Below are 113,988 nucleotides of genomic sequence, written 5' to 3'. Positions count from 1 at the left end.
AGGCAGAGGCAGTACAGGGTGGTCACCCACGGACTGGGCGGCCGTCCCGCGTACAGGCCGTGGATCAGTGCCGAACACCAGGCGGGGTAGGCGAGCATGTGCAGCGCGCGCCAGCGGGACGCGACCTGGAGCGGCGAGGCGAAGGCGCTGCGCAAGGCCCCGGTGACGCCGGTGACCACCATGAGGAGCCCGGCGAGCGACCCGAGGCCGATGAGGCCGTCGCTGCCGGAGAAGCCGAGCCCGAAGGGGATGAGGGCGCCTACCGGCGACACGTGGTCGAGCGCGAGCTTGACGGTGACGTGGAGCAGGAGGAAGCCGATGGAGGCGACGGCGGTGGCCCGGTGCACGGCCTGGGCGAGCAGTCGCTGACGGGAGTGCAGGAAGAGCCGGTCGGTGGCGACCAGGCCCCAGACGACGGCGGCGGTCAGGGAGACCAGGGACAGGACGCCGGTGGTGAAGTCGAGTGCGGCGCGGAAGGCGTCGCTCCCGACGACCACGAGCAGGGGTATCAGCAGGAGTGCGGCGGTGGTCAGGACTCCGCGCGTGCTTCTGCTCGGTTCGGGGAATGGGGTGAACGAACGGCTCTTGCGGTCGGTGCGGCTTGCGCGGCTCTTGCGATGAGGATTCAGAGGGTTCATGGGGGCGACTCCGAAATGGCTCGATCGCCGCATGCTAAGTGGACGCATACCAGTGAGTACGAGGTTTGAGTTATTGCGTTGTTATCCAAACGCGATGCGATCTTGGTGTTGCCCCGATAGCGGTCGGTACGCGGAGTAACCCTTGGCCAAAGGTTGGCTGCCGGGCCTCTCGGGGGCTCCGGGCGGGCGCGGGGATCGCGCGCGGGAACCTCGTCGCGGGGCGCGTGAGCGCTGCGGTACCCTGACGCCATGCGTGCCGTACGCCTTCTGCTTAGCGGGCCGCGCTGATCAGTCCCGACCGCCGGAAAATCGCGGTCGGCATCGGCGCGGCGTCCCCTCCTGTGTGAGGGGCTTTTTCATTTGGCCGGGACGGTCATTTCCGCAGGCAGAGACGATCGATGGAGCTTTGAGGATCATGAGCGAGACGAATTCTGCTGCCGCCTCCGAGGTGGCCGCACCGCACCGCTACACGGCCGCCCTGGCCGCCGAGATCGAGGCACGCTGGCAGGACTTCTGGGACGCCGACGGCACGTACGAGGCACCGAACCCGAGCGGCGACCTGGCGCCGTCCGCCGAGGGGTCGGCCGCGCAGGCCGCGCTGGTCGCCAAGCCCAAGAAGTTCATCATGGACATGTTCCCGTACCCCTCCGGAGCGGGCCTGCACGTCGGCCACCCGCTGGGGTACATCGCCACGGACGTCTTCGCGCGCTTCCAGCGGATGAACGGCCACAACGTCCTGCACACCCTGGGCTTCGACGCCTTCGGTCTGCCCGCCGAGCAGTACGCCGTGCAGACGGGCACCCACCCGCGCGCCTCCACCGAGGCCAACATGGAGAACATGAAGGCGCAGCTGCGCGGTCTGGGCCTGGGCCACGACAAGCGACGCTCCTTCGCGACGATCGACCCGGACTACTACAAGTGGACCCAGTGGATCTTCGTACAGATCTTCAACTCCTGGTACGACGCCGACGCTCAGAAGGCCCGCCCGATCGCCGACCTGGTCGCGCAGTTCGACAGCGGTGAGCGTGCCGTACCGGGCACCACGCGCGCGTGGAGCGAGCTGGATGCGGTGGAGCGCGCGGAGGTGCTGAGCCAGTACCGCCTGGCGTACGCGTCCGACGCGCCCGTCAACTGGTGTCCCGGCCTGGGTACCGTCCTGGCGAACGAGGAGGTCACCGCCGACGGACGCTCCGAGCGCGGCAACTTCCCCGTCTTCAAGGCCAAGCTGCGCCAGTGGAACATGCGCATCACGGCGTACGCGGACCGCCTGCTGGACGACCTGGACGGCCTGGACTGGCCCGAGGCCATCAAGCTGCAGCAGCGCAACTGGATCGGCCGCTCCGAAGGCGCCCGCGTCGACTTCCCCGTCGGCACCGAGGACGGCGACGCGATCACCGTCTTCACCACCCGCCAGGACACGCTGTTCGGCGCCACCTACATGGTCCTGGCGCCCGAGCACGAGCTGGTCGACAAGGTCGTACCCGACGCCTGGCCCGAGGGCACCCACGAGACGTGGACCGGCGGGCACGCGACGCCGGCCGAGGCCGTCGCCAAGTACCGCGCGTTCGCCGCCTCCAAGTCCGACGTCGAGCGCCAGGCCGATGCCAAGGAGAAGACCGGCGTCTTCACCGGTGTGTACGCCACCAACCCGGTCAGCGGCGAGCAGGTCCCGGTCTTCATCGCCGACTACGTACTGATGGGTTACGGCACCGGCGCGATCATGGCCGTCCCGGCGCACGACAGCCGTGACTTCGCCTTCGCCCGCGCCTTCCACCTGCCGATGCACTGCGTGGTCGAGCCCTCGGACGACCGCGGCACCGACACGGCGACGTGGGACGACGCCTTCTCCTCCTACGAGGCGAAGCTGGTCAACTCCTCGAACGAGGAGATCTCGCTGGACGGCCTGGACGTCGCCGGCGCCAAGGCACGCATCACCGGCTGGCTGGCCACCCGCGGCATCGGCGAGGGCACCGTCAACTTCCGCCTGCGCGACTGGCTGTTCAGCCGTCAGCGCTACTGGGGCGAGCCCTTCCCGATCGTCTACGACGAGGACGGCGTCGCCCACTCGCTGCCCGAGTCGATGCTGCCCCTGGAGCTGCCGGAGGTCGACGACTACTCCCCGCGCACCTTCGACCCGGACGACGCGGACACCTCTCCGGAGACGCCGCTGTCCCGCAACGAGGACTGGGTCAACGTCACCCTGGACCTGGGCGAAGGGCCCAAGAAGTACCGCCGCGAGACCAACACCATGCCCAACTGGGCCGGTTCCTGCTGGTACGAGCTGCGCTACCTGGACCCGCACAACGACCAGAAGCTGGTCGACCCGGTCGTCGAGCAGTACTGGATGGGCCCGCGCGAGGGGCAGCCGACCGGTGGCGTCGACCTGTACGTGGGCGGCGCCGAGCACGCGGTGCTGCACCTGCTGTACGCCCGCTTCTGGTCGAAGATGCTGTTCGACCTGGGGCACATCTCGTCCGCCGAGCCGTTCCACAAGCTGTTCAACCAGGGCATGATCCAGGCCTACGTGTACCGCGACAGCCGTGGCTTCCCGGTCCAGGCCACCGAGGTCGAGGAGCGCGACGGCCAGTACTTCTTCGAGGGTGAGCCGGTCAAGCGCGAGCTGGGCAAGATGGGCAAGTCCCTGAAGAACGCCGTCACTCCGGACGAGATCTGCGAGGAGTACGGCGCGGACACCCTGCGCCTGTACGAGATGGCGATGGGCCCGCTGGACGTCTCGCGCCCCTGGGACACGCGCGCGGTGGTCGGCCAGTACCGCCTGCTGCAGCGCATGTGGCGACTGATCGTCGACGAGTCGACCGGTGAGGTCACGGTCGCCGACGTCGCGGAGTCCGACATCGCCGAGGGCACGCTGCGCGCCCTGCACAAGGCGATCGACGGCGTGCGCCAGGACCTGGACGGCATGCGGTTCAACACCGCCATCGCCAAGATCACCGAGCTGAACAACTACCTGACCAAGGAGGGCGGCGCGCTGCCGCGCTCGGTCGCCGAGCGCCTGGTGCTGCTGATCGCGCCGCTGGCCCCGCACGTCGGCGAGGAGCTGTGGCGCAAGCTGGGCCGCAGCGACTCGGTCGTCCACCAGGACTTCCCCGTGGCCGACCCGGCGTACGTCGTGGACGAGACCGTGACCTGCGTCGTGCAGATCAAGGGCAAGGTCAGGGCACGCCTGGAGGTCTCCCCGTCCATCTCGGACGAGGAGCTGGAGAAGGTGGCTCTGGGTGACGAGAGGGTGCTGGCGGCGCTGGAGGGCGCCGGGATCCGCAAGATCATCGTGCGGGCGCCGAAGCTGGTGAACATCGTGCCGGCGTAACACCGGCCGCGAGGCGCGCGAGGGGCATGCGCGCGGGCATGGGGGTAGTCCCCTACGGGCAGGTTGGGGGTTCCGCTGGAACCCTCGGCCTGCCCTTTGCGTTTACCGTTGAAGAGTCGGTGCGGAACTCGCCGCAGGACCTGGGAGGAGCGTCATGGAAGCCGTGGGCGTGATCGTGGCGCTGCTCGTATTGCTGTTCGTGGTCTTTGGTGCGTACATGACAGTGAAGGCGGTCGGCGCCGCCAAGCGTGGCGTGGACCGCACGATCTCGCAGGCACGCCGGTCGGTGGAGGACACGACGCTGCGCGCGAAGAGCTTCGCGCAGGTGGGCGCGACCGGTGAACTGGCCCAGCTGCGGCTCAAGTTGCGTACGTCGATGCGGGCCACCCAGGACGCCCTGCAGGCGGGTGCGGTCGAGGACGCCTCGCTGAAGGAGTCCCTGGGGCTCTTCGAGCGGCTCAGCGCGCATGGGCACGAGCTGGACGACGAGCTCCGCCGTCTTGAGCGGGACCCGGACAGGGCGACCCTGGCCTCGCGGCTCCCCGCGCTGCGGGAGCGTACGGCGCAGATCACGAAGTCGGCGGACTCACTGCGCTGGGCGGTGCGTGACCGGTCCCACCGGTTCGCCGACGACGACCTGGACTCGCTGAGCTCGCAGATCGACCTGGAGACGGGCGCGCTGCGGCACTGGACGAAGGAGCCCTCGCCTGCGCAGAAACCCGCCGCGTGGCCCGAGCCCGAGCCTGCGGCGGAGGCGGGCAAGGGGGCCGAGCAGACGTGGACGGAGCCTTCGGGGCAGTCGGAGCGTCCGGAGCAGCCGGAGCGGGCGGGGCAGTCGAAGCCCTCCGCGTCGGCGGAGGAGTCGGCGCGGCCCGCCATCACGCCGCCGACGCCGCGGCCCGTCTATCCCTGGGAGAAGCAGACCAGGCCCGAGAGCACGACGTGACGGCGCGGGAGACCGCGTGGGTGTCCGCGTCTGCGTGGGCGTCCGCGCGGGTGACGACGTGGCACGGCCGGGAGCTCAGCTGGCAGACTGACCCGCAAGGGGCCGGGCTGCCGCCGTCGGGCCCAGGCAGGTAATCTCCACCGCATGTCCCGTCATGTCGCGATCGTCACGGATTCAACGGCCTATCTGCCGCAGCGGACGATGGAGCGGCACGGCATCACGTCGGTACCTCTGACCGTGGTCCTCGGCGACCAGGCTCTCGAAGAGGGCACCGAGATCTCCGCCCGCTCGTTGGCCCTGGCGCTGCAGAAGCGGCGCTCCGTGACCACGTCGCGACCGAGCCCGGAACTCTTCGCGGAGACCTATCGCAAGGTCGCCGAGTCGGGCGCGAAGGCCATCGTCTCGCTGCATCTGTCCGCCGAGTTCTCGGGCACGTACGACGCGGCGGTCCTTGCCGCGAAGGACGCGCCGGTGCCGGTGCGGGTGGTGGACACCGGAATGGTCGCGATGGCCCTCGGCTTCTGCGCGCTCGCGGCGGCGGAAGCCGCCGAGTCGGGCGGTTCGGTGGATGAGGCGGTGACCGCGGCGGAGAAGCGAGCCGCGAACACGTCCGCGTACTTCTACGTCGACACGCTGGACTATCTGCGCCGTGGCGGCCGGATCGGTGCCGCCCAGGCCCTGTTGGGCTCGGCGCTGGCCGTGAAGCCGCTGCTTCAGCTGGACGGCGGGCGCATCGAGATGCTGGAGAAGGTGCGAACGGCGTCCAAGGCGATCGCCCGGCTCGAGGAGATCGTGGTCGAACGGGCGGGGTCGAACCGCGTCGACATCGCGGTACATCACCTGGCGGCCCCGGACCGGGCATCAACCCTCGCGGACCGCCTCAGGGATCGGCTCCCCGGCCTGGCGGAACTGCATGTGAGCGAGGTCGGCGCGGTGATCGGGGCGCATACGGGGCCGGGGTTGTTGGGGGCTGTGGTTTCGCCCTGGTGAGGGGTGGATGCGGGTGGGGCGCGGCTGTGGTGGGGGCGCGGGTGTGGGTGGGGGTGCGGGTGTGGGTGACGGAGTTATCCACAACTCCCGGGTAATCCACCGGAATTGAGCAAGATCAACTTAATTGTGCCGCGATGCCTAGCGTCGTTGGCATGGCACTTCGATCACTTGCACGGAAACCTGCCGCGACGAGCGGACCGGGGCGAGCCCCCGCGTCCGACAGCCGAGCCTCTGACGGCCGCGCGCGTTACAGCCACGCCCGCAGGCGAGCGACCAAGCGCAGACACGCCTCGGCGGAAGCGCGGGCACAGGCGTTGCGGCAGCGCGCGGAGTCACTCTTCACTGCCGAGCCTGAAGGGGGCGGTGACACGGGCGGTGAAGGGGGCGGTGACGGAGGGGACTTGAGGTCGGGTGCGCCGCCGGATGTTCGGGGGGTGGGGGGTGTGCTGGCGGTTGGGGGTCATCTGGGGCCTCGGCCTGGGCCAGGGCTGGGGCCGAGGCGGGGCATGCGTTGGCGTCAGCCGGAGCTGGAGGAGGCGGGGCATCAGCAGCCGGAGCCAGTTCCCGAGCCGGAGTCGCCGTCTCAGCCGCGGGTAGCACGGCGATCGAGGGCGGTGTCGCAGCCGCAGGGGGCGCGACAGCCGGAGGCTGCGCGGCGTCGGGGGGCGGGGGCGGGCGCGGGTGCGGGTGCGGGGGATTCTGCGCAGCCGCAGCCGCAGCCGCAGCCGCAGCCGCAGCCGCAGTCGCAGGCTCCGGGGGAGATCCAGCCTTCGGCGCGTCATCGGGCTCAGCAGGCGGATGCGGACGCAGCCGATGGTGAGTTGGGGCCGCAGTCGCGGCTGCGCGGCACGGGGCGGCGTCAGCCACTGCCCGAGGCTGTGACATTGCCGCTGGCCGAGCCGCCGACTCGGTCGGCGTCGCCGCCGGAAGGTGCGTTGTTGCCGCGGGCCGTGCGGGTGCCGTCGTCGGAGTCGCCGCTGAGGCGGGTGCAGGACGTGCGGTGGCGGCAGCCGGTGGTGGGCGCTCATGCGCCTGCGCAGTCGCAGCCGCAGTCGCAGTCGCAGCCGCAGCCGCAGCCGCAGTCGCAGGCTCGGCGGGGGGACGCTGCTGTGGAGACGGTGGCGCCCTTGCAGGGGCGGTTGGGGCTGGCTGTGCGGGAGCGGTTGCCGCTGTGGCTGCAGCTGCGCTGTGGTCTTGAGCGGCGGAGTCTGATCGCGCTCCTCACGGTTCTCCTCGTAGCGGCGGTCTTCGCTGCCCAGCACTTCTGGGCAGGGCGGACGCAGCCGGTGCGGGCACCCGATGTGGTCGGTGCGGAGCCCTCGCCGTCGCCGGTGGCCCCGCCTCCCGCGGAGGGCGGTGGTCGGCCGGCGGCCGGTGCGGGCGGCGGCGGGATCGTCGTGGATGTCAGCGGCAAGGTCCGCAGTCCCGGAATTCTGCGGATGCCCGCGGGGTCCAGGGTGGCCGACGCCCTGAAGGCCGCGGGCGGAGTCCGCCCCGGCACGGACACCGGCGGCCTCAACCGTGCCCGTCTGCTCATCGACGGCGAACAAGTGGTGGTGGGCGCTCCGGTGACGGCACCGGCAGCTCCGGCGGCTCCGGCGGCGCCTGGCGCGGAGGCGGCCGCGGGAGCGACGGGAGCGAGCCCTGCCGCCCCGGTCGGCCTCAACACGGCCACTGCCGAGCAACTCGACGAACTGCCGGGCGTCGGCCCCGTGCTGGCCCAGCACATCATCGACTACCGCACGGAACACGGCGGTTTCCGCTCGGTGGACGAACTGCGCGAGGTCAATGGAATCGGCGACAAACGCTTTGCCGACCTGCAGAATCTCGTGCGGCCATGAGGGCGCCAAGTCGGGCGGCCGTCATGCGGGGGAACCCAAGTTCCCCGGAGCGTCCCACCGTTCACGCCCCGCCCGGGCCCCGGCTCGGAGGCGCCCACCCTCGCCGGGAGGGCCCGCTGGACCTGCGCCTGGTGCCGCCTGCCCTCGCCGCGTGGGGGACCGCGGCCGTGGCGCTGGATGCTCCGCCGCGGTGGGTGATCGTCGCCGTGGTGGTCTGCGTGGCGGTGGCCGGTGCCCTGCTGGTGACCTGGACGGTGCGGGGCCGGTCGGCGGGTGAGGGGTCGCGGAACGCCCAGGCGCAATCGGTGGATGAACGGCGGCAGGATGTGGCAGAGCCGGCCGACGGCGCGAGGCAACGGCAGCCCTGGCAACGGGTCTCGGTGGCGGCCGTCCTCCTCTGTGCCGCGGCGGGCGCTGCCTCCGGGGCACTGCACGGCGCCGACCTGCACCGGGGCCCGGTCCCCGCCCTGGCGCGTCAATATGCCGAGGCAGAGGTCGAGTTGGAGGTCACGTCCGACCCCCGGCTGACCCGGCCCCGCGTCTCGGGAGCCCATGCCGTACCGCCCTCCGTCATGTTGGACGCGGAGATCGTCCGGGTCACATCGGCGGCTGGCGACACCGCGGTGACCCGCACACCAGCCCTGGTCTTCGCCGGGAGCGGGAGCGGGAGCGGGAGCGGGGACGAGGGGAGTGGCGGGAGTGCCGCCCGCCCCTGGCGTGCCGGCGGCGAGGATTCCGCAGGCCCCTGGCCCAGGGCCCGCTGGCTCTCGCTCCTGCCCTCCACCAGGCTGCGTGTCCAGGCACGCCTCGCCCCTCCCTTGCCGCGGGGCGACCGTGTCGCGGCGGTGCTGCGGGTATCCGGAGAGCCGGCGCCGCGGGTGATCGAGGCGCCGTCGGGGCCGCAGCGTCTGGCGGGGAGGCTGCGGGGTGGGCTACGGGAGGCTACGGACGGATTGCCGGCCGACTCCCGGGCGCTGTTGCCCGGCCTTGTGGTCGGGGACACCTCGCGCGTGCCGCCCGAGTTGGAGGAGGCCTTCAAGGCGACCGACCTGACGCACCTCCTGGCGGTGAGCGGCGCCAACCTCACGATCGTCCTCGCCCTGCTCATCGGCCCGCCCAGCCTCGCCCCGCGCGCGGAGCGACGGGGTATCGCGCCGCGGTTGGGGATTCCGCTGCGGGCGACGGCGTTGCTGGGCGGCGCCCTCACACTCGGCTTCGTCATCGTCTGCCGACCGGACCCGAGTGTGCTGCGGGCCGCGGCCTGCGGGCTGATCGCGCTGCTCGCCATCGGCACCGGGCGGCGCAGGTCGCTGATCCCGGCCCTGGCAGCCGCCGTACTGCTGCTCGTTCTGTACGACCCGTGGCTGGCTCGGAGCCCCGGCTTTCTGCTCTCCGTTCTCGCCACCGGAGCCCTTCTCACCCTCGCTCCGAGGTGGAGTGCTGCCTTTCAAAGACGCCGGGTTCCGCCGCGGCTGGCCGAGGCGTTGGCCGCGGCGGCTGCCGCGCAGGCGGTGTGCGCGCCCGTTGTCGCCGTCATGGCGGCACGGGTGAGCCTGGTGGCGATCCCCTGCAACCTCCTCGCGGAGGTGGCCGTCGCGCCTGCCACGGTCCTCGGCTTCGCCACGCTTGCGACGGCATCGGTGGCGATGCCGGTCGCGAAGGTCCTGGCGTGGTGCGCGAGTTGGCCGACCGGGTGGATCGCGGACATCGCCCGCGGGGGCGCGGCCTTACCCGGCAGTGGGGTCGACTGGCCCGGCGGTTGGCGTGGCGGTCTGCTGCTCGCCCTCGCCACGGTCGGCGTGGTCCTTGTCGGCCGCAGGCTCGTCAGACATCCCTGGCTCAGCGTGGCCTGCGCCCTGCTGCTTCTCCTCGCGATCGTGCAACCTCCGCCCCTCACCCGGGTGATCGCGGGCTGGCCGCCGCCGGGCTGGCGGTTCGCGATGTGTGACGTGGGCCAGGGGGACGCCACCGTGCTGGCCGCCGGTGACGGGGCGGGGGTGGTCGTCGACGCGGGGCCCGACCCGGTGCTCGTGGACCGCTGTCTGCGTTCGCTCGGCGTGACGCGTGTACCGCTGGTGCTGTTGACGCATTTCCATGCCGATCATGTGGCGGGCCTGCCGGGTGTGCTTCGGGGGCGTTCGGTCGGGGCGATCCAGACGACGGGGTATCAAGAGCCTCCCGAGCAGGCGCGGTTCGTACGGGGGCAGGCGGCCGCCCACCGCATCCCGGTGAGCCACGCCGTGGCGGGGGAGCGGCGGCGTGCGGGCGGCGGCGTTCTCGACTGGCAGGTGCTCTGGCCCACGGCGGGCGGTTCGGGTACGGCGGGCGGTTCGGGTGCGGCGTCGACTCCCGATGGTCCGAACGACGCCAGCGTCACCCTGCTCGTGCGGGCCGAGGGGGTGACCCTGCTCCTGCTCGGTGATCTCGAGCCGCCCGCCCAGCGAGCCCTGGCGCGCACTCCGGCCGTGGCGGCGCTGCCACCCGTGGACGTGCTCAAGGTCGCCCACCATGGCTCGGCCTACCAGGACCCCGGGCTCCTGCGGCGGGCAGCGCCTCGCCTCGCCCTTATCTCTTGTGGACGGGACAACTCGTATGGACACCCGGCTCCCCGCACGGTCGCGGCGTTGCGGGCCGGAGGCGCGGAGGTGCTGCGGACGGATATGAACGGCTCGATCGCGGTCATCGGGCCGACCGGCGGCTCGGCGGCGACGGCTCCGGCATTGCAGGTGGCCACCCGCCCGCCTTAGCGAGCCACAGGCTCCCGGCCGGAGTGGCTGACCTGGCGGGCAACCTCGGCAGCCCTGTCCGCCTCGTCCGCCTCGACAGCCTCGTCCGAGCCAACTCGGCTGACCAGATCGCCCTGACCGAGCCGAGCCGAGCCACGCCAACCCTGACCGAGCCGAGCCGAGCCAACCCTGACCGAGCCGAGCCGAGCCGAGCCACGCCAACCCTGACCGAACCGAGCCACGCCACGCCAACCCTGACCGAACCGAGCCACGCCAACCCTGACCGAACCGAGCCGAGCCGAGCCGATCTGAGCGGACCCAGCTCTCCCCGAACCGCGCCTCGCTGGCCCTGGCCGAGCCGCCGGCCGCCTCAGTCGCCCCCGCCGCCTTGGCCGACCCGGCCAAGCCAACTCGGCTGACCAGGTCGCCCAGGCTCAGCCGAGCTGACTCGACCCCGGCCGACAGCTCACCCCGACCCGAGCGGCCCCCACCTCGTCAAAGCCTCGTGCGAGGTGTCAAAACGCCACTCGGGGTGACCAATTCGGCTACTCGCGACAGTTCAAGTGCTAACGCAGGTTTTCAGTGGAGTGGGTTCGTGTTGCATCGAATGCCGCAACGGTGATCGAATGCCTCTTCGTGACAGGAGTTGTCAAGGTGCGCGGGGGTGTGTCGCATATGTTCGGCCGTTGGCTGGGAGAACGTACGAACCGAGCCGGTCGGTCGAATCGAGCCGGTGGGGCAGGACGAGCCGGTCAGGTGGGACGAGCGGGGCGAGTGGGGCGGGCAGGACGCGTTGGGGGTCCCCTTTCCGCTGTGGCGGTTCCGCCCAGTGCGGGAGTGCTCAGCTGCCGGGTGCTGGATCCCGTCAATGAGCCCGTGCGGCACGCGGAGTTCGCGGTCAGCGATGCCATGGGGCGCAAGGTCGTCGGTGGGGGACTGGATCCGTTCGGTTCGTTCGTCGCGGCCGTTCCCGCCGGTGACTACCGCCTGGCGGTTTCGGCGGAAGGCTTCACTCCGTACCGGGCGAACGCCACGGTCGGGGAGAGCGCGCACGCCTCGCTCGGCGACGTCATGCTCCAGATAGCCACGCCCCCGGCGCTGCCCGAGGCCGGTGACTGGGAGATCGATCCCCTGCACTCCTCGGTCGCCTTCACCGCGCGGCACATCGGCCTTGCCCGTATTCACGGGCGGTTCAACAGCTTCGCGGGCGCCATACGGCTGGGGGAGCGCATGGAGGACTCCGCGATGCACGTCGTCATCGATGCCGCCTCCATCGACACCGCGGTGAAGATGCGCGACGACCACCTGCGGTCCGGGGACTTCCTCGGCGTGGAGCGTTTCCCGACGATGGAGTTCTACAGCGATCGCTTCGTGCACAAGGGCGGCAGCCGCTGGGCGATCACGGGCGGTCTCACGCTGCACGGGGTGACGCGCACGGTGACGCTGGAGACGGAGTACCTCGGGGTGGGCCGCGGTCTGGAGGGCGAGACCCGCGTGGCCTGCCGAGCCTCCACCGAGCTGCATCGCGACGACTTCACGATCAACTGGCAGACGATGCTCGCCCGTGGCATCGCGGCGGTCGGACCCAGCATCTCGATCGACCTCGACATCCAGGTCCTGCCCAAGAGCTGACACCGGGCAGCCCACTGCACGACGGGCCGGGCCCAGGGCCTCACTAGGGAGCCTCCAGCCAGCCCTCATGCTCCGCCGCCAGTTCGTCCAGCGCCGCCCGGTCCAGGCGACGCTCGGAGTCCTCGACCACGACCAGCCACTGGGCGTCCTCGGCGTCGTCCTCGCCCGCCAGGGCGTCACGGACGAGCTGGGGCTGCTCGCGCACGCCGAAACGGTCGGGGAGCTCTTCGGCCACTTCCTCCGCGGCATCGCGGTCGGGCAGCACCAGGACATGTCGTACGTCGGTCACCCGCTCATTCTCCGGTACAGGGGGAGGCGGTCGGGAACCGGCTGTACGGGACGGGCTGTCCGGCTGTACGGGACTGGCGGTCCGGCTGTACGGGACTGGCTGTCAGTGCCGCGTGGGATGCTTGACCGCGATGGCCAGGAAGACAGATACCGCCGACCCGCTCGCCCCTCTCACGCTCGCCGTGGGCCAGGAGGACCTCCTCCTCGACCGCGCCGTGCGACAGGTGGTGGCGGCCGCCCGTGCCGCCGACGCCGACACGGACGTGCGCGACCTCACCTCCGACCAGCTGCAGCCCGGCACGCTCGCCGAGCTGACCAGTCCCTCGCTCTTCGCCGAGCGCAAGGTCGTGGTCGTACGCAACGCGCAGGATCTGTCGGCCGACACGATCAAGGACGTGAAGGCGTATCTCGTCTCGCCGGCCGAGGAGATCACCCTCGTCCTGCTGCACGCGGGCGGCGCCAAGGGCAAGGGGCTGCTCGACGCCGCCCGTAAGGCGGGGGCCCGTGAGGTCGCCTGCCCCAAGATGACCAAGGCCGCGGACCGGCTCTCGTTCGTACGGGGCGAGTTCCGGGCTCTGGGGCGTTCGGCCACGCCCGAGGCGTGCCAGGCCCTGGTGGACTCGATCGGCAGCGATCTGCGGGAGCTCGTTTCGGCGGTGTCCCAGCTGGTGGCGGACGTCGAGGGCACGATCGACGAGGCGGTCGTCGGACGCTATTACACGGGCCGCGCCGAGGCCTCCAGCTTCACCGTGGCCGACCGGGCGGTGGAGGGGCGGGCCGCCGAGGCGCTCGAAGCGTTGCGGTGGTCTTTGTCGACCGGGGTCGCCCCCGTCCTGATCACCAGTGCCCTCGCGCAGGCCGTGCGGGCGATCGGGAAGCTGTCCTCTGCGAGGGGTGGGCGGCCGGCGGACCTTGCCCGTGAGCTGGGTATGCCTCCCTGGAAGATCGACCGGGTCCGGCAACAGATGCGGGGCTGGACGCCGGACGGGGTGGCGGTGGCGCTGCGGGCCTGCGCGGAGGCTGACGCGGGTGTCAAGGGTGGGGGCGATGATCCCGAGTACGCGCTGGAGAAGGCCGTCGTCTCCGTTGCCCGTGCCGCGAGGTCGCGTCGCTGAGAGAGTGCCGCGCGCTGCCTGCCGGTGCTTGTCTGCGGGCTCGTCGTGGCTTGGCGCGCAGTTTCCCCGCGCCCCTGGTCGGCATCCTGGCGGTTCGTCGTCTGCGGGCTCGTCGTGGCTTGGCGCGCAGTTCCCCGCGCCCCTGAAGGCCCCCGCCGCTATAGGCCCGCGCCCCCACAGTCGTCAGCCCTCGGAACACAGCAATGCCCCCGGAGTGGGCCGGGGGCATCGTCGCAGCGTGGCGTACTGCGTGGTCTGTCCGCGATTCGAGGTAGAGGGCTCGAATTACCCTCGCGGGAGGATTGATCAGCGCCCCGGCGAGCCGGGGCAAGAGGTTCAGCCCTGGAGGGACGCGACCTTCGAAGCAAGCGCCGACTTCTTGTTGGCGGCCTGGTTCTTGTGGATGACACCCTTGGAAACGGCCTTGTCGAGCTGACGCGAAGCCTCACGCGTCGCCTCGACGGCCTTCTGGGTGTCGCCTGCGGCAACGGCCTCGCGGGCCTTGCGGATCGCGGTCTTCAGGGAAGACTTGACCGCCTTGTTGCGCTGACGCGCCTTCTCGTTGGTCTTGATCCGCTTGAGCTGGGACTTGATGTTCGCCACGAAAGAGCCTTTTCAGGTTCAGGTTCTGCAGAGGTACTGCAGATGAGTTTCTTTGACATGCGCCTCAGGGCTGAGAGGGCCAGGAGACACAGCTGCCCAGATTACCAGCCGCACCACGACCGGCCCAATCCGGGCTCGCTTCCCGCCCTGACCGGCCCAATCCGGGCTCGCTTCCCGCCCTGACCGGCCCAATCCGGGCTCGCTTCCCGCCCTGACCGGCCCAAACCGGGCCCAGTGCCCCACCCATGGGACCATGGAACCTACGTATAGATCCGACCCGAGGCGACAGGCGCCTCAAGAGACAGGACCCTGCGTGCCCGCGACCCCTAAAAATGTGCCCGAGCCGAGCCGTACCGACCCGGCTCTGATCCGTAATTTCTGCATCATCGCGCACATCGACCACGGCAAGTCCACGCTCGCCGACCGGATGCTCCAGCTGACCGGCGTGGTCGAGCAGCGGCAGATGCGTGCTCAGTACCTCGACCGCATGGACATCGAGCGTGAGCGCGGCATCACGATCAAGTCCCAGGCGGTGCGTCTGCCCTGGGCCCCCACGGAGGGGCCCGAGAAGGGCAGCACCCACGTTCTCAACATGATCGACACCCCGGGCCACGTGGACTTCACGTACGAGGTGTCCCGCTCGCTCGCGGCCTGTGAGGGCACGGTCCTTCTCGTGGACGCGGCGCAGGGCATCGAGGCGCAGACTCTCGCCAACCTCTATCTGGCGATGGAGAACGACCTCAAGATCGTTCCGGTGCTCAACAAGATCGACCTGCCGGCCGCCCAGCCGGAGAAGTTCTCCGAGGAGCTCGCCAACCTCATCGGCTGCCAGCCCGAGGACGTGCTGAAGGTCTCCGCGAAGACCGGCATGGGTGTCGAGGCGCTGCTCGACAAGGTCGTGGCCGAGGTGCCGCCGCCGGTCGGCGTCGCGGACGCGCCCGCGCGCGCGATGATCTTCGACTCGGTGTACGACTCGTACCGCGGCGTCGTGACGTACGTCCGTGTGGTCGACGGACAGCTCAACAAGCGTGAGCGGATCCGGATGATGTCCACCGGCGCCACGCACGAGCTCCTTGAGATCGGTGTCTCGTCGCCCGAGATGACCCCGGCCGACGGCATCGGCGTCGGCGAGGTGGGCTACATCATCACCGGCGTGAAGGACGTCCGTCAGTCCAAGGTCGGTGACACGATCACCTCCCTGAACAAGGGTGCGACCGAGGCCCTCGGCGGTTACAAGGACCCGAAGCCGATGGTCTTCTCGGGTCTCTATCCGCTGGACGGCTCGGAGTACCCCGACCTGCGCGAGGCTCTCGACAAGCTGCAGCTGAACGACGCCGCGCTGGTCTACGAGCCGGAGACGTCGGCCGCGCTCGGCTTCGGCTTCCGCGTGGGCTTCCTGGGTCTGCTCCACCTCGACGTGATCCGTGAGCGGCTCGAGCGCGAGTTCGGGCTCGACCTCATCGCCACCGCTCCGAACGTGGTCTACCGCGTGGTCATGGAGGACGGCACCGAGCACACGGTCACCAACCCGAGTGAGTTCCCCGAGGGCAAGATCGACGAGGTCTTCGAGCCCGTCGTGCGCGCCACGCTCCTCGCGCCCAGCGAGTTCATCGGCTCGATCATGGAGCTGTGCCAGAACCGGCGCGGCACCCTGCTCGGCATGGACTACCTCTCCGAGGACCGCGTGGAGATCCGCTACACGCTGCCGCTCGCCGAGATCGTCTTCGACTTCTTCGACCAGCTCAAGTCCAAGACGCGGGGTTACGCCTCGCTGGACTACGAGCCCACCGGCGAGCAGTCCGCCCAGCTCGTCAAGGTCGACATCCTGCTCCACGGTGACAAGGTCGACGCCTTCTCCGCGGTCACGCACAAGGACGCCGCGTACGCCTACGGCGTGCGACTGGTGGCCAAGCTGCGCGAGCTCATCCCGCGCCAGGCCTTCGAGATCCCCGTCCAGGCCGCGATCGGCTCCCGGGTCATCGCCCGTGAGACCATCCGCGCCATCCGCAAGGACGTGCTCGCCAAGTGCTACGGCGGTGACATCTCCCGTAAGCGCAAGCTGCTCGAGAAGCAGAAGGAGGGCAAGAAGCGCATGAAGATGGTCGGCTCCGTCGAGGTGCCGCAGGAAGCCTTCATCGCGGTGCTCTCCAGTGACGACAGCGGTCCGGGCAAGGGCAAGAAGTAGCCCAGATCTCGACCGCCGCCCCGTCCGGCACGGGCGTCACAGGGGCATCTCAACGGGTCCGTCGCGCTCTTGCGCGGCGGACCCGTTCTTGTATGAAGTGACAGGCAGAAGCCCCTTACGCGCCGGGCGTCAGCGCTCTACTCTGATCACTGCTCGTAGGTTACTCGCAAGTTAAACAAGACCAGCAGCCCCCAGCCAGTCGCCGCATAGTCGCGGGTCCGGAGGATGTCGTGAGCGACACACAGACCTTGATCGAGAACCGTCCGCCGTCCGTGGCCCATCTCTTCCTTGAGCGCGTGGCGGCCACGCCCGACGGCGAGGCCTACCGCTATCCGGTGCCGGCCGCCTCGGGCGAGGGACCCGACGAGTGGAAGTCGCTGAGCTGGGGACAGGCCGCCGAGCGCGTCTACGCCATCGCGGCGGGCCTGATCGAACTCGGTCTCGCGCCCGAGGACCGGGTGGCGCTGGCCTCGTCCACGCGGGTCGAGTGGATCCTCGCCGACCTCGGCATCCTCTGCGCGGGCGCGGCCACCACCACGGTGTATCCGCAGACCAACGCCGAGGAGGCCACCTACATCCTGGCCGACTCCGACAGCCGGGTCCTGATCGCCGAGAACGCCGAGCAGCTCGCCAAGGCGCGCGAGAAGCGGGCCGAGCTGCCCGAGCTCCGGCACGTCGTGGTGATCGACGCCGAGGGCGCGGGGCCCGCCGACGGCGACCCCGACGGCTGGGTACTCACCCTCGCCGACCTGGAGGCGCGCGGCGCCGCCCATCTGGAGAAGAACCCGGAGGCGGTCAAGGAGCGGATCGCGGCGATCACCAAGAACCAGCTCGCCACGATCATCTACACCTCCGGCACCACGGGTAAGCCCAAGGGCGTGCGGCTGCCGCAGGACAACTGGTCGTACATGGCGAAGGCCATCGCGTCGACCGGTCTGCTCGGCCCGGACGACGTGCAGTACCTGTGGCTGCCGCTCGCGCACGTCTTCGGCAAGGTGCTGACCTCGGGCCAGATCGAGCTCGGGCACGTCACCGCGGTCGACGGCCGAGTCGACAAGATCATCGAGAACCTTCCGGTGGTGCAGCCGACGTACATGGCCGCTGTGCCGCGCATCTTCGAGAAGGTCTACAACGGTGTCGCGGCCAAGGCCAGGGCCGGCGGCGGCGCCAAGTACAAGATCTTCCTGTGGGCCGCCGAGGTCTCCCGCGAGTACGCGAAGGTCAGCCAGGACAACTTCCGCAGGACCGGCTCCGCGTCGGTGCCCTTCGGGCTCGGCGCCAAGCACAAGGTCGCCGATGCGCTCGTCTACTCCAAGCTGCGGGAGGCCTTCGGCGGACGGCTGCGCGCCGCGGTCTCCGGGTCGGCCGCCCTCGCCCCCGAGATCGGCTACTTCTTCGCCGGCGCGGGCATCCACATCCTGGAGGGCTACGGTCTGACGGAGTCCTCGGCCGCCTCCTTCGTCAATCCCGGCGAGGCCTACCGCACCGGCACCGTCGGCAAGCCGCTGCCCGGCACCGAGGTCCGGATCGCCGACGACGGCGAGATCCTGCTGCGCGGCCCCGGCATCATGGAGGGCTACCACGGCCTCGCCGACAAGACGGCCGAGGTCCTGGAGCCCGACGGGTGGTTCCACACCGGGGACATCGGCGAGCTCTCCGCGGACGGCTATCTGCGGATCACCGACCGCAAGAAGGACCTGATCAAGACCTCCGGCGGCAAGTACATCGCGCCCGCCGAGGTCGAGGGGCAGTTCAAGGCCGTCTGCCCGTACGTCTCCAACATCCTGGTGCACGGCGCCGACAAGAACTTCTGCACGGCCCTGATCGCGCTCGACGAGCCGTCCATCCTGGCCTGGGCCAAGGACAACGGCCTGGACGGCAAGAGCTACGCCGACGTGGTCGCCGCCCCGGCGACGGTCGCACTCGTCGAGGGCTATGTGAAGGAGCTCAACGAAGGCCTCCAGCGCTGGCAGACCGTGAAGAAGTTCAAGCTGCTGCCCCGCGACCTGGACATCGAGCACGGCGAACTGACGCCGAGCCTGAAGCTGAAGCGCCCGGTCGTCGAGCGCGAGTACCAGCATCTGATCGACGAGATGTACGCGGGATCGCGCGAGGCCTGAGCGTCGACTCCCGTGCGCGGGCGGGGTGGTGCCGGACTCCGGGTCAGGTGTCACCCCGCCCGCGGCGCATCTCCTTCACCAGCTCCTCCATGTGCGTCACGTGGTGGCGCAGTTCGAGGACGTCCTTGAGGCTGCTGGCCGCCATGTGCGTCTCGATGGCCGAGAGACGGGCCGCCAGCTCGTCGAACTGCCGCTTCTCGCGCGCCAGAATCCTTTCCAACTGGCGGTTCTTGCGGTGCAGTTCGAGGAAGACGGTGACCTTGGCGCGCAGCACCCAGGGGTCGAACGGCTTGGTGAGGTAGTCCGCGGCGCCTGTCGCGTACCCCCGGAAGGCATATCCCGCGTCGTTGTCGGTGCCCGTCAGGAAGATGATGGGCACGTCCTTGGTCTGGTCGAGGCGTTTGATGTTCGTCGCGGTCTCGAAGCCGTCCATCCCCGGCATGCGTACGTCCAGGAGGATCACGGCGAAACGTTGGCGCAACAGCGCCTTCATCGCCTCCTCGCCCGAACGGGCGCGTACGAGTGGTTCGTTGAGTGACCCCAGGACGGCTTCGAGAGCCATCAGATTGTCCTCCATGTCATCGACAAGGAGGATGCTCGAGCGGTTGTCGGTCAGGACCTCTGTGCTCATGGTGACGGTGCCTCACTCGATCGTCGGCGGAACTGCGGCCTCCCCGAGAGCGCCTGCCGGTTCCGGAGCAACGGTCGTATCTGTGGTGGTGGGCGTTTCCGGCTCTGCCGTGGCTGCGCCCTCAGGGGCCAGGAGTGTGCAGGCGACGGTGAGCAGCTGGTCCACGTCCACTGGTTTGGGTACATAGTCGTTCGCGCCCTGCTCGATGGCCTTCTCGCGGTCGCCCGGCATGGCCTTGGCGGTCAGCGCGATGATGGGAAGGCCCGCCCAGCGTGGGGTTCGGCGGATCGCGGCGATGGTTTCGTAGCCGTCCATCTCCGGCATCATGATGTCCATCAGGATGAGGTCGGTGTCGGGGTTGCGCTCCAGGGTCTCGATTCCTTCGCGGCCGTTCTCCGCGTAGAGGACGGGCATGCCGACGCGGCTCAGCACATGGGTGAGGGCGAAGACGTTGCGGATGTCGTCGTCCACGATCAGGACGCGGCGCCCGCGCAGTATGCGGCCCGCCGGGCCCTCTCGGTACTCCTCCAGCTTGGTCGGCGTCGGCCAGCTGTCGTTCTGTTCGTGGAAGGTGTGCGGAGACATGGTCACCCGTTCGTCGAGCGGTTCCGGCGTCGTGAGCGACCTCGTCGCCGCGTACGCCGCCGCCGCGGCTCCGTGGCCGGGGTGCACCACGGGGACGTAGAGCGTGAAGACGGAACCCTGTCCCGGGCTGCTCTCCGCGGTGATGCGGCCGCCGAGGAGCCCGGCGATCTCGCGGCTGATCGAGAGGCCGAGGCCGGTGCCGCCGTACTTGCGGTTGGTGGTGCCGTCGGCCTGCTGGAACGCCTCGAAGATGGCCGGGAGCTGATCGGGCGGGATGCCGATGCCGGTGTCCGTGACGGCGAAGCAGAGCCGGTCGCCGCCGTCGTGGAGCCGCCGGTCGCCGGTGTTCTTGACACGGCTCACGCGCAGCTCGACCCGGCCGCTCGCGGTGAACTTGACCGCGTTCGACAGGAGGTTGCGCAGGATCTGCTGGAGCCGCTGCTCGTCCGAGAACATCTCGCGCGGCACGTCCTCGCCGACCGACACCTCGAAGGCCAGCCCGCGGTCCAGGGTGAGCGGGCGGAACGTCGCGTGGACGTAGTCGAGGACCTTGATGAGGGGGAGCTTCTTGGGGCGTACGTCCATCCGGCCCGCCTCGATCTTCGACAGGTCCAGGATGTCGTTGATGAGTTGGAGGAGGTCGGAGCCCGAGCGGTGGATCGTGGTCGCGAACTGCACTTCCTGGTCGGAGAGATGGCTGTCGGGGTTGTCGGAGAGCAGTCGGGCCAGGATGAGCAGGGAGTTCAGCGGGGTGCGCAGCTCGTGCGACATGTTCGCGAGGAACTCCGACTTGTACTGCGACGAGGTGGCGAGCAGTGCCGCCTTCTCCTCCAGTTCGGCGTTCGAGCGCTGCAACTCCGCCTGCTGGAGCTGGAGTTCGTCCGAGCGGTCCTGGAGCTGCGTGGCGAGCCGCTGGGACTCGCTGAGCAGCGACTCCGTACGGGAGTTGGCGATGATGGTGTTGATCGCGACGCCGATGGTGCTCACGAACTGGTCGAAGAACGCCAGGTGCACGTCCGAGAACCGGGAGAACGTGGCCAGCTCGATGACGCCGAGCAGCTTGTCCTCGAAGAGGATGGGGATGATCACCAGGCTGGCCGGGGCGGCGTCCCCGAGCCCAGAGGTGATCTTGATGTAGTCGGGCGGCACCTCGTCGACGAGGATCCGCTTCTTCTCCAGGGCCGCCTGCCGCACCAGGCCGTGTGCGGGCATCGCGCCCGTGTCGACGACCGAACCCTGCGCGGAGCCGTACCCGGCGATGAAGGCGAGTCCCTTGACCGGGGGAGTCTGCAGTGTCGTGGCGTCCCCGGCCTCCGGGTCGGCCAGGAAGAAGGCGCCGTACTGCGCGTTCACCAGCGGCGTCAGCTCGCGCAGGATCAGGTCCGCGACCTCCATCAGGTCGCGGTGGCCCTGCATCAGACCCGCGAGGCGGGCGAGGTTCGACTCCAGCCAGTCCTTGGCGCGGGTGGTCTCACGGAGGTTGGAGACCATGACGTTGATGTTGTTCTTCAGTTCGGAGACCTCACCGCGGGTCTCGACGGTGATGGAACGGGTCATGTCGCCCTGGGCCACGGCCGACGCCACCTCGGCGATCGCACGGACCTGGGTGGTGAGGTTCAGGGCGAGCTCGTTCACGTTCGTCGTCAGGCGCTTCCACGTGCCGTAGACGCCCTCGACCCTTGCCTGGCCGCCCAGTTGACCCTCGGAACCGACCTCGCGGGCCACGCGGGTGACCTCCGAGGAGAAGGAGGACAGCGTGTCCACCATGGTGTTGATGGTGGTCTTCAGCTCCAGGATCTCGCCGCGCGCGTCCACGTCGATCTTCTTGGAGAGGTCGCCCTGGGCCACCGCGGTCGCGACCTGCGCGATGTTGCGGACCTGGCCGGTGAGGTTGTCGGCCATGTAGTTGACGTTGTCGGTGAGGTCCTTCCACACGCCCGATACACCGAGCACCTGGGCACGTCCGCCGAGCCGGCCGTCCGTGCCGACCTCGCGGGCCACGCGGGTCACCTCGTCCGCGAAGGCACGCAGCTGCTCCACCATCGTGTTGACGGTGTCCTTCAGCTCCAGGATCTCGCCGCGCGCCGTCACCGTGATCATCTTGGACAGGTCGCCGTTGGCGACGGCCGTGGTGACCTGGGCGATGTTGCGCACCTGGGAGGTGAGGTTCAGCGCCATGAAGTTGACGTTGTCGGTGAGGTCCTTCCACACACCGGAGACGCCGCGCACCTGGGCCTGTCCGCCGAGGTTGCCTTCGGTGCCGACCTCGCGGGCGACGCGGGTGACCTCGTCGGCGAACGCGGAGAGCTGATCCACCATCGTGTTGATGGTCGACTTCAGTTCGAGGATCTCGCCCTTCGCCTCGACCGTGATCTTCTTGCCGAGATCGCCCTGGGCGACGGCCGTCGACACCAGCGCGATGTTGCGCACCTGGGAGGTGAGGTTGTCCGCCATGAAGTTGACGTTGTCGGTGAGGTCCTTCCACACACCGGAGACGCCGCGCACCTGAGCCCGGCCGCCGAGGTTGCCTTCGGTGCCGACCTCGCGGGCCACGCGGGTGACCTCGTCCGCGAACGCGGAGAGCTGGTCCACCATCGTGTTCACCGTCGACTTCAGCTCGAGGATCTCGCCCCGGGCGTCGACGGTGATCTTCTGGCTCAGGTCGCCGTTGGCGACGGCCGTGGTCACCTGCGCGATGTTGCGCACCTGGGAGGTGAGGTTCGACGCCATGAAGTTGACGTTGTCCGTGAGGTCCTTCCAGACCCCCGACACACCACGGGCCTGAGCCCGGCCTCCCAACTGCCCCTCGGTGCCGACCTCGCGGGCGACACGCGTCACCTCGGCGGCGAACGCGGAGAGCTGTTCGACCATCGTGTTGACGGTCAGCTTCAGTTCGAGCAGCTCGCCCGTCGCCTCGACCGTGACCGTCCGGGTCAGGTCGCCCTGCGCCACCGCCGTCGTCACCAGGGCGATGTCGCGCACCTGGGCGGTGAGCCGGGCCGCCATCGTGTTGACGGCCTCCGTCACGTCGCGCCAACTGCCGGACAGACCGCGCACCTTGGCACGTCCGCCGAGCCGCCCCTCCGTGCCGACCTCACGGGCGACTCGGGTGACCTCGCCCGTGAAGAGCGAGAGCTGGTCGACCATCGTGTTCACCGCGCGGCCCAGGCGCCGCAGGTCTCCCCGCAGCTCGCGGGAGCCGTCGTGCAGGTCCACACGCTGGGTGAGGTCGCCGCCCGCGACCGCGTTCAGTACGCGCGTCGCGTTGGCGGCCGGGGCGACCAGCGAGTCGAGCAGGGAGTTGGCGTCCGCCACGCGCGTGGCCCAGCTGCCCTGCCCCGGACTCGCGGTGAACCGCTCGTCGAGGTGGCCGTGGCGGATGATCTCCCGGCGTACGCGCGTGAGTTCACTGTCGAAATGCAGGGAGCGGTCGAGCATCTCGTTGAACACCGTGTGCAGCTCGGCGACCAGGCCGTGGCCACTCACCGTGACCTTGGTGAAGTCCCCGTCGCGCGCCGCCCGCATGGCGGACAGCAGGTTGCGCAGTTCGGATGCCGCTTCCGGAATGATTTCTGGTGCCGGGTCCGGATCGTTCCCGGCGTGCGGCGGAGGTATCGGAGCTGGTTTCGGTGCCGGAATCCGACCGTAACCGAGCGCGGGCATAGCACTGTTCTCACTCATAGCGGCCCACTTCAGTAACTCGGTGCTTATGGGCGTGGCCAGTCTGTCACTCTGTCCGTGTCGCCTGAGGCGTATTCGACCGAACTGCTCAGGAGCCGAAACGTGGGGTCCATTCCGATGCAACGGGAGACCACTTTCCGTGCGTCCGCCCAGCCGGGGCACCAGCCCGGCCCGCCGGCGGTGGTGTGCACATCCCTGCCCGGAAACCCGACGGCGCCCGCCGCCGCACGCAAGTTCGTGCGCGCGGCGCTCGCCGACTGGATCGAGCTCGCGGTGCCCGCTGCCGCGGGTGTCACCGAGCGTCTGGCGGACGACGCCGTGCTGCTGGTCAGCGAACTCGTCACGAACGCCGTCGTGCACGCGGGCACGGCGGTCGAACTGCTGTGCCGACTCGACGAGGCCGGCCTGGGGGAGAGCAGCGACAGCCTGGTCATCGAGGTCTCCGACCACCACCCCGCCCGCGCGGTCCGCAGCGAGCCCACGCCCCAGCCGCCCGGCACACCCGAGTACGGCCGCGGTCTCCAGCTCGTCGCGACCCTCTCCGAGTCCTGGGGCATCACCTACCGCACCGGCACCAAGGCCGTCTGGGCCCGCCTCCCGGTCGGCGGCGTACAGGCCGTCCACGAGATCGAGTCGTACGCGAGCGAGCAGGCCGTGCAGCGGGGTCTTCGCACCGCCGACATCCTCGCGCCCCTGCCGAAGCGGATCACGCACGACACGGAGTGGGTCAACCGCGGCGCGCTCACCTTCCTCGCCGAAGCGTCCGATCTGCTCGCCGGGCAGTTCGACGAGGACCTCGTGGCCGCTCTCGCCGGGCAGCTGCTCGTGCCGCGGCTCGCGGACTGGTGCGCGGTATGGCTCGACGACGAGGCGGAGGTCGCGCCGCACGGCTCCGTGAACGGGGCCGCGGGCTCCCGGCTCGCCCGCGTCTGGCACACCAGCGAGCAGCGGATAGAGGAACTGCGCCGCAGCCTGGAGAAGGACCCGCCCCGGCTGCCCGAATCGGTCGGCTCCGGCGCCGTCCCCGTGCCGTGGCCCGGCGAGGCGCTCTCGGCGGCGGAGGAGGCGAGCGGCACGGCCCTCGCCTACCGCCTCACGGGGGGCGGTCGCGCGCTGGGCACGCTGATCATCGGGCGGGCCGGGATGGTGCGCTTCGCCGACGAGGTCACGGGCCTCATCGAGGACTTCAGCCGCCGCGTCGCGCTGGCCATCAACGCGGCGCGGCGCTACCAGCGCCAGGCCACCATCAGCCAGGTCCTGCAGCGCGGCCTGCTTCCGAGCTCCGTCGCGGACATCCCCGGAGTGCACAGCGGGGTGGTCTACGAGCCGCGGGACAAGGGCGGACCGGGCGGCGACTTCTACGACGTGTTCCAGGCGGGCAAGGGCCGCTGGTGCTTCGCGCTCGGTGACGTACAGGGCAAGGGCGTCGAGGCGGCCGTCGTGATCGGCCTCGCCCGGCCGTGGCTGCGGCTGCTCGCCCGCGAGGGGTACGAGGTCGCGGAGGTGCTCGACCGTCTCAACCAGCTCCTCCTCGACGACGCGACGGAGGCCGCGGACGCGGCCGCGGCGGTGGTCGCGGTGGCGGGCGGCCAGGGCGTGCCGCCGGACGGCGCCACCTCCCGCTTCCTCTCCCTCCTCTACGGAGAGCTGGTCCCCACGGACGACGGCGGCGTCCGCTGCACGGTGGCGAGCGCGGGCCACCCGCTGCCGCTCCTCCTCTCCCCGGACGGAACGGTCCGGGCGGCGGCCTCGCCCCAGCTGCTGCTGGGGGTCGTCGACGACGCGACGTACACGAGCGAGACGTTCGAGCTGCGGACGGGAGACACGCTGCTCTGCGTCACGGACGGGGTGACGGAGCGCCGCACGGGACAACTGATGTTCGACGACGGCGACGGCCTCGCGACGGCGCTCGCGAGCTGCGCGGGAATGGACGCGGCGCTGGTGGCGGAGCGGATCAAGCGCTTGGTGCACGAGTTCTCGGAGAGGCCGCCGGATGATGATCTGGCGGTGCTGGTGTTGCAGGCGCAGTGATGTGTCGGCGCGGGCGCTGGGTGGGCGACGTGCTTGTGCGGCTGGAGGCCCGGGGGGCGCCTCCCTCGTGGGACGCAGCCGGAGAGGCTGCCGGGGAGAGGCTGCCGGGTGACGACTTGGCGGTGCTGGTGTTGCAGGCGCAGTAGGCGGGCTCGGGCGCGGCGTCGGGGGCGTGCGCCGCGGGGTCTCCAGCGCGGCGTCCGGTTGCTTCGCGGTGCGGGACAATCGAAGGTATGCCTTCCGCACTGCCCGATGGCGAGCCCATGCCCGAGGACGGGGCCCTGCCCGCGTCCGCCCTCGCGGGTGCGGGGACGCGTCCGCTCGGCTTCTACCTCCACGTCCCGTACTGCGCCACACGCTGCGGCTACTGCGACTTCAACACCTACACCGCGACCGAGCTGCGCGGCTCCGGCGGCGTGCTCGCCTCGCGTGACAACTACGCGGACACCCTGATCGACGAGGTGCGGCTCGCGCGCAAGACCCTGGGTGAGGACCCGCGCCCGGTACAGACCGTCTTCGTCGGGGGCGGTACGCCGACGCTGCTCGCCGCGGCCGACCTGGTCCGCATGCTGGGGGCCGTGCGGGAGGAGTTCGGGCTCGCGGACGACGCGGAGATCACCACCGAGGCGAACCCGGAGTCCGTCGATCCGGCCTACCTGAGCGAGCTGCGGGCCGGTGGCTTCAACCGCGTCTCCTTCGGGATGCAGAGCGCGAAGCAGCACGTGCTGAAGGTGCTCGACCGTACGCACACCCCCGGCCGGCCCGAGGCCTGCGTGGCGGAGGCGCGCGCCGCGGGCTTCGAGCACGTCAACCTCGACCTCATCTACGGCACGCCGGGCGAGAGCGACGACGACTGGCGGGCCACGCTGGACGCGGCGATCGGCGCCGGGCCCGACCACGTCAGCGCCTACGCCCTGATCGTCGAGGAAGGCACGCAGCTGGCGCGGCGGATCAGGCGCGGCGAGGTGCCGATGACGGACGACGACGTGCACGCGGACCGGTACCTGATCGCCGATGAGGTGCTCGGGGGCGCGGGGTTCGACTGGTACGAGGTGTCCAACTGGGCCACGTCGGATGCGGGGCGGTGCCTGCACAACGAGCTGTACTGGCGCGGGGCCGACTGGTGGGGGGCCGGGCCGGGGGCCCACAGCCATGTCGGGGGCGTGCGGTGGTGGAACGTCAAGCATCCCGGGGCGTACGCGGGGGCGCTGGCCGCTGGGCGCTCGCCCGGGGCCGGGCGGGAGATTCTCGCCTCGGAGGATCGGCGGGTGGAGCGGATTCTGCTGGAGCTGCGGCTGCTTGAGGGGTGTCCGCTGACGCTGCTTCGGCCCGCCGGCCTCGCGGCCGCGGGGCGGGCCCTCTCGGACGGCCTCCTTCAGGCCGGGCCCTACGAGGAGGGGCGGGCCGTGCTTACCCTGCGGGGGCGGTTGTTGGCGGACGGGGTTGTGCGGGATCTGGTGGACTGAACGGTTGGGGTTCGGGCGGTCCCTGCGGGGCTTTCCCCAATCCCACCCCTTCCCGAAATTCCGGCTTCGCCGGCCGTGCAGTTGCCGTCATCACCGGCTTTGCCGAGTTCGTCCTCAAACGCCGGACGGGCTGAAGATGCCTGTCTGGGCCGGGTGGGCAGCTGCGGGGCAATCGGGTGGGTGGGATAGATCCGCCGCGCAGCGGCGGGCTAGGGCGCCGTCACGAAGTCGATCAGTTCCTCCACGCGGCCCAGCAGCGCCGGTTCAAGATCCCGGTAGCTGCGCACCGAGCCCAGGATCCGCTGCCAGGCGGCGCCCGTGTTCGGGGGCCAGCCGAGCGCCTCGCAGACGCCCGTCTTCCAGTCCTGTCCGCGCGGGACGCGGGGCCACGCGGCGATTCCCACCGAGGACGGCTTCACCGCCTCCCACACGTCGATATAGGGGTGCCCCACCACCAGCGCCGACGGAGAACTCACCGCCGCCGCGATCCTCGACTCCTTGGAGCCGGGGACCAGGTGGTCCACCAGGACGCCCAGACGCGCGTCAGGGCCGGGGGAGAACTCCTCGACGATCGCCGGGAGATCGTCGATGCCCTCCAGGTACTCGACGACCACGCCCTCGATCCGCAGGTCGTCGCCCCACACCCGCTCGACGAGCTCCGCGTCGTGCCGCCCCTCGACGTAGATCCGCCCGGCACGGGCGACCCGGGCCCGCGCCCCCGGCACGGCCACCGACCCCGAAGCGGTACGCGTGGGACGTACAGGCGAGGTGGAGGATGCGGTGGACGGGCGGACCAGCGTCACCGTCCGGCCCTCCAGGGCGAAGGCCCCCGGCGTCATGGGGAAGACGCGGTGCTTGCCGAAGCGGTCCTCCAGGGTCACCGTCGGGCCCTCCGCCGTCTTCTCGCAGCGGATCACCGCCCCGCAGAAGCCGGTGCTCAGCTCCTCCACCACGAGGTCCGCCTCCGCGGCGACCTCCGGCACGGGCTTCGGCTTCTTCCAGGGCGGGGTCAGGTCCGCGGAGTACTGGCGCATTTTCCCGACGATAGGAAGAAGAGGGGGGAGGCTCGCTACGACACGCCGAAGCGGGCCGCCAGTGTGGCGCGTTGCGCACGGACAAATGCCGCATCGACCACCGCGCCGTGCCCCGGCACGTACAGCGCGTCCTCGCCGCCCAGGTCCAGCAGCCGGTCGAGCGCGGCGGGCCACCGCGCCGGGACCGCGTCAGGACCGGCCTGCGGTTCGCCCGACTCCTCGACCAGGTCGCCGCAGAAGACGATCTCCGGGGACTGCGCGGTGCCGGGCACCAGGACCGCCAGGTCGTGGCCCGAGTGTCCCGGGCCCACGTTCGCGAGGAGCACCTGTACCCCGCCGCCCAGGTCGAGCGTCCACTCCCCGCACACCGAGTGGTGCGGCCGCACCAGCAGGTCGGCGGCCTCCGCCGCGGCGTCCGGCGCGACCCCGTGCCGCACGGCGTCGTCGCGCAGTTCGTCGCGGCCCCTTGCGAGGAGCGCGTCCAGGCCCACCGCGCCGTACACCTGCACGCCCGCGAACGCCGCGGCGCCAAGGACATGGTCGAAGTGCGGGTGCGTCAGGGCGAGATGGGTGACCCGGCGGCCCCCGCCGAGAATGCCGCGCGCCTGGGTCCGCAGCTCGGCCCCCTCGCGCAGGGTCGCCCCCGCCTCGATCATCAGCGCCGATTCACCGCCGACCACCAGACCCGCCGTGCAGTCCCAGACCGGCAGGCGCCGCCGCCCCGCATGCGGCGCGAGCCGCTCCCAACCCGCCTCGTCCCAAGCCAGTGCCACGTCCATGACGTCGACGCTAGCCCCGCACGGGCGGCTCGGCAGCCGCCACCTCGGCCGTCGGACCGACATAGGGGGTCCGGCCCTTGCCGGGGTCGTACCTGACGGCCGTACACTGGGCGCGGCGCAGGCTGGCACTCACCCGAGGGGAGTGCCAGGCGGGGCCGCAGAGCAGACAGGTTTCAGGGCAAGAGGTGGAGGTGTGCGCGGATGCTGAACGAACGCAGGCTCGAGGTGCTGCGCGCCATCGTCCACGACTATGTCGGCACCGAGGAGCCCGTCGGCTCCAAGGCGCTCACCGAACGGCACAGCCTCGGGGTCTCCCCGGCCACGGTCCGCAACGACATGGCGGCGCTGGAAGAGGAAGGGTTCATCGCCCAGCCTCATACGAGTGCGGGGCGCATCCCGACCGACAAGGGGTACCGCCTCTTCGTCGACAAGCTCGCGGGAGTCAAGCCGATGGCGGCGCCGGAGCGCAGGGCCATCCAGAACTTCCTCGACGGCGCCGTCGACCTCGACGACGTCGTGGCGCGCACGGTGCGGCTGCTCGCGCAGCTGACCCGGCAGGTCGCGGTCGTGCAGTATCCGTCCCTCACGCGGTCGACGGTGCGGCACGTGGAGCTGCTCTCACTGGCTCCCGCCCGCCTGATGCTCGTACTGATCACGGACACGGGCCGGGTCGAGCAGCGCATGATCGACTGTCCCGCCCCGTTCGGTGAGACCTCGCTCGCGGATCTGCGGGCGCGGCTCAACAGCAGGGTCGCGGGCCGCCGCTTCGCGGACGTGCCGCAGCTGGTGCAGGACATGACGGAGTCCTTCGACGCGGAGGACCGGGGCACAGTGGCGACGGTGCTCTCCACCCTCCTCGAAACCCTGGTCGAGGAGACCGAGGAGCGGCTGATGATCGGCGGAACGGCCAATCTCACCCGCTTCGGACATGACTTTCCCCTCACCATCAGGCCCGTCCTGGAGGCTCTTGAGGAGCAGGTCGTCCTGCTCAAGTTGCTTGGCGAAGCCACGGATTCGGGCATGACCGTACGGATCGGTCACGAGAACGCCCATGAGGGACTCAGCTCCACGTCCGTGGTCTCCGTCGGCTACGGTTCGGGCAGCGAGGCAGTAGCCAAACTCGGCGTGGTCGGCCCGACCCGCATGGACTATCCGGGAACGATGGGAGCAGTACGCGCAGTGGCACGTTACGTCGGACAGATCCTGGCGGAGTCGTAAGTGGCCACGGACTACTACGCCGTACTAGGCGTGCGCCGCGACGCTTCCCAGGACGAGATCAAGAAGGCCTTCCGGAGGCTTGCGCGAGAGCTTCACCCGGACGTGAATCCGGATCCGAAGACTCAGGAGCGCTTCAAGGAGATCAACGCCGCGTACGAGGTGTTGTCGGACCCGCAGAAGAAGCAGGTCTACGACCTCGGCGGCGACCCGCTGTCCCAGCAGGCAGGCGGCGGTGCGGGCGGTTTCGGGGCCGGTGGCTTCGGCAACTTCTCGGACATCATGGACGCGTTCTTCGGGACGGCGTCGCAGCGCGGCCCCCGGTCGCGCACGCGCCGTGGCCAGGACGCCATGATCCGGCTCGAGATCGACCTGGACGAGGCGGCCTTCGGGACCACCAAGGACATACAGGTCGACACGGCGGTCGTCTGCACGACCTGCAGCGGTGAAGGTGCCGCGCCGGGGACATCCGCTCAAACGTGTGACATGTGCCGCGGTCGCGGCGAGGTGTCGCAGGTCACGCGGTCCTTCCTCGGCCAGGTCATGACGTCGCGGCCGTGCCCGCAGTGTCAGGGCTTCGGCACGGTCGTGCCCACCCCGTGCCCGGAGTGCGCCGGCGACGGCCGCATCCGGTCGCGGCGGACGCTCACCGTGAAGATCCCCGCCGGTGTCGACAACGGCACGCGGATCCAGCTCGCGGGCGAGGGTGAGGTCGGCCCCGGCGGCGGCCCCGCCGGCGACCTGTACGTGGAGATCCACGAGCTGCCGCACGCCGTGTTCCAGCGGCGCGGGGACGACCTGCACTGCACGGTCACCATCCCCATGACGGCCGCGGCCCTGGGCACCAAGGTGCCCCTGGAGACGCTGGACGGACTGGAGGAGGTCGACATCCGGCCGGGCACGCAGTCCGGCCAGTCGGTCCCGCTGCACGGCAGGGGCATCACGCACCTGCGGGGCGGCGGTCGAGGTGACCTCATCGTGCACGTCGAGGTCCTCACACCGAGCAAGCTGGACGCGGAGCAGGAGCGGGTCCTGCGGGAGCTTGCGGTGCTGCGGGGCGAGGAGCGGCCCACCGGGCAGTTCCAGCCGGGGCAGCAGGGCTTGTTCTCGCGTCTTAAGGACGCGTTCAACGGACGCTGAGGTTCTGGTGCTCCGGTGCCGGAGGGATTGCCCTCCGGCACCGGAGCACCGTTGATTCCTGCGGGGTGACGGGTGGGTGGGCGGGAAAGTCCGTAGCCCGCCGCAGGCGCCCGCGGGCCCGGCGCAAGGGGCGATTCGGCCGCCCGCCCAGGGCATGGCACGATGCGGTCATGTCCTCCGCACTGACCGATCTCTGCCGCCTTCCGATCGTGCAGGCCCCCATGGCGGGCGGCGCCTCGTGCCCCCAGCTCGCCGCGGCCGTGTCCGAGGCCGGAGGGCTCGGTTTCCTCGCCGCCGGGTACAAAACCGCCGACGGGATGTACCAGGAGATCAAACAGCTGCGGGGGCTCACGAGCCGGCCGTTCGGCGTGAACCTCTTCATGCCGCAGCCCGAGTACGCCGATGCCGCCGCCGTCGACGTCTACCGCAACCAGCTCGCCGGTGAGGCCGCCTGGTACGAGACGCAGCTCGGCGATCCGGACAGTGGCCGCGACGACGGTTACGACGCCAAGCTCGCGATCCTCGTCGAGGACCCGGTGCCGCTGGTGTCGTTCACCTTCGGCTGCCCCACCCGCGACGTCTTCGACGCCTTCGCGCGGGTCGGCACGATCACCGTCGTCACCGTCACCTCGCCCGAAGAGGCGCAGACCGCCCAGTGGTCGGGTGCCGACGCCGTGTGCGTACAGGGCATCGAGGCGGGCGGCCATCAGGGCACGCACCGCGACAACCCCGAGACGGACGGCGCCGGGCTCGGCCTCCTCTCGCTCATCGCGCAGGTGCGCGACACCGTGCAGATCCCGGTCGTCGCGGCCGGCGGTCTGATGCGCGGCTCGCAGATCGCCGCGGTGCTCGCGGCGGGCGCCGACGCGGCGCAGCTCGGCACGGCCTTCCTGGTCTGCCCCGAGTCGGGCGCGAACGCCCTGCACAAGCAGGCGATGACCAACCCGCTGTTCACCCGGACCGAACTGACCCGGGCCTTCTCGGGACGCCCCGCACGGGGCCTGGTCAACCGCTTCATGCGCGAGCACGGTCCCTACGCCCCCGCCGCCTACCCCCAGATCCACCACCTCACCAGCGGTCTGCGCAAGGCCGCCGCCAAGGCTGGTGACGCGCAGGGCATGGCGCTGTGGGCGGGGCAGGGCCACCGCATGGCGCGGGAGCTTCCCGCCGCGCAGCTCGTGGAGGTCCTCGCGGCCGAACTGGCCGAGTCGAAGGCCGTGTTGGCGGCCGGAGGGCAGCAGGGGACCCAGCCGGGGAGCCAGGCGTGACCGCACCCGTCTTCGTCGTCGAGACCTTCGAGACCCATGGGAACGCTGCCGCGGGCGGCGCCGGACGCTACGTACTCGACGGCCCAGAAGGGCGCCACGCCGTCTCCGTGAAGCGGTTGCACGCCGGTGAGGACGTCGTCCTGACCGACGGAGCCGGGCGTTGGGCCGACTGCGTGGTCGAGGACACCGAGGGCAAGGACCGGCTGATCCTGCGGATGGACTCCGTACAGGAAGAGGCATCGCAGGAACCCCGCATCACCGTCGTACAGGCGCTGCCCAAGGGCGACCGCGGTGAACTCGCCGTCGAGACCATGACGGAGACCGGCGTCGACGCGATCGTGCCCTGGTCCGCGTCGCGCTGCATCACGCAGTGGAAGGGCGAGCGCGGGCTCAAGGCACTCGGCAAGTGGCGTGCCACGGCGCGCGAGGCGGGCAAGCAGTCGCGCCGGGTGCGTTTTCCCGAGGTGGCGGACGCCCTGTCGACCAAGCAGGTCGCCGCGCTGCTCGCCACGGCCGACCTCGCCGCGGTCCTGCACGAGGAGGGCAGCGAGCCGCTGGCCACGGCGGATCTTCCGGCGGCCGGGCACATCGTCCTCGTGGTCGGACCCGAGGGCGGCGTATCCCCGGACGAGCTCGCGGCGTTCGCGGACGCGGGAGCGAAGCCGTACCGCCTGGGGCGCAGCGTGTTGCGTACGTCCACCGCCGGGACCGCGGCGGCCGCACTGCTCCTGGGACGCACGGGCCGCTGGTCCTGAGCCCACCCGCGGTGGGCCCCGAGGGAGTGGACGCAAAGGGGACTATCGTCAGACGGCCCGCAGTGGCACTCTGCCGCCTATGGGGGCATTGAGGCGCTTACGTGATCGTGCGGTGGACGTGCGCGGCAGGCGGCGGCGGGTGCTGTACGCCGTCGGGTTGGCGGGGGCGGCGGTGATCGGGGTCGCCGCGTGCGATCCGGTCGGCGGAGGCATGAACACGGCGGCCGTCGCGATCACCACCGACCAGATGGCCACCAAGGAGCTGGAGCGGCAGCACCTCGACGTGCTGTGGATCAGCTGTACCGCCCGCTTCGAGAACAAGGCCACCCCGACCAGCGACGCCCCCGACCGCGAGGCCCACGCCACGGTCGACTGCCAGGGACAGGCCAGGAAGGGGAAGGGGGGCGACGACACCGGCGACATCACCGTCAAGGGGACGGTGACCTCCGTCGTCGACGGCCACTGCGTACGCGGGGACCTCACCGCCAAGGTCGACGGCAAGGAGTGGTTCCGGGTGGACGTCATCGGCGACTGCTCCGGCGGCGACCGGTCGACCGAGCCGGAGGAGCCGGACCAGCCGGAGAAGCCGGATCAACCGGACCAGCCGGACGAGCCCGACCAGCGGCCCACCGCGACCGTCACCGTGACCGCCACGCCCGATCCGCCACCGCGGCAACCCGATCCGACCTGCTCATGCTTCAAGGGCAAGTGATCCAAAACCCTGTCCGGCTCCACCGAGGCTGCCTAGGCTGGCCGTGTGACACTGACTGGACATTCCGCGTATCTCCGGTTTCCGCATCTGCGTGGCGAGTTGGTCGCCTTCACCGCAGAGGACGACGTCTGGGTCGCGCCCCTCGACGGGGGCCGGGCATGGCGCGTGAGCGCCGACAACACGCCGGTGACCCACCCCCGTATCTCCCCGGACGGGGCGACCGTCGCCTGGACGTCCACGCGTGACGGAGCCCCCGAGGTGCATGTCGCCCCGGTCGACGGCGGCGCCTCCAAACGCCTTACGTACTGGGGCAGTTCGCGCACCTCGGTGCGGGGCTGGACCCCGGACGGACAGGTTCTCGCCGTCAGTACGGCCGGCCAGGCCTCGCTGCGCCGCAGCTGGGCGCGGGCCGTTCCACTGGACGGTGGGCCCGCGGACACGCTGCCGTACGGGATCGTGGGGGACGTCGCCTACGGCCCGCGGGTCGGCCAACTCCTGCTGCTCTCCGCCCCGATGGGACGTGAGGCCGCCTGGTGGAAGCGGTACCGCGGCGGCACGGCGGGAAAGCTGTGGATCCGGCGTGGCGGTGCTGACGCCGAGGGCGGCGAGGATCGCTTCGTACGCGTCCATCAAGAGCTCGACGGGAACATCGAGTACCCCCTCTGGGTGGGGGAGCGTGTCGCCTTCCTCTCCGATCACGAGGGCGTCGGGGCCGTCTACTCCTCGCTGCCCGACGGCTCCGACCTGCGCCGGCACACGGGCATCGACGGCTTCTACGCCCGGCACGCCGCGACCGACGGCGCCCGCGTCGTGTACGCGTCGGCGGGTGAACTCCGGCTCCTGGACAACCTGGTGGACGCGGAGCCGCGCCGCGTCGACGTCCGGCTCGGCGGCCAGCGCACCGACCTCCAGCCGTTCCCCGTGAGCGCCGCGCGCTGGTTCGGCGCCGCCGCTCCCGACCACACGGGACGCGGCAGCGCCGTCTCCGTGCGCGGCGGTGTGCACTGGGTGACCCACCGCGAGGGTCCCGCCCGCGCGCTCGCCGTCGAGCACGGGGTGCGCGCACGGCTGCCGCGGACGTTCCGCGTCGACGGCGAGGAGCACGTCGTCTGGGTGACGGACGCGGAGGGCGACGACGCGCTCCAGTTCGCGCCGGCCACGGGGCTCGCGCCGGGTGCCACGCCCCGCAGGATCGCCGCCGGGCAGCTGGGCCGGGTGCTCGGGCTCGCCATGGCGCCCGACGGCAGCCGGGCCGCCGTCGCCTCGCACGACGGGCGGGTACTACTGGTCGAGCGGGAGAGCGGGGAGGTGCGCGAGGTGGACCGCGGGGAGGACGGGGACGCCGGCGGTCTCGTCTTCTCGCCGGACTCGGCCTGGCTGGCCTGGTCGCATCCGGGGCCGCGTCCGCTGCGGCAGCTGAAGCTGGCGAACACGGCGGACCTCTCGGTGTCCGATGCGACCCCGCTGCGGTTCCGTGACTACGCGCCCGCGTTCACGCTCGACGGGAAGCATCTGGCGTTCCTGTCCGCGCGGGCCTTCGACCCCGTCTACGACGAGCACGTCTTCGACCTCGCCTTCGTGGGAGGCTCGCGGCCGTACCTGATCACGCTGGCCGCCACCACTCCCTCACCCTTCGGGCCGCAGCGGCACGGGCGCCCCTTCGAGGCACCCGACAAGGACGAGACCCCGGACAGCGAGGGCTCGCCCGTCACCCGCATCGACCTCGACGGCCTCGCCGACCGCATCGTGCCGTTCCCGGTCGAGGCCGCCCGGTACTCGACCCTGCGGGCCGCCAAGGACGGCGTCCTGTGGCTGCGCCACCCCGTGCGGGGCGTCCTCGGCGCCTCCCGCGCCACTCCGTCCGATCCCGACCCGCAGACCGAGCTCGAACGCTACGACCTCGTACAACAGCGCATCGAGGAACTGGCGTCGGACGCCGACCACTTCACCGTCAGCGGGGACGGCAAGCGGGTGCTGCTGTGGGCCGACGGGAAGCTGAAGGTCGTGCCGAGCGACCGGCGGGCATCCGGTGACGAGAGCTCCGACTCGAACATCACGGTCGACCTCACGCGGGTCCGCCAGACCGTCGATCCCGCCGCCGAATGGCGCCAGATGTACGACGAGGCCGGGCGCCTCATGCGGGACAACTTCTGGCGGCCCGACCTCGGCGGTATCGACTGGAACGGCGTGCTCGACCGGTACCGTCCGGTGCTCGACCGGGTGGCCACGCACGACGACCTCGTGGACCTGCTGTGGGAGGTCGCCGGGGAGCTCGGCACGTCCCACGCGTACGTCATGGGGGGCGGGGCGCGGGGGAGTTCGGCGGTGCGCCAGGGGCTGCTCGGCGCGGATGTCTCGCGGGGCGCGGACGGGGCGTGGCGGATCGACCGGATCCTCCCCTCCGAGACGTCGGACCCCTCCGCCCGGTCGCCGCTCGCCGCGCCGGGGGTGGCGGTGCGGGCGGGAGACGCGCTCCTGGCGATCGCGGGGCGGCCGGTCGACCCGGTGACCGGGCCCGGGCCGCTCCTGGTGGGTACGGCGGACAAGCCGGTGGAGCTGACGGTGTCGCCCGCGGGTGGCGGCGACCCGCGGCACGCGGTGGTGATCCCGGTCGACGACGAGGAGCCGTTGCGGTACCACGCGTGGGTCGTGGACCGGCGTGCGTACGTCCACGAGCGGTCGGGCGGACGGCTCGGCTATCTGCACGTGCCGGACATGCAGGCTCCCGGTTGGGCGCAGATCCACCGTGACCTGCGGGTGGAGGTGGCGCGGGACGGGCTCGTGGTGGATGTCCGGGAGAACCGTGGCGGGCACACGTCCCAGCTGGTGGTGGAGAAGCTGGCCCGCAGGATCGTGGGCTGGGACCTGCCGCGGGGCACGCGCCCGTTCAGCTATCCGGAGGACGCGCCGCGCGGTCCTGTCGTCGCTGTCGCCAACGAGTTCTCCGGTTCCGACGGGGACATCGTGAACGCGGCGATCAAGGCGTTGGGGATCGGTCCCGTGGTGGGGACACGGACGTGGGGCGGCGTGATCGGCATCGACAGCAGGTACCGCCTGGTGGACGGGACGCTGGTGACGCAGCCGAAGTACGCGTTCTGGCTGGAGGGGTACGGGTGGGGCGTCGAGAACTACGGGGTGGACCCGGACGTGGAGGTGGTGACGACCCCGGAGGACTACGCCGCGGGCCGGGACCCCCAACTGGACGAGGCGATCCGCCTGGCCTTGGCTGCGCTGGAGACTTCGCCACCCAAGAGGGCACCGGAGCTGCCGGGGGCTTGAGGCGGTGCGGCTGCGGGGCAATCGGGTGGGCGGGAAAGGTCTGTTCGTTCACGGACGGCTGCGGGGCAATCGGGTGGGTGGGCGGGAAAGGTCTGTTCGTTCAGAGTCGGATGCGGGGTGATCGGATGCGAGGTGAACGGATGCGAGGTGAACGGGTGGGTGGGTGGGAGAGGCCTGTTCGGCAAGGACCGGGCCGCCGGGGGCTGAGGCGAGGGGCCAGGCGTGGGCGCAGCCCGGATAGCATGCGGGGGGCCAGTACAACCAGCTAGGACCGGAGGCGCCCCATGGCGGGAGAACCGCAGGCTGACTGCCTGTTCTGCAAGATCGTCGCAGGCGAGGTGCCCGCGACCCTCGTGAAGGAGACGGACACGACCGTCGCCTTCCGGGACATCAACCCGCAGGCCCCCAGCCACGTCCTGATCATCCCCAAGGCGCACTACCCGGACGCCGCCTCCCTCGCCGCCGCCGAACCCACCATCGCCGCCGACGTCCTGCGCGATGCCGGCGAGGTCGCAGCCGATGAGAAGTCGGAGAGCTACCGCATCGTCTTCAACACCGGCACCGGCGCGGGTCAGACCGTCTTCCACGCGCACGCCCACGTCCTCGGCGGGCGCGGCCTGCAGTGGCCTCCGGGATAACCCACCTTGTCCGCACGCGAACTGGTGATCCTCGGCACCGCGAGCCAGGTCCCCACCCGGCACCGCAACCACAACGGCTACGTCCTCCTCTGGGACGGGCAGGGCATCCTCTTCGACCCCGGCGAGGGCACGCAGCGGCAGATGCTGCGCGCCGGGGTCGCCGCGCACGACCTGCACCGGATCTGTGTCACGCACTTCCACGGCGACCACTCGCTGGGGCTGCCGGGCGTCATCCAGCGGATCAATCTGGACCGGGTCCCGCACGACGTGACCGTGAACTACCCGCGCTCCGGCCGGCATTTCTTCGATCGGCTCCGACACGCCACCGCCTACCGCGAGACCGTCCCGCTCATCGAGGAACCCGTCTCGAACGACGGGCGGTTGGCCGTCACTCCCTCCTTCGCGCTCGACGCCGTCAAGCTCTCGCACCCCGTCGAGTCCTTCGGCTACCGCATCACCGAGCCCGACGGCCGGCGCATACTCCCCGAGCTGCTCGCCGCGCGCGGCATCGCGGGTCCCGACGTGGGACGCCTGCAGCGCGAAGGCGTACTGCGGGGCGTCACGCTCGACGACGTGAGCACGGTGCGGCGCGGGCAGAAGTTCGCCTTCGTCATGGACACCCGGCTCTGCGACGGCGTCCACGACCTGGCGGAGGGCTGCGACATGCTCGTCATCGAGTCCACCTTCACCGACGAGGACGAGCAACTCGCCTTCGACCATGGGCATCTGACCGCGGGTCAAGCCGCGCGCGTCGCCATCGACTCCGGCGTCCGGCATCTCGTACTGACCCACTTCAGCCAGCGCTACCCCGACCCCGGCGTATTCGAGCAGCAGGCCCGGGACGCGGGGTTCGACGGTGAACTCACCGTCGCACAAGACCTGTTGCGTGTACCTCTGCCCAAACGAACCACCTGAGTGAGCCGCCGTCATGCCCCTTCCCAAAGCCGAACTCCACCTCCACATCGAGGGCACGCTCGAACCCGAGCTGGCTTTCTCCCTCGCCGCCCGCAACGGCATCACCCTCCCGTACGCGGACACCGAAGAGCTGCGCAAGGCCTATCTCTTCGATGATCTGCAGTCCTTTCTCGATCTGTACTACGGGTTGATGGCCGTTCTGCTCACCGAGGAGGACTTCGAGGAGCTTGCCGACGCCTATCTGGCGCGGGCAGCCCGGCAGGGCGTGCGACACGCCGAGATCTTCTTCGACCCGCAGGCGCACATGGTGCGCGGGGTCGCCATCGGCACCGTGATCGAGGGGCTCGGACGCGCCCTCGACCGCAGCGTCGAGCGGCACGGCGTCTCGACGCGGCTCATCATGTGCTTCCTGCGCGACCAGTCCGCCGAGTCGGCGCTCGAGACCTTGGAGGCCGCCAGGCCGCACCTCCACCGCATCATCGGCGTCGGGCTCGACTCGGCCGAGGTCGGCCATCCGCCCGCCAAGTTCCGCGAGGTGTACGAGGCAGCCGCCGCGCTCGGCCTGCGCCGGGTCGCGCACGCGGGCGAGGAGGGACCGCCCGCGTACATCACGGAGGCCCTGGACGTCCTGGGCGTCGAGCGCATCGACCACGGGCTGCGCTGCATGGAGGACCCGGCGCTGGTGGACCGGCTCGTGAGCGAGCGGGTGCCGCTCACCCTCTGCCCGCTGTCCAACGTCCGGCTGCGCGCCATCGACGTACTCGAAGAGCACCCGCTCGTGCGGATGATGGACGCCGGGCTGCTGTGCACGGTCAACTCCGACGACCCCGCGTACTTCGGTGGATACGTCGACGACACCTTCCACGCCGTACGGGAAGCGCTCGCGCTCGACCAGGAGCGGCTGCGGGAGCTCGCGCGGAACTCGTTCGAGGCGTCATTCCTCGACGGGAGCGCCGAGGACGAGGCGCTGCGGGCGCGGTACCTCGCCGAGGTCGCGGAATATTCGTTCGACTGATCGCCGGGGCGGGACTACGGTCCGTCCATGGATTCCTTCATTCAGCTCTACGGCTGACATCACCCTCACCGGCCCGCGCGCCCCGCTGATCAGCGGCAGGCGCCGGGCCGTCGTGTCCTCGTCCCGGAAAGTCGGATCACACGAAGGAATCTCTCATGCAGCGTCGAACAACCCGTCGCCGTGCCCATATCGCCATGGTCGGCGTCCCGATGGTCAGCCATGTGCTGCCAAGCCTGGAGATCATCCGTGAGCTGGTGGCGCGCGGTCACCGGGTGACGTACGCGAACGATCCGGCGAACCGCGAGCTCATCGAGCCCACCGGAGCCGAACTCGTCCCGTGCGCCTCGGTGTTGCCGTTCAAGGACAACGTCTGGCCCGAGGACCCGATCGCCGCGAGCGGTCTCTTCCTCGACGACGCGATGGCGATGCTCCCGCAGTTGCGCTCGTTCTACGACGACGACCCCGCCGATCTGTATCTGTACGACATCGGCGCGTACGTCGCCCGCGCGCTCGCCGAAGGGCAGCAGCGGCCGTTCCTGCAGCTGTCGCCCACCTTCGTGGCCTGGGAGGGGTACCAGGAGGAGGTCGGGGCCCAGTTCCGGCAGCTGCCCGGTGCCGCCGCACTGGAGGCGCGGTTCGGGGAGTGGCTCGCGGGCAGCGGGGCCACGACCCTGGACGTAGCCGCCTTCTCGGGCACGCCCGACCGTGCCGTCGCGATGATCCCGCGGGCCATGCAGCTGAACGCCGACCGGGTCGATCCGAAGCGGGTCGACTTCGTCGGGCCCTGCTTCGGTGACCGGTCCGGGCAGGGCGGCTGGAGCCGGCCCGAGGGTGCCGAGAAGGTGCTGCTCGTGTCGCTCGGCTCCTCGTACACCCAGCAGCCCGAGTTCTACCGGCAGTGCGTGGGCGCCTTCGGCGGCCTCGCGGGGTGGCACGTGGTGCTGCAGATCGGCAAGCACGTGGACCCCGCGGAGCTCGGGGATGTGCCGGGGAACGTGGAAGTGCGCTCGTGGGTGCCGCAGTTGGCGATCCTGGAGCAGGCCGACGCGTTCGTCACGCACGCGGGCATGGGCAGCAGCAGTGAGGGGCTGTTCTGCGGGGTGCCGATGATCGCCGTGCCGCAGGGCGCCGAGCAGCCGCTCAACGCGGGGCGGCTCGTGGAGCTGGGGGTCGCGCGGAGGCTGGAAACCGCCGAGGCGACGCCGGACGCGCTGCGTTCGGCCCTCCTCGAGCTGACGTCCGACCCCGACGTCGCGCTCCGGGCCGCACGCCTGAAGGCCGAGGTGCGGGCCGAGGGCGGCACGGCTCGGGCGGCCGATCTCATCGAGGCGGAGCTCGACGGCTAGCGGCCGGACTCCTTTGAACGCCGGACGGGCCGGAATCAGCCTGTCCGGCGTTCGTCCGTTACGTTGCCTGCATGGTCGTACCTCTCAAACCCAGCATCGACCCGCTCAAGGGAGCTCGCAGGGCTGGCGATCCGCCCTGCGACGTCTTCCTCACCGGCACGGTCTTCCTCGACATCATCTTCACCGGCCTCGACTCCGCGCCCGTGCGCGGCACCGAGTCCTGGGCGCGCGGGATGGGGTCGAGCCCCGGTGGCGTCGCCAACATGGCGACCGCGCTCGCCCGGCTCGGCCTGCGCACCTCGCTGGCGGCGGCATTCGGGGACGACCACTACGGGGAGTACTGCTGGGACGCGCTCGAACAGGGCGAGGGCATCGACCTCGCGACGTCGCGCACCGTGCCCGGCTGGCACTCACCGGTGACCGTCTCCATGGCGTACGAAGGTGAGCGGACCATGGTCAGCCACGGGCACGAGCCGCCGCCCGACGCCGATTCCCCCGACGGAGGCGCCCCGGCCTGCCCGCCACGCGCGCGTGCCGCCGTAGCCTCCCTGACACCCGCTGCGCGGGCGCCCTGGATCGCCGGGGCCGCGCGCTCGGGCACACGGATCTTCGCCGACGTGGGCTGGGACGACACCGGACGCTGGGACCTGGCCGGACTCCCGGACCTGGCGCACTGCGAGGCGTTCCTGCCGAACGCGGAGGAGGCCATGCGGTACACCCGTACGCAGTGCCCCCGGGCCGCCGCGCGGGCGCTGACCGAACACGTGCCGCTCGCCGTGGTGACGCTGGGTGCGGAAGGGGCGTACGCGGTGGACGGACGTACCGGCGAGACCGCGGAGGTTCCGGCCATCGCCGTCGAGGCCCTTGATCCCACAGGGGCCGGTGATGTCTTCGTGGCGGGCTTCGTGACCGGCACCCTCGCCGGGTGGCCGCTCGCGGACCGGCTCGCCTTCGCCGGGCTGACGGCGGCGCTGTCCGTGCAGGAGTTCGGGGGTTCGCTGTCGGCGCCGGGCTGGGCGGAGGTCGCCACGTGGTGGCGGACCGTGCGGGAGGTCGAGGACCAGGACCCGGTGGCGCTGCGCCGGTACGGGTTCCTGGAGGGCCTGCTTCCGGAGGCCACGCGCCCATGGCCGCTGCGGCGTGCCGTGCCCACGATCGGGTTCCGGTCGGCGTAGTGGGCGCCAGAGGTCGCACGGCCGTGCGTGACCGGAGTGGAAAAGCCCTACGGCGGTGACAGTGGTGCGTCGTACTCTTGGCAGTGCAAGGCTGTCGAGCGGCCACCAAGCCCCGCATGAGGAGGATGAGCAGGCCCAAGTGCCGGCCCATGACTCAGACACCCACAGCTCGTACCCCTGCCGAGGGCCAGGCCCGAGCACACTTCACCGTTCCGGCGAACCACCCGATGGTGACGGTGCTCGGCTCCGGAGACGCCCTGTTGCGCGTGATCGAGAAGGCCTTCCCGGCGGCCGACATCCATGTCCGGGGCAATGAGATCAGCGCTGTCGGTGACGCCCATGAAGTCACCCTCATCCAGCGACTGTTCGACGAGATGATGCTGGTGCTCCGCACCGGTCAGCCGATGACGGAGGACGCAGTGGAACGCTCGATCGCCATGCTCAGGGCGGACGAGGCAGGAGAGGGCGACGGCCAGGAGACCCCGGCCGAGGTCCTCACGCAGAACATCCTCTCGTCCCGCGGCCGCACGATCCGCCCCAAGACGCTCAACCAGAAGCGTTACGTCGACGCCATCGACAAGAACACCATCGTCTTCGGCATCGGCCCCGCGGGCACCGGCAAGACCTACCTCGCCATGGCCAAGGCCGTGCAGGCCCTCCAGGCCAAGCAGGTCAACCGCATCATCCTGACCCGCCCCGCCGTCGAGGCGGGCGAGCGGCTCGGCTTCCTGCCGGGCACGCTCTACGAGAAGATCGACCCGTATCTGAGGCCGTTGTACGACGCGCTGCACGACATGCTCGACCCGGACTCGATCCCGCGCCTGATGGCGGCGGGCACGATCGAGGTCGCGCCGCTGGCGTACATGCGCGGTCGCACGCTCAATGACGCCTTCATCATTCTCGACGAGGCGCAGAACACCAGCGTCGAGCAGATGAAGATGTTCCTCACCCGCCTCGGCTTCGAGTCGAAGATCGTGATCACGGGCGACGTCACCCAGGTCGACCTGCCGAACGGCACCAAGTCGGGTCTGCGGCAGGTCCAGGACATCCTGGAGGGCATCGACGACGTGCACTTCTCGCGGCTCACGTCCCACGATGTCGTACGGCACAAGCTCGTCGGCCGTATCGTCGACGCGTACGAGAAGTACGACGACAGTCAGCAGAACAAGAAACACGGGAAGTAGCGGAAGCCGCACCATGTCGATCGACGTCAACAACGAATCCGGAACCGAGGTCGACGAGCAGGCGATCCTCGACATCGCCCGCTACGCCCTCGCGCGGATGCGCATCCACCCGCTCTCCGAGCTCTCGGTGATCGTCGTGGACGAGGACGCCATGGAGCAGCTCCACATCCAGTGGATGGACCTGCCGGGACCGACGGACGTCATGTCCTTCCCCATGGACGAGCTGCGCCCGCCGGCCAAGGACGAGGAGGAGGCCCCGCAGGGCCTCCTCGGCGACATCGTGCTCTGCCCCGAGGTCGCCATCAAGCAGGGCAAGGAAGCGCCCACGGAGCACTCCATGGACGAGGAGCTGCAACTGCTCACCGTCCACGGGGTGCTGCACCTGCTCGGGTACGACCACGAGGAGCCCGACGAGAAGGCCGAGATGTTCGGCCTCCAGGCGGCCATCGTCGACGGCTGGCGCGGCGAGAACGGCCTGACCGGGCCGTCTCCGGCGCCCACCGTCTCGTAGCCGCATGAGTTTCCAGCTGATCGCGGGTGCCGTCGCCCTGGTCGTCGTCGCCTGGCTCGCGGCCTGCGCGGAGGCGGGCATCGCCCGCGTCTCCAGTTTCCGCGCGGAGGAGGCGGCCCGCTCCGGGCGGCGCGGCAGCGCCAAGCTCGCGCAGGTCGCCGGCGACCCCACCCGCTATCTCAATGTCGCGCTCCTCGTGCGTGTGGCGTGCGAGATGGCCGCGGCGTCCCTGGTGACGTACGCCTGCCTGAAGGAGTTCCCCGAGACCTGGGAGGCGCTCGCCATCGCCATCGCGGTGATGGTCCTCGTCTCGTACGTGGCCGTGGGCGTCTCGCCCCGCACCATCGGCCGCCAGCACCCGCTCAACACGGCGACCGCCGCCGCGTACGTCCTGCTGCCGCTGGCCCGCGTCATGGGCCCGATCCCGCCGCTCCTGATCCTCATCGGCAACGCGCTCACGCCCGGCAAGGGCTTCAGGCGCGGCCCGTTCGCCTCCGAGGCCGAGCTGCGGGCGATGGTCGACCTCGCCGAGAAGGAATCCCTCATCGAGGACGACGAGCGCCGCATGGTGCACTCCGTCTTCGAGCTCGGCGACACCCTCGTACGCGAAGTCATGGTGCCCCGGACCGACTTGATCGCCATCGAGCGCTTCAAGACCATCCGGCAGGCGCTGACGCTCGCGCTGCGCTCCGGGTTCTCGCGCATCCCGGTGACGGGCGAGAGCGAGGACGACGTCGTCGGCATGGTGTATCTCAAGGACCTGGCCCGCAAGACGCACATCAACCGCGACAGCGAGTCGGACCTGGTGTCGACGGCGATGCGCCCGGCGACGTTCGTGCCCGACACGAAGAACGCGGGCGACCTGCTGCGCGAGATGCAGCAGGAGCGCAACCACGTCGCCGTCGTCATCGACGAGTACGGCGGCACGGCCGGCATCGTCACCATCGAGGACATCCTCGAGGAGATCGTCGGCGAGATCACCGACGAGTACGACCGTGAGCTGCCGCCCGTCGAGGAGCTCGACGACGGCTGCTACCGCGTCACCGCGCGCCTCGACATCGGCGACCTCGGCGAGCTCTTCGGGCTCGACGAGTTCGACGACGAGGACGTCGAGACGGTAGGCGGACTGCTCGCCAAGGCGCTCGGCCGGGTGCCGATCGCCGACGCGTCCGCGGTCGTGCCGCTGCCGGACGGGCGTGAGCTGCGGCTCACCGCGGAATCCGCCGCCGGACGGCGGAACAAGATCGTGACGGTGCTCGTGGAGCCTGTCGCGCCGGCGGGCGCCCAGAAGGAGACATCGGTGTGACCCCACAGCAGCTGCGCGCGTTCTGCCTGTCGTTCAACGACGTGGTGGAGGAGTTTCCGTTCGGGCCCGAGGCCTCGGTGTTCAAGGTCGCGGGCAAGATGTTCGCGCTGAGCTCGCTGGACGCGGCGGCGCTGACCGTGAACCTGAAGTGCGACCCCGACATGGCGGTCCAGCTGCGGGAAGCACACCCGGAGATCGTGCCGGGGTGGCACATGAACAAGCGGCACTGGAACACGGTCTCCCTCACCGGAGAGCTCCCGGACCAGCAGGTCCGGGAGCTCGTCGAGGACTCGTACGACCTGGTGGTCGCGGGTCTTCCCAAGGCGGAACGACTGCGGCTCGACCGGCCTTAGGCCTTGGGCCGGGGGCTCGGGGCGTTACGCCGGGTACGCAGGCCCGTCGCCACCAGGACCGCCGTCACCAGCAGGACCGCCGTGTCGATCAGGAGCACCGTTCGCGTGCCCGCCAGGAGATCCGTGTTCGTGGTCGCGAGGACTCCCAGGAGCGGGATGCCGATCGTGATGCCCACCTGCTGGGTGGACGTCACCAGGCCGGTGGCCAGGCCCTGCTCCTCGTCAGGAACACCCGAAGTGACCGTCACGCCGTACGAGATGATCGCGCCCAGGTGGAACATGCTCGCCACCGATACGCCCGCCGTGGCGAGCCAGACCGACCAGGCGCCCTCGTCGATGCCGAGCAGCGTCGCGATGAGAAGGCCTTGGCCGAGCAGCGAGACGACGAGGGTGCGGTGTGCTCCGAAGCGGCTGATGACCTTGGGCGCGTAGATCCCGGAGACCACCGAGAGCACGCCCTGCACGCCGAAGACGAGACCCGTCTGGAAGGCGGAGAGCTTCAGGACCTCCTGGAGGTACAGGGTGAGGGCGAAGATGACCGCCGCCATCATCGAGAAGGTGACGAGCCCGCCCAGGTTGCCCCACGCCACCGTGCGCCGCCGCAGCATCGGCAGCGAGACGAGCGGGGACTCGGCGCGCGACTCGACGTGGCCGAAGGCCGCGAGCAGCAGCACGCCGGCGGTCAGCGTGACGATGACGTCCGCGCCGCCGAAGCCGCGTTCGGCGGCCGTGGAGAGCGCGTAGATCAGGGCGAGCAGGCCGCCGGTGACGGTGGCCGCGCCGGGGACGTCGAGGCGGGGGCGGTCCGGGGTGCGGGACTCGGGCAGGAGGCTCGGCGCGAGCGGCAGCACGATCAGCACGAAGAGGGTCAGCAGGCCCATCGTGGAGCGCCAGCCGAGGGTGTCGGTGAGTACGCCGCCGAGGACCATGCCGACCGTGAAGCCGAGCGAGAGCAGCGTGCCGGAGATGCCGAGCGCCCGGTCGCGCTGCGGGCCCTCGGGGAAGGTCGTCGTCAGCAGGGACATGCCGGTCGGCACGATGGCCGCCGCGCCCACACCTTGCAGCGCGCGTCCTGCGAGGAAGGATGCCGGGTCCCAGGCGAAGGTCGCGAGGAGCGAGGCGAGACCGAAGAGTGCCAGGCCGCCGATGAACAGCTTGCGGCGCCCGAACAGGTCGCCGGTGCGGCCGAAGAGCAGCAGGAAGCCACCGGAGGGAAGGGCGAACGCGGTCACCGCCCACTGCAGCGCGGACTGGCTCATGCCCAGGTCGGAGCCGAGCACGGGCAGCGCTACGTTCAACACGGAGAAGTCGAGCGCGACCATGAACTGGGCGGCGCAGAGCACGAAGAGGACGAGCTTGTCGCGGGCGGAGAGTCCGGGGGCCGCGGGGGCGGGTGCGGATGCGGGGGCCGTGGTCGGCGGGGGAGTGGTGGTGTCGATCGCCATGGGAACGAGCTTCGGGCGTCCGGAGTATCCGTGGGGAGCGGGAACTTATGCTGGTGGTCGTAACACCAGGCAGGGGGGAGCTGCGGATGACAGGGACGAACGAGGCGGCGGCGGTTGCGGCGGTGCGGCCCCAGGACGAGGCCAAGGCTCGCCGGCTCGGCGAACTGCGCGAGTTCCTGATGAGCCGCCGCGCCCGGGTCAGCCCCACGGAGGCGGGCCTTCCGGACGGCGGGGCGCGGCGGCGTACGCCGGGGCTGCGCCGTGAGGAGGTCGCCGTGCTCGCCGGGGTCGGCGCGTCCTGGTACCAGTGGCTCGAGCAGGGCCGCGACATCTCGGTGTCGCCGCAGGTCCTGGACTCCGTGGGGCGCGTCCTGAAGCTGTCGAGCGCGGAGCGGCGGCACTTGTACGTCCTTGCCGGGCTGAATCCGCCCGCCCCCGAGGTCGAGCAGGCCGACCGGGGCATGTGCGAGGGGATGCAGCGCCTGATCGACACGTGGATGCCGTACCCGGCGCACATCATGGACCGCTACTACAACTGCGTCATGTACAACGCCGCGGCCGGCATGGTCTTCGGGATGCGCCCCGAGATCACCCAGAACTGCCTCGTGGATTTCTTTACCGACCCCATCTACCGCTCCCGGAGCGTGAGTTGGCGGACGAACGCGGAGACGGTCGTCGCGCAGTTCCGCGCGTCGTGCTCGGAGACCCCGGGCGACGAGGGGTTCCAGGCGGTCCTCGCCGAGCTGCGGGAATCGGCCGGCGAGGAGTTCACCGAGCTGTGGGAGCGGCGGGACGTGCGGCCCGCGGGGCAGGTCCACAAGGAGCTGACGCATCCGCTGGTGGGAGCCTTGCACGTCGAGTCGACGGCGATGCGGGTGCCGGCCAGGCCCGACCTGACGATCGTGCTGCACACGCCGCTGCCGGAGGCGGAGACCACGGCGAAACTGGAGTGGCTCGCGTCGCCGGAGGGGCGGCGGGGGGCGATGTACCCGGTGGCTGTGTGAGCCTCCCCGCTCCGTATGCTCGGCGTATGACCGAGAGTGCTGCGTCGCCTGACGCGCTTGACGCTGAGGACCGGAAGATCGTTACGCTGGCTCGTTCGGCGCGGGCGCGGAACGGGGTGGCCGAGGGGGCCGCTGTGCGGGACGAGACGGGGCGGACGTATGTCGCCGGGACCGTCTCCCTCGACTCCCTGAAGCTCTCTGCCCTGCGGACCGCTGTGGCCATGGCTGTCGCCTCCGGCGCGGAGTCCCTTGAGGCCGCCGCGGTCGTCTCCTCCGAGGAGGCGCTCTCCGCGGAGGACCTCTCCGCTGTGGCGGACCTCGGCGGGGCCGGGACGCCGGTGTTCTTGGCGGGGCCTGACGGGGAAGTCCGGGCGCGGGCTCAGGCGAACTGACTCCTTCCCCAACCCCGCCCCTTCCCGGAAACCCGCTCGGCGCGGGGGCCTTGTCCTCAAACGCCGGACGGGCTGAGAATCAGCCTCTCCGGCGTTCGAGGAGCGGGGTCTGGGGCGGAGCCCCAGGGATCACACCGCGTCCGGGCCCCGTTCCCCCGTCCGCACCCGCACCACCGTCTCCACCGGAACCGCCCACACCTTCCCGTCACCGATCTTGCCTGTGGATGCCGCGCGGACGATTCCGTCGATCACCGCTTCCGTGTCCGCGTCATCGACGACGACCTCGATCCGGACCTTCGGGACCAGGTCCACCTGGTACTCCGCGCCCCGGTACACCTCCGTGTGCCCCCGCTGGCGCCCGTACCCGCTCGCCTCCGTGACGGTGAGGCCCTGTACGCCCAGCTCCTGCAGGGCCGTCTTCACCTCGTCGAGGCGGAACGGCTTGATGACCGCGGTAACGAGCTTCATGCGACGGTGCTCCCCTTCATCGGGCTGACCAGGACGCCGTGATCGTAGGCGGTCTCCGCGTGGTGCGTCTGGTCGAGGCCCGTCAGCTCGTCCTCGGCGGATGCCCGGAAGCCCATCAGCTTGTCGATCGCCCTGCCGATGCCGTACGTCACCAAGAACGTGTACGCCGCCACCGCGAGCACCGCCACCGCCTGCTTGCCCAACTGGCCGAGCCCGCCCCCGTAGAAGAGCCCCTCCGCGCCGTCCGTCATCGTGGCCGTCGCGAACAGGCCGATCAGGAGCGTGCCGACCACGCCGCCGACCAGGTGGACGCCCACCACGTCCAGCGAGTCGTCGTAGTCGAAGCGGAACTTCCACGCCACGGCGTACGAGCAGACCACCCCGGCCGCGAGACCGACCACTCCGGCGCCGAGCACCCCGACGACCCCGCACGCGGGCGTGATGGCGACAAGACCCGCTACCGCACCCGACGCCGCGCCGAAGGTGGTGGGGTGGCCGTCGCGCTTCTGCTCGACCAGGAGCCAGCCGAGCAGGCCCGTGCAGCCGGCGAGCAGCGTGTTCAGGAGGGAGGCCGCCGCGAGGCCGTTCGCGCCGAGGGCCGAGCCGCCGTTGAAGCCGAGCCAGCCGAACCAGAGCAGGCCCGCGCCCATCAGGACCATCGGCAGGTTGTGCGGACGCATCGCGTCCTTCTTGAATCCGATGCGCGGACCGATGACCAGGACGAGCGCAAGGCCGGAGGCGCCGGAGGCGATCTCCACGACCAGGCCGCCCGCGAAGTCCAGGGCGCCCAGGGACGAGGAGATCCAGCCGTCCGGGCCCCAGACCCAGTGCGCCACGGGAACGTATACGAGCAGCGCCCACAGGGGCACGAAGACCAGCCAGGCCGCGAACTTCGTACGGTCGGCGATCGCGCCGCTGATCAGCGCCGTGGTGAGGATCGCGAAGGTCAGCTGGAACGTGGTGAACAGGAGGGTGGGGACCGTCCCGGTGAGGGTCTGTGGGCCGATGCCCGCCATCCCGATGTGGTCGACGCCGCCGATCAGGCCCGCGAACGCGTCCTCGCCGAACGCGAGCGAGTAGCCGGCCAGCAGCCACACCACCGTGACCAGGGCGATCGACACGAAACTCATCAGGAGCATGTTGAGGACGCTCTTCGTGCGGACCATGCCGCCGTAGAAGAGGGCGAGGCCCGGTGTCATCAGCAGGACGAGGGCGGTGGCCGCGAGCAGCCAGGCGGTGTCGCCGGTGTCGGGGCCCTTGGCCGCGGCCAGGGTGGTCGTGAGGGGGGCCGACGAGTACAGGGACTGCACGGGGAATCTCTCCTCCGGGTGGGGGCAGAGGGAGAGCGTCACCGCCCCGCGTTTCGGGACGGGCACCCGGGCGTTTCCGCCGTGTTTCGTGTTGCCGGTGAGTTTCCGCGAGCTCACCGCCGCCGCGTCCGCACCTCATCGGCACCTCATCAGCGCCCGATCGGCGCTCTCTCGGTGCCTCGGGGTGCTGCGGCCCTCCGGCGATCAGGGAGAATAGGCGCCATGAGCGTTCGTACCGAGTCATCCGAGCCGTCCGAGGCCACCCACCGCGCCGGCTTCGCCTGCTTCGTGGGCCGCCCCAATGCGGGCAAGTCCACCCTTACGAATGCTCTGGTCGGCCAGAAGGTGGCGATCACCGCGAACCAGCCGCAGACCACGCGGCACACGGTGCGCGGCATCGTGCACCGGCCCGACGCCCAGCTGATCCTGGTGGACACCCCCGGTCTCCACAAGCCGCGCACGCTGCTCGGCGAGCGGCTCAACGACGTCGTGCGCACCACCTGGGCCGAGGTCGACGTCATCGGGTTCTGTCTGCCCGCGAACGAGAAGCTCGGCCCCGGTGACCGGTTCATCGCCAAGGAACTGGCCGGCATCAAGAAGACGCCGAAGATCGCGGTCGTGACGAAGACCGACCTCGTCGACAGCAAGACACTCGCCGAGCAGCTCATCGCCATCGACCAGCTCGGCAAGGAGCTCGGCTTCGAGTGGGCGCAGATCGTGCCGGTGTCGGCGGTCGGCGACAAGCAGGTCCAGCTGCTCGCCGACCTGATCATCCCGATGCTCCCCGAGAGCCCGCCGCTCTACCCCGAGGGCGACCTCACGGACGAGCCCGAGCAGGTCATGGTCGCCGAGCTGATCCGCGAGGCCGCCCTCGAGGGCGTGCGGGACGAGTTGCCGCACTCCATCGCCGTCGTGGTGGAGGAGATGCTGCCGCGTCAGGACCGCCCCGCGGACAAGCCGATGCTCGACATCCACGCGAACGTGTACATCGAGCGCCCCAGCCAGAAGGGCATCATCATCGGCCCGAAGGGCAAGCGCCTCAAGGAGGTCGGGATCAAGTCCCGCCAGCAGATCGAGGCGCTCCTCGGTACGCCGGTCTTCCTCGACCTGCATGTGAAGGTCGCCAAGGACTGGCAGCGCGACCCCAAGCAGTTGCGCAAGCTGGGTTTCTGAGGGTTTCCGCGGCGGCTACTTCACGCCTCTGATCCGCGTCACCAGCAGCGCCCCCGCCAACCCGATCACCGCCGCCACCAGGTACAGCACCCGGTAGCCGCCCACGTGCGTCACGATCGGGGCCGCCAGGGCGGGGGCCGCCACCTGCGGGAGCGAGTTGGCGATGTTGATGACGCCCATGTCCTTGCCGCGGTCCATCGCCTTCGGCAGGACGTCCGTCATCAGCGCGAAGTCCACCGACGTGAAGACGCCGAAGCCCACCCCGAGCACCGCCGCCGCGACGATCGCCCCCGGCCATGTCTGCCACCCGGACAGCAGGGCCGTCGCCACCGCCATCAGGACGCCCGACCAGAGCACGAAGGGCTTGCGGCGGCCCACGCGGTCCGACCAGACGCCGCCCACGACCACCGTCGCCAGGAGCGTCAGGCCGTTCACCGCCGTGAGGATCAGTACGCCCTCGTCCGGGTCGGAGTGGTCCAGGCGGTCCCGGAGGTAGTAGAGGAGGTACAGCAGGACCAACGCGTTGCTGAGATTGATCAGGAAGCGGGTCAGCCAGGCCCACCCCAGGTCCGGGTAGCGGCGCGGACTCAGCCAGAAGGCGGCGGCGAACGACCGCCACGCGAACGGCGGCCTGTCCCGCGGCGCGAGGCGCAGGTCCCGGTGGCGCAGGACGTACGGCATGACGCCCGCCAGCGTGAACACCGCGCATGCCGCGTAGCCCGCGCCGACGCCCCCGGCCACCGTCGCGAGGCCCGTGCCCACCACCACGCCCAGCATCTGCGCCGCCCCCAGCCAGCCGCCCACCGCGCCCCGCTGGAGCCGCGGCACCCGGTCCGGCACGGCCGCCGTGACCGCGGCGAACGCGGCGTTCAGTGTGAGCTGGACCAGGCACCAGCCCGCCGCCATCCACCACACGGACCCCGCGGCCGAGAGCAGCAGGAGCGCCGCCGCGCCACCCGCCGTCCCCGCCACGATCCACGGCGTGCGCCGCCCGAAGCGCGAGACCGTCCGGTCCGAGAGGGCGCCGAAGAGCGGGTTCGACGCGAGGGACACCACGGCCCCCGCGCCCGCCACCCACGCGAGGACCGTCTCCTTCGACGTACCGGCAGGCGCGAGGTCCTCCGCCTGCAGAGCGAGCAGGATCTGCAGCGGGCCGTACCAGCCCACCCAGATCGCCCCGTTGGCGAGCGAGAGGGAGGCCGTCCAGCCCCGGCCGACCCGGTCGACCGGCTCCCGCAGCGCCTCAACCTGCCCGTCCGTCATGCCCGTTGCGCCCGCAGCGCCTGGCGCAGCCACGCGTACGACGCCTTCGGAGTGCGCTCGAGCGTGGCGTAGTCGACGTGCACGAGACCGAAGCGCTGCCGGTAGCCCTCCGCCCACTCGAAGTTGTCAAGGAGGGACCAGACGAAGTAACCGCGTACGTCCACGCCCTCCTCCAACGCCCGGTGCAGCGCGCGGAGGTGGCCGTCCAGGAAGTCGATCCTCCGTTCGTCGTCGATGCCCTCGTACGAGCAGCCGTTCTCGGTGATCACCAGCGGTGGCAGGCGGTCGCCGTACCGGTCGCGGAAGCCGGTGAGCAGTTCGGTGAGCGACTCCGGGACCACGGGCCAGCCGAAGTCCGTGACCGGCCGGCCCGCGATCTCCCGTGGCGCGAAGGGGAGTTCGGGCGGGAGTGTGAGGCCGGAGAACTCAGTCGAAGTCGCATCCGCCCCCGCCGTCTCGGCCGGGAGCGGGCCGCCCACCTTCGTCGGCTGGTAGAAGTTGATCCCGTACCAGTCGACCGGCTCCGCGATCACCTTCAGGTCCGCCTCGATGTCGCCGCCCGGCATCAACTCCGCGATGCCGTCCGGGTATCGGCCCAGGATCAGCGGGTCCGAGAAGAGGCGGTTGAGGAGGACGTCGTAGAAGTCCGCCGCCTCCGTGTCCTCGGCCGAGGGTGACGCGGGCCAGGTGGGACCGTGCGAGTTGGCGATGCCGATGTCCGTGACGCCCGCCGCGCGCAGCGCCCGCACCGCGAGGCCATGGGCGATGAGCTGGTGGTGCGCCACCGGCAGCGCGTCGAACATGAGCTTCTGGCCGGGCGCGTGCTGGCCGAGGGCGTGCCCGAGGAGGGTGTGCTCGGCGGGTTCGTTGAGGGTGATCCACTTCTTGGCCCGGTCGCCGATGCGGGCGGCCACCACGGCCGCGTAATCGGCGAACCGCTCGGCCGTGTCCCGCCGCAGCCAGCCGCCCTCGTCGGCGAGCGCGAGGGGGGTGTCCCAGTGGAAGAGCGTGGGGACGGGGCTCACGCCCGCCGCGCACAGCTCGTCGACGAGACGGTCGTAGAAGTCGAGGCCCGCGGCGCTCACCTCGCCCGCCCCGCTCGGCAGCACGCGCGGCCACGACACCGAGAAGCGGTACGCGTCCACTCCCAACTCCCGGATGAGCGCGACGTCTTCGCGGTAGCGGCGGTAGTGGTCGCAGGCCACGGCGGCCGTCGTGCCGTCCTTCACCCTGCCCGGCACCGCCGTGAACGCGTCCCAGACCGAGGGGCCGCGTTCGTCGACGGCGCCCTCGATCTGGTGAGCCGATGTGGACACTCCCCACACGAAGTCGCGGGGGAACTGAGGGAGTGGTTCGCGCGCATGGGTCGCATGGGTCGCTGCCATGGGCGCGATCTTCCGTACGGCCGCGTACGGAAGTCAATGGGCATACCTCAGAAAACGTGAACACCGCTCAAGTTTTCCGAGCCCTCCTTGAGAACGATCTACGAGCCCTCCTTGAGGACACGCGTGATCAGCCTCCGCTGCGGATCCGTCAGGCGTGGATCCGAGCAGTACACCGTGTGGCCGTCCACGGTGAGCTGGTAGCTGAAGCCGTCCGGCACTCCTATGGGCGGCGTGCTCCGGCCCTCGGCCACGGCCTCTTCGGCCAGGGCCTGCCACTCGGGGGCATCGGGCAGACCCGAGGTGTCGACCTCGGCGTGCCGCTCGATGCCCGCGAATCCTCCCGTGCGCTTCACCTGGATACGCATGGAACCTGTCTACTCCATGGGGAGGCCGGTTGGTAGCTCAGTTGGTGGGCACGCCGACCTGGGACCACGCCTTGACGACGGCACCGTGCTCCTCGCCCTCGCCGTACTTGTCGCGCGCCGCGGCCACCGTCAGCTTGGCGAAGTCCGCGAAGGACGCGTCCTGCGCCAGCTCGCCGCCGGACAGGACGGCGTACCAGATCTGTCCGGCCCGCTCCCACGCGTTGCCACCGAGCGCCTCGGCGAGCAGGTAGAAGGCGTGGTTGGGGATGCCGGAGTTGATGTGCACGCCGCCGTTGTCGCGGCCCGTGCGGACGTAGTGGTCCATGTCGGCGGGCTGCGGGTCCTTGCCGAGCACATCGTCGTCGTAGGCCGTGCCGGGCGCCTTCATCGAGCGCAGCGCCGTGCCCGTCACGCGCGGGGCGAGCAGCCCGGCGCCGATCAGCCAGTCGGCCTCGGAGGCGCTCTGGCCGAGCGTGTACTGCTTGATCAGCGAGCCGAAGACATCGGCGAACGACTCGTTGAGCGCGCCCGGCTGGCCGAAGTACGTGAGGTTCGCCGTGTACTGCACGACGCCGTGCGTCAGCTCGTGGCCGATGACGTCCACGGGGATGGTGAAGTCGAGGAAGATCTCGCCGTCACCGTCGCCGAACACCATCTGTTCGCCGTTCCAGAATGCGTTCCCGTACTTCTCGCCGTAGTGGACCGTCGCGTTCATCGGCAGGCCGCTGCCGTCGATGGAGTTGCGCTGGTACGCCTTCAGGAACAGTTCGAAGGTCGCGCCGAGGCCCGCGTACGCGCGGTTGACGGTCGCGTCCTTGCCGGGCTTCTCGCCCTCGCCGCGGACCTTGCGGCCCGGCAGCTCGGTCTTGTGCTTCGCGTCGTGGATCGTGCGGTGCGGTTTGCTCTCCGCCGCTTCCTTGGGCAGCGAGACGGCCGGGGCGCCGATGACCGTGGTCAGCCGGCGGTGGGTGCGCTCGATGGAGTCCCGTTCCAGGGTGCGGCGGGCGGGACCCGCGAGCGCGGTGTCGTCACTCTGGGCCAGAGTGTCGAGCACGTGGGGCGGAATGATGGTGCAGAAGACAGGCTCGAAGCCTGGATTGGTGGCCATGGCATGCAATGTGGCACTGGGTCATGCCGCTGTCACTACCTGCAACCATGATTAGTGAAATAGAGGTATTGATCACCTCTTACCCGTTACCTGGCGGCGATCCCGCATACTGATACGCACCCGCGCACACAGCGCGGCTCGGCTAGGCTGCGGAGCATCATGCGTTACGGGCTGCTTCTCCTTAGCTGCCGCGGCGAGGGCCTGTAGTCGAGGCCGACCCCCTCCCCGCGGAGTTCGGTGTTGCTCGCGAAGCGACCGTCGGCCGTCCTTAAGGACACTCCCGAGGAGCCCCCGCATCATGGCGATCAAGCCGAATCTGCAGCGTGCCACGTCCATGCCGGTCCACAAGTACGGCCAGTACGACCAGGTCGACATCCCCGACCGCACGTGGCCGGACAACCGCATCACGGTCGCTCCCCGCTGGCTCTCCACGGACCTGCGTGACGGCAACCAGGCGCTGATCGACCCGATGTCCCCGGCGCGCAAGCGCGAGATGTTCGACCTGCTGGTCCGCATGGGCTACAAGGAGATCGAGGTCGGCTTCCCCTCGTCGGGCCAGACCGACTTCGACTTCGTACGGTCGATCATCGAGGACGGCGCGATCCCGGACGACGTCACGATCTCCGTCCTGACGCAGGCCCGCGAAGAGCTGATCTCCCGCACCGTCGAGTCGCTGGTCGGCGCCAAGCGCGCCACCGTCCACCTGTACAACGCCACCGCGCCCGTCTGGCGCGAGGTCGTCTTCCGTGGCTCGAAGGACGCGGTCAAGCAGATCGCGGTCGACGGCACGCGCCTGGTCATGGAGTACGCCGAGAAGCTGCTCGGCCCCGAGACGGTCTTCGGCTACCAGTACAGCCCCGAGATCTTCACGGACACCGAGCTGGACTTCGCCCTGGAGGTCTGCGAAGCCGTCTGCGACGTGTGGCAGCCCGAAGAGGGCCGCGAGATCATCCTCAACCTGCCCGCCACGGTGGAGCGTTCGACGCCCTCCACCCACGCGGACCGCTTCGAGTGGATGTCCCGGAACCTGACCCGGCGCGAGCACGTCTGCCTGTCCGTCCACCCGCACAACGACCGCGGCACCGCCGTCGCCGCCGCCGAACTGGCCATCATGGCCGGCGCCGACCGCATCGAGGGCTGCCTGTTCGGGCAGGGCGAGCGCACCGGCAACGTCGACCTGGTCACGCTGGGCATGAACCTCTTCTCGCAGGGCGTGGACCCGCAGATCGACTTCTCCGACATCGACGAGATCCGCCGCACCGCCGAGTACTGCAACCAGATGGAGATCCACCCGCGCCACCCGTACGCGGGCGACCTCGTCTACACCGCCTTCTCCGGCTCCCACCAGGACGCCATCAAGAAGGGCTTCGAGGCGATGGGCGTCCGGGCCGAGCAGCAGGGCAAGACGGTCGACGACATCGAGTGGGCCGTCCCGTACCTGCCCATCGACCCCAAGGATGTCGGCCGTTCGTACGAGGCCGTCATCCGCGTCAACTCGCAGTCCGGCAAGGGCGGCATCGCCTACGTCCTGCAGAGCGACCACCACCTGGACCTGCCGCGCCGCATGCAGGTCGAGTTCTCCAAGATCATCCAGACGAAGACCGACACCGAGGGCGGCGAGGTCACGCCGGACGCCATCTGGGGCATCTTCCAGGACGAGTACCTGCCCAACCCGGAGAACCCGTGGGGCCGCATCCAGGTCAGGAACGGCCAGACCACCACGGACAAGGACGGCACGGACACCCTCACCGTCGAGGCGACGGTCGACGGCGCCGACACCGTCCTGACCGGCACCGGCAACGGCCCGATCTCGGCCTTCTTCAACGCGCTGCAGGGCATCGGCATCGACGTACGCCTCCTGGACTACCAGGAGCACACGATGAGCGAAGGAGCCTCCGCGCAGGCCGCGTCGTACATCGAGTGCGCGATCGGCGACAAGGTCCTGTGGGGCATCGGCATCGACGCGAACACGACACGTGCCTCGCTGAAGGCCGCGGTTTCCGCGGTGAACCGCGCCGCTCGCTGAAACACCACCTGACCGCCTCCCGGGGGTGCCTCGGGGGGCGATCAGGGTGCGGTACCGGCCATCTCTCGTACAGGGTGCTGACGTCACATCAACAATGTGGCTAACATCACGCCCAACGCGGCAATGTAGCCGGGGCGTTACGGAGGTGCGCGGTGCTGCCAGATCGGGGACGAAACGGCCGGGAATCCCGCATCTTCGCCACGCCCGTTTCGCGTGGGCGTGTCCTGCGCAGGCGCGTGATCGGCGTGCATACGGCCTGGACCACCGTCGGGGACGGCGAGTTCTTCTGCCCCGGCTGCGGCGGTGACCGCAACTACCAGCGCCGCACCGGGCGTCGCCGCTTCGTCCTGCTCGGCGTGCCCGTCCTGCCGCGCGGCGCCGCGGGGCCCATCGTCGAGTGCGCCGCCTGCGGTGACCACTTCGGTACGGACGTTCTCGGCCATCCCACGACCACACGGCTCTCGGCCATGGTGCGCGACGCCGTGCACACCGTCGTCCTCGCGATCCTCGCCGCGGGCGGCACCTCCTCGCGCTCCACGCTCGACGCGGCCGTCGGCGCGCTGCGCCTCGCCGGGTTCGACGACTGCCGCGAGGACCAGCTCGTCGCACTCGTCGACGCGCTCGCCGCGGACACCGGCCGCGCCACCGTCCCGGACTGCGGGCCCGGTCTGGCCATAGAGCTCCACGAGGCGCTCGGCCCGCTCGCCCCGCATCTCGCTCCGGCCGGGCGCGAGGCGCTGCTGCTCCAGGGCGCGCGGATCGCGCTCGCCGACGGCCCGTACACCCCCGCCGAGCGTGAGGTGCTCGCCACGGCCGGCGATGCGCTGACCATCGGCGCGGACGAGGTGACGCGGCTGATGGTGGCGGCGCGGACGACGCACTTCTGATGTCCCCCGGAGCCTTGGGTTCCGTACTCCCGCGGGAGTAGCGCCGGGTCTCGGCCTCCCTGGGCCGTACGCCCCAACTCGCCCTCGCGCCCGACGGATCGCGCGGCGTCCTCCGGAAGGGTTGGCACCGAACCAGCCAACCTGCCGGAAGGAGGCCCGTCATGCGGGCCGAACAGACCACCGCACGACGGCGACGAGCCGTGCCCTGGGTGTTCCTCGGACTGTGGATCGCCGTCCTCGCGCTCGCCGGGCCTTTCGCGTCGAAACTGTCCGACGCCCAGCAGGACCGCCTCGTCGACTACCTCCCCGCGAGCGCCGACTCCACCGAAGCGGCCAAGATCCAGGACCAGTTGCCCGGCGGCGAGGCCACCGAGATGGTGCTCGTCTACCACCGGGACGGCGGCCTGACCGCCGCCGACCGGAAGGAGGCGGCCACCCAGGTCGCGGAGATCGGCCGGGCCCACAAGCTGACGTCCGCCCCGCGCGCCGTACCGTCCAAGGACGGCACCACACTGATGTACCCCGTGGCGAGCACCGAGCCCGGCCTGGACGAGAAGGCCAGGGACGCGCTGGTCGACGACGTACGTGAAGTCGCCGAGGGGCGAGCCGGGTTGAGCGTCGATGTGGGAGGTTCGGGGGCGCTCAACACCGATGCGAGCAAGGTCTACAACTCGCTCGGCGGGCCGCTGCTCTACACCACGGCCGGGGTCGTCGCGCTGCTCCTGATCCTCATCTACCGCAGCCCGTTCCTGTGGCTGGTGCCGCTCGTCGCGGCGGGCACCGCGGACTACCTCGCGATGGGCGTCGCGTACGGACTGCACGAAGGCTTCGGGACGTCCGTCACCGGTCAGAGCAGCGGCGTGATGACGATCCTCGTGTTCGGCGCGGGCACCGACTACGCGCTGCTCATCGTCTCCCGCTACCGGGAGGAGCTGCGCAGGGTCGAGCGGCCCTACGACGCGATGGTCGCCGCGCTGAAGGGGTGCGGCCCCGCCGTGCTCGCCTCGTCGGGGACGGTCGCGGCGGGCCTCCTGTGTCTCCTCGCGGCCGACCTCAACAGCAGCCGCGGCATGGGCCCGCTGGGCGCGGTCGGGGTGCTGTGCGCGCTCGTCGCGATGCTGACGCTGCTCCCCGCGATTCTCGTCCTCCTGGGGCGCCGCGTGTTCTGGCCGCTCGTGCCCGCCTTCGGCAGCGAGCCCAAGCAGCGGCGCAGCCTCTTCACCATGATGGGGAGTTCGGCGGGCCGCAGGCCTCTCACCGTGCTCGCGGGCGGCGCCGTGCTGCTCGGCGTGCTGTCCCTGGGGGCGCTGAACCTGCCGGGCGCGCTGAAGCAGGAGGACTCCTTCACCAAGACGCCCGACTCCATCACCGCGATGGAGACCCTCGCCAAGGCCTACCCCGAACGCGGCAGCCAGCCCATCAGCGTGATGGCGCCCGCGGACGGTGCCACCAAGGCCCTCGCCGACATCAAGGGCACGAAGGGCGTGAACAGCGCCGAGCGTGGACGTACGGCGAAGGGCTGGACGGAGATCTCCGTGATCGCGACGTCCGCGCCCGAGTCGGCGGGGGAGACGGCGATGATCAAAGCGCTGCGGGCCGATCTCGACGGCTCGCACGTGGGCGGCGCCAGCGCCCAGCAGCTCGACATGAAGGAGACGAACGACCGTGACCGCATGATCATCGTGCCGCTGGTCCTGGTGGCGGTGCTGCTGGTCCTGGTGGCGCTGCTGCGGTCCCTCGTCGCGCCCCTGCTGCTCCTCGTCGCGGTGGTCGCGGTGTGGGGGGCCTCGCTCGGCATCGCGGGCCTGGTCTTCGAGCCGCTCTTCGGCTTCGCGGGCACGGACCCCGGGCTCGGCCTGCTGTCCTTCGTCTTCCTCGTCGCACTGGGCGTCGACTACGGCATCTTCCTGATGCACCGCATGCGGGAGGAGTCCCTCGCGGGGGCCGAGCCCGGGGACGCCGCGCTGACCGCGCTGCGGACGACCGGCGGCGTCATCGCGTCGGCGGGTCTGGTTCTCGCGGCGACGTTCGCGGTGCTCACCAACATGCCGCTGGTACAGCTGGTCGAGCTGGGCTTCGTCATCGCGGTGGGCGTCCTGCTGGACACGTTCCTGGTGCGGACCTACCTCGTGACGAGCGCGAGTGTGCTGCTGGGACGGAAGGTGTGGTGGCCGGGAAGCCTCTCGCGGCCCGGGCCGGCCCGCGGACCCGCCGTGGAGCCCGAGCCCCAACGGGTCACCACTTCCTGACAGTTGACCGCCTCAAGGTGCCCCTTCGCCCCCGGAGGGGCACCTTCGTAGGAGAGGATGCGCCTGTGGGGGACATACCGCAGGTTCACGAGAGGTCGTCCGCGCCGCTCGGCCTCGTGCCCTTCACCGGGGCCGCGCCCGGCAGCCGGCGCGCTCTGCGCGACGACGCGCTGTTCGCCGCGGCGCTCGCGGTGCTGGCCGCCGTGCTCGCCACGTTCGTCGAGGACGGCACGCGGCCCGACCTCCTCGGGTGGAGCCTGCTCCTGTGCGCGCACGTGCCGCTGGTGTGGCGGCGGAGCCGCCCGGTGCTCACGCTGCTCGCCGTGCTCGGCTTCATCGCTCCCTACCACGCCATCGACTACACGCACACGGCCGCCGTCCCGGTGGGCATGGTCGTGATCTACGCCGTCGCCGTGTCGGGGCGCCCGCGCCGCGCCCTGTTCACCGGCCTCCTCGTCGTGGGCGCCATGCTGACCGTCAACGCGAGCCAGCCCCCGCACCAGGTGGCCGAGGTGCTCAGGATCTCCGGCTGGGTCGTCGCCGTGCTGCTGCTGGGGGTGTACGTGCGCATCCACCGCCAGTACGTCACCTCCGTACTGGAGCGTGCCGAGCGGGCGGAGCGTACGCGCGAGGAGGAGGCGCGGCGGCGGGTCGCCGAGGAGAGGCTGCGGGTCGCCCGTGATCTGCACGACCTGCTGGCGCACAGCATCACCCTGGTCGGCGTCCAGACATCCGTCGCCGCGCACGTCCTCGCCGCCGATCCGGAGCGGCTCGACCGGACGGCGGTGGCCAAGGCGCTGGACGACATCGCCGACACCTGCCGCACGGCCCGGGGTGAACTCCGCGCCACCCTCCAGGTGTTGAGGGCGGGCACCGCCGAGGAGACGCGGGGCCCGCTGCCGGGCCTCGATGGACTCGCCGACCTGGCGGAGGCGGCGCGGACGTCCGGGGCCGAGGTCGACATGGCGGTACGGGAAGTCGCCGCGCCGCCCGCCGTGGGCGCCGCGGCCTACCGGATCGTGCAGGAGGCGCTGACCAACGCGGTGCGGCACGGCGGCCCCGGGCTCACCATCCGGGTGGGGATCAGCGAGGCGGAGGCGACGCTGCGGGTGACGGTGGTGGACGACGGGGAGGCCGCGGCCCAGGACCCTCCGCACACCCCCGGGTTCGGCCTGGTGGGAATGCGGGAGCGGGCCAGGAGCGTGGGCGGAACGGTGGAGGCGGGGCCTCGGGAGGGGGGCGGGTTCGCGGTGTCGGCTGTGTTGCCTCTGGCGGCGGGGGAAACGCCGGGATGACGATTCGTGTGCTGCTCGCCGATGACCAGACGCTGGTACGGGCCGCGTTCGCGATGCTGGTCGAGTCCGCTCCGGACATGGTGGTGGTGGGGCAGGCGGGGACGGGGCGGGCGGCGGTCGATCTTGCCCGCTCGGAGCGGGCGGATCTCATCGTGATGGACATCCGGATGCCTGATCTCGACGGGATCGAGGCGACGCGGCTCCTCGCCAAGGACGAGGATCTGGCCGGGGTGAAGGTGTTGATGCTGACGACTTATGACACGGATGAGCATGTCGTCGACGCGATTCGGGCGGGGGCGTCGGGGTTCTTGGTGAAGGACACGAAGCCCGCCGAACTTCTCGAGGCGATCCGCACGGTGGCCGCGGGGGAGTCCCTGCTGTCGCCGGGCCCGACTTCTCGGTTGATCGCGCGGGTGCTGCGGGCGCCGGCCGATGTGGTGCTGCCGGACGCGCTTTCTGGTCAGTTGAGCGAGCGGGAGCGGCAGGTTCTCGCGCTGGTCGCGCGGGGTCTGAACAACGCGGAGATAGCGGACCAGTTGGGGCTGAGCCCGCTGACCGCCAAGACCCACGTCAGCCGCATCATGGGGAAGCTGGGGGCGAGGGACCGGGCGCAGTTGGTGATCGTGGCGTATGAGTCGGGGTTGGTGCGGCCGGGGGTGACAGGGGTGGGGTAGGGCGGTCCCTGCGGGGCTTTCCCCGATCCCGCCCCTTCCCGAAACCGGGGCTCCGACCCAGACCCGCTCCTCAAACGCCGGAGGGGCTGAAAGACATGTCCGGACCGGCGGTAAATCTCAGTGCCGCTTACAACAACCCCGCCCCCGCCAGGAACTTCCCCACCCGCTCAACCTCCCCGGAGGACAGCGGAACTTGGGGCTCGGCGGTTGCCGCACACGCGATCACGCCCCGTAGGTGCAGCGCCGCCTTGAACGCTCCCAGCGCGGACGAGCTGCCGCCCATGCGGCCCGCGTCCCCGACCCGCACCATGCCGAACAGACCGCACAACCGCTCCTGCTCCACCCGCGCCCGCACCCAGTCCCCCTCCCGGCAGTAGCGGTACAGCCGTGCGTACCCCCCGGGGTCCACGTTCCCCAACCCCGGAACCACCCCGTCCGCCCCCATCGCCAGCGCCGCGTCCACCGTCGTCTCCGAACCCGTCAGGACACTGAAAACCGGCGCGTCCCCACGCCCCCGCGCGCCGAGCACGACCTCCCGGAAGTTCCCCTCGTCCCCGCTGGAGTCCTTCAGGCCGGCGAGCACCCCCTCCGCCGCCAGCTCGAGGACCAGCTCCGCGGGCAGTTTGGAGTGGACCGAGGCAGGGAGGTCGTAGGCGAACACCGGCACCGTCGAGCGGGCCGCGATCACGCGGAAGTGGCGGGCCATCTCGGCCGGGTGCGTGCGCGTGTAGAAGGGCGCCGTCACCACCACACCGTCCGCCCCGGCCGCCGTCACCGCGTGGACGTGGTCCAGGACCCGTGGCGTCGTCATGTCGATCGCCCCTGCCAGGACTGGGAGTTGGCCGCCCACGTGGCCCACCACCGTATCGACCACGACCTTCCGCTGCCCGTCCGTCAGGTACGCCGCCTCCGACGAGGAGCCGAGGACGAACAGGCCGTCCACCCCGCCCGACACCAGGTGGTCGACCAGCCTGATGAGCGATGGTGTGTCCACCTCGTGGTCCGGTGTCAGGGGGGTGCAGACGGGCGGAATGACACCGGTCAGCGGGGTGGGCATGGTCATGAACTCTCCCTGGGGCTCGCGTCCGTGGCGGCGGACTGGATCACCAGCTCGTGCGTGGACTGGCCGTCCCGCACGGGGTGGTGGCAGCGGTAGCGGTGTCCTGACCCTTCCGACGACGCGAAGTCCGGCATGGTGGCGGCACAGGCCTCGTCCGCCTTCCAGCACCTCGTACGGAACGGGCATCCGCTCGGCGGTCGAGTGGCCGACGGCACCGGGCCGACGAGCGGGATCGGGTCGATGGGGTCGAGGAGGCCGGGCGTCGCGGAGAAGAGAGCCCGGGTGTACGGGTGCCGTGCTCTGTCCAGGATCTCCTGTGCCGGTGACTCCTCCACGATTCTGCCCAGATACATGGTGATCACCCGGTCGCTCATCCGCCGCACCGTCTGGATGTCGTGCGACACGAAGACCAGGGCCAGGCCGAGCCGCTCCTTCAGGTCCAGGAGGAGGTTGAGGATCTGGGCGCGCACGGAGACGTCGAGCGCGCTCGTCGGTTCGTCCGCCACCACCAGCTCCGGTTCGAGGGCGAGGGCGCGGGCGATCGCCACGCGTTGGCGCTGCCCCCCGGAGAGCTGCCCGGGCAGACCGTCCGCCAGGACCCTGGGGAGGCCCACCAGTGCCATCAGCTCCCGCACGCGCGCGTCGCGTTGCGCGGCCTTCCCCACCCTGTGGACGTCCAGCGGATCGCGGAGAATCTGGCGCACCGTCAGCCGTCGGTTCAGTGCCGTAGAGGGGTCCTGGAAGATCATGCCGGTGTTCCGGCCGATCGCGGCCCGGCGTTCGGCGGGCTTCATCGTCCACAGGTCGCTTCCCCGGAAGGACACCGTGCCCGCCGTGGGCCGCTGCACCCCCACGAGGACCTTCGCGAGCGTCGACTTGCCACACCCCGACTCGCCCACGACGCCGACCGTCTCGCCGGGCGCGATGGTCAGATCGGCGCCGGTCAGGGCGTACACGCGATCGCGCGAGAACAGCCCGCCCGAGCGGGCCCGGTGCACGACGTGCGCGTCGGACAGCGAGATGAGAGCGGTCACTTGAGGGCCTCGCTTCCCCTGGGGCGCGGCACCGGCGGCGGCTGCTGCGCGGGGTGGTGGCAGGCGATCGAGTGCCGTGTCCCGCCGACGAGTTCGGGCGCCGTCGTACGGCACACCTCGCTCGCGAGAGGACAGCGGTCCGCGAACCGGCAACCCGCGGGGAAGTCGGCGGGCGACGGGACGACGCCCTTGATCTGCGTCAGGCGTTCCGCCGCCGATTCGAGCGAGAGCACCGAGCCGAGCAGACCGCGCGTGTAGTGGTGCGACGGAGCCTCGACCAGGTCCGCCGTCACGCCCGTCTCGACGATCTGACCCCCGTACATCACGACCACCCGGTCGGTGACGTCCGCGACCAGCGCCAGGTCGTGCGAGACGAGGATCAGCGCGAAGCCGAGCTCCTCGCGCAGGCGCAGCAGGAGTTGGATGATCTGGGCCTGGACAGTGACGTCCAGTGCCGTCGTCGGTTCGTCGGCGACGATCAGTTTCGGGTCGCGGGAGAGCGCCATCGCGATCAGGACCCGCTGCCGCTGGCCGCCGGAGAGTTCGTGCGGGTAGCTGCGCAGAGTGCGGTCCGGGTCCAGTCCGACCAGTTCGAGGAGTTCGACCGCCGAGCGGCGGCCTCCCCTGCGTACGACCTGTTTGAGCTGGGCCCTGACCGTCATCGCGGGGTTGAGGGACGACAACGCGTCCTGGTAGATCATCGCCATGTCGTGGCCGAGCAGACGCCTGCGGGCACGCATCGGCATGCCGATCAACTGCTCGCCGTTGAACGCGACCTGGCCGCCGACACGGGCACCCTTCGGCTCCAGGCCCATCACCGTCAGCGCGGTGAGCGACTTGCCGCAGCCCGACTCGCCGACCAGGCCGAGGACTTCACCGGGCCGCACCTGGAAGCTGATGCCGTCGACGATGTCCACACCGCCGTGGCGGGCGTCGAAGCCGATCGTGAGACCGGAGACGGTGAGGACCGGGGCCCCCGCCGGCAGCGGCCGCGCACGCGAGCGCAGACGCTGTGCCGCCTCCGTCAGGCCCGGCAGCTCAAGCACCTTGCCGCTGCCCGGCTCGGGGGCTTCGAGGCGGTCCTCCTTGCGGGCCGCGCCCGGCACGTCACGCGTCGCGGGCGCAGCCCACGCGTCCGAGACACCCTCGGAGAGGATGTTCAGGGCAAGGACCGTGATCAGCATCAGGAGGCCGGGAAAGACCGTCGCCCACCAGCCGCCCAGCAGCACCATGTTCTTGCCGTCGGCGATGACGCTGCCCCAGGACGGGTCCGGGGGCCGCACGCCCGCGCCGATGAAGGACAGCGAGGCCTCGAAGACGATGGCCTCGGCGACCTGCACCGTGCAGAACACCAGGATCGGCGCGGCGCAGTTGATGGCCACGTGCTTGATGAGGATGTGCGGGGTCCGGGCGCCGACGATGCGTTCGGCGACGACATAGTCCTCGCCGTACTGATCCATCACGTTCGCCCGTACGACCCGTGCGATCGGCGGCGTGAACAGGAACGCGATGGCGCAGATCAGGACGAGGATGCCGCCCCCGAAGACGGCCACGAGCACGGCGGCGAGCGCGATCCCGGGGAACGCCATGACGATGTCCAGGCACCGCATCAGCGTCTCGTCGACCGCCTTGCGCGAGGTCGCCGCGATCGCCCCGAGCACCGCGCCGACGACCAGGGCGAGCAGCGTCGCCCCCAGCCCGATCGCAAGGGACCAGCGCGCCCCGTACATCAGCCTGCTGAGAATGTCCCGGCCCAGGCTGTCCTGGCCCATCCAGTGGTCGCCCGACGGGTGTCCCGTGCCGTCGACCTGGGGCTGCTGGTCGAGCGGGTCGTGCGGGGCGATCAGGGGCGCGAAGAGGGCGACGAGGACGACGATGCCGACGACCGCCACCGCGATCCGGGACAGGACAGGCAGCCTGCGCAGGGAGCGCAGGCGGAGGCCGGGCCGCGAGAGCCGCTCGGCCAGAGCCCTGCGCGACGTGATCATCAGGCGGTCCCCCTCAGGCGCGGATTGACCAGCAGGTGGAGGATGTCGAGGACCAGGTTCACGACCACGAATCCGACGGCCGTCGTGATGACGACCCCCTGCACGACGGCCGGGTCGCCGTTCTTCACGGCGTCGATCATCAGCTTCCCCATCCCGGGCAGCGAGAAGATCGTCTCGATGACGACCGCCCCGCCGAGCAGATAGCCGACGCGCAGCCCGAGCACGGTCAGCGGGTTGATGAGGGCGTTGCGCAGGACGTTGCGGCCGACGACCACGACCGGCGGCAGGCCGCTGCCGATCGCCGTGCGTACGTAGTCCTTGTCGAGCTCCTCGACCACGGCCGTACGGATGATGCGCGTGAGCCCGGCGGCCACCGGCAGGGAGAGCGCGAAGGCGGGGAGCGTCATCGTCTTCAGCCAGCCGGTGAAGGAGTCACCGGGGTTGACGTATCCGCCGGTCGGGAACCAGCCGGCCTCCACCGCCAGGTACTGGATCATCAGCAGCGCCAGCCAGAAGCCGGGCGCCGCCACACCGGTCAGCGAGATGACGCGGATCAGCTGGTCGGGCAGCCGGTCGCGGTGGATCGCGGCGGTCACGCCGAGCAGCAGCGAGATGACGACCGCGATGCCCAGGCCCATGAAGGTCAGCTGCAGGGTGAGCGGAAGGGCGGTGGTCACCTGATCCACCACCGGTGAGCGGGTGAGCACGCTGATGCCCATGTCGCCCTGGATCAGATCGCCGACGAACGCGACATAGCGCACCGGCAGCGGATCGAGCAGGCCGTTCTCCTCGCGGAAGTCGTGCAGCTGCTGCTCGGTGGGGTTGGCGCCCTGGAAGAACGCCGACGCCGGATCGACGTCCGAGAACCGCATCACGAGGAAGACGAACAGGACGATGCCGAGCAGCAGCGGGACGAGGAGGACCAGTCGGCGGACCAGGATTCGGAGTACCGCGATCACGTCGCCCACTTGGCCTGGAGCAGGTTGATCCCCGGGTAGGGCTGGGCCTTGATGCCGGTGAGCTTCTTCGGGTCCCAGGCGGTCATCAGCTCGTTGTGGACGACGGGATAGATCACCGCCTGCTCGGCGACCACGTCGATGTAGTCCTGGACCATGGCCCTCTTCTTGGTCGCGTCGGGTTCGCGCGTCGCCAGGTCCATGTCCTTGAAGAGCTTCTTGGCGGCTGCGTTGCCCGCCCAGCGGGCGTAGCCCATCCACAGGTTCTCGGGCCCGTAGTTGTAGTGCATGATCAGGTCGGGGTCGATGCCGAACTGGTTGGGATTCGATGCGGCCGCGACGACTTGGTAGTCCTTCTTCTGATCCATCTTGGTGAAGACGGCCGTGGTCTCCTGCGGATCGAGGGTCGTCTCGACGCCGATCGCGTCCCACGAGGCCTTGATGGTCGGCAGGCAGTCGACGATCCAACTCACGTTCACCGCCATGAGGTTGATCGACAAGCTCTTGACCCCGGCCTCCTTCAGGAGCTTCCTCGCCTTCTCGGGGTCGTACGCGTAGACCGTCTTCGCCGGGCGGTAGGCGGGGTTGGACTCGTTCAGGAACGAGGTCGACGCCTTGCCATGGCCCTTGAGGGCGACCTGGATCATCTTCTCGGTGTCGATGGCGTAGTGCAGGGCCTGGCGCACGCGAACGTCGTCGAAGGGCTTGTGCGCGGTGTTGAACATCAGGAACAGGTTGTTCATCCCCGCTCCGCCCTCGACGGTGAGCCCGCCCTTCTCCAGCTGTTCGATGTTGGCGTACGGGATGTTGTCCGCGATCTCCGAGTCCGCGCTGCCGCCGGAGATCTTCGCGACGCGCGGTGCCGCGTCCACGATGGTCAGCCAGTTCATCTTCCTGAAGGCGGCCTTGCGGGGGCCGTTGTAGTCGTCGAAGGCCTCAAAGGTGGTGTTGGACTTCGGGGCGTGCGAGGCCTGCTTGTACGGTCCTGAGCCGATCGCCTTGCCCTTGGTCGCGTCGTCCCAGGCTCCCGGCTTGGAGTAGACGTGCTTCGGCATGATCTTGGCGAGGGAGAGGCGGGCCAGGCCGTCCGGGAACGGGAACTTCAGGATGAGCTCGACGGAGGTCGCGTCGACCTTCCTGACCTCCTTCAGCCAGCTCTCGAAGAAGCCCTTGGCCAGGGTCTGCGTCTTCGGGTCCAGGATGCGGTCGAAGACGAACACCACGTCGTCGGCGGTCACGGGCTTCCCGTCGTGCCACTTGGCGCCGGGCCGCAACGTGAACTTCCAGGTGGTCGCCTTGTCGTCGGTGGGGACCTCCGTGGCGAGCGCGGCGTAGGGCTCGCGGGTGATGGGATCGGTGTTGAGAAGGCCCTCGTAGATGTGTTCGTTGCCGGCCATCGCGAAGGCGGACGCGGTCTGCGTCGGGTCCCAACTCCCGTCGTTCCCATAGCCGATGACGGCGGTGAGGGTGGAGTCGCCGCCCTTGCCGCCGCCACCTCCGGCGTCGTTCGTGGACTCGGGCCCCGACGAGCAGGCGGAGAGCGTGGTGGTGATGGCGGCGGCCGCGCCCAGCGCACCGGTGTACCTGAGGAAGGACCGGCGATCCGGTGCGGGCCCGGTGTGTCCGATGGAGCCGGCCGGCCCGGTGGAGCCGATGCTGGTCTTCTGGTCGCTCACTGTGTCTCCCCTTGCTCCCTTGAGAGATCCCACGTCCTACGTCGTGGTGGCGTGGCGACCATAAGAGCGCCACGAGGGGCGGTCAAGAGATCGCGCACGGATCCGAAATCGCGCCGTGCGGCACGATGTTGGTCCGGAGGTGGGACGTGGGATGTCATGCGTGCCTACGATGTGCCGCATGCCTCAGGAGCCAGTCCGAGTACGGCGTGTGGGCAGCCAAGTCCAGTGCGCGGTCATGCAGTTGATCCTCGACAGACGGCTACGGCCGGGCGCGCTGCTGCCCACAGAGGCCGAGCTGATGGAAGAGCTGGGGGTCAGCAGGAACTCGGTGCGCGAGGCGCTCAAGGCGCTCCAGGCCCTGGACATCGTGGAGATCAGACACGGCTACGGAACGTATGTGGGCCAGGCGTCGCTGACCCCGCTGGCCGACGGCCTCACGTTCCGCGCGCTGGTGCAACTCACGGACGACGCGCACGCTCTGGCGGAGATCCTCCAGGTGCGGGAGGTGCTCGAGGAGGGCCTGGTGCGCCGGGTGGCGGTGCTGCTCACGGACGAGGAACTGTGCCAACTGGAGTCGCTGGTGCGGAAAATGGAGGACTCGGCGGGCACGGGCGCCGCCTTCCCCGAGCTGGACCGCGAGTTCCACGAGACGCTCTACCGCTCGCTCGGCAACGAACTGGTGCCGCAGCTGCTCGGCGCGTTCTGGAACGTCTTCAACCGGGTGGCGGGAGTGCGCGGGTGGGCCCGCGATCCGGCGCCGGACGTGACGGTGAGCAGGCACCGGGACATAGTGACGGCGCTGCGGGCGCGGGACGTGGAGCGGGCTCAGTGGGCGATGGCGGAGCACTTCCGGGGCATCGCCGCACGGTCGGGCCAGCAGTCGAGGGGCGTGGGATGAGGCTGAGTCACTTCTACGACCGACTGCCGTCGCTCGGATACGGCGGCGACTACAACCCCGAGCAATGGGGTCCGGAAGTCCACGCAGAGGACGCAGAGTTGATGCGCGAGGCGGGCGTGAACCTCGTGACGCTCGGGATCTTCTCGTGGGCGAAGACGGAGCCCGCCCCGGGAACGTACGACTTCAGTTGGCTGGACGGCCACATGGACCGCCTGGCCGAGACGGGCGTCGCGGTCAGCCTGGCCACGATGACGGCGTCCCCGCCACCCTGGCTGACGCGCCTGCACCCGGAGACCCTCCCTGTCCTGGAGGACGGCACCCGCCTGCACCCAGGCTCCCGCCAGCACTGGTGCCCGTCGAGCCCGGTCCACCGCCGCTACTCCGTACGCCTCGCGGAACGCCTGGCCACGCGCTACGGCACGCATCCCGCCCTCGCCCTGTGGCACATCGGCAACGAATACGGCTGCCACATCTCACGCCACTGCCACTGCGAGGTGTCGACGGCGGCGTTCCGCACGTGGCTGCGGGAGCGCTACGGCACGGTGGCGGCCCTCAACGACGCATGGTCGACGGACTTCTGGTCACAGCGCTACGGCACCTTCGAGGAGATCCACACGCCGAGCCGGGCCCCGTCGTTCCGCAACCCGGCCCAGCAGCTCGACTACTGGCGCTTCTCGTCGGACGAACTCCTCGCGTGCTACCTGGCGGAGAAGGAGGCCCTGACCCGCGTCACCCCGCACATCCCCGTCACGACGAACTTCGTCCCGGTGGCGAAGACGCTGGACCTGTTCGCGTGGGCCCCGCACCTGGACGTCGTCTCATACGACTCGTACCCGGACCCGCACGACCCGGATGCGCTCCAGCGGACGGCCTTCTCGTACGACGTCATGCGCGGTCTGAAGGGCGGCAGGCCGTGGCTGCTCCTCGAGCAGGCGCCGGGCGCGGTGAACTGGCGTGAGCGCAACGGCAGGAAGCCGCCGGGCCGGATGCGCCTGGACAGCTGGCAGGCGGTGGCGCACGGCGCGGACTCGGTGCTGTTCTTCCAGTGGCGGCAGTCGCGCGGGGGAGCGGAGAAGTTCCACTCGGCGATGGTCCCGCACGGGGGCAGGGAGACGCGCATCTTCCGGGAGGTGCGCGAGCTGGGCGCGCAACTCGCCGCCTACCCCGAGCTGTTGGGCTCGCTCCCCGAGCGGGCGGACGCGGCCCTGCTCCTGGACTGGCCCAGCTGGTGGGCCCTGGAACTGGACGCGCACCCGAGCGCGGACGTCACGTTCCTGGAGGCGGCCCTGGCCCACCACAAGCCGCTGTACGACGCTTCGGTGGCCTGCGACGTGGTCCCGGCGGACGCTGACGTGACGGAGCTGGCCAAGTACCGCCTGCTCCTGGTCCCCAACCTCTACTCGGTGACGAAGGAAGCCGCGGAACGAATCCGCGCGTACGTCCGTGAGGGCGGCACATTGCTCATGTCCTACTTCTCCGGAATCACGGACGAACACGACCGCGTCCACCTCGGCGGCTACCCGGCCCCCTTCCGCGAACTCCTCGGCCTGCGCGTGGAGGAGTTCGACCCCAAGGCCGACGGCACCTGGTCGGAAGAGATCCACCTGGAGGGCGCGGAGGCGGTGATCCGCTCCCCCGATGGCGCACCCACGGTGACCCGCCACGCGTACGGCGAGGGAGTCGCCTGGTACCTGGGCACGCGCCCCGCTCCGACGGAGATGCGCGAACTCCTCGACCGGGTACGGGCGGAGTGCGGCGTCACCCCCGTCCTGCCCGGCCTCCCGGAGGGCGCGCAGGCGCGGACGCGGGTGACGGCGGCGGGGGAGCGGGTGCATGTGGTGATGAACGAACGCGAGTTGAGCGTGGAGGTACGACGCGGGCGCCGTTGATCGGCGTCGCCGCACTCGGTCCCGCATCGGGCCGTCCCGCAACTGGCCGTCCCGCAACTGGCCGGCCCGACGGGCGCGGCGGGACGTTAGCGGGCTGTTAGTCAGACGGCGGCGGATCATCAGCAGCGGCCGACAGCCTTGTTCTGCCGAGCCCGAACCACCGGACAGAACGGGAAGAACATGTCGCGCACCACCCTTCTCCACGCCCGCAAGGCCGCAGCCGCCATAGTGATCACCGTCGCCGCGTTCGGGCTCACCGCCTGCCAGGGCGGCGGCAACGACACCTCGTCGTCCTCCGCCCCCACGTCCGCGGCCAAGGCCGCCGGGAACTCCGCCGACGAGGCGCCGTCGAGCACCCCGAACGAGTCCGGGAAGAGCTGCACCGACCAGCTCGACTACGCGGGCGACCCGAGGCCGAACGCCGAGATCAACAGCATCGGCGAGGACACCGGCACCTGCCCCACTCCGGAGAAGGGCAACAAGCCGTCGGGCACCCCGCAAGAGCCCGGCACGAGCTGCACCGACCAGATCAACTACGCGGGTGACCCGAGGCCCAACGCCGAGATCAACTCCATCGGCGAGGACACCGGTTACTGCCCGCCGGTCCAGGATCAGTGAGACGCGGGCCGCGTACGCGCCGACAGGAACAAATGAGGCCCGCCGCCCCTGCGAGGCCCGGCGGTCAAGTCGCGCCCGTCAGTTCGTTCAGCTGGTCTGCATGGGAACAGCGAGGTACTTGTAGGCGATCCAGCCGGTCTCTCCCTTGTGCGGGCCGCTGGTGACCTTCAAAAACGCCCACGAGCCACCCTTGGCGGTGCAGGTGACGTACACCCAACGGCCCTCGCCCACGGTGCCCTTGGCCGTGTAGCCGGTGCCGGGGCCCGTGCGGAACCTGACCGTGGTGTCCGTCTGGCTGTCGTAGTTCGCGACATTCTTCGTGCAGGCGCTGGAGCCCACCGCGGACGCGGTCGGGGCGAGCGCCACGGTGCCACCCACGATCGCGGCGCCGACAGCGGCCACGCTTGCGAGTCGGGTGGCGATCCTGTGCTTCGTCATTCGTTGCCTTCTTCTGGGTTCTCACGCGCCACTGCTCCCGGCGGTGCCGGAGCCGTGGCTTCTTACTGGTCGGGCCAGGGGCGAGATCGACAGGCGAAGATCACCCCCACCGGACGCATCCTCGCTGCGCCGCCCAACATTTCCCCAACACGCGGCCCACCGCGATGAGGGCTACCCGACGGACGGCGGCTTCGTCGCCCGGAACCGCAGCCCCCCGGTCACCGGATGCCGCTCCACGGCCGGGTCCCTGAACCCGGCGGCGGCCAGACGGGCCGGGAGACCGGCCGGGGGCAGGGTGTTCATCGTGTCGCGGAAGTGCAGCAGCCGGAAGCGGAAGCTCGGCTGGCTGTCACTGCCCGCGAACACACCGCCCGGCCGCAACACACGGAACGCCTCGGCGAAGATGCGGTCCTGGAGCGCGTCGGTCGGGACGTGGTGCAGCATCGTGAAGCAGACCACCGCCGAATAGGACGCGTCCGGGAGCGGCATGTCGGAGCCGTCCGCGTGCAGGATGCGGGCGCGGTCGCCCCACTCGCGCTCCAGGAGACGGACCGTGTCCCCGTCGATCTCCACCGCCGTGAGGCTGGGCACCTGGTCCACCAGTACGCGCAAATTGGCGCCGTATCCCGGTCCGATCTCCAGGACTTCGTCGCCGAGTTCGATGTCTTCGAGGGCCCAGGGAAGGAGGCGGTCCTTGACCGCCTGCGCCCACTCGTCGGAACTGCACAGCTTGCGATGCGCTCGGTTCATCGGCATACCGGCGACGCTAGATCCGGCCCTTCCCTGTCCGCCACGGGCTAGGCTGCCGTCCCATGTCGCAGACCGGACACGCCTACGGGGCGGCCTCGACCGCGATCTTCGTCGGCCACTTCACGATGCCGCGCGGCGTGAAGTTCGCGACGCACCAGCACCCCGTGCACCAACTCGCCTGGTCGGCAAGGGGATTGCTGCGCGTCCGCACCGACACCGGCTCCTGGCTGCTGCCGCCGTCCCTCGCCCTGTGGATCCCCGCCGGCCTGCCCCACGCGACCGAGGCGGAGGGCGACGCGGTGATGCGCAGCCCGTACGTCGACCCGGCGCGCTGCCCCGAATCCGCCGCCTGGACGGAGCCGACCGTCCTCGCCGCGGGCCCGCTCCTGCGCGCCCTGATCGACCACCTGCTCCGCACTGACCTCGCCCCGGAGGCACGGTCGCGTGCGGAGAGAGTCCTCCTGGACGTACTGCACCCCGTCCCGGTGACGAGCATCTCCGTGACGGAGCCGAAGGACCCGCGTGCGAGGGAGGTGGCGTCAGCCCTTGCCGCCGACCCCTCGGACAGCCGCCACCTTGAGGCCTGGGGCAGCGCGGTCGGCGCGAGCGCTCGCACTCTCGCCCGCCTCTTCTCCGCCGAGACCGGCCTGGCCTTCGGCCAGTGGCGCGAGCGGCTCCGGATGCAGAGCGCGATGCCGATGCTTGCCGAGGGCATGACGGTCGGAGCGGTGGCGTCACGCGTGGGCTATGCCTCGGCGAGCTCGTTCGTCGCGGCGTTCCACCGCATCGTGGGGCTGACGCCGAGGCAGTACTTTCCCGTGCGGCACGGGTAGCGCGGGCGGTATGGGCGGCCCGCGCGCGGGCCCGTGCGGCGTGGGCAGCTGTACGCCTGCTCCTGTCAGGGGGTGCTGCCCTCCTCGCCGTCATCCACCGGCTCCGCCGGACCGGCCGGCGGCCAGGGGACATCGGCCAGGAGGGGGAGAATCGACTCTTCCTCGTAGTCGAGGTGCGCGTTCAGCTCGGTCGACATCGCCTCCAACTCGGCGCGGAACCGCTGGGGTTCGGCGATGCCGATACCGGCCAACAGGGCGACCAGGTCGTTCTGGACGCGTGCGACCGTGCGGTGTTCCTCGCGGAGCCGGTCGAAGACGCCGCTCAGGTGCGGGTGATAGCGGGAGATCCCGGGGAACAGGTGTGCGTCCTCGCTGACGTGGTGGAACTCCAGAGCCTGACAGAACGCCAGGCAGCGTTGCCGGATCTGCAGCCCGAGGCTCGGAGCCGGTGGCTCACCGGGGCCCTGGTGAGCCGCGCGTGCCGCGAAGTGGGCATCGACCTCCGCCCTCACCTGACGCAGCTGGTCCCGCAACCAGGTGTGGACCTCCATGAGCTTGTCGGCGAGAGTGCTGATCTCGCGGGGCGCCTCCCAGCCCTCGGGCTCGGCGCGCTCGAGCACGACGACCGGCAGCAGCCGGGTGGTTCTGGCCTGGTACTCGCCGTATCCGGGCTCCGCCTTCACGACATGGTCGAACAGCTCCTCGCGCCGCGCCCCCTCGGCGGGAACCGCGAGAGCCTCGAAGGTCCGATCGGCGATCTCCACTCCCACCACGGGCCGGGCGAGCAGGTTGTGGTACCAGTCGGGGTGCCGCGGGGCACCGAGGTTGGACCCGACGACCAGGAGCGAGTCGCCGTGGCGGACATAGCCGAGGGGTGTCGTCCGAGCGGTTCCCGACCTCGCGCCGGTGGTCGTCAACAGGAGCAGGTTCCCGCCTTCGAGGGGGCCTGTGACCTTGCCGCCGTTGGCGCGGAACTCCTCGATGACGGATTCATTGAAAGATGTGGGCATGCGGTTCTGTGTCTCCGGAAGATGTGGGCATGGCACACGGACGGCATGCGTACGTGCGACAACGCTGCCGGGGTGTGTGAAGTGCGAAAGGGAGTGACGTGCGGATGCGCTACGTCATGTCCGGGGCGCGGAGTACGAACTCATGGCGGATCCCTCGGTGAAGGGTGCTCGCCCGATCGCCGGCCGGCCCACTGCTCATTGGCCGGCGCCACGCGGCACCGCCCCCATTACATGCACCCGGCAGTCGCCTGTCAACGCGGAGAGAAAAAGCCTGGGCGCCGTCCGCGGACCGCGGGCTAGCGTTCCGCCATGCCCGAACTCCAGCGCCTGCGCCCCGATCACGCTCCCGCCCTGCTCGCCTTCGAGCGCGAGAACCGGGCGTACTTCGCGAAGTCCGTCCCCGACCGCGGCGACGCCTTCTTCACGGACTTCGCCGCACGCCATGCGGCCCTGCTCGCCGAACAGGCCGCAGGGACCTGCCACTTCCACGTACTGGTCGACGGGGAGGGTGCGGTGGTGGGGCGGGTCAATCTCGTCGACGTAGCGGGCGGCGAGGCCGAACTCGGCTACCGCATAGCCGAGGTGGCCGCGGGGCGCGGGCTCGCCACGGGCGCCGTACGGCGGGTGTGCGGGGTCGCTGCCGCGGAGTACGGGCTCACCGCCCTGCGGGCGGCGACGGATGCGGGGAACGCGGGGTCGCGGGCCGTGCTGGTCCGGGCGGGGTTTGTGGTGGTGGGAGAGGCGGAGCTGGGCGGGGGAGGGGTTGAGGTGCGGTATCGAAGGGAGGGGCTGGGGCGCTGAGGGGTTCGGATTCTGCGGGTGTGTGGGGGCTGGTCGCGCAGTTCCCCGCGCCCCTGGTCACGTGGCGCTGAGGTCTGCCACGAACGCGGACCAGGCTTCGGCGCCGAGCAGCAGGGCGGGGCCCTGGGGGTCCTTGCTGTCCCGTACCGGGACGATACCGGGGACTCCGTCGGCTACCTCGACGCAGTCGCCGCCGTTGCCGTCGCTGTGGCTGCTCTTGCGCCAGCGGGCGGCGCCGATGAAGTCGTAGGCGACTTCGACGCAGGCCTCACCGCCGTCGCCGCCGCTGTAGCTGCTCTTGCGCCAGCTGGCGTTGCTCAGGTCGTACTCGCGCATCGTCTGAATTCCTCCGACGCCGAATCGATCAGATCCAGGGACGCCTCCGGCGACAACGCGACGGCCCTGAGCTGATCGTAAGACGCCTGAGTCCGCTTCACCACAGCCGGATCGTCCAGCAAAGTGCCCGAAAACACCGCTTCTGTATAGACAGTTGGCGGCGCGTCATCGAACTCCATGAGCCACATCATCTTGCCCATCGGTGAGTACGCCCCGGCCGCGAACGGGAGCACCTGGACCATCACCTTGCGCTCCCGTGCCATCACCAGGATGTGATCGAGTTGGCGGGCCATCGTCGCGGGCCCGCCGACCGGTACACGCAGCACCGTCTCATGCAGGATCGCCCAGTACACGGGCCGCGATGCGTCTTTGAGGAGCAGCGCACGATCCGTCCGGGCGCGAACCAGCTCCTCGATGTACTCCTCCGTGGCGAACGGGTTGCTGCCGAGGAAGACCGCCCGCGCGTATTCGGAGGTCTGCAACAACCCGGGCACCACCGCCGGCGCGAAGTCACAGATCTCCGTCGCCAGCCGCTCCAGCTCGGCAGCATGAGCGAAGTACTCCGTGAACGGCTGGTCCTTAATCAGCTTGCGGCACATCCGCTCGAAAATACCGTCGGATTGCAGAATCTCGTCGATCCGCTGCGCAACATCCAACTGCGGCTTGCGAATAGCCTGTTCGAATTGGCCGATGTACGCGCCGGACACGAAAACCTGCAGCCCCAGTGCGGACTGCGTGAAACCGGCATCCTCCCGTCTGCGCTTCAACTCCGCCCCGAAGAACTCCCAAGCCGCCTGCCTCGAACCATTGGCCATGGCCAACCACCCTCCGCTGCCCCGCAGTTGTAGAGCACAGACCCCTGACGAGTGTAGGGCCGGCCCGTCACCATCGAGACACGAAGCGTGAAATCCGGTGGGAAAGGGGAGCCACGTCATGGCTGATAGCAAGGCGCACTCGGCGCTATGCGTCGAAGAAGCGGAGGAGACCGTGAAAGAATTGCGCGCCGCACTCGCACGGGCCGGAATTATTCTGCCCTCATTGCGGATCGACCCCACATCCTGGGCCCGCGAAGCCCCCTGCCCGCTCATCGAATTGGGCGGATGTTCCGTCGAGGCGGGGGCGCGTCTCGTCGCGGCCCTGCCACGTGGCGAAGGCGGAGGGGCTGGATGACTCCGTATCTGCCGGTCGGTGCCTATGCCGTGGATACCCGCACCGGACAGGTGGGCAGGGTCATGGGTCACGAAGGGCCTTATGTCCAGCTCCGCCCCTTCGGTGGCGGGCGGGAGTGGGACTGCGCGCCGGACGCGCTGCGGACAGCCACCACTTCGGAGCGGCTACGGGCCGCGACCGCCTATGCGAACGCACGAAGCCGGGGCGAAGTGCCGTGACGTAGGCGAAGTCCCGTGACGTAAGGTGCGGGCGCATGGCCATATGGAAGTGGGGCAAGCCCAAGGTCGAGTCCAAGTACCCGACACCGCTCACCATGCACCAGCTCTGGATGGTGTCGCTGAGCGCGCCGGTCAGCCGGGACAAGGACGCATCCCGGACGACCCTGTATCCGTTCACCCGCATCGACGACGGCAAGGCGCGGAAGTGGCTGGCCGAGCAGTGGGAGATCACCGCGCCCGAGCAGCTGCTCGGGCGCCTGAGCGGGCTCGCGAGCACCGGCTATCGCGCCATGGCCCAGCAGCGCATCGGCGTCGCACCGCTGGCCTGGGACATCGCGCTCTACGTGGACATCTCACGGCGCGGCTTCGCCTGCGGGATGCTGAGCGAGGCCGACACCTGGGCCCGGCTGAAGAACGTCGTGCCGACGGTGGCGGGGACGTACTCCTCCTGGCAGGAGTACGCCGACCACTATCTGCTCGGCAGGAAGGTGTGGCGGGACAGTCTCCAGGGGGCGGCGGACGCGGACTTCCCCGCGCCACAGGCCGTCTCCGACGCCCACCTGAAGGCACTCCTGGACCCGGCGAACGGGGCCAGCCCTTGGAACCTCGCCCCCTGGGAGGCGATCAGCCACCCCGACCGGGCCCGCCCCGCCCGCCGGCGCTAGTGCTGCTGCGGCTTCTGCGGGGTCAGCTCGCTCGGCCGCACGATGACGTATCCCTCGCCCCGCAGCAGCAACTGCACCGCCTCGCCGGAACCGCCCCTGATCATGGAGCCGACGGACTGCGAACGGTGCAGCGTGGTGTCCAGGTTCGCCGTCCAGCCGACCACCGCGTCCGTGTCGACGTACACCGGCTGCTGCGGCGACACCGGGATCACCAGCGGGTTGCCGTCACAGACCAGGCCGAGCTGCCCGGACCCCGTGAAGACGCTGTTGAAGAGGCCGCCGCCCGTGACGCCCGCGCCCTTCACCGTCTTGATCTCGTACGAGAGTGTCGAGTCGAAGCACAGGACGTTGCGGCCGTTGACGGTCAGGACATCGCCCGGCTCGATGTCGACGACGAAGCAGTTCTGCGCCTCGTGCGCGAACCACGCCTCGCCCTGGCCGCGCACCGCCATCAGCGGCAGACCCTCACCGGTCATCGCCCGCTTGAGCATGCCGCCCATGCCCTGGCCCTTGCGCTCGAACTGAAGGTCGCCGCGGTAGGCGATCATCGCGCCCTGCCGTGCGTGCATCTCGCCGTTGACCGCGTACTTGATGGACTTGGCGTTCTGCAGGGTCATCCCGGGGGCGACGGACTGCTGCGCCATGTGCTCCGTGGAGAACAGCTCACTCTTCATGGGGGCAGTTTGTCAGGTGTGGGTGGGCGAGTCAGGGGCCGGAGAGCAACTTACGTTCAGGGATGGTCAGTTGACACCCACAGCTGCCCGCGTCATTGTCGCGGCGATGGAGATCCATGACCTGACCCCCGCGGAGCGGCGTGTGTGGGAGGCGTTCCCGCGCGGCCGAACCGTCGACTTCCGGGCGTCGAGCGGGGACACCCCCGAGTCAGGGGCGGAGTGGGGGCCCGAACGGACCGTGCGGGCCGACGTGCTCCGTGCGCTGCTGCTCGACGGGCCGCGCCAGGAGGGCGAGACCCCGGTACTCAGGGTCACCGGGGCGCGGATCAGCGGACGGCTCGACCTTCAGTACGCGGACGTCGCGGGGCCCGTCCATCTGTGGGCCTGCTACTTCGACGAAGAACCCGACCTGTACGGGGCGCAGCTGAGGCAGCTGTACCTGGGCCGGTCGGTGCTGCCCGGCCTGCACGCCGTCGCCCTGCGCGTCGACGGCTCGTTGCGCATGACCGGGTGCCGGGTCAAAGGGCCCGTCCGGCTCGGCGGGGCGAGGATCTCGGGTGCGGTGTTCTTCGACGGGGCGGAACTGGGCGAGGAGGGCGCGGAACTCACCGAGCCCGTCCTCGCGCTCAACCGCGTCACCATCGACGACGCCCTGCAGGCGGACGGGGGCTTCACGGCTCATGGTCTCGTGCGCCTGGCGGGTGCCGTCGTCGCGGGCAACGTCACCTTCGACGACGCCGTGCTCGACAACCCCGGCGGCACGGCCCTGCACGCCTCGAACCTCAGCGTCGGGACCGATTTCCACGCCATGCGGCTCACCGCGCGGGGTCGGGTCAATCTGGCCGGTGCCCGCATCCCCGGCCAGCTCAACTTCGGCTCTGCCCGTCTCTCCAACCCGGGCGGCGTGGCTCTGCGCGTCAGTGGCCTGGTGGGGGGCGCGCTGTGGCTGCACCGGGCCGCACCCGTCGAGGGCACCATCACCCTGCGCGGCGGCCAACTCGACCTCCTGTACATAGCCCCGGAGACGTGGCCGGACCGCGTCCGCCTGGACGGCCTGACGTACGCCAGGTTCGGCCCGCACGAGCCTGCCGAGCGCTGGCTCCAGGTCCTGGAACGTGACACCGACGGCCACGTCCCGTACGCGTACGAGCAACTTGTCGCCGCCTACCGCAGGATCGGCGACGACGCGTCCGCCCGCACGGTGCAGCTCGCCAAGCTGCGCCGCCACCGCACGACGCTGCCGCTCCACGCGAGGGCCTGGGGCCACCTCCAGGACGCCACCGTCGGCTACGGATTCCGTCCGGGCCGCGCCGCCCTGTGGCTGGCCTCGCTGCTCCTGGTGGGTTCCGTGACGTACACCGTGCACCATCCCCGCGCCCTGAAGCCGGACGAAGCACCCGACTTCGACCCGTTCTTCTACACACTCGATCTGCTGCTCCCCATCATCGGCTTCGGCCAGGAGCAGTCGTACGCCGCGGAAGGGGCCTACCAGACGCTGTCGTACGCCCTGATCGTCACCGGCTGGACCCTGGCCACGACCATCGCGGCGGGCGTCACGCGGGCCATCAGCCGGCAGTAGGAGCGATCGGGCACCCCGGCCACGGCTGTCGGCCCCGTACGCGAGAATGGGCCCATGAGTCTGTTCCGTGATGACGGCGTCGTGCTGCGCACCCAGAAGCTGGGTGAGGCGGACCGCATCATCACGCTGCTCACCCGCAGCCACGGGCGGGTCCGCGCCGTCGCCCGTGGTGTGCGGCGGACCAAGTCCAAGTTCGGGGCGCGACTCGAACCCTTCTCCCACGTCGACGTGCAGTTCTTCGCACGCGGCAGCGAACTCATCGGGCGCGGCCTGCCGTTGTGCACCCAGAGTGAGACCATCGCTCCGTACGGTGGCGGGATCGTCTCCGACTACGCGCGCTACACCGCCGGCACGGCCATGCTGGAGACCGCCGAGCGCTTCACCGACCATGAGGGGGAGCCCGCCGTCCAGCAGTATCTGCTGCTCGTGGGCGGCCTGCGGACCCTCGCCAACGGCGAGCACGAGCCCCACCTCATCCTCGACGCGTTCCTGCTCCGCTCCCTCGCCGTGAACGGGTACGCACCCAGCTTCAGCTCCTGCGCGAAGTGCGGAATGCCGGGCCCGAACCGCTTCTTCTCCGTCGCCGCGGGCGGCTCCGTCTGCGTCGACTGCCGGGTGCCCGGCAGCGTCGTACCCTCGATGGAAGCCCTCGGCCTGCTCGGCGCGCTGCTCACCGGAGACTGGGAGACGGCGGACGCGTGCGAGGCGCGGCATGTCAGGGAGGGCAGCGGGCTGGTTTCCGCCTATCTGCACTGGCACTTGGAGCGCGGGCTCCGCTCATTGCGGTACGTAGAGAAGACCACGTGAAACACGTGAAGCACTGAAGCACGTGAACCACGCAGGCCACGTAACAGAGAACAGCTAGGTAGGAGAGAGCCCCCCATGGCACGACGCGGAATCCTCGGACGGTCCCGCCGTGAGTACAAGACCCCCGAGCCGCACCCCGCGGGCGCCACACCGCCGAAGATCCCCGGCGAGCTGGTGCCCAAGCACGTGGCGATCGTCATGGACGGCAACGGGCGCTGGGCCAAGGAGCGCGGCCTGCCCCGCACCGAGGGGCACAAGGTCGGTGCCGAGCGCGTCCTCGACGTACTGCAGGGCGGCATCGAGATGGGCGTCGGGGCGATCTCGCTCTACGCCTTCTCCACCGAGAACTGGAAGCGTTCTCCGGACGAGGTGAAGTTCCTGATGAACTTCAACCGCGACTTCATCCGCAAGACCCGCGACCAGCTGGACGACCTCGGTATCCGGGTGCGCTGGGTGGGCCGGATGCCCAAGCTGTGGAAGTCGGTCGCCAGGGAGCTGGAGATCTCCCAGGAGCAGACCAAGGGCAACGACAAACTCACCCTGTACTTCTGCATGAACTACGGCGGCCGGGCGGAGATCGCGGACGCCGCGCAGGCGCTCGCCGAGGACGTGAAGGCGGGGCGGCTCGACCCCTCCAAGGTCAGCGAGAAGACCTTCGCGAAGTACCTGTACTACTCGGACATGCCGGACGTCGACCTCTTCCTGCGCCCGAGCGGCGAGCAGCGCACCTCCAACTACCTCCTCTGGCAGAGCGCTTACGCCGAGATGGTGTTCCAGGACGTACTGTGGCCGGACTTCGACCGCCGTGACCTGTGGCGTGCCTGCCTCGAATACGCCTCACGCGACCGCCGCTTCGGCGGGGCGATCCCGAACGAGCAGCAGATCGCCGACAGTTAGCCCTACGTACGTGAGGGCCCCCACCGTCGAGCTGACGGTGGGGGCCCTCACGTATGCGTACCGCTCTACTTGCTCGCACACTCCGCGCACGTGCCGAAGATCTCGACCGTGTGCGCCACGTTCACATACCCGTGCTCGGAGGCGATCGACTCGGCCCACTTCTCGACCGCCGGGCCCTCGACCTCCACCGCCTTGCCGCACACCCGGCAGACCAGGTGATGGTGGTGGTCGCCGGTGGAGCAGCGGCGGTAGACCGACTCGCCCTCGTCGGTACGCAGCACGTCGACCTCGCCCGCGTCGGCGAGGGACTGCAGCGTCCGGTAGACCGTGGTCAGGCCCACCGAGTCGCCCTTGTGCTTGAGCATGTCGTGCAGGTCCTGCGCACTGCGGAACTCGTCCACCTCGCCCAGGGCCGCCGCCACCGCAGCTCGCTGACGGGTGGATCGGCCTCGTACTGGGGGTCCCGCAGCCGTTGTCACAGGTGCCTCCTCAACTGAAAAACTCGCACGATCGCCCGCACATCTGTCATATCCCGTCGGGCCATTGTGCCAGCTCGCTCTCAGACGGTGACCTCGTCCGCCGGACGCCGCGCCTCCGGGACGTCCGCCGTGCAGGTCGCGTCCGTGGCGGCCACGGCCCGAGCCCGCCGCCGGGCCAGCGGGGTCGCGAGCGCCGTCAGGACGACGAAGACGCCGATCGCCATCAGGACGATCGTCGCTCCGGGCGGCACGTCCTGGTAGTACGACGTGACCGTGCCGGACAGCGTCACGGCGGTGCCGATGACCACCGACAGGACGAACGTCACCTTGAACGAGCGGGTGATCTGCTGGGCCGCCGCGACCGGCACCACCATGAGCGCGCTCACCAGGAGCAGCCCCACGACGCGCATCGCGACGGTGACCGTGACGGCGGCGGTGACCGCGATGAGGAGGTTCAGCGCCCGCACGGGCAGTCCCGTGACCCGCGCGAACTCCTCGTCCTGGCTCACCGCGAACAGCTGCTTGCGCAGGCCGACCGTGACGAGGACCACAAAGGCGGCGAGCAGGCAGATCGCCGTGACGTCGGAGTCCGAGACCGTCGAGAGCGAGCCGAAGAGGTACGAGGAGAGGTTCGCGTTCGAGCCGGTGTCCGAGAGGTTGATCAGCAGGACACCGCCCGCCATGCCGCCGTAGAAGAGCATCGCCAGAGCGATGTCGCCGCGCGTCTTGCCGTACGCCCTGATCAGCTCCATCGTCACCGCGCCGACGACGGCGATCAGCGTCGCCATCCACACGGGGCTGGAGTTGAGCAGGAAGCCGAGGCCGACGCCGGTCATCGCGATGTGGCCGATGCCGTCGCCCATCAGGGCCTGGCGGCGCTGGACGAGGTAGATGCCGATGGCGGGGGCCGTGATGCCGACGAGGACGGCGGCGATCAGCGCCCGCTGCATGAATTCGGTCTGGAAGATTTCCATCATCAGGTCAGCAGTCCCGTGCGGATCGGCTCGTGCTCATCGGCCGAGTGCGGATGTACGTGGTCGTGGCCGGGCAACGCGTGCTGGCCCGTGGCCTTGGGCGGCGGCCCGTCATGGGTCACGCAGCCGTCGCGCAGCACGATCGCGCGGTCGATCAGCGGCTCAAGAGCCCCCAGCTCGTGCAGCACGAGCAGGACCGTCGTGCCGGCCGCGACCTGCTCGCGCAGGGTCTGCGCGAGGATCTCCTGGCTCGCCAGGTCGACGCCCGCCATCGGCTCGTCCATGATCAGCAGCTCGGGCTCGGACGCGAGCGCGCGGGCGATGAGCACGCGCTGGTGCTGGCCGCCGGACAGGGCGCTCACGGAGTCCCTGGCGCGGTCGCCGAGGCCGACGAGCCCGATGGCCCGGTCGACAGCCGCGCGGTCGGCCTTCGTCGTCCAGCCGAGCTTCGACAGCTTCGTACGCGAGAGACGTCCTGCCGACACGACCTCGCGGATCGTCGCGGGGACGCCGCTGGCCGCCGTCGTGCGCTGCGGTACGTAGCCGATGCGGGCCCACTGCCTGAAGCGCTTCAGGGGGGTGCCGAAGAGGCTGATGTCACCGCTGGTGAGGGGGACTTGGCCGATCACGGAGCGCACGGCGGTGGACTTGCCCGAGCCGTTCGCGCCGAGCAGGGCGACGACCTCACCGCGCCCGACGGTGAGATCGATGCCGCGCAGCACCGGGCGCGCGCCGAGGGTGGCCGTGGCCGACCGCACGGATATGACGGGCGATACGGGCTGGCTGGCTTCCATCGCGGGTGCCTCCGATGCTGCTGCTGGCGGTTTCACTTCGCGCCGAGAGCCTTCTGCAGCGCGGCGAGGTTGGACTCCATGACCCCGATGTAGTCATCGCCCTTGGACTTGTCCGTGATTCCCTCCAGGGGGTCGAGGACGTCCGTCTTCAGGCCCGCGTCGTTCGCGAGGGTCCTGGCGGTCTTGTCGCTGGCGAGGGCCTCGAAGAACACCGTGGAGACGCCGTCCTTCTCCGCGATGTCCTGGAGCTCCTTGATGCGGGCGGGACTCGGGTCCGACTCGGGGTCGACACCGGCGATGGACTCCTGGTCCAGGCCGTAGCGCTCGGCGAGGTAGCCGAAGGCGGAGTGCGTGGTGATGAAGGTCTTGCTCTCGGTGTCCTTCAGGCCGCCCTCGAACTTCGTGTTCAGGGCGCCCAGCTTCTTGACCAGGGCGTTCGTGTTCTTCTTGTACGCCGCCGCGTGGTCGGGGTCGGCCTTCTCCATCGCCTTGCCGACGCCCTCGGCGACCTCGGCGTACTTCACCGGGTCGAGCCAGATGTGCGGGTCGGCACCGGCTTCGCCTTCCTCGTCGTGCCCGTGCTCTTCGCCTTCGTGGCCGTGGTCGTGGCCGACCCCGGTGCCGTGCTTCTCCAGGTGGGTGAGCTCCGCGGCATCCACGGTGTTCTGCACACCGGACTGGCCGATGGCGTCGTCGACGGCGGGCTGGATGCCCTTGAGGTAGAGGATGAAGTCCGATTCGCCCAGCTCGGCGGTCTGCCGCGGGCTGAGCTCCAGGTCGTGCGGCTCGACACCCGGCTTGGTCAGGGTGTCCACGGAGACGTGCTCGCCGCCGATCTCCTGGGCGAGGTACTGCATGGGGTAGAACGACGCGGTCACGTTCAGCTTGCCGTCACCGTTCTTGTCCGCGGCGCTGGAGGACGAGCAGGCGGAGAGAGCCGTGAGCCCGAGAACCGTGGCGGAGGCGACGGCGACGGTGGGTATGAGGCGACGTACGTTCATGACACTCATTTTCAACAAATCTGGAAACGATTGTCAACTAGCGGTGTGGGAAGAAGCTCGACCGGAACCGATTTGATAAGTGGGGTAAGGCCGCCGGTAACCTGAACCATTCGCTTCGCCCACCGTCGTAATGAAGAGAGCACCGTGGCCGCCGACAAGATCGACAGCATCGTCAGCCTGAGCAAGCGCCGTGGCTTTGTTTACCCGTGCAGTGAGATCTACGGCGGCCAGCGTGCCGCCTGGGATTACGGGCCGCTCGGCGTCGAGCTCAAGGAGAACCTCAAGCGCCAGTGGTGGCGCTACATGGTCACTTCGCGCGAGGACGTCGTCGGTATCGACTCGTCGGTGATCCTGGCCACGGAGGTCTGGCAGGCCTCGGGTCACGTCGCGACGTTTTCCGACCCGTTGACCGAGTGCCTCTCCTGCCACAAGCGCCACCGCGCCGACCACCTGGAAGAGGCGTACGAGGCCAAGCACGGCCGTCCGCCCGAGAGCCTGTCCGACGTCAACTGCCCCAACTGCGGCACCAAGGGCCAGTTCACCGAGCCCAAGCAGTTCTCCGGCATGCTCTCCACGCACCTCGGCCCCACGCAGGACAGCGGCTCCGTCGCCTACCTGCGCCCCGAGACCGCGCAGGGCATCTTCACCAACTTCGCCCAGGTCCAGCAGACTTCGCGCAAGAAGCCGCCGTTCGGCATCGCGCAGATGGGCAAGTCCTTCCGCAACGAGATCACGCCCGGCAACTTCATCTTCCGGACCCGCGAGTTCGAGCAGATGGAGATGGAGTTCTTCGTTAAGCCGGGCGAGGACGAGAAGTGGCAGGAGTACTGGATGGAGCAGCGCTGGAACTGGTACACCGGCCTGGGCCTGCGCGAGGAGAACATGCGGTGGTTCGAGCACCCGAAGGAGAAGCTCTCCCACTACTCCAAGCGCACCGCTGACATCGAGTACCGCTTCCGCTTCGGCGGCAGCGAGTGGGGCGAGCTCGAGGGCGTCGCCAACCGCACGGACTACGACCTCTCCGCGCACTCCAAGGCCTCCGGCCAGGACCTCTCCTACTTCGACCAGGAGGCCCAGGAGCGCTGGACGCCGTACGTCATCGAGCCCGCGGCGGGCGTCGGCCGCACGATGCTGGCGTTCCTCCTCGACTCGTACATCGAGGACGAGGCCCCGAACGCCAAGGGCAAGCTGGAGAAGCGGACGGTCATGCGCTTCGACCACCGCATCGCGCCGGTGAAGGTCGCGGTGCTGCCGCTGTCTCGCAACCCGGAGCTGTCCCCGAAGGCCAAGGGCCTCGCCACCGCCCTCCGCCAGAACTGGAACATCGACTTCGACGACGCGGGCGCCATCGGCCGCCGCTACCGCCGCCAGGACGAGATCGGCACGCCGTACTGCGTGACGGTCGACTTCGACACCCTGGACGACAACGCGGTCACGGTGCGCGAGCGTGACTCGATGAAGCAGGAGCGGGTCTCCCTCGACCAGATCGAGGGCTACCTGGCTTCGCGCCTGGTGGGCTGCTGACATCCCGCCCCGCTCGGCCATCGGCTGAGTGAAGCTTGAAAGAAGGCCCCGGTTCCGCATACGGAACCGGGGCCTTCTGCTGCACACTGTTCGCCATGCCTTCGATGACCACGAGCAAGGTCAGCAGATGGGACCAGCACGGGCGCGAGCATGTGGTGCACGTGCAAAAGGCGGGCGTCCAACGCCAGTTGAGCTGCGCCACGTGCGGCTGGGGAAAAAGGGTGCAGTTCCTGCCGTGGCTGAAGGCGGAGGAACACCTGGCGGATGAGCATCAGGCCACGGTGGATCCCTCGGTGCCGTGACTGTTACCGGCTGGGCGCCGGCGGCTGCCCGGCGAAGCGGCGCACGGCATCGGTGAAGGCACCTGGGTCGTCGAAGTTCGCGAGGTGACCTGCCCGCGGGATCAACTCGACGCGGGCGTCCGGATGAGCGCGGGCGAAGTCCCTCTCACCGGACCGGAAAACGGTGTCCTTCTCGCCGTTCAGTATGAGCACGGGGGACGCCACGTGACGCATCGAGCCCGCGTCGAAACGGCCCAACACCTCGCCCCAGGCGCCCGGAAGCGTGTGGAACGCGTAGCCGGCGCGGATGGTCGCCTCCACCACCTCGGGTGGATAGAGCCGGCGAAGCAACCGGTCGTTCCACCGGGCCAGCCGGTCTGCCGGCAGGCGTGGAACGAGACCGGCGACCCAGCGATACGGCGTCGCCCACGAGCCACGCGTTGAGGCGCTGGCCCCGGCGAGGACCAGCCCCCGCAGCTGTTCGGGGCAGCGCCGCGCGAACTCCAGAGAGGCGTATCCGCCGAGCGAGTGCCCGACGACCAGAGCCGGTCCGCTGCCGAGCGAGTCCACCGCGGAGGCGATGATCTCCGTCGCCGCGTTCAGGCTCCAGGGCTGAGCGGAGCGGGCGCCGTGGCCCGGCAGATCGACAGCGGCTACCGGGAAGTCCTCCTGGAGCGCGGCGAGCTGTGAACTCCACTGCCCCGCGCTGAACCGTGTCCCGTGCACGAAGACGATGGGTGGTGATGGTGCATCCGGTGCCGTCATAAGTCCCCCCGGGGTGGAATGCGGGCTAGCGGCGCAGGCCGCGCAGGACCAGGTCGACCACTGCCGTGAAGGCCGGCTCGATGTTCGGCTTCGACCATTCGGCCGCGTACGCCGGGTCGTGGAAACGGTTGGTGGCGTCGAAGACTGCTCGGGCGAGCAGCGCCGGATCAGGGAGCGGAGGCGTCAACTCGCCGTTCTGAACGCCCTCTCCGATGATCACCTCCAACTGGGCGACCAGTTCACCGATGTGAGCCTCGACGACGGAACTGCTCTCGACGAGCAGCACCTTGTACGTGGAGAACAGCTCCGGGTCGTCGCCCGCTTTGCGGCGCTTGGCCGCGAAGAGTGCCGAGAACCAGCGGCGCGGCCGGACCTCGGAGGGGACCGACCGGTCCTCGAGGATCAGCACCAACTCCCCCGTCGTACGGTCCAGCCACCGCTTGGTGACCGCCTCGCGCAGCTCCGCCTTCGTGCGGAAGTGGCGGTAGACCGTGCCATGGCTGACCCCGAGCGCGCGGGCCACGTCCACGACCGTGGCCTTCGCCGCGCCATGGCGGCGCAGCATGTCCTCCGTGGCTTCGAGGATGCGCTCAGGGGCGAGGGTGCCGGTGGCCATGACAGTGACCGTACCCGGGGTCGATCAGTGCTCGCTGTCGAGGTGCGCCATCTGTGCCTCCGGATAACGCGCACCCGTGCGCCTCGGCCAGGCCCCGCCCCGGCGTCAGCCGAAGCGCCTCACGAACCTCCGCTGCCACGGCGTCTCCACCGCCCGTGGTGCGTAGTGCTCCCGCACGTAGGCCACGGCCTCCGTGCCCGGCACCCCGTCCAGTACCGCTATGCACGCCAGCGCCGTCCCTGTGCGCCCCCGTCCACCACCGCACGCCACCTCGACCCGCTCCGCGCCGGCCCGCTCCAGCGCCTCGCGCAGAGCGGTGGTCGTCGCGACGGGGTCTGCCGGCAGCCGGAAGTCGGGCCAGCGCAACCAGCGGGACTCCCACTCGACGGTGGGCGGCTCCTTGCCCAGGAGGTACAGCGCGAAGTCGGGCGTCGGGCCGCCCGGAAGGGGGTGGCGCAGCCCCCGGCCGCGGATCAGTCGACCGGACGGGAGTCGCAGGACGCCTGATGCAGTCGATTCCCAAGTAGTGGTCACGGCGCGAGCGTAGTCCCGACGTTCGGGCCGGTCGCCGGTGTCAGTTGGGCTGGGGCGTGGGAAATTTTCGTATCCACCTCCCCAGTGGCGGCGGTCTTGAAGATCACCCACTCCGTCTTGCCGGGCGGGCGCGCTGTGGTTGTGACGCCGACTTCGTCGGCGAGGGCTGTCCCAAGGCTCTGCCTTCAGCCCTCAGCCCTCAGCCCTCAGCCCTCAGCGCTCTGCCCCCCGGAATCCTCAACTCCCCCAAGAGCTACCGCTGGACGCCGCCCCCCGCCGCTGTCGCGCACTTCGATACGGACCAGTGGGACGGCGAGCGTCCGGCTCAAGGTCGCGCTGAGCTTCGATCCGAACGTGCCGTATCCGCAAGCGGTCCCTGCGGCCCGGCCTCCAGGCGTTCCGCTGTCCGCCGAGCCGTCCGAGTCGCCCAGGGGCCGCTGGTCAGCGCCCCGACGAGCAGGACCGCCAGGCCGCAGCTCGCGATGATCCACCAGGCGGGGCGGCTCGCCTCGGTGAAGGTGGCCGCGTACGACGAGGAGCCCACCCCCGACGCGAGGACCGCGCCGATGACCGCGACGCCGAGGGTCTGGCCGATCTGGCGGCTCGTGGAGGCGACGGCGGCGGCGACGCCCGCCTGGGAGCGGGGCATTCCGGAGACGGCGGTGTTCGTGATGGGGGCGTTCACGAAGCCGAAGCCGAGGCCGAAGAGGACGTAGCCGATGAAGAGCGTCACGTTCGTGGTCTCCGCGTCGAAGGCGGCGAAGAGGACTCCGGACGTCGTCATCGCGACCCCCGCGACCAGGAGCGGCAGCCGCGGGCCCCGGCTGCCGACCAGGCGGCCGGACAGCGGGGCGCAGATCAGCGTCATCGCGGCCATCGGCAGCATCCACACGCCCGCGTCAAGGGCGTTGAGGCCGCGTACGTTCTGGAGGTAGAGCGTGGACAGGAACAGGAATCCGCCCAGCGCGGCGAAGGCGCAGACCGCGATCACCGTCGCCCCGCTGAACGGCGCCGAGCGGAAGAAGCGCAGGTCGATGAGGGGGTCCGCCCGGTGCGGCTCATAGGCGAGCAGGCCGAGGAGGGCCAGTAGCGCGGCTCCCGCGAACGCGATGATCAGCGGCGAGGTCCAGCCCGCCGTCGGCGCCTCGATGATCGCGAACGTCAGGGCGCCGAGCAGCACCATCACCAGAAGCTGGCCCACGGGGTCGGGGCGGCGCGGCTTGGGGGCGCGGGACTCGGGGACGTACCGGATGGTGAGGAGCAGCGCCGCGAGGCCGACCGGCAGGTTGATCCAGAAGATCGAGCGCCAGCCGACGGAGTCCACCAGAAGGCCGCCCACCAGCGGGCCCGCCGCCATGGAGATGCCGACGACGCCGCCCCAGACGCCGATGGCGCGGGCGCGCTCGCGGGGCTCGGTGAAGGTGTTGGTGATGATCGACATCGCGACCGGGTTGAGCATGGAGCCGCCGACGGCCTGCGCCATGCGGAACGCCACGAGGGACTCCAGGTTGGGCGCGAGGGAACACGCCACGGAGGCGAGCGTGAAGATCACCAGGCCGACCTTGAAGATCTTCCGGCGCCCCACGCGGTCCGCCGTCGATCCCGCGAGCATGAGGAGCGCGGCGAGGACGAGGGTGTAGGCGTCGATCGTCCACTGCATGCCGGAGATGCTGGTGTCGAACTCCCGCGCCATGGTGGGCAGGGCGACGTTCAGGACGGTGTTGTCGAGGCTGACGATGAGCAGGCTCATGCAGCAGATCGCGAGGACGAGCATGCGTCGGCGGTGCGTGAGCTCTTGCTGGGGCATGGCTTCGACGGTAACGCGGTCGGCTGTGGGTCGCTTCTGCGGGCGGGGCGTACGTCCCCGCCCTCCCCGGGCGGGCCCTCAGCCCAGCCTCCGCGGCAGCCGCAGGCTCAGCAGGGCGAGGCCGAGCAGACCCGCCAGTTGTACCGCGAGGACTGTCGCGAACGCGTTGCGCATCCCCAGGTCCGGCACCAGGGCCAGGAACAGCGAGCCGAGGGTGGCGACGCCGATGGCCAGGCAGGACTGCTGGACCGTCGCCGCGAGGCCGCTGCCCGCGCCCGCCCGTGACGCCGGCACCGCGGCCAGCACGATGCGGTAGTAGAGGGCGAGCTGCACGCCCTGGCCGAGGCCGCACAGGGCGAGACCGGGGGCGAGGACGAGCGGGCTCAGTGAGGCGTACGGAGTCCACAGCACCGTCACGGCGAGGATCGCGAGGCCGGTGCCGTGGGCCAGCGCGCACAGCGTCATCGCGCGGCTGCCGAACCGCGTCACCAGGCGCGGGGCGAGCATCGACGCCGCGAACTGCGCGACGCCCATGGGGATCAGGGTCAGCCCGGACTTCAAGGGGCTGAAGCCCAGCCACTGCTGGAGCGTCACCGCGCTGACGAACATCCAGCCGGCGAAGCCGGTGAAGATGGGCAGGCCGATGGTGAGCCCCATCCGTACGCCCGGCTCGCGCAGCAGCGACGGGGGCAGCAGCGGGCTGCCGCCGGTGCGTTCGGCCCGCAGTTCGACGCGGGCGAACGCCCAGGCCAGGAACGGCGAGGCGACCAGGGAGAGCACCGACCACAGGGGCCAGCCCGCGGCCCGCCCCTCGGTCAGGGGCAGCAGCAGCGCGATCAGGGACGCGGCGAGCAGCAGCGTGCCGCCGATGTCGCTGCGGGTGGGCTGCTCGGCCCGGCTGTCCGGCACCGAGCGCACCGCGCAGAGCAGGGCGCCGACCGCGACGGGCGCGTTCACCAGGAACACCGCGCGCCAGCCGGTGCCCGCCAGGTCGGCGGAGACCAGGACGCCGCCGAGCACCTGCCCGAGGACGATGGAGATGCCACCCACCGAGCCGTAGAGGGCGACCGCCTTCGAGCGCCGCTCGCCCCGCGTCGTCGCGTGGATGGTGGCGAGGACCTGCGGCAGCATCAGCGCGGAGGCCGCGCCCTGGGCGACGCGCGCCCCCACCAGCCACCAGGCCCCGGGCGCGAGCCCGCAGGCCAGCGAGGTCACGCCGAAGGCGGCGACGCCCCAGAGGAAGAGCCTGCGGCGCCCGTACGTGTCGCCGAGCCGCCCGCCGAGCACGAGCAGCACGGCGTACGCGACGGCGTAGCCGGCGACGACCATCTCCAGGGTGGCGGGGGACGCGTGCAGGTCGTGTTCGATGCTGGGCAGGGCGACGTTGACGATGAAGAAGTCGATCATCGGGAGCGCGGCGCCGAGCAGGATGGTGACGAGGCCGAGCGGGGTCAGCGCGGGGGAGGCGTCCGCCGCGGGCGGGTCGCCCGGCGTGGTGGGCTTCAGGACGTGGGCCTTGGAGTGGGCCGTGGAGTTGGTGAGGTTCACGAGTACGACAGTCGTCGTATCGCGAGCCTGGTACCAGAGTCTCTTTATCCTGGTACCTGTACTACCTGGAAACAGGGTCGCCGGGCAGTCGCCGTGCGGGCAAGCTGGTCCCATGGACACCGCAGTGCCGACGCGGCAGCAGCCCGACCGTATCCGCCGCAGCGAGCTCGCCGACTTTTTGCGCAGCCGCCGCGAGCGCATCACGCCCGAGCAGGCGGGGCTGCCCCGCGGCCCGCGCCGCCGCACGCCGGGGCTGCGCCGCGAGGAGGTCGCGCACCTCTCCACGGTGGGCGTCACCTGGTACACATGGCTCGAACAGGGCCGCGCCATCCATGTCTCGGCCCAGGTCCTCGACGCGCTGTGCCGAGCCCTGATGCTGGACGCCGGTGAGCGCGCCCACCTCTTCCAGCTGGCGGGCACCGCCGACCCCTCACCGGCCGCCGAGATCGCGTCGGTCCCGCAGGGCCTGCTGCGGATCGTCGAGCAGCTGGAGCCGTACCCGGCGTGCGTGCAGAACGCCCGCTACGACATCCTCGCCCACAACGCGATGTACGGGAATCTGCTCACCGACCTCGACGTGCTGCCGCCCGAGGACCGCAACTGCATGTGGCTGACCTTCACGCATCCCGCCTGGCAGGCCGCCATGGAGGACCGGGAGGAGACGATGCGCCGGATGGTGGCGAGGTTCCGGGCGCGGATGGCAGGGCATCTCGCGGACCCGGCGTGGAAGACGCTGCTCAGGAGGATGCGCAAGGCCTCGCCCGCCTTCTGCGAACTGTGGGAGCGGCACGAGGTGATGCAGGCGGTGGACCAGTCCAAACGGTTCAACAACTCGGTGGTGGGCCCGCTGCACTTCACGTACCACGGGCTGTGGCTCGGCCCGGCCGAGGGCCCGCGCGTGGGGACGTACGTTCCGGCGGACGCGCGCTCGCAGGCGGCCACGGAGGAGCTGCACCGCCTGGTGAAGGCCGGGCGCGTGGGCAGTCGCGCCGGCACTCGTGAGGGCACGCGTGCGGATGAGGGACAATAAGAGGTCTGCCCACGCTTCAGAACAGCTCGCCCACAGCTCGCCCCGGAGGAATCCCCCGCCATGGAGCCCCAGCTTCAGATCGGCCCGCACGCCGTGCGGCCGCCCGTCGTGCTCGCCCCCATGGCGGGCATCACGAACGCGCCGTTCCGGACGCTGTGCCGTGAGTTCAGCGGCGGCAAGGGGCTCTTCGTCAGCGAGATGATCACGACTCGGGCGCTGGTCGAGCGCAACGAGAAGACCATGCAGCTGATCCACTTCGACGAGACCGAGAAGCCCCGGTCCATCCAGCTGTACGGCGTCGACCCGGCGACGGTCGGCAAGGCGGTCCGCATGATCGCCGAGGAGAACCTCGCCGACCACATCGACCTGAACTTCGGCTGCCCCGTCCCCAAGGTCACCCGCAAGGGCGGCGGCTCCGCGCTCCCGTACAAGAGGCCGCTCCTTCGCGCGATCCTCCGTGAGGCCGTCAGCGGCGCCGGGGACCTGCCCGTCACGATGAAGATGCGCAAGGGCATCAACGACGAGCACATCACCTTCCTCGACGCGGGCCGCATCGCCGTCGAGGAGGGCGTCACGGCGATCGCGCTGCACGGCCGCACCGCCGCCCAGCACTACGGCGGCACCGCCGACTGGGACGCCATCGCGCGCCTCAAGGAGCACGTCCCGGAGATCCCGGTCCTCGGCAACGGCGACATCTGGTCGGCCGCCGACGCGGTACGGATGATGGAGGAGACCGGCTGCGACGGGGTCGTCGTGGGCCGCGGCTGCCTGGGCCGCCCCTGGCTCTTCGGCGACCTGGTGGCAGCCTTCGAGGGCACGGGCACGCCCAAGGCGCCGGACCTGCGCGAGGTAGCCGCCGTCATGCTGCGGCACGCGACGCTCCTCGGCGAGTGGATCGGCGACGAGGCGCGCGGTGTCATCGACTTCCGCAAGCACGTGGCCTGGTACTTGAAGGGCTTCGCGGTCGGGTCGGAGATGCGCAAGCGCCTCGCGATCACCTCCTCCCTCGCCGAACTCCAGGACGGGCTGGGCGAGTTGGACCTCGACCAGGGGTGGCCGACCGGAGCGGACGGTCCGCGAGGCCGCACCTCGGGCAACAATCGCGTCGTCCTGCCGGACGGCTGGCTGAAGGATCCCTACGACTGCGCGGGCATCAGCGAGGACGCGGAGCTGGACACGTCCGGGGGCTGAACCGCCTTCGGTGCGAGATTTGGCCTGAACACCTTTCCCGGTCGGGGTGCGCCGTGGGCCGCCTTGTCGACGTTCCCTGCCCTGTTCGGCGCGTGAGCGGCGTCCGAACGGTGCGCGAATCGTCTCGCCACGCGTCCGGATGCTGACATCCGGCCGCTTCAAACGGCGTGATTCTCGCCACCTCTGATAGGCGCTGCGCTCAGATGAGCGGAATCAGGGTGACTGCACTTCTCCAAGGGGTGGCACTCAGTGCCACTGCTCGATCATTCATGAGGTGAACTCACATCTGAGAATAGCCCGCTCATCTGAGCAAAACGCCGGGTCTACGGGCGTCATGCCTTCAAGAGTTGAATCGATGATCGCCTATCCAGCTACCGCTGAGTCACTTTCGATCTACTGGCGGACGGGTGGTTACAGCCGTATGACGCACAAGTGGACGTACCCATGCGCCTTCGATCTGGGTATGTTCCTCGCCGTCAGGGCAGCCACCGAGTCCTCGAGGAGTCGAGACCCGTGTCGGAAAACAAAGATCCCCACGTAGCGCAGAACGACGCGAGCGACGCGAGCGATGCGGCGGTGAAGTTCGTTTACGACTTCACCGAGGGCAACAGGAACCTCAAGGACCTTCTCGGCGGGAAGGGCGCGAACCTCGCCGAGATGACCAACCTCGGGCTGCCCGTCCCTCCGGGCTTCACGATCACCACCGAGGCCTGCAAGACCTACCTCGCCAGCGGCGAGGAGCCGGTCGAGCTGCGCGACGAGGTGAGCGCGCACCTCGACGCCCTCGAGAAGACCATGGGCAAGAAGCTCGGTCAGGCCAACGACCCGCTGCTCGTCTCGGTCCGCTCGGGCGCCAAGTTCTCGATGCCCGGCATGATGGACACCGTCCTGAACATCGGGCTCTCCGACAAGTCGGTGACGGGCCTCGCCAAGCAGTCCGGCGACGACCGCTTCGCCTGGGACTCCTACCGCCGCCTCATCCAGATGTTCGGCAAGACCGTCCTGGACGTCGACGGCGAGCTCTTCGAGGACGCCCTGGAGGCCGCCAAGGCCGCCAAGAAGGTCACGGTCGACACCGACCTGGAGGCCGGCGACCTCAAGAAGCTGGTCACGAAGTTCAAGAAGATCGTCAAGACCGAGGCGGGGCGCGACTTCCCGCAGGACCCGCGCGAGCAGATGGACCTCGCGATCCGCTCGGTCTTCGAGTCGTGGAACACCGACCGCGCCAAGCTCTACCGCCGCCAGGAGCGCATCCCCGGCGACCTGGGCACCGCGGTCAACATCTGCTCGATGGTCTTCGGCAACCTCGGCCCGGACTCCGGCACGGGCGTCGCGTTCACCCGCGACCCGGCCAGCGGCCACCAGGGCGTGTACGGCGACTACCTGACGAACGCGCAGGGCGAGGACGTGGTGGCGGGCATCCGCAACACCGTCCCGCTCGCTGATCTTGAGCAGATCGACAAGAAGTCGTACGACCAGCTCATGCAGATCATGGAGACCCTCGAAACGCACTACAAGGACCTGTGCGACATCGAGTTCACCATCGAGCGCGGCCAGCTGTGGATGCTGCAGACCCGCGTCGGCAAGCGCACCGCAGGTGCCGCCTTCCGCATCGCGACGCAGCTCGTCGACCAGGGCCTGATCGACGAGGCCGAGGCGCTGCAGCGCGTCAACGGCGCCCAGCTCGCCCAGCTGATGTTCCCGCGCTTCGACGACACCGCGAAGGTCGAGCAGCTCGGCCGGGGCATCGCCGCGTCACCCGGTGCCGCGGTCGGCAAGGCGGTCTTCGACTCGTACACGGCCATCAAGTGGTCGCGTTCCGGCGAGAAGGTCATCCTCATCCGCCGTGAGACCAACCCCGACGACCTCGACGGCATGATCGCGTGCGAGGGCATCCTCACCTCCCGCGGTGGCAAGACCTCGCACGCCGCCGTCGTCGCCCGCGGCATGGGCAAGACCTGCGTCTGCGGCGCCGAGGACCTGGAGGTCGACACCAAGCGGCGCCGCATGACGGTGGGCGGCACGGTCGTCGAGGAGGGCGACGTCGTCTCCATCGACGGCTCGACGGGCAAGGTCTACCTGGGCGAGGTGCCCGTGGTCCCCTCGCCGGTCGTCGAGTACTTCGAGGGCCGCATGCACGCGGGTGCCGACGACGCCGACGAGCTGGTCGGCGCCGTGCACCGGATCATGGCGTACGCGGACCGGGTGCGCCGCCTGCGGGTCCGTGCCAACGCGGACAACGCGGAAGACGCGCTGCGTGCCCGCCGCTTCGGCGCCCAGGGCATCGGCCTGTGCCGTACCGAGCACATGTTCCTCGGTGAGCGCCGGGAGATGGTCGAGCGGCTGATCCTCGCCGACGCGGACGGCGAGCGCGAGGAAGCACTCAAGGAGCTCCTGCCGCTCCAGAAGCGCGACTTCGTGGAGCTCTTCGAGGCGATGGACGGCCTTCCGGTCACCGTGCGCCTCCTGGACCCGCCGCTGCACGAGTTCCTGCCGGACATCACCGAGCTCTCCGTCCGGGTGGCCCTCGCCGAGTCCCGCAAGGACGCCAACGAGAACGACCTGCGCCTGCTGCAGGCCGTGCACCGCCTGCACGAGCAGAACCCGATGCTGGGCCTGCGCGGCGTACGCCTCGGCCTGGTCATCCCCGGCCTGTTCACCATGCAGGTACGGGCGATCGCCGAGGCCGCGGCCGAGCGCAAGAACGCCAAGGGCGACCCGCGTGCGGAGATCATGATTCCGCTCGTCGGCACGGTCCAGGAGCTGGAGATCGTCCGCGAGGAGGCCGAGCAGGTCATCGCCGAGGTCGAGGCGACGACGGGCGTGGCACTGAAGCTGGCGCTCGGCACCATGATCGAGCTGCCGCGAGCCGCGCTCACGGCGGACCAGATCGCGGAGGCCGCCGAGTTCTTCTCGTTCGGCACGAACGACCTCACGCAGACGGTCTGGGGCTTCTCGCGCGACGACGTGGAGGCTTCGTTCTTCACGGCGTACCTGGAGAAGGGCATCTTCGGTGTCTCCCCCTTCGAGACCATCGACAAGGACGGCGTGGGCAAGCTGGTGAAGGACGCGGTCAAGGCCGGCCGCGCCACCCGCCCCGACCTGAAGCTCGGCGTCTGCGGCGAGCACGGCGGCGACCCGGAGTCCGTGCACTTCTTCCACGAGGTGGGCCTGGACTACGTCTCCTGCTCCCCGTTCCGGATCCCGGTGGCCCGCCTGGAGGCGGGACGCGCGGCGTCGGAGTCGGCGGGCAGCGACCACCGGTAGGTCTCACCGGGGCCCCGGTGGAACTCCGGGGCCACCGGGGGTACTCCCGGGCCACCGGTAGAACTCCGGGTCCGACCTCGTGTCCCCGACCCTCACCGATGCGGGGACGGACCCGGTTCACCAAGAAGGGGCAGCACCCTGTGCGGGGGTGCTGCCCCTTCGGGCTGAGCGGCGGAGGCGGTCAAGCCAAGTCGCTGAGCAGGCTGAGCGACGTTTGGTGGCGTTGGTTTGCCGTTGAACCCGTCGGAAGCCGTTGTGCCCTCCGGGTGCGGGTGCGGGTGCGGCTCTCGGGCTAGGAGGTGGTGATGGTGTTGTTGATGTCCCCGACGGAGAAGTTGATCAGTCCGCCGCAGGCGAGGAGACAGAAGGAGGGGGGCGGGCCGGGCGGTGTCGGGGTGGACGTGACCTCGACGGACGTGGTGTCGTTGGAGGCTGCGCAATTCGCGTTGCCGTTGTACGCGGCGGTGATTTCGTGCGAGCCGACGGTGGTGAACGTGACGGTGTAGCTGGCCTCGTTGTTGGCTTCGACCGGCACGGTGTCGAGCAGGACGTTGCCGTCGAAGAACGTGACGCCGAGCCCGCCGGTGGGGTCGTCGGCGCAGGTAACCGTGGCTGTCAGCTCCACCTGAGTGTCCACCTCGGCGGACTGCGGAGCCGCCGTCACCACTGTGGTTGACGGTACGGCCCAGGCGGGCGAGGCCAACCCCAGCACGGCTGCCAGGGCTGTGGCGACGACCAGTCTCCCTCTGCGTGGTGTGATCCTCACCGGTTCGGCTCCTTGTTCCGGCGCCGGGCCCGCTGATTGCGGACGCCGTGCGGCTTCACGCTAGGGCGATCCCAGTTGCCTTCCAGGGAGGCGACGCCCAAAAGCAACCTGGTTGGATCATCGGCCTTCACCGGTCGTCGGCAGTCAAGTGGTGGAGAGGCACAAGGTGCTGCACGAGGTGTGTGCGGCGACTCCTCTCCCCGACGTCTGGGGGCAGATGCCAGCCGACGGCGCTGTAGGCAGCGCCGGGCCGCAAGCCCGCCGCGTCGGCCCCTACACCCTGTGGGGGTGCTGCCCCTTCGGGCATGAGCGGCTGAGACGGTCGAGCCAAGGCCGCCACCGACTCATCCCATTCTCAGCTCGCGGCTTCTGGCTCGGTTCCTCGCGATGTTCCGTGTCTTCCTGGTGTTGGCCGCCTCGGCGACCACGGCGAGTACCGCCGGCGACCTCGACCACTCGGCGAGGTAGCGCTGCATCCAGTCCGTGACCTCCGCCAACTCGGCCGACGTCGGCACGTGACCGTCCTCGATGGACAGGCAGAACAACCAGTCGTGGATGCGGCGGCGGATGAACTCGCGGTACGCCTCCGTCTTGAGCTGGTCGATCTCCGGCAGCAGTTCGGCCGACCACTGTCGGAACTCGGCGGGACCGGACACCTTCCTCGCGATCTCGTCCACGAGGGCGACCACTGCCGTCTTGGACCCCATCTCGTCGGGGTCGCGCAGGATCGTGGCCACGATTGCGCGGTCCCGGCCCCGGTCGCGGCTTTGCGAGGCAGCGGTCACGGAGAGGACGCGTAGGTACGCGGACGTTCGGGCGTGGTCGTCCGCGACGGCTTTGTCGACGTCCACGTCGATGATGCCGGTCTCCGCCAGCAACTCGGCCACATCGGAACGCAATGTCATCACTTCATCCCTTCCCGCAGGCTTCCCTGGCGGCGTTGAGCCGCTCCGAACGACGCGCTGCTGTACGTCGTGCTGTTCACCGACTACTACCACGGGCAGGGCCTCGAGGGCCGTTACCTGTACGACAGTTGGGAGCCCCACGTCTTCCCGGGGGAGGAGAGCCTCGCTCCCGGCGATCCCGCGCTGCGCGGCGCGATGTCCGCCGTGTGGAACGACCTCGTCCACGCCACCTACACCCAGCAAAACGTGCACGGCCTCATCGAGAAGACCTACGGCACGCTCGCCCAGAAGATGTGGAGCGGCGCCGAACAGGGGGTGACGTATGGGGAGTTCACCGCGCTGCTCCGGCGCGGCTCGGTGGGGCCGGGGCTGACCACCGTCGCCCCCACCCTCTCCGAGCCCGACGAGCTTGCCTTCGGTGCTCCCGCCGCCGCCTCTTCCGGCGCGCACCCCTCGTATGCCTCCGACGGCAACCCCGTCACCCGCTGGACCAGCGGCCTCGAACGAGGCGGCCCCTGGCTGCGGATCGACCTCGGGGAGGTGCGGGACGTGGCGCGGGTGCGGCTCGACTGGGGGAGCGAGCACGGGCGTTCGTACGACATCGAGGTGGCGGAGAGCGGGGGCGACGGTTGGCGGAAGGTCGCTGCCCGCCGCGGGCGCGACCAACCCGGCTGGGACGAGCTGGAGTTCACCACCGCCCGGGCCCGCTATGTGCGAGTGCGGGGGCGGGAGAGGGGACGGGTTCGTTGGGCGCTGTGGTCGGCGCAGGTCTTCGACCTCCCCGATCTGGCGCGGGGGCGGAAGGCGACGGCTTCCTCCGCGGAGACCGCGTCACTCGGCCCCGAGAACGCCGTCGACGGGGATCCCGCCACGCGGTGGGCCGACGACCAGCGTGGGAGGGGCGTCAGCGGTGCGTCGCGTGTGGGGTGTCAGCGGTGCCTCACCCCTCCAGCGCCGCGTACCGCACCCCCGCCAACCCCTCCGAAGCCGCCCAAAGCCGTTCCCCCGCTGTGTCGTTGAGGGTCCACTTCGCTCGCCAGGACTTCGCCGGCGCCCCCCGCCACCCCAGAACCCTGGGCCCGGTGAACGAGTCGGGGCGGACTCCCGGCGCCGTGGCCGCGTACAGCGAGGGCAGGGCGCCCGCCGTCGCGGGCTGGGCCAGGGCGCGGTTGCCAAGCCCCATCAGGCGCTCGGCCACCCTGCGCCCCTCCATCCTGGGCCCGGCGGCCTGCAGATTCGTCTCCGCGTAGCCGGGGTGCGCCGCGGCTGTCACGATCTCGGAGCCGATGGCCGCGAGGCGACGCGCCAGCTCGTGGACGAAGAGGAGGTTCGCCGTCTTGGAGCGGCCGTAGGCGACCCAACGCCGGTAGTCGCGCTCGCTGTTGAGGTCGCCGATGTCGATGTTCCCCAGAACGTGGAACGCGCTGGACACAGTGACGATCCGGGCCCCGGGCGTCCGAAGGAGCCGGGGCAGCAGCAGTCCGGTGAGCGCGAAGTGGCCCAGGTGGTTGACGCCGAACTGCGTCTCGAAGCCGTCCGCCGTCTGCCGGTAGGGCAGTGCCATCACGCCCGCGTTGTTGATGAGCAGATCGAGTCCGTCACCCCGGTCGCCGCCGTGGCCGCGGTCATACGTCTTCGCGAACTCCCGTACCGAACCGAGGTCGCCGAGGTCGAGCCGCCTGAACTCCGCATCTGCCGAAGGCACTTCGGACCGCAGCCGCTCCAGCGCCCGCGTCCCCCGTTCCTCGCTGCGGCAGGCGAGCACCACGCGCGCGCCACGACGGGCGAGTTCGCGTGCGGTGACGTATCCGATGCCGCTGTTGGCACCGGTGACCACGGCGGTACGGCCGCTCTGGGCGGGGATGTCGCTCGCGTTCCAGCCCGTCATGACACCGCTCCCTCTGCTTGGGCGCACGCCTGTTCCTACCCGAGAGCAGGCAGGGCGAGCCTAGGGCAGTGAGTCAGGCCGCGGCACCCCCGTCGATCACCAGATCGGCGCCGACCACCGACGCTGATTCGTCCGATGCGAGGTAGAGCACGGCGGACGCGACCTCCGCGGTCGTCGAGACGCGGCCGAGCGGCGTCGCGCTCTTCATGCGCTCCGAGCGCTCGGCCAGGCTCTCGCCCTGGCGCAACGACATGCTGGTGTCGGAGGAGCCGGGGCTCACCGCGTTGATCCGTACCCCCTCCCCGATGTACTCGGCTGCGGCGCCCTTGCTCAGAGCGGAGACCGCCGCCTTCGTGGCGCCATAGCCGATCGTGCCCGGAAGGCTGATGTGGGCGCCGAGCGTGGAGGAGATGTTGACGATCGCCCCGCCACCCGGCTGCGTACGCATCTGCTCCACCTCGGCCTGCAGGGCGAGCAGTACGCCGGTCACGTTGATGTCGAGCATCGTCCGCCAGTCCTCCTCGGGCAGCTCCGCGACCGGCTGCCCGGCGCGCAGGACACCCGCGTTGTTGACGGCCACGTCCAGGGAGCCGAACCGCTCGACGGTGGCCTCGACGAGCGCCGCGAGGTCGGCGGAGCTCGACACGTCGGCGGTGACGGCGACCGCGGTGCCGCCGGCGTCCTCGATGAGCCCCACGGTCTCCTTGAGCGGGCCTTCGGTGCGCCCGGCGACGACGACGTTCGCGCCCTCGGCGGCGAACGCGAGCGCCATGGCGCGGCCGAGACCGGAGCCGCCGCCGGTGACGAGGGCGGTGCGCCCTGCGAAGCGGGTGCGCGGCGCTGAAGTCATGAAGAGACTCTTTTCTTGAACGATCGGTTCAGTATGAGGGCATGAAAAAGGAAGCCAGGGGGAAGGGCGGGGCGGTGGGGCAGGCAGTGGGGCGGGCGGCGGGGCGGAGCTCAGTCGAGCAGGCTCAGTGCCTGCTCCGTCGCGTCACGGAGTCGCGCCCCGTCCTTCGACGCCTTGCCGACCACGCGCAGCCCCTGCATCAGGGTCACCAGCATGCGCGCGAGGGCGAGCGGGTCGCGGCCCTCCGGGAGCTCGCCCTGCGCCTGCGCGCGGACGAGCGCGGAGTGCAGCAGCGTCTCGATGTGCTCCCAGCTGCGCTCGACGCAGCGGGCCGCCGCCTCGTCGTGCGGGCCGAGCTCGGCCGCCGTATTGGTGATGAAGCAGCCGTTGAGGCGCCCCTCGTCGGAGGATGCCTCACTCCCGCAGCGGCGCACCACCGCACGGACGCCGGGGAGTGCGGGGCCCGGCTGCGAGAGCTCGGCGAGCAGGCGCGGGTTCTGGAGAGCGGCGTACCGCTCCAGCGCCTTCAGGTACAGCGCGTGCTTGTTGCCGAACGTCGCGTAGATGCTGGCGCGTCCGATGTCGAGCTCCTCGACGAGGTCGGCCATCGACGTCGCCTCGTAGCCGCGCCGCCAGAACAGCTCTAGGGCCGACTGGAGCACGGCGTCCGGATCGAATTCCTTGGTCCTGGCCACGAGGAGAGACTAAGACGTTCTGGAACGCATGGTCAAGTAAGTCTGCTAGGCCAGCCGAACCGTGTGCGTCTGAACCGTCACCGAGTCGTCGTCCAGGCACCGCCCCGTCTCCAGGTCGAAGCGCTGCTTCAGGAGCGGCGAGGCGACGAACGGCCTTCCCGCCGCCGCGCCGAGCAGGCCGCGCGAGAGCACCGCGGCGCCCGTGAACGGGTCGCGGTTGTCGATCGCGTACGCGCGGCCCGCGCGGTCGATGAAGAGCGCGGCCTGGCGCCCGTCGGGGAGCAGCGCGGCGATGCCGCGCCCCGGCTGGAGGTGAGCGCGGTCGCAGACCTCGAACCAGTCTTCTTCCAGGCGGAGTTGAATGCTCATCGGGATGTGGCACCTTCCAGGTCGCGGGGGCGGGAGCCGATGGACAGCAGCGGCAGGTCGGGCTTGATCTGGTCCCGTTCCGGGACGAAACTCACGGTCGGGTCCGGGACGTCGGGCGCGTTCACGAAGGACACGAACCGCGCGAGGCGCTCGGGATCGTTGATGGTCTCGGACCACTCGTCGCGGTAGTGCGCGACGTGGTCGGCCATCAGGGCCTCGAGCTCGGCGCAGAGGCCGAGCGAGTCGTGCACGACCACGTCCCGTACGTGGTCGAGGCCGCCCTCGATCCGCTCCAGCCAGGTCGACGTGCGCTCCAGGCGGTCCGCCGTACGGATGTAGAACATCAGGAACCGGTCGATCAGGCGCACCAGTTCGGCGTCGGACAGGTCCTGCGCGAGCAGGTCCGCGTGGCGCGGTGTCGCGCCGCCGTTGCCGCCCACGTAGAGGTTCCAGCCGCTCGACGTGGCGATCACGCCGAAGTCCTTGGACTGGGCCTCCGCGCACTCGCGGGCGCAGCCGGAGACGGCCGACTTCAGCTTGTGCGGGGAGCGCAGGCCGCGGTAGCGCAGCTCCAGGTCGATCGCCATCCGGACCGAGTCCTGCACGCCGTAGCGGCACCAGGTCTGCCCGACGCACGACTTCACCGTACGCAGCGACTTCCCGTACGCGTGCCCCGACTCGAACCCCGCGTCCACCAACCGTGTCCAGATCAGGGGGAGTTGTTCGACGCGCGCGCCGAACATGTCGATGCGCTGGCCGCCGGTGATCTTCGTGTAGAGACCGAAGTCCCGTGCCACCTCGCCGATCACGATCAACTTGTCCGGGGTGATCTCGCCGCCGGGGATGCGCGGCACGACCGAATAGGAGCCGTTCTTCTGGAGGTTGGCGAGGAAGTGGTCGTTCGTGTCCTGGAGGGAGGCCTGCTCGCCCTCCAGGACATAGCCGTCGGCGCCGATCGTCGGGGCCAGCGAGGCGATGATCGAGCCGATCGTCGGCTTGCAGGTCTCGCAGCCCTCCGTGCCACGCGCGGACTCGCGGCCGTGGGAGTCCAGGAGCCGCCGGTAGGAGGTGACGCCCAGGGTGTGGACGATCTCGTACAGCTCCTGGCGCGTCTGGGCGAAGCAGCCGCACAGGCCCTTGTCGACCTCGACGCCCGACGCCTCCAGCTCGTCGTTGACCAGCCGGCCGAGCACCTTCACGCAACTGCCGCAGCCCGTACCGGCCTTGGTGCACTTCTTGACCTCGGGCACGGTGGTGCAGCTGTGCTCGGTGACGGCGCCGCGGATCGAGCCCTTGGTGACGTTGTGGCAGGAGCAGATGACCGCGGAGTCCGGCAGCGCGGACGGGCCGAGCGCCACCGGGCCGCCCGCGCCCGCGGGAAGCACCAGCTGCTCCGGCGAGACCGGCGGCACGCTCCCGGTCAACGGCCGCAGCACGCCGTACGCCTCGGCGTCGCCGACCAGGACGCCGCCGAGCAGCTCACCGCCAGCGCCGATGACCAGCTTCTTGTACGTTCCCGAGCGCGAGTCGGAGTAGACGACGTCCAGGCAGTCCGGGGTCGCGCCGTGCGCGTCGCCGAAGGAGGCGACGTCCACGCCGAGGAGCTTCAGCTTGGTCGACAGGTCGGCGCCGGTGAAGCTCGACTCCTCCGTGGCGATCGAGGCGGCGACCGTCTCGGCCATCTCGTAGCCGGGCGCGACCAGGCCGTAGACCCGGCCGTCCGATGCCAGGGCGCACTCGCCGATCGCGTACACGGACGGGTCGCTGGTGCGGCACTGCTCGTCGACGGTGATGCCGCCGCGCTCGCCCACCGAAAGGCCGCAGTCGCGGGCGAGTTGGTCGCGGGGCCGGACGCCGGCCGAGAACACCACCAGATCGGTGGCCAGTTCACTGCCGTCCGACAGCTTCATCCCGCTGACGGCACCGTCCGTGCCGACGATCTCCTGGGTGCCGACGCCCGTGTGCACGGTCAGGCCCATGCCGGTGATGGTGCGCAGGAGCGCCGCGCCGCCGCCCTCGTCGACCTGCACCGGCATCAGGCGCGGCGCGAACTCCACGACGTGCGTGGCGAGTCCGAGTCCGCGCAGGGCGCCCGCCGCCTCAAGTCCGAGCAGCCCGCCGCCGACGACGGCGCCGGTCGTGGCGTACGTCTTCGCGTACTCCTCGATGGCGAGCAGGTCCTCGATGGTGCGGTAGACGAAACAGCCCGTGGTGTCCTTGCCCGGCACCGGCGGTACGAAGGGGAAGGAGCCGGTCGCGAGGACGAGGGTGTCGTAGGCGAAGGTCTGCCCGGAGCGCGCGGTGACGGTCTTCGCGTCGCGGTCGACGGTCTCGGCGGGATCGCCGACGTGCAGCTCGATGCCGTGCTTCTCGATGAACTCCGGGTCGGTGAGGGAGAGTTCTTCGGGTGTGCGGCCCGCGAAGTAGGAGGTGAGCTGTACGCGGTCGTAGGCGGGCCGAGGCTCCTCGCACAGGACGACCACACGGTGGTTGTCGGTGAGACCTCGGGCGGCGATGGCCTCCAGGAAGCGCTGGCCGACCATGCCGTGCCCGACCAGCACGATGGTGTTGTCGTGCGCGCCGTGGCGGGGGCTGGGGGTGTCCGTGGGCATCTCAGAGGCCTCCGATTGGGGTCTCCCCTGCTCGAGCGGAGTCGAGAGTTTGGGGAAGGGTGAGCAGGTGGAGCAGGGGGCTGCCGTCGTCGGGCAGCGGGTCGTCGGCCTCCCAGGCGCGGGCGAGCGCGCCGACGGCGGTGAGCTCGCCGAGCAGTACGCCGCCGACGAGGCGGTCTCCGCGCACGACGACCTTGCGGTACGTGCCACGGGTGGCGTCCGCGAGCTGGACGACGTCGTCGTCGGGCCGGTGCTCGGGGTCGCCGAAGGCCGCCAGGTCCAGGGGAGCGGAGCCGGGGCGTCCGTTGTGCAGGGTGAGGCGGGTGAGGGCACGGGTGCCGGCGTAGGGGCGGGCGTCCCGCGGGGACAGCAGGGCGTCCGCGAGGGCGTCGGCCTGTTCGAGCGCGGGCGCCGCGAGGCAGCGGGCCTCGCCGGAGTGCTCGGCGCAGTCGCCGATAGCGCGGATGTGCGGGTCGGAGGTGCGCAGCTCGTCGTCGACGACGATCCCGCGGCGTACGTCCAGGCCCGCGGCCTGCGCGAGGCCCGTGCGGGGGCGGACGCCGCAGGCCAGGACGGTGAGGTCGGTGCCGAGTACGTAACCGTCGGCGAGCTCCACCGACTGCACGGCCCCGTCGGCCTGCCGCACGCCGCGCACCCGGCACTCGGTGTGCACCTCCACCCCGAGCTCGGTGAGGTGCCGGTGGACGAGTGCGCTCGCGGCCGGGTCGAGCTGGCGCTCCATGAGGCGGTCGCCCTGCTGGGTGAGGACGACCTGGGCGCCACGGACGGCCAGCGCGCGGGCGGCCGATACGCCGAGGAGGCCGCCGCCGATGACGACTACGCGGGTGCCTGGCCGCACGGCCTCGGACAGGGATAGGCAGTCGTCCATGGTCCGGAAGGCGTGCACCCCTTCCGGCAGCTCGACGGCGCCGGGCTCGAAGAGGCCGCGCAGGGGAGGGAGGACGGGGTTCGAGCCGGTCGCGAGGACGAGGGTGCCGTACGGGACGACGCTGCCGTCGGCGCAGTGCACGAGCCGGTCCGCGCGGTCGACGCGGACGGCGCGGGTGCGGAGGAAGTCGCCGGGGACGGGCGGCAGACCGATGACGTCCGGTCCGAGCCGTCCGGCGAGGACGTCGGCGAGGAGCACGCGGTTGTACGGGGCGTGGGGTTCCTCTCCGATGAGGGTGACCCCGACGGTGCTGGTGCCGTTGCCCCCGAGGCGCTGGGCGAGGCGGACACCGGCGAGGCCGCTGCCGATCACCACCACGGGGGTCGCGGGGCTCGGGGTCGATGAGGTCATGTACGGCAGCGTGCGGGGGCGGTGTTACCCGGCGGCATCCTGACTGTTTCCCTGCGGGAACGCTGCCCTCAGCGGGGGCCGGGGCGGGATGTGAGGGGTCTGGCCGGGGGCCTTGGGGATGCCCCGCGTGCGCCTCTGGCCGAACAGGCCTTTCCCGCCCACCCGCCCGTTTGCCCCGCGTGCGCCTCTGGCCGAACCGGCCTTTCCCGCCCACCCGCCCGTTTGCCCCGCGTCCGGCCCTCGCCGAACCGGCCTTTCCCGCCCACCCGCCCGTCTGCCCCGCGTCCGGCCCTCGCCGAACAGGCCTTTCCCGCCCACCCGCCCGTGACCCGGCAGCGCGCGTGAGGGGACGTGTCGGTATGTCTGCCCGGAGCACGGTTCGTGGCGCTCCGGTGCCGAAGTAGCCGCGCGGCCACCGGACGATAGAGAGGACGGACATACCGGCGCGGCCCTGCCCCAAAGACGGACCAACACCGCGCCGGCTTAACCACCGTTGAGCCGATCCTCAAGTCCGCCTTAAGGATCAGCAGTATCCGTCTGACCAGCCACTTCTGCCCCCGCCCCGCACCTAGTCTGCGGCGGTGACCACCGACGTAGCCGACCTAGCCGATTCCCGACTTGACGCTTACCCCGCGCTGTCCGCGTACCTGCGGCAGACGGAGGGGACGCCGGTTGCGCCGATGCCCGCGGAGCCCCCGCGGCCCCGGGCCGCCGCCACCCCCGTCACCCCGATCCGCCTCACCCCCGCCGCCCTGCGCAACGGGATCCTCGCCGTGGGCCTCGCCGTCACCGCTCTCTGGGCCGTGCAGGCCGAACCCTCGGCCCGGCTCGACGTGCTCTTCGCGACCGGCGCCCACCTCACCGGACTGCTCGCCGGGTACGGCGTCCTCGTCATGCTCTTCCTGATGGCCCGCGTGCCCGCCGTCGAGCACGGCGTCGGCGCCGACCGGCTCGCCAGGCTGCACGCCCTCGGCGGTCGCTACGTACTCACCCTGTGCCTGGGCCACGCCCTGCTCGCCCTGTGCGGATACGCCGTGCACGCCGACACCGACCTCCTCAGCGCGGGCCTCGACCTGCTCGGCTACCCGGGCCTCGCCCTCGCCGTCTTCGGCACGGCCCTGCTCATGGCCGTCGGCGTCACGTCGGCGCGCGCGATGCGCCGCCGCGTCCCGCACGAGACCTGGCGGGCCGTGCATCTGCTCACCTATCTCGGCGCGGCGCTCGCCTTCGTGCACCAGCTCGCGGGGCCCGACGTGGCGGGCGGCATCCTGACGGTCTGGGCGTGGTCGATGCTGCACGCCACGGTGGCGGTGCTGCTCGTCTGGTACCGCGTCGTCGTGCCCGCCCGGCAGGCCCTGAAGCACAGCCTGCGCGTCATCGACGTACGCGACGAAGGCCCCGGTGTCGTGTCGGTCGTGATGCAGGGCATCGGGCTCGACGAACTGCGCGCCGAACCCGGGCAGTTCTTCCGCTGGCGCTTTCTGCGGCGCAGGCTCTGGCGCACCGCCCTGCCGTTCTCGCTGTCCGCGCCCGTGCGCGACGACACCCTCCGGATCACGGTGAAGGCCCTCGGTGACCACACGCGGCGGATGCGGCGCCTGAAGCCGGGGACGCGGGTGCTCGCCACGGGGCCCTTCGGGGCGCTGACCGCGCATCGGCGTACGAAGCGGAAGGTGCTGCTGCTCGCGGGGGGAGTGGGGATCACCCCGATGCGGGCGCTGTTCGAGACGCTGCCGGGCGGGCCCGGGGACATCACGCTCCTGTACCGGGCGGGCAGCGCGGAGCAACTCGTACTGCGGGACGAGCTGGAGGAGATCGCCCGGAGCAGGGGAGCGGGGCTGCACTATCTGCTCGGGCGCTCCGACGCCTCCTTCGATCCGCTCGCCCCGCAGGCCCTGCGCAATCTCATCCCCGACCTCGCCGAGCACGACGTGTATCTGTGCGGGCCGCCCGCGATGGCCTCGTCCGCCACTGCCGCGCTCGTCCGGGCCGGGGTGCCCGAGGAGCGCATCCATGCCGAGTGCTTCACCTTCTGATCGTTCTGATCGCCTTCTGATCGCCTTCTGAGAGGGGCTGACGTGGGACGTCACCGCAAACCCGTGGTCCCGGTCCAGGGCCCGACCCTGCAGGCACGCCGCAAGCTGGCGACGGGCCTCGCCGGAGCGAGCGCGCTGGTCGCCACCGTCCTCGCCCTCACGGTCGAACCGGCGGCACCGCCTGCTCCCGATCGCGCCCCTGCGGGGGTTCCGGCACCTCAGGCGGCTCCCTGAGGTGGGAACCGAAACCTCTGAAGACCCTCAACTCTCCCTGAATTCATGGACGGCGTGATCACTCTCTCCATAAGGTCGCGATCATGCCCGACATATCGCTGACCACCGTCGTCGTCCTCTGTGTCGCCGCCCTCGCGGCCGGCTGGATCGACGCGGTGGTGGGCGGCGGAGGGCTGCTCCTCCTGCCCGCCCTGCTCCTCGGCCTGCCGGGCGGGACCCCGGCCGCTCACGCCCTGGGGACGAACAAGGCCGTCGCCATCGTCGGGACGACCGGCGCCGCGGTGACGTACGTGAGGAAGACACCTGTCGACGTGCCCACCGCCGTGCGGATCGGTCTTGCCGCGCTCGCCGGGTCCATGGGCGGCGCCTTCTTCGCGGCCGGCATGAGCACCGAGGTGCTCAAGCCCGTGATCATGGTGGTGCTGCTCGGCGTCGGGGCCTTCGTCATCTTCAGGCCCGCCTTCGGCACCGCGCCGTCCGCCCGCCCCGCATCGCCCAGGCGCATCCTCGCCGCCATCGGGCTCGCGGGCCTCGGCATCGGGTTCTACGACGGGCTCATCGGGCCCGGCACCGGCACCTTCCTGGTGCTCGCGCTGACCGCCGTGCTCCACCTCGACCTGGTGTCCGCCTCCGCCACCGCCAAGATCGTCAACTGCTGCACCAACGCGGGCGCCCTCGCGATGTTCGCCTGGCAGGGCGCGGTCCTGTGGCAACTCGCCGGCCTGATGGCCGTCTTCAACCTCGCCGGCGGCATGCTCGGCGCGCACACCGCCCTCAAGAAGGGCAGCGGCTTCGTCCGGATCGTGCTGCTCACCACCGTCTTCGGGCTCGTGGCGAAGATGGCGTACGAGCAGTGGCTCGCGTAGGAGCAGACAGCGGCCGTCCTTGGGCCGCAGCCGTCAGCGCACGCTCGTCAGGTGCGCGAACACCACCACGTTGCCCTGATAGCCGGTCTTCCTCGAATAGTCGCCGCCGCACGTGATCACCCGCAGCTCCGGCCGGTCCGCCGCCCCGTACACCTTCTCGTCCGGGAAGTCCTTCGCGTCGTAGACCTCGTTCGCGTCGACCGTGAACACCGCGACGCTGCCGTCCCTGCGTTCGACCTCGATGGTGTGGCCCCTGGTCAGGCCGCCCAGGTCGTAGAAGACGGACGGTCCGTCGGCGTTGTCGACGTGTCCCGCCACGATGGCCGTGCCACGCTCGCCGGGCGTCGTCCCGGACTCGTACCAGCCCGCGAGGTTCGTCTTCTTCGGCGGCGGTACGTCGAGACTGCCCTGCCGCGTGAGGCCGAGCCCCATGAGGGGCGCGTCGACCCGGATCGAGGGGATGCGGATCCGGTCGGGCGGGGACGGGGGGAGCGCCGCGGCGGCCGTGGCGTGGCCGGAGCGGGGATGCGCCGACGCGGCCTGCGCGGCGGACGGCTGGGGCGGCGGATGGGACTCGGTGCCGTTGCGCAGCAGCCATGCCCCGGAGCACAGGGCCAGGACGGTGACCGCGCCTATGGCGGAGTTGACGGCCCTTCCGCCGAGGGGCTTCCTGCCGGGGCTCTTCCCGCCGGGACCCTTCTCACCGGCGCTCTGGGCGCCGGGGTTCTTCCTGCGCGTCACTCGACTCGTCCCCCTCAGGGTTCGGGGAGGCCGGTCCCCGCATCCCTCTCCGTATCCGCGAGGCACGGGCGGACCCGGAGAGGGAGGGGGCTGGCGGTACCGGTGGACAGCGGAGGGTGTCCGTCAGATCCTGTCGCCTCTCGCCCGGCGATGCAGGAGCCAGGTACCGCCCGCGGCGGCGACGGCAAGCGCTGCCACACCCGCCGCGGTCTGTGCGGGGTCGGGGCCAAGAGCGCCGCCGACCCCCGTCTTCACGTGCCCCTTCGGGGCCACCTGCTGATCACGGGCTGCGGCTGTGGAGGTGATGGTCACGACCAGGTCGCCCGCCACCTGCTTGCCGTCAGCGCCGGAACCGGAGCATTGGGCGACGATCTCGTAGGTGCCGGGCTGAGCCGACGGCGGCACCTTGAACTGACCGGCCGCGCTCCCCTCGTACTCCTTGTCCGAGCCCGACGCGAGCGTGAAGGTGCCCGCGCCCACCGCGCTGGCGTCGCCCGACGCGGAACCGTCGCTGCCGCACGCGGTGGTGCTCACGGTGACCGTGGAGCCGGGCATGACCGTGGTCGGGTGGATCTCCAGGCCGCCACCGGCGGCGAGTGCCGCGGCGGTGGCGGGGGGTGCCAGCAGCGCCGCCGATGCGACGGCGAGCGCGGCAGGGGTCAGCAGGCGGGCTTTGCGCATCGTGCTTGCTCCTCCGAGGGACCATCAGAGGGCACGGCCCGCGGCACCCCCAAGTGCCGCTGCGTCGGTCGAACCCCGCTCTACCGAGGTAAGTGCCACTCGGCGGCGCACGCCTCCTGAAGAACGGTCAGAAAAGCAGTGGTGGAGCGACTTCTGACACTTCGACGGGAACGTTCCGGCAGGTCATGCGGCGTGTCGCCGAGAAGTGTCCGAAGGGGGCGCGGGGCGCCTGTGAATGGGTGACTCGAGGGTCCGCCGGGAGCATGCCGTCCCCCCGGATCCGGAGCTGATCCCGCCTCAGACGGCGTCCCGGGGAACGTCGGCGTAGAGCCCGGCCAGGGTCCCCATCAGCTTCTCGTCGACCGCGAACTCCGTGCCGTCGATCCGCCGCACCGGAGCGATGCCGCGCGCGTTGGTGACGAAGGCGGCCGTGTACGAGGAGAGGTCCGCGAGCGTGACCGGGGCCCGGCGCGTGGGAAGCCCGGCGGCCGGGAGCCGCGGTTCGAGCAGCCGCATGGTGATGCCCTCCAGGCACGGCGCGTCGGGCCAGACGACCTCCGTGCCGTCGAAGAAGCCGATGTTCGTGACGGCGCCCTCGCTGATGGTCCCGTCGTGCCCGGTGAGCAGCGCGTCGTCGAAGCCCGCCCGCCTGGCGAGCTCTCCATGGTGGGCCTGCCCGAAGCCGCCCAGGTGCTTGATGTGCGGGAAGGGCCGCTGGTAGGGGACGGACCGCAGGGCCTGCGCGCCCTCGGCCATCCCGCCGGGCGCCCGGACGGTGACCGTCACGGACGGCTCGCCGTCGGGGGCGTGGACATGGACGCGTACGGACGCGTCGGCGATGTCGTCGCGGAGCACGTGCCGGACGAGCTCGCGGACGTGACTGCCGTCGAGCTCCCGCCCGAAGAGCTCACGGGTGGCCGCGTCGAGCCGCTCCAGATGTAGCCCGAGCCCCCGCGTCGCACCACCCCTGACCTGCATCGCGGTGAAGTGCCCCACACCACCGAGCGCGGCCCACAACAGCCGGTCGGCGGTGGCGGCCCGCCCGTCGATCTCAAGACGCTGCAGAGGCGAGGGAGTTGTCATGGAGCTCACGGTACGGCGGGGGAGGCCCCCGGGGCGGCGGGGCCCATGGTGTCCCCGGTAGTGCGCCTGCGGTGTTCTCGACCGGCCGTGCGCTTCGGCGTTCCCGGCCGTGCGCCTGCGGTGCCCGCAGCCGCACGGCCGGGTTCGTCGTGCCCCCGCCGCCCGCCGCCCGCAGTGTCCGGGGCCGCTCGCCCGAGGCTTCCGCGCCCCGCGCCCACTGGCGTCCGCAGTTGTGCGTTCGGGTTTGCCGTGCCCGTTGCCCGAGAGGTGCGGGCTGCTCGCCTGCGGTATCCGCGCCCCGCACTCACCGGTGTCCGCCGCTGTGCGCCTGAGGTCTCTGGACTCCGTTGACCGCGGCGTCCGCGGTTGGGCGACGACG

The 113,988-nt window shown here is 70.5% G+C and carries 99 protein-coding genes (1 of these 99 running past the window's edge); 54 read left to right on the top strand and 45 right to left on the bottom strand.

The annotated features are described in order from the left end of the window. Window positions 1-638 carry the 5' portion of a hypothetical protein gene (locus ACZ5WE_RS04475; RefSeq protein WP_467687589.1) on the bottom strand. It extends 580 nt beyond the left edge of the window, so the window shows 638 of its 1,218 coding nt (coding positions 1-638); its start codon is at window positions 636-638; the stop codon falls past the left edge of the window. 415 nt (window positions 639-1,053) lie between these two features. Here ACZ5WE_RS04475 and leuS point away from each other — a divergent pair, with 415 nt between their 5' ends. From leuS to ACZ5WE_RS04445, 6 genes are all read left to right on the top strand, one after another. After that, the gene (gene leuS, locus ACZ5WE_RS04470) at window positions 1,054-3,966 is read left to right on the top strand and encodes a leucine--tRNA ligase (RefSeq protein ID WP_467687591.1); all 2,913 of its coding nucleotides are present in this window, start codon (window positions 1,054-1,056) and stop codon (window positions 3,964-3,966) included. A gap of 154 nt (window positions 3,967-4,120) precedes the next feature. After that, on the top strand, window positions 4,121-4,912 hold the full coding sequence (locus tag ACZ5WE_RS04465) for a hypothetical protein (RefSeq protein WP_467687592.1): 792 nt from the start codon (window positions 4,121-4,123) through the stop codon (window positions 4,910-4,912). Window positions 4,913-5,056: 144 nt separating this feature from the next. Beyond that, window positions 5,057-5,902 carry a DegV family protein gene (locus ACZ5WE_RS04460; RefSeq protein ID WP_467687594.1) on the top strand — a complete coding sequence of 282 codons (846 nt, stop codon included), beginning with the start codon at window positions 5,057-5,059 and terminating at the stop codon, window positions 5,900-5,902. Between the two features lie 1,118 nt (window positions 5,903-7,020). Next, entirely contained in the window at window positions 7,021-7,743 is a 723-nt protein-coding gene (locus ACZ5WE_RS04455) for a ComEA family DNA-binding protein (RefSeq protein WP_469157275.1), read from the top strand. 23 nt (window positions 7,744-7,766) lie between these two features. Beyond that, the gene (locus ACZ5WE_RS04450; protein ID WP_467687596.1) at window positions 7,767-10,490 is read left to right on the top strand and encodes a ComEC/Rec2 family competence protein; all 2,724 of its coding nucleotides are present in this window, start codon (window positions 7,767-7,769) and stop codon (window positions 10,488-10,490) included. A 654-nt stretch (window positions 10,491-11,144) separates the two neighbouring features. Further along, window positions 11,145-12,101 (top strand): YceI family protein, encoded by a 957-nt coding sequence (locus ACZ5WE_RS04445; protein ID WP_467687890.1) that lies wholly within the window; start codon window positions 11,145-11,147, stop codon window positions 12,099-12,101. Window positions 12,102-12,144: 43 nt separating this feature from the next. Here the strand turns inward: ACZ5WE_RS04445 and ACZ5WE_RS04440 are convergent, their stop codons facing one another. Then, a complete protein-coding gene (locus tag ACZ5WE_RS04440) occupies window positions 12,145-12,390 on the bottom strand; it encodes a hypothetical protein (RefSeq protein ID WP_467687598.1) in 246 nt (81 codons plus the stop codon). Window positions 12,391-12,520: 130 nt separating this feature from the next. On the opposite strand from ACZ5WE_RS04440, the gene holA reads away from it, so the two are divergent. Further along, window positions 12,521-13,504, top strand: a complete 984-nt coding sequence (holA, locus tag ACZ5WE_RS04435) for a DNA polymerase III subunit delta (protein WP_467687599.1) — start codon at window positions 12,521-12,523, stop codon at window positions 13,502-13,504. A 336-nt stretch (window positions 13,505-13,840) separates the two neighbouring features. Here the strand turns inward: holA and rpsT are convergent, their stop codons facing one another. Beyond that, window positions 13,841-14,107: a 30S ribosomal protein S20 gene (gene rpsT / locus ACZ5WE_RS04430; protein ID WP_467687601.1), complete on the bottom strand. Its 267-nt coding sequence runs from the start codon at window positions 14,105-14,107 to the stop codon at window positions 13,841-13,843. A gap of 313 nt (window positions 14,108-14,420) precedes the next feature. On the opposite strand from rpsT, the gene lepA reads away from it, so the two are divergent. After that, window positions 14,421-16,292, top strand: a complete 1,872-nt coding sequence (gene lepA / locus ACZ5WE_RS04425) for a translation elongation factor 4 (RefSeq protein ID WP_467687602.1) — start codon at window positions 14,421-14,423, stop codon at window positions 16,290-16,292. Between the two features lie 230 nt (window positions 16,293-16,522). Then, window positions 16,523-18,412 carry an AMP-dependent synthetase/ligase gene (locus tag ACZ5WE_RS04420; protein ID WP_467687604.1) on the top strand — a complete coding sequence of 630 codons (1,890 nt, stop codon included), beginning with the start codon at window positions 16,523-16,525 and terminating at the stop codon, window positions 18,410-18,412. A 43-nt stretch (window positions 18,413-18,455) separates the two neighbouring features. Here the strand turns inward: ACZ5WE_RS04420 and ACZ5WE_RS04415 are convergent, their stop codons facing one another. Continuing rightward, complete coding sequence (locus ACZ5WE_RS04415; RefSeq protein ID WP_467687606.1) at window positions 18,456-19,043, bottom strand: response regulator; 588 nt, start codon at window positions 19,041-19,043, stop codon at window positions 18,456-18,458. Window positions 19,044-19,055: 12 nt separating this feature from the next. Then, the gene (locus ACZ5WE_RS04410; protein ID WP_467687892.1) at window positions 19,056-23,153 is read right to left on the bottom strand and encodes a HAMP domain-containing protein; all 4,098 of its coding nucleotides are present in this window, start codon (window positions 23,151-23,153) and stop codon (window positions 19,056-19,058) included. A gap of 258 nt (window positions 23,154-23,411) precedes the next feature. Between ACZ5WE_RS04410 and ACZ5WE_RS04405 the strand changes: the two genes are divergently transcribed. Together ACZ5WE_RS04405 and hemW are read left to right on the top strand one after the other, a co-directional pair. Next, a complete protein-coding gene (locus ACZ5WE_RS04405) occupies window positions 23,412-25,340 on the top strand; it encodes a SpoIIE family protein phosphatase (protein ID WP_467687607.1) in 1,929 nt (642 codons plus the stop codon). 233 nt (window positions 25,341-25,573) lie between these two features. Beyond that, the gene (gene hemW, locus ACZ5WE_RS04400; RefSeq protein ID WP_467687609.1) at window positions 25,574-26,806 is read left to right on the top strand and encodes a radical SAM family heme chaperone HemW; all 1,233 of its coding nucleotides are present in this window, start codon (window positions 25,574-25,576) and stop codon (window positions 26,804-26,806) included. A gap of 209 nt (window positions 26,807-27,015) precedes the next feature. Here the strand turns inward: hemW and ACZ5WE_RS04395 are convergent, their stop codons facing one another. Further along, window positions 27,016-27,840 (bottom strand): DUF3097 domain-containing protein, encoded by an 825-nt coding sequence (locus tag ACZ5WE_RS04395; protein ID WP_467687611.1) that lies wholly within the window; start codon window positions 27,838-27,840, stop codon window positions 27,016-27,018. 35 nt (window positions 27,841-27,875) lie between these two features. Next, on the bottom strand, window positions 27,876-28,619 hold the full coding sequence (locus tag ACZ5WE_RS04390; RefSeq protein ID WP_467687613.1) for an MBL fold metallo-hydrolase: 744 nt from the start codon (window positions 28,617-28,619) through the stop codon (window positions 27,876-27,878). A gap of 201 nt (window positions 28,620-28,820) precedes the next feature. Between ACZ5WE_RS04390 and hrcA the strand changes: the two genes are divergently transcribed. The 15 genes from hrcA to ACZ5WE_RS04315 all read left to right on the top strand — a co-directional run bounded on the left by hrcA (window position 28,821) and on the right by ACZ5WE_RS04315 (window position 45,431). Then, the gene (hrcA, locus tag ACZ5WE_RS04385) at window positions 28,821-29,837 is read left to right on the top strand and encodes a heat-inducible transcriptional repressor HrcA (protein ID WP_160504974.1); all 1,017 of its coding nucleotides are present in this window, start codon (window positions 28,821-28,823) and stop codon (window positions 29,835-29,837) included. Continuing rightward, complete coding sequence (gene dnaJ, locus ACZ5WE_RS04380; RefSeq protein ID WP_467687615.1) at window positions 29,838-30,974, top strand: molecular chaperone DnaJ; 1,137 nt, start codon at window positions 29,838-29,840, stop codon at window positions 30,972-30,974. A 170-nt stretch (window positions 30,975-31,144) separates the two neighbouring features. Further along, the gene (locus ACZ5WE_RS04375) at window positions 31,145-32,242 is read left to right on the top strand and encodes a nitronate monooxygenase (RefSeq protein ID WP_467687617.1); all 1,098 of its coding nucleotides are present in this window, start codon (window positions 31,145-31,147) and stop codon (window positions 32,240-32,242) included. Then, window positions 32,239-32,997, top strand: coding sequence for a 16S rRNA (uracil(1498)-N(3))-methyltransferase (locus tag ACZ5WE_RS04370; RefSeq protein WP_467687619.1), 759 nt, complete (start codon window positions 32,239-32,241; stop codon window positions 32,995-32,997). The genes ACZ5WE_RS04375 and ACZ5WE_RS04370 overlap by 4 nt, the downstream gene beginning before the upstream one ends. 79 nt (window positions 32,998-33,076) lie before the next feature. Next, window positions 33,077-33,709 (top strand): hypothetical protein, encoded by a 633-nt coding sequence (locus tag ACZ5WE_RS04365; protein ID WP_467687621.1) that lies wholly within the window; start codon window positions 33,077-33,079, stop codon window positions 33,707-33,709. Between the two features lie 51 nt (window positions 33,710-33,760). After that, entirely contained in the window at window positions 33,761-36,988 is a 3,228-nt protein-coding gene (locus ACZ5WE_RS04360; protein WP_467687893.1) for a S41 family peptidase, read from the top strand. Between the two features lie 284 nt (window positions 36,989-37,272). Continuing rightward, window positions 37,273-37,626 (top strand): histidine triad nucleotide-binding protein, encoded by a 354-nt coding sequence (locus ACZ5WE_RS04355; RefSeq protein ID WP_467687623.1) that lies wholly within the window; start codon window positions 37,273-37,275, stop codon window positions 37,624-37,626. A 6-nt stretch (window positions 37,627-37,632) separates the two neighbouring features. Then, window positions 37,633-38,541, top strand: coding sequence for a ribonuclease Z (locus tag ACZ5WE_RS04350; protein WP_467687625.1), 909 nt, complete (start codon window positions 37,633-37,635; stop codon window positions 38,539-38,541). A 13-nt stretch (window positions 38,542-38,554) separates the two neighbouring features. After that, complete coding sequence (locus ACZ5WE_RS04345; RefSeq protein WP_467687626.1) at window positions 38,555-39,556, top strand: adenosine deaminase; 1,002 nt, start codon at window positions 38,555-38,557, stop codon at window positions 39,554-39,556. A 155-nt stretch (window positions 39,557-39,711) separates the two neighbouring features. Further along, a complete protein-coding gene (locus ACZ5WE_RS04340) occupies window positions 39,712-40,902 on the top strand; it encodes a macrolide family glycosyltransferase (RefSeq protein WP_467687628.1) in 1,191 nt (396 codons plus the stop codon). A gap of 71 nt (window positions 40,903-40,973) precedes the next feature. Continuing rightward, window positions 40,974-42,077, top strand: a complete 1,104-nt coding sequence (locus ACZ5WE_RS04335; RefSeq protein WP_467687630.1) for a carbohydrate kinase family protein — start codon at window positions 40,974-40,976, stop codon at window positions 42,075-42,077. A gap of 149 nt (window positions 42,078-42,226) precedes the next feature. Next, complete coding sequence (locus ACZ5WE_RS04330; protein WP_467687632.1) at window positions 42,227-43,261, top strand: PhoH family protein; 1,035 nt, start codon at window positions 42,227-42,229, stop codon at window positions 43,259-43,261. Window positions 43,262-43,274: 13 nt separating this feature from the next. Continuing rightward, window positions 43,275-43,772 carry an rRNA maturation RNase YbeY gene (gene ybeY / locus ACZ5WE_RS04325; RefSeq protein WP_467687634.1) on the top strand — a complete coding sequence of 166 codons (498 nt, stop codon included), beginning with the start codon at window positions 43,275-43,277 and terminating at the stop codon, window positions 43,770-43,772. Window positions 43,773-43,776: 4 nt separating this feature from the next. Beyond that, complete coding sequence (locus tag ACZ5WE_RS04320) at window positions 43,777-45,078, top strand: hemolysin family protein (protein WP_467687636.1); 1,302 nt, start codon at window positions 43,777-43,779, stop codon at window positions 45,076-45,078. Beyond that, window positions 45,075-45,431, top strand: coding sequence for an MmcQ/YjbR family DNA-binding protein (locus tag ACZ5WE_RS04315; RefSeq protein ID WP_467687637.1), 357 nt, complete (start codon window positions 45,075-45,077; stop codon window positions 45,429-45,431). Before ACZ5WE_RS04320 ends, ACZ5WE_RS04315 begins: the two co-directional genes overlap by 4 nt. On the opposite strand, the gene ACZ5WE_RS04310 is transcribed toward ACZ5WE_RS04315, so the two are convergent. Continuing rightward, entirely contained in the window at window positions 45,428-46,876 is a 1,449-nt protein-coding gene (locus tag ACZ5WE_RS04310; protein WP_467687639.1) for an MFS transporter, read from the bottom strand. The two genes, ACZ5WE_RS04315 and ACZ5WE_RS04310, sit on opposite strands and share 4 nt — an antisense overlap. A 179-nt stretch (window positions 46,877-47,055) precedes the next feature. Between ACZ5WE_RS04310 and ACZ5WE_RS04305 the strand changes: the two genes are divergently transcribed. Then, a complete protein-coding gene (locus ACZ5WE_RS04305; protein WP_467687895.1) occupies window positions 47,056-47,880 on the top strand; it encodes a helix-turn-helix transcriptional regulator in 825 nt (274 codons plus the stop codon). 26 nt (window positions 47,881-47,906) lie between these two features. Further along, window positions 47,907-48,272 carry a cytidine deaminase gene (locus tag ACZ5WE_RS04300; protein WP_467687641.1) on the top strand — a complete coding sequence of 122 codons (366 nt, stop codon included), beginning with the start codon at window positions 47,907-47,909 and terminating at the stop codon, window positions 48,270-48,272. 129 nt (window positions 48,273-48,401) lie between these two features. Here the strand turns inward: ACZ5WE_RS04300 and ACZ5WE_RS04295 are convergent, their stop codons facing one another. Both ACZ5WE_RS04295 and ACZ5WE_RS04290 read right to left on the bottom strand, forming a co-directional pair. After that, window positions 48,402-48,740 (bottom strand): P-II family nitrogen regulator, encoded by a 339-nt coding sequence (locus ACZ5WE_RS04295; protein ID WP_467687642.1) that lies wholly within the window; start codon window positions 48,738-48,740, stop codon window positions 48,402-48,404. Continuing rightward, the gene (locus tag ACZ5WE_RS04290; protein WP_467687644.1) at window positions 48,737-50,050 is read right to left on the bottom strand and encodes an ammonium transporter; all 1,314 of its coding nucleotides are present in this window, start codon (window positions 50,048-50,050) and stop codon (window positions 48,737-48,739) included. The genes ACZ5WE_RS04295 and ACZ5WE_RS04290 overlap by 4 nt, the downstream gene beginning before the upstream one ends. Window positions 50,051-50,272: 222 nt before the next feature. Here ACZ5WE_RS04290 and era point away from each other — a divergent pair, with 222 nt between their 5' ends. Beyond that, window positions 50,273-51,223, top strand: a complete 951-nt coding sequence (gene era / locus ACZ5WE_RS04285; protein ID WP_467687646.1) for a GTPase Era — start codon at window positions 50,273-50,275, stop codon at window positions 51,221-51,223. Between the two features lie 15 nt (window positions 51,224-51,238). Here the strand turns inward: era and ACZ5WE_RS04280 are convergent, their stop codons facing one another. From ACZ5WE_RS04280 to ACZ5WE_RS04265, 4 genes are all read right to left on the bottom strand, one after another. After that, a complete protein-coding gene (locus tag ACZ5WE_RS04280) occupies window positions 51,239-52,486 on the bottom strand; it encodes an MFS transporter (protein ID WP_467687648.1) in 1,248 nt (415 codons plus the stop codon). Then, entirely contained in the window at window positions 52,483-53,871 is a 1,389-nt protein-coding gene (locus ACZ5WE_RS04275) for a GH1 family beta-glucosidase (protein ID WP_467687650.1), read from the bottom strand. The genes ACZ5WE_RS04280 and ACZ5WE_RS04275 overlap by 4 nt, the downstream gene beginning before the upstream one ends. Before the next feature lie 98 nt (window positions 53,872-53,969). Then, the gene (locus ACZ5WE_RS04270) at window positions 53,970-54,236 is read right to left on the bottom strand and encodes a protealysin inhibitor emfourin (RefSeq protein ID WP_467687652.1); all 267 of its coding nucleotides are present in this window, start codon (window positions 54,234-54,236) and stop codon (window positions 53,970-53,972) included. Window positions 54,237-54,273: 37 nt separating this feature from the next. Next, window positions 54,274-55,344: a M4 family metallopeptidase gene (locus ACZ5WE_RS04265; protein ID WP_467687653.1), complete on the bottom strand. Its 1,071-nt coding sequence runs from the start codon at window positions 55,342-55,344 to the stop codon at window positions 54,274-54,276. A gap of 298 nt (window positions 55,345-55,642) precedes the next feature. On the opposite strand from ACZ5WE_RS04265, the gene leuA reads away from it, so the two are divergent. The 5 genes from leuA to ACZ5WE_RS04240 all read left to right on the top strand — a co-directional run bounded on the left by leuA (window position 55,643) and on the right by ACZ5WE_RS04240 (window position 62,475). After that, complete coding sequence (gene leuA / locus ACZ5WE_RS04260; RefSeq protein ID WP_467687655.1) at window positions 55,643-57,370, top strand: 2-isopropylmalate synthase; 1,728 nt, start codon at window positions 55,643-55,645, stop codon at window positions 57,368-57,370. Window positions 57,371-57,522: 152 nt separating this feature from the next. After that, window positions 57,523-58,257 (top strand): tellurite resistance TerB family protein, encoded by a 735-nt coding sequence (locus tag ACZ5WE_RS04255; protein WP_467687657.1) that lies wholly within the window; start codon window positions 57,523-57,525, stop codon window positions 58,255-58,257. 161 nt (window positions 58,258-58,418) lie between these two features. After that, window positions 58,419-60,506, top strand: coding sequence for an MMPL family transporter (locus ACZ5WE_RS04250; RefSeq protein ID WP_467687658.1), 2,088 nt, complete (start codon window positions 58,419-58,421; stop codon window positions 60,504-60,506). A gap of 74 nt (window positions 60,507-60,580) precedes the next feature. Then, the gene (locus ACZ5WE_RS04245; RefSeq protein ID WP_467687897.1) at window positions 60,581-61,801 is read left to right on the top strand and encodes a sensor histidine kinase; all 1,221 of its coding nucleotides are present in this window, start codon (window positions 60,581-60,583) and stop codon (window positions 61,799-61,801) included. Further along, window positions 61,798-62,475 (top strand): response regulator, encoded by a 678-nt coding sequence (locus tag ACZ5WE_RS04240; RefSeq protein ID WP_467687660.1) that lies wholly within the window; start codon window positions 61,798-61,800, stop codon window positions 62,473-62,475. The genes ACZ5WE_RS04245 and ACZ5WE_RS04240 overlap by 4 nt, the downstream gene beginning before the upstream one ends. Window positions 62,476-62,602: 127 nt before the next feature. Here the strand turns inward: ACZ5WE_RS04240 and ACZ5WE_RS04235 are convergent, their stop codons facing one another. Genes ACZ5WE_RS04235 through ACZ5WE_RS04215 form a run of 5 tightly spaced genes read right to left on the bottom strand, consistent with a single transcriptional unit; the run spans window position 62,603 to window position 69,141 of the window. Then, a complete protein-coding gene (locus ACZ5WE_RS04235) occupies window positions 62,603-63,538 on the bottom strand; it encodes a dihydrodipicolinate synthase family protein (protein WP_467687662.1) in 936 nt (311 codons plus the stop codon). Then, a complete protein-coding gene (locus ACZ5WE_RS04230) occupies window positions 63,535-64,569 on the bottom strand; it encodes an oligopeptide/dipeptide ABC transporter ATP-binding protein (RefSeq protein ID WP_467687664.1) in 1,035 nt (344 codons plus the stop codon). Before ACZ5WE_RS04230 ends, ACZ5WE_RS04235 begins: the two co-directional genes overlap by 4 nt. Then, entirely contained in the window at window positions 64,566-66,557 is a 1,992-nt protein-coding gene (locus tag ACZ5WE_RS04225; RefSeq protein WP_467687666.1) for a dipeptide/oligopeptide/nickel ABC transporter permease/ATP-binding protein, read from the bottom strand. The genes ACZ5WE_RS04230 and ACZ5WE_RS04225 overlap by 4 nt, the downstream gene beginning before the upstream one ends. Then, entirely contained in the window at window positions 66,557-67,516 is a 960-nt protein-coding gene (locus ACZ5WE_RS04220; protein WP_467687668.1) for an ABC transporter permease, read from the bottom strand. Before ACZ5WE_RS04220 ends, ACZ5WE_RS04225 begins: the two co-directional genes overlap by 1 nt. Then, window positions 67,513-69,141 (bottom strand): ABC transporter substrate-binding protein, encoded by a 1,629-nt coding sequence (locus ACZ5WE_RS04215; protein WP_467687899.1) that lies wholly within the window; start codon window positions 69,139-69,141, stop codon window positions 67,513-67,515. The genes ACZ5WE_RS04220 and ACZ5WE_RS04215 overlap by 4 nt, the downstream gene beginning before the upstream one ends. Before the next feature lie 217 nt (window positions 69,142-69,358). On the opposite strand from ACZ5WE_RS04215, the gene ACZ5WE_RS04210 reads away from it, so the two are divergent. From ACZ5WE_RS04210 to ACZ5WE_RS04200, 3 genes are all read left to right on the top strand, one after another. Continuing rightward, window positions 69,359-70,087, top strand: coding sequence for a FadR/GntR family transcriptional regulator (locus ACZ5WE_RS04210; RefSeq protein WP_467687901.1), 729 nt, complete (start codon window positions 69,359-69,361; stop codon window positions 70,085-70,087). Beyond that, a complete protein-coding gene (locus ACZ5WE_RS04205; protein WP_467687670.1) occupies window positions 70,084-71,976 on the top strand; it encodes a beta-galactosidase in 1,893 nt (630 codons plus the stop codon). The genes ACZ5WE_RS04210 and ACZ5WE_RS04205 overlap by 4 nt, the downstream gene beginning before the upstream one ends. A 180-nt stretch (window positions 71,977-72,156) precedes the next feature. Then, complete coding sequence (locus tag ACZ5WE_RS04200; RefSeq protein ID WP_467687672.1) at window positions 72,157-72,594, top strand: hypothetical protein; 438 nt, start codon at window positions 72,157-72,159, stop codon at window positions 72,592-72,594. An 87-nt stretch (window positions 72,595-72,681) separates the two neighbouring features. Here the strand turns inward: ACZ5WE_RS04200 and ACZ5WE_RS04195 are convergent, their stop codons facing one another. Together ACZ5WE_RS04195 and ACZ5WE_RS04190 are read right to left on the bottom strand one after the other, a co-directional pair. After that, window positions 72,682-73,032: an SH3 domain-containing protein gene (locus tag ACZ5WE_RS04195; protein WP_467687674.1), complete on the bottom strand. Its 351-nt coding sequence runs from the start codon at window positions 73,030-73,032 to the stop codon at window positions 72,682-72,684. Between the two features lie 171 nt (window positions 73,033-73,203). Then, on the bottom strand, window positions 73,204-73,788 hold the full coding sequence (locus ACZ5WE_RS04190) for a class I SAM-dependent methyltransferase (RefSeq protein ID WP_467687676.1): 585 nt from the start codon (window positions 73,786-73,788) through the stop codon (window positions 73,204-73,206). 56 nt (window positions 73,789-73,844) lie between these two features. Here ACZ5WE_RS04190 and ACZ5WE_RS04185 point away from each other — a divergent pair, with 56 nt between their 5' ends. Further along, window positions 73,845-74,615: an AraC family transcriptional regulator gene (locus ACZ5WE_RS04185; protein WP_467687678.1), complete on the top strand. Its 771-nt coding sequence runs from the start codon at window positions 73,845-73,847 to the stop codon at window positions 74,613-74,615. 65 nt (window positions 74,616-74,680) lie between these two features. Here ACZ5WE_RS04185 and ACZ5WE_RS04180 read toward each other — a convergent pair whose 3' ends face one another. Further along, a complete protein-coding gene (locus tag ACZ5WE_RS04180; RefSeq protein WP_467687679.1) occupies window positions 74,681-75,625 on the bottom strand; it encodes a nitroreductase/quinone reductase family protein in 945 nt (314 codons plus the stop codon). A gap of 309 nt (window positions 75,626-75,934) precedes the next feature. Between ACZ5WE_RS04180 and ACZ5WE_RS04175 the strand changes: the two genes are divergently transcribed. Next, window positions 75,935-76,426, top strand: a complete 492-nt coding sequence (locus ACZ5WE_RS04175) for a GNAT family N-acetyltransferase (protein WP_467687681.1) — start codon at window positions 75,935-75,937, stop codon at window positions 76,424-76,426. A gap of 57 nt (window positions 76,427-76,483) precedes the next feature. On the opposite strand, the gene ACZ5WE_RS04170 is transcribed toward ACZ5WE_RS04175, so the two are convergent. After that, window positions 76,484-76,762: a DUF397 domain-containing protein gene (locus ACZ5WE_RS04170; RefSeq protein WP_467687683.1), complete on the bottom strand. Its 279-nt coding sequence runs from the start codon at window positions 76,760-76,762 to the stop codon at window positions 76,484-76,486. Next, window positions 76,744-77,577, bottom strand: a complete 834-nt coding sequence (locus tag ACZ5WE_RS04165; protein ID WP_467687685.1) for a helix-turn-helix domain-containing protein — start codon at window positions 77,575-77,577, stop codon at window positions 76,744-76,746. The genes ACZ5WE_RS04170 and ACZ5WE_RS04165 overlap by 19 nt, the downstream gene beginning before the upstream one ends. Before the next feature lie 118 nt (window positions 77,578-77,695). On the opposite strand from ACZ5WE_RS04165, the gene ACZ5WE_RS04160 reads away from it, so the two are divergent. From ACZ5WE_RS04160 to ACZ5WE_RS04150, 3 genes are read left to right on the top strand one after another with little or no spacing between them, the layout of a single operon-like run. Then, window positions 77,696-77,932 carry a hypothetical protein gene (locus tag ACZ5WE_RS04160; protein WP_467687687.1) on the top strand — a complete coding sequence of 79 codons (237 nt, stop codon included), beginning with the start codon at window positions 77,696-77,698 and terminating at the stop codon, window positions 77,930-77,932. After that, complete coding sequence (locus ACZ5WE_RS04155; RefSeq protein WP_467687688.1) at window positions 77,929-78,150, top strand: hypothetical protein; 222 nt, start codon at window positions 77,929-77,931, stop codon at window positions 78,148-78,150. The genes ACZ5WE_RS04160 and ACZ5WE_RS04155 overlap by 4 nt, the downstream gene beginning before the upstream one ends. Before the next feature lie 35 nt (window positions 78,151-78,185). Then, window positions 78,186-78,815, top strand: coding sequence for a DUF1266 domain-containing protein (locus ACZ5WE_RS04150; RefSeq protein ID WP_467687690.1), 630 nt, complete (start codon window positions 78,186-78,188; stop codon window positions 78,813-78,815). Here the strand turns inward: ACZ5WE_RS04150 and ACZ5WE_RS04145 are convergent. Next, window positions 78,812-79,489: an AIM24 family protein gene (locus ACZ5WE_RS04145; RefSeq protein WP_467687692.1), complete on the bottom strand. Its 678-nt coding sequence runs from the start codon at window positions 79,487-79,489 to the stop codon at window positions 78,812-78,814. The two genes, ACZ5WE_RS04150 and ACZ5WE_RS04145, sit on opposite strands and share 4 nt — an antisense overlap. Window positions 79,490-79,595: 106 nt before the next feature. Between ACZ5WE_RS04145 and ACZ5WE_RS04140 the strand changes: the two genes are divergently transcribed. From ACZ5WE_RS04140 to ACZ5WE_RS04130, 3 genes are all read left to right on the top strand, one after another. Next, window positions 79,596-81,068 (top strand): membrane-associated oxidoreductase, encoded by a 1,473-nt coding sequence (locus ACZ5WE_RS04140; RefSeq protein WP_467687903.1) that lies wholly within the window; start codon window positions 79,596-79,598, stop codon window positions 81,066-81,068. A 54-nt stretch (window positions 81,069-81,122) separates the two neighbouring features. Then, a complete protein-coding gene (gene recO, locus ACZ5WE_RS04135) occupies window positions 81,123-81,875 on the top strand; it encodes a DNA repair protein RecO (protein WP_467687694.1) in 753 nt (250 codons plus the stop codon). A 75-nt stretch (window positions 81,876-81,950) separates the two neighbouring features. After that, the gene (locus tag ACZ5WE_RS04130) at window positions 81,951-82,772 is read left to right on the top strand and encodes an isoprenyl transferase (RefSeq protein ID WP_467687696.1); all 822 of its coding nucleotides are present in this window, start codon (window positions 81,951-81,953) and stop codon (window positions 82,770-82,772) included. Window positions 82,773-82,837: 65 nt separating this feature from the next. On the opposite strand, the gene ACZ5WE_RS04125 is transcribed toward ACZ5WE_RS04130, so the two are convergent. The 4 genes from ACZ5WE_RS04125 to ACZ5WE_RS04110 all read right to left on the bottom strand — a co-directional run bounded on the left by ACZ5WE_RS04125 (window position 82,838) and on the right by ACZ5WE_RS04110 (window position 86,020). Beyond that, window positions 82,838-83,251 (bottom strand): Fur family transcriptional regulator, encoded by a 414-nt coding sequence (locus ACZ5WE_RS04125; protein ID WP_467687697.1) that lies wholly within the window; start codon window positions 83,249-83,251, stop codon window positions 82,838-82,840. Window positions 83,252-83,331: 80 nt separating this feature from the next. After that, window positions 83,332-84,225 carry a metal ABC transporter permease gene (locus ACZ5WE_RS04120; RefSeq protein ID WP_467687904.1) on the bottom strand — a complete coding sequence of 298 codons (894 nt, stop codon included), beginning with the start codon at window positions 84,223-84,225 and terminating at the stop codon, window positions 83,332-83,334. Window positions 84,226-84,227: 2 nt separating this feature from the next. Beyond that, window positions 84,228-85,019 (bottom strand): metal ABC transporter ATP-binding protein, encoded by a 792-nt coding sequence (locus ACZ5WE_RS04115; RefSeq protein WP_467687699.1) that lies wholly within the window; start codon window positions 85,017-85,019, stop codon window positions 84,228-84,230. A gap of 32 nt (window positions 85,020-85,051) precedes the next feature. Continuing rightward, window positions 85,052-86,020 (bottom strand): metal ABC transporter substrate-binding protein, encoded by a 969-nt coding sequence (locus ACZ5WE_RS04110; protein ID WP_467687701.1) that lies wholly within the window; start codon window positions 86,018-86,020, stop codon window positions 85,052-85,054. A 144-nt stretch (window positions 86,021-86,164) separates the two neighbouring features. Between ACZ5WE_RS04110 and ACZ5WE_RS04105 the strand changes: the two genes are divergently transcribed. Both ACZ5WE_RS04105 and ACZ5WE_RS04100 read left to right on the top strand, forming a co-directional pair. Further along, window positions 86,165-87,544 (top strand): glycine--tRNA ligase, encoded by a 1,380-nt coding sequence (locus ACZ5WE_RS04105; protein ID WP_467687703.1) that lies wholly within the window; start codon window positions 86,165-86,167, stop codon window positions 87,542-87,544. Between the two features lie 95 nt (window positions 87,545-87,639). Then, on the top strand, window positions 87,640-87,846 hold the full coding sequence (locus tag ACZ5WE_RS04100) for a hypothetical protein (RefSeq protein ID WP_467687704.1): 207 nt from the start codon (window positions 87,640-87,642) through the stop codon (window positions 87,844-87,846). A 3-nt stretch (window positions 87,847-87,849) separates the two neighbouring features. On the opposite strand, the gene ACZ5WE_RS04095 is transcribed toward ACZ5WE_RS04100, so the two are convergent. The 5 genes from ACZ5WE_RS04095 to ACZ5WE_RS04075 form a co-directional block, all read right to left on the bottom strand. Further along, window positions 87,850-88,590: an alpha/beta fold hydrolase gene (locus ACZ5WE_RS04095; RefSeq protein WP_467687706.1), complete on the bottom strand. Its 741-nt coding sequence runs from the start codon at window positions 88,588-88,590 to the stop codon at window positions 87,850-87,852. A 25-nt stretch (window positions 88,591-88,615) separates the two neighbouring features. Continuing rightward, window positions 88,616-89,206: a TetR/AcrR family transcriptional regulator gene (locus ACZ5WE_RS04090; RefSeq protein ID WP_467687708.1), complete on the bottom strand. Its 591-nt coding sequence runs from the start codon at window positions 89,204-89,206 to the stop codon at window positions 88,616-88,618. Window positions 89,207-89,311: 105 nt separating this feature from the next. Next, on the bottom strand, window positions 89,312-89,740 hold the full coding sequence (locus ACZ5WE_RS04085; protein WP_467687710.1) for a protein-tyrosine phosphatase family protein: 429 nt from the start codon (window positions 89,738-89,740) through the stop codon (window positions 89,312-89,314). A gap of 325 nt (window positions 89,741-90,065) precedes the next feature. After that, window positions 90,066-91,547 (bottom strand): MFS transporter, encoded by a 1,482-nt coding sequence (locus ACZ5WE_RS04080; protein WP_467687712.1) that lies wholly within the window; start codon window positions 91,545-91,547, stop codon window positions 90,066-90,068. Between the two features lie 78 nt (window positions 91,548-91,625). Continuing rightward, entirely contained in the window at window positions 91,626-93,095 is a 1,470-nt protein-coding gene (locus ACZ5WE_RS04075; protein ID WP_467687714.1) for an MFS transporter, read from the bottom strand. A 112-nt stretch (window positions 93,096-93,207) separates the two neighbouring features. On the opposite strand from ACZ5WE_RS04075, the gene ACZ5WE_RS04070 reads away from it, so the two are divergent. From ACZ5WE_RS04070 to ppdK, 3 genes are all read left to right on the top strand, one after another. Beyond that, window positions 93,208-94,125, top strand: coding sequence for a helix-turn-helix transcriptional regulator (locus ACZ5WE_RS04070; RefSeq protein WP_467687716.1), 918 nt, complete (start codon window positions 93,208-93,210; stop codon window positions 94,123-94,125). Window positions 94,126-94,185: 60 nt separating this feature from the next. Further along, window positions 94,186-95,316 carry a tRNA dihydrouridine synthase DusB gene (dusB, locus tag ACZ5WE_RS04065; RefSeq protein ID WP_467687718.1) on the top strand — a complete coding sequence of 377 codons (1,131 nt, stop codon included), beginning with the start codon at window positions 94,186-94,188 and terminating at the stop codon, window positions 95,314-95,316. A gap of 513 nt (window positions 95,317-95,829) precedes the next feature. After that, window positions 95,830-98,583 carry a pyruvate, phosphate dikinase gene (gene ppdK / locus ACZ5WE_RS04060; RefSeq protein ID WP_467687720.1) on the top strand — a complete coding sequence of 918 codons (2,754 nt, stop codon included), beginning with the start codon at window positions 95,830-95,832 and terminating at the stop codon, window positions 98,581-98,583. A gap of 292 nt (window positions 98,584-98,875) precedes the next feature. Here the strand turns inward: ppdK and ACZ5WE_RS04055 are convergent, their stop codons facing one another. Then, window positions 98,876-99,349, bottom strand: coding sequence for an Ig-like domain-containing protein (locus ACZ5WE_RS04055; protein WP_467687722.1), 474 nt, complete (start codon window positions 99,347-99,349; stop codon window positions 98,876-98,878). Window positions 99,350-99,693: 344 nt separating this feature from the next. Then, complete coding sequence (locus ACZ5WE_RS04050; protein WP_467687724.1) at window positions 99,694-100,254, bottom strand: hypothetical protein; 561 nt, start codon at window positions 100,252-100,254, stop codon at window positions 99,694-99,696. Between the two features lie 69 nt (window positions 100,255-100,323). Here ACZ5WE_RS04050 and ACZ5WE_RS04045 point away from each other — a divergent pair, with 69 nt between their 5' ends. Then, a complete protein-coding gene (locus ACZ5WE_RS04045) occupies window positions 100,324-101,274 on the top strand; it encodes a discoidin domain-containing protein (protein ID WP_467687726.1) in 951 nt (316 codons plus the stop codon). Here ACZ5WE_RS04045 and ACZ5WE_RS04040 read toward each other — a convergent pair. The 6 genes from ACZ5WE_RS04040 to ACZ5WE_RS04015 all read right to left on the bottom strand — a co-directional run bounded on the left by ACZ5WE_RS04040 (window position 101,195) and on the right by ACZ5WE_RS04015 (window position 107,968). Continuing rightward, window positions 101,195-102,142, bottom strand: a complete 948-nt coding sequence (locus tag ACZ5WE_RS04040; RefSeq protein ID WP_467687727.1) for an oxidoreductase — start codon at window positions 102,140-102,142, stop codon at window positions 101,195-101,197. The genes ACZ5WE_RS04045 and ACZ5WE_RS04040 overlap by 80 nt on opposite strands. A gap of 73 nt (window positions 102,143-102,215) precedes the next feature. After that, window positions 102,216-102,992, bottom strand: coding sequence for an SDR family NAD(P)-dependent oxidoreductase (locus ACZ5WE_RS04035; protein WP_467687729.1), 777 nt, complete (start codon window positions 102,990-102,992; stop codon window positions 102,216-102,218). Window positions 102,993-103,102: 110 nt separating this feature from the next. Continuing rightward, a complete protein-coding gene (locus ACZ5WE_RS04030; RefSeq protein WP_467687731.1) occupies window positions 103,103-103,687 on the bottom strand; it encodes a TetR/AcrR family transcriptional regulator in 585 nt (194 codons plus the stop codon). A gap of 45 nt (window positions 103,688-103,732) precedes the next feature. Next, window positions 103,733-104,056 (bottom strand): nitrite reductase small subunit NirD, encoded by a 324-nt coding sequence (nirD, locus tag ACZ5WE_RS04025; RefSeq protein ID WP_467687733.1) that lies wholly within the window; start codon window positions 104,054-104,056, stop codon window positions 103,733-103,735. Next, entirely contained in the window at window positions 104,053-106,668 is a 2,616-nt protein-coding gene (gene nirB / locus ACZ5WE_RS04020; protein ID WP_467687735.1) for a nitrite reductase large subunit NirB, read from the bottom strand. The genes nirD and nirB overlap by 4 nt, the downstream gene beginning before the upstream one ends. 1 nt (window position 106,669) lies before the next feature. Continuing rightward, window positions 106,670-107,968 (bottom strand): NAD(P)/FAD-dependent oxidoreductase, encoded by a 1,299-nt coding sequence (locus ACZ5WE_RS04015; protein ID WP_467687737.1) that lies wholly within the window; start codon window positions 107,966-107,968, stop codon window positions 106,670-106,672. Window positions 107,969-108,549: 581 nt separating this feature from the next. Here ACZ5WE_RS04015 and ACZ5WE_RS04010 point away from each other — a divergent pair. From ACZ5WE_RS04010 to ACZ5WE_RS04000, 3 genes are all read left to right on the top strand, one after another. Beyond that, the gene (locus tag ACZ5WE_RS04010) at window positions 108,550-110,004 is read left to right on the top strand and encodes a ferredoxin reductase family protein (RefSeq protein WP_467687739.1); all 1,455 of its coding nucleotides are present in this window, start codon (window positions 108,550-108,552) and stop codon (window positions 110,002-110,004) included. A 42-nt stretch (window positions 110,005-110,046) separates the two neighbouring features. Then, the gene (locus ACZ5WE_RS04005; RefSeq protein ID WP_467687741.1) at window positions 110,047-110,238 is read left to right on the top strand and encodes a hypothetical protein; all 192 of its coding nucleotides are present in this window, start codon (window positions 110,047-110,049) and stop codon (window positions 110,236-110,238) included. Between the two features lie 83 nt (window positions 110,239-110,321). Beyond that, the gene (locus tag ACZ5WE_RS04000) at window positions 110,322-111,104 is read left to right on the top strand and encodes a sulfite exporter TauE/SafE family protein (RefSeq protein ID WP_467687743.1); all 783 of its coding nucleotides are present in this window, start codon (window positions 110,322-110,324) and stop codon (window positions 111,102-111,104) included. Between the two features lie 33 nt (window positions 111,105-111,137). Here the strand turns inward: ACZ5WE_RS04000 and ACZ5WE_RS03995 are convergent, their stop codons facing one another. The 3 genes from ACZ5WE_RS03995 to ACZ5WE_RS03985 form a co-directional block, all read right to left on the bottom strand. After that, window positions 111,138-111,740: a class F sortase gene (locus tag ACZ5WE_RS03995; protein WP_467687906.1), complete on the bottom strand. Its 603-nt coding sequence runs from the start codon at window positions 111,738-111,740 to the stop codon at window positions 111,138-111,140. A 228-nt stretch (window positions 111,741-111,968) separates the two neighbouring features. Next, a complete protein-coding gene (locus tag ACZ5WE_RS03990) occupies window positions 111,969-112,526 on the bottom strand; it encodes a hypothetical protein (protein ID WP_467687745.1) in 558 nt (185 codons plus the stop codon). A gap of 297 nt (window positions 112,527-112,823) precedes the next feature. Beyond that, window positions 112,824-113,609 carry an aminotransferase class IV family protein gene (locus tag ACZ5WE_RS03985; RefSeq protein WP_467687747.1) on the bottom strand — a complete coding sequence of 262 codons (786 nt, stop codon included), beginning with the start codon at window positions 113,607-113,609 and terminating at the stop codon, window positions 112,824-112,826. Between the last annotated feature and the right edge of the window lie 379 nt (window positions 113,610-113,988).

This window comes from Streptomyces sp. NPDC033180 (assembly GCF_055577645.1).
Note: the sequence above shows the minus strand (reverse complement) of the source record. Positions and strands in the feature narration are given on the sequence as shown.

Bases quoted from the DNA above. Each gene is read 5' to 3' on its own strand.
- ACZ5WE_RS04095 (WP_467687706.1), bottom strand. From the start codon at position 88,590: ATGACGGCACCGGATGCACCATCACCACCCATCGTCTTCGTGCACGGG.
- ACZ5WE_RS04365 (WP_467687621.1), top strand. From the start codon at position 33,077: ATGGGGGCATTGAGGCGCTTACGTGATCGTGCGGTGGACGTGCGCGGC.
- ACZ5WE_RS04175 (WP_467687681.1), top strand. From the start codon at position 75,935: ATGCCCGAACTCCAGCGCCTGCGCCCCGATCACGCTCCCGCCCTGCTC.
- nirB (WP_467687735.1), bottom strand. From the start codon at position 106,668: ATGCCCACGGACACCCCCAGCCCCCGCCACGGCGCGCACGACAACACC.
- ACZ5WE_RS04280 (WP_467687648.1), bottom strand. From the start codon at position 52,486: ATGACGGACGGGCAGGTTGAGGCGCTGCGGGAGCCGGTCGACCGGGTC.
- ACZ5WE_RS04165 (WP_467687685.1), bottom strand. From the start codon at position 77,577: ATGGCCAATGGTTCGAGGCAGGCGGCTTGGGAGTTCTTCGGGGCGGAG.
- ACZ5WE_RS04375 (WP_467687617.1), top strand. From the start codon at position 31,145: ATGTCCTCCGCACTGACCGATCTCTGCCGCCTTCCGATCGTGCAGGCC.
- ACZ5WE_RS04295 (WP_467687642.1), bottom strand. From the start codon at position 48,740: ATGAAGCTCGTTACCGCGGTCATCAAGCCGTTCCGCCTCGACGAGGTG.
- ACZ5WE_RS04445 (WP_467687890.1), top strand. From the start codon at position 11,145: ATGTTCGGCCGTTGGCTGGGAGAACGTACGAACCGAGCCGGTCGGTCG.
- ACZ5WE_RS04225 (WP_467687666.1), bottom strand. From the start codon at position 66,557: ATGATCACGTCGCGCAGGGCTCTGGCCGAGCGGCTCTCGCGGCCCGGC.
- ACZ5WE_RS04160 (WP_467687687.1), top strand. From the start codon at position 77,696: ATGGCTGATAGCAAGGCGCACTCGGCGCTATGCGTCGAAGAAGCGGAG.
- ACZ5WE_RS04035 (WP_467687729.1), bottom strand. From the start codon at position 102,992: ATGACTTCAGCGCCGCGCACCCGCTTCGCAGGGCGCACCGCCCTCGTC.
- dusB (WP_467687718.1), top strand. From the start codon at position 94,186: ATGGAGCCCCAGCTTCAGATCGGCCCGCACGCCGTGCGGCCGCCCGTC.
- ACZ5WE_RS04170 (WP_467687683.1), bottom strand. From the start codon at position 76,762: ATGCGCGAGTACGACCTGAGCAACGCCAGCTGGCGCAAGAGCAGCTAC.
- ACZ5WE_RS04080 (WP_467687712.1), bottom strand. From the start codon at position 91,547: ATGCCCCAGCAAGAGCTCACGCACCGCCGACGCATGCTCGTCCTCGCG.
- ACZ5WE_RS04205 (WP_467687670.1), top strand. From the start codon at position 70,084: ATGAGGCTGAGTCACTTCTACGACCGACTGCCGTCGCTCGGATACGGC.
- holA (WP_467687599.1), top strand. From the start codon at position 12,521: ATGGCCAGGAAGACAGATACCGCCGACCCGCTCGCCCCTCTCACGCTC.
- ACZ5WE_RS04070 (WP_467687716.1), top strand. From the start codon at position 93,208: ATGGACACCGCAGTGCCGACGCGGCAGCAGCCCGACCGTATCCGCCGC.
- ACZ5WE_RS04120 (WP_467687904.1), bottom strand. From the start codon at position 84,225: ATGGAAATCTTCCAGACCGAATTCATGCAGCGGGCGCTGATCGCCGCC.
- ACZ5WE_RS04395 (WP_467687611.1), bottom strand. From the start codon at position 27,840: ATGCGCCAGTACTCCGCGGACCTGACCCCGCCCTGGAAGAAGCCGAAG.
- ACZ5WE_RS04265 (WP_467687653.1), bottom strand. From the start codon at position 55,344: ATGGCCACCAATCCAGGCTTCGAGCCTGTCTTCTGCACCATCATTCCG.
- ACZ5WE_RS04450 (WP_467687596.1), top strand. From the start codon at position 7,767: ATGCGGGGGAACCCAAGTTCCCCGGAGCGTCCCACCGTTCACGCCCCG.
- ACZ5WE_RS04345 (WP_467687626.1), top strand. From the start codon at position 38,555: ATGCCCCTTCCCAAAGCCGAACTCCACCTCCACATCGAGGGCACGCTC.
- ACZ5WE_RS04410 (WP_467687892.1), bottom strand. From the start codon at position 23,153: ATGCGGGCGGCGCGCGACGGGGACTTCACCAAGGTCACGGTGAGTGGC.
- ACZ5WE_RS04460 (WP_467687594.1), top strand. From the start codon at position 5,057: ATGTCCCGTCATGTCGCGATCGTCACGGATTCAACGGCCTATCTGCCG.
- ACZ5WE_RS04250 (WP_467687658.1), top strand. From the start codon at position 58,419: ATGCGGGCCGAACAGACCACCGCACGACGGCGACGAGCCGTGCCCTGG.
- ACZ5WE_RS04000 (WP_467687743.1), top strand. From the start codon at position 110,322: ATGCCCGACATATCGCTGACCACCGTCGTCGTCCTCTGTGTCGCCGCC.
- ACZ5WE_RS04355 (WP_467687623.1), top strand. From the start codon at position 37,273: ATGGCGGGAGAACCGCAGGCTGACTGCCTGTTCTGCAAGATCGTCGCA.
- ACZ5WE_RS04110 (WP_467687701.1), bottom strand. From the start codon at position 86,020: ATGAACGTACGTCGCCTCATACCCACCGTCGCCGTCGCCTCCGCCACG.
- ACZ5WE_RS04275 (WP_467687650.1), bottom strand. From the start codon at position 53,871: ATGGCAGCGACCCATGCGACCCATGCGCGCGAACCACTCCCTCAGTTC.
- ACZ5WE_RS04050 (WP_467687724.1), bottom strand. From the start codon at position 100,254: ATGACATTGCGTTCCGATGTGGCCGAGTTGCTGGCGGAGACCGGCATC.
- ACZ5WE_RS04305 (WP_467687895.1), top strand. From the start codon at position 47,056: ATGAGCCGCCGCGCCCGGGTCAGCCCCACGGAGGCGGGCCTTCCGGAC.
- ACZ5WE_RS04240 (WP_467687660.1), top strand. From the start codon at position 61,798: ATGACGATTCGTGTGCTGCTCGCCGATGACCAGACGCTGGTACGGGCC.
- ACZ5WE_RS04190 (WP_467687676.1), bottom strand. From the start codon at position 73,788: ATGCCGATGAACCGAGCGCATCGCAAGCTGTGCAGTTCCGACGAGTGG.
- ACZ5WE_RS04310 (WP_467687639.1), bottom strand. From the start codon at position 46,876: ATGGCGATCGACACCACCACTCCCCCGCCGACCACGGCCCCCGCATCC.
- ACZ5WE_RS04185 (WP_467687678.1), top strand. From the start codon at position 73,845: ATGTCGCAGACCGGACACGCCTACGGGGCGGCCTCGACCGCGATCTTC.
- ACZ5WE_RS04335 (WP_467687630.1), top strand. From the start codon at position 40,974: ATGGTCGTACCTCTCAAACCCAGCATCGACCCGCTCAAGGGAGCTCGC.
- ACZ5WE_RS04140 (WP_467687903.1), top strand. From the start codon at position 79,596: ATGGAGATCCATGACCTGACCCCCGCGGAGCGGCGTGTGTGGGAGGCG.
- hrcA (WP_160504974.1), top strand. From the start codon at position 28,821: ATGCTGAACGAACGCAGGCTCGAGGTGCTGCGCGCCATCGTCCACGAC.
- hemW (WP_467687609.1), top strand. From the start codon at position 25,574: ATGCCTTCCGCACTGCCCGATGGCGAGCCCATGCCCGAGGACGGGGCC.
- ACZ5WE_RS04130 (WP_467687696.1), top strand. From the start codon at position 81,951: ATGGCACGACGCGGAATCCTCGGACGGTCCCGCCGTGAGTACAAGACC.
- ACZ5WE_RS04210 (WP_467687901.1), top strand. From the start codon at position 69,359: ATGTGCCGCATGCCTCAGGAGCCAGTCCGAGTACGGCGTGTGGGCAGC.
- ACZ5WE_RS04390 (WP_467687613.1), bottom strand. From the start codon at position 28,619: ATGGACGTGGCACTGGCTTGGGACGAGGCGGGTTGGGAGCGGCTCGCG.
- ACZ5WE_RS04115 (WP_467687699.1), bottom strand. From the start codon at position 85,019: ATGGAAGCCAGCCAGCCCGTATCGCCCGTCATATCCGTGCGGTCGGCC.
- ACZ5WE_RS04150 (WP_467687690.1), top strand. From the start codon at position 78,186: ATGGCCATATGGAAGTGGGGCAAGCCCAAGGTCGAGTCCAAGTACCCG.
- ACZ5WE_RS04465 (WP_467687592.1), top strand. From the start codon at position 4,121: ATGGAAGCCGTGGGCGTGATCGTGGCGCTGCTCGTATTGCTGTTCGTG.
- leuS (WP_467687591.1), top strand. From the start codon at position 1,054: ATGAGCGAGACGAATTCTGCTGCCGCCTCCGAGGTGGCCGCACCGCAC.
- ACZ5WE_RS04040 (WP_467687727.1), bottom strand. From the start codon at position 102,142: ATGACGGGCTGGAACGCGAGCGACATCCCCGCCCAGAGCGGCCGTACC.
- ACZ5WE_RS04100 (WP_467687704.1), top strand. From the start codon at position 87,640: ATGCCTTCGATGACCACGAGCAAGGTCAGCAGATGGGACCAGCACGGG.
- ACZ5WE_RS04270 (WP_467687652.1), bottom strand. From the start codon at position 54,236: ATGCGTATCCAGGTGAAGCGCACGGGAGGATTCGCGGGCATCGAGCGG.
- recO (WP_467687694.1), top strand. From the start codon at position 81,123: ATGAGTCTGTTCCGTGATGACGGCGTCGTGCTGCGCACCCAGAAGCTG.
- ACZ5WE_RS04090 (WP_467687708.1), bottom strand. From the start codon at position 89,206: ATGGCCACCGGCACCCTCGCCCCTGAGCGCATCCTCGAAGCCACGGAG.
- ybeY (WP_467687634.1), top strand. From the start codon at position 43,275: ATGTCGATCGACGTCAACAACGAATCCGGAACCGAGGTCGACGAGCAG.
- ACZ5WE_RS04145 (WP_467687692.1), bottom strand. From the start codon at position 79,489: ATGAAGAGTGAGCTGTTCTCCACGGAGCACATGGCGCAGCAGTCCGTC.
- ACZ5WE_RS04155 (WP_467687688.1), top strand. From the start codon at position 77,929: ATGACTCCGTATCTGCCGGTCGGTGCCTATGCCGTGGATACCCGCACC.
- ACZ5WE_RS04200 (WP_467687672.1), top strand. From the start codon at position 72,157: ATGTCGCGCACCACCCTTCTCCACGCCCGCAAGGCCGCAGCCGCCATA.
- ACZ5WE_RS04330 (WP_467687632.1), top strand. From the start codon at position 42,227: ATGACTCAGACACCCACAGCTCGTACCCCTGCCGAGGGCCAGGCCCGA.
- ACZ5WE_RS04180 (WP_467687679.1), bottom strand. From the start codon at position 75,625: ATGCCCACATCTTTCAATGAATCCGTCATCGAGGAGTTCCGCGCCAAC.
- ACZ5WE_RS04300 (WP_467687641.1), top strand. From the start codon at position 47,907: ATGACCGAGAGTGCTGCGTCGCCTGACGCGCTTGACGCTGAGGACCGG.
- ACZ5WE_RS03990 (WP_467687745.1), bottom strand. From the start codon at position 112,526: ATGCGCAAAGCCCGCCTGCTGACCCCTGCCGCGCTCGCCGTCGCATCG.
- ACZ5WE_RS03985 (WP_467687747.1), bottom strand. From the start codon at position 113,609: ATGACAACTCCCTCGCCTCTGCAGCGTCTTGAGATCGACGGGCGGGCC.
- leuA (WP_467687655.1), top strand. From the start codon at position 55,643: ATGGCGATCAAGCCGAATCTGCAGCGTGCCACGTCCATGCCGGTCCAC.
- ACZ5WE_RS04320 (WP_467687636.1), top strand. From the start codon at position 43,777: ATGAGTTTCCAGCTGATCGCGGGTGCCGTCGCCCTGGTCGTCGTCGCC.
- ACZ5WE_RS04340 (WP_467687628.1), top strand. From the start codon at position 39,712: ATGCAGCGTCGAACAACCCGTCGCCGTGCCCATATCGCCATGGTCGGC.
- nirD (WP_467687733.1), bottom strand. From the start codon at position 104,056: ATGAGCATTCAACTCCGCCTGGAAGAAGACTGGTTCGAGGTCTGCGAC.
- ACZ5WE_RS04415 (WP_467687606.1), bottom strand. From the start codon at position 19,043: ATGAGCACAGAGGTCCTGACCGACAACCGCTCGAGCATCCTCCTTGTC.
- era (WP_467687646.1), top strand. From the start codon at position 50,273: ATGAGCGTTCGTACCGAGTCATCCGAGCCGTCCGAGGCCACCCACCGC.
- ACZ5WE_RS04235 (WP_467687662.1), bottom strand. From the start codon at position 63,538: ATGACCATGCCCACCCCGCTGACCGGTGTCATTCCGCCCGTCTGCACC.
- ACZ5WE_RS04015 (WP_467687737.1), bottom strand. From the start codon at position 107,968: ATGACCTCATCGACCCCGAGCCCCGCGACCCCCGTGGTGGTGATCGGC.
- ACZ5WE_RS04195 (WP_467687674.1), bottom strand. From the start codon at position 73,032: ATGACGAAGCACAGGATCGCCACCCGACTCGCAAGCGTGGCCGCTGTC.